At 70.5% G+C, this 113,249-nt stretch carries 107 protein-coding genes, 1 tRNA gene, 1 other RNA gene and 1 pseudogene (1 of these 110 running past the window's edge); 36 read left to right on the top strand and 74 right to left on the bottom strand.

Annotated elements, in window-relative coordinates:
* Positions 1-722 carry the 3' portion of a LysR family transcriptional regulator gene (locus V6U86_RS02930; RefSeq protein WP_334498064.1) on the top strand. 244 nt of this gene lie to the left of the window's left edge, so the window shows 722 of its 966 coding nt (coding positions 245-966); its start codon lies beyond the left edge, outside the window; the stop codon is at positions 720-722.
* Positions 723-819: 97 nt separating this feature from the next.
* Positions 820-1,671 (top strand): aldo/keto reductase, encoded by an 852-nt coding sequence (locus V6U86_RS02925; RefSeq protein WP_334498061.1) that lies wholly within the window; start codon positions 820-822, stop codon positions 1,669-1,671.
* Positions 1,672-1,794: 123 nt separating this feature from the next.
* Here the strand turns inward: V6U86_RS02925 and V6U86_RS02920 are convergent, their stop codons facing one another.
* Positions 1,795-2,310 carry a GNAT family N-acetyltransferase gene (locus V6U86_RS02920; protein ID WP_334498059.1) on the bottom strand — a complete coding sequence of 172 codons (516 nt, stop codon included), beginning with the start codon at positions 2,308-2,310 and terminating at the stop codon, positions 1,795-1,797.
* 149 nt (positions 2,311-2,459) lie between these two features.
* On the opposite strand from V6U86_RS02920, the gene V6U86_RS02915 reads away from it, so the two are divergent.
* On the top strand, positions 2,460-3,473 hold the full coding sequence (locus V6U86_RS02915; RefSeq protein ID WP_334498057.1) for an ATP-binding cassette domain-containing protein: 1,014 nt from the start codon (positions 2,460-2,462) through the stop codon (positions 3,471-3,473).
* Positions 3,470-4,327, top strand: a complete 858-nt coding sequence (locus V6U86_RS02910; RefSeq protein WP_334498055.1) for an ABC transporter permease — start codon at positions 3,470-3,472, stop codon at positions 4,325-4,327. Before V6U86_RS02915 ends, V6U86_RS02910 begins: the two co-directional genes overlap by 4 nt.
* A gap of 143 nt (positions 4,328-4,470) precedes the next feature.
* On the opposite strand, the gene V6U86_RS02905 is transcribed toward V6U86_RS02910, so the two are convergent.
* Positions 4,471-7,746: an ATP-binding protein gene (locus V6U86_RS02905; protein WP_334498053.1), complete on the bottom strand. Its 3,276-nt coding sequence runs from the start codon at positions 7,744-7,746 to the stop codon at positions 4,471-4,473.
* A 169-nt stretch (positions 7,747-7,915) separates the two neighbouring features.
* Between V6U86_RS02905 and V6U86_RS02900 the strand changes: the two genes are divergently transcribed.
* Positions 7,916-8,368 (top strand): helix-turn-helix domain-containing protein, encoded by a 453-nt coding sequence (locus V6U86_RS02900; protein WP_334498051.1) that lies wholly within the window; start codon positions 7,916-7,918, stop codon positions 8,366-8,368.
* Positions 8,361-8,729, top strand: a complete 369-nt coding sequence (locus tag V6U86_RS02895; RefSeq protein WP_334498049.1) for a DUF4180 domain-containing protein — start codon at positions 8,361-8,363, stop codon at positions 8,727-8,729. The genes V6U86_RS02900 and V6U86_RS02895 overlap by 8 nt, the downstream gene beginning before the upstream one ends.
* Before the next feature lie 5 nt (positions 8,730-8,734).
* Here V6U86_RS02895 and V6U86_RS02890 read toward each other — a convergent pair whose 3' ends face one another.
* On the bottom strand, positions 8,735-9,370 hold the full coding sequence (locus V6U86_RS02890) for an 8-oxoguanine DNA glycosylase OGG fold protein (RefSeq protein WP_334498047.1): 636 nt from the start codon (positions 9,368-9,370) through the stop codon (positions 8,735-8,737).
* A gap of 204 nt (positions 9,371-9,574) precedes the next feature.
* On the opposite strand from V6U86_RS02890, the gene V6U86_RS02885 reads away from it, so the two are divergent.
* Positions 9,575-9,796, top strand: a complete 222-nt coding sequence (locus V6U86_RS02885; protein ID WP_030331398.1) for a hypothetical protein — start codon at positions 9,575-9,577, stop codon at positions 9,794-9,796.
* Positions 9,797-9,861: 65 nt separating this feature from the next.
* On the opposite strand, the gene V6U86_RS02880 is transcribed toward V6U86_RS02885, so the two are convergent.
* Positions 9,862-10,767: a hypothetical protein gene (locus V6U86_RS02880; protein WP_334498043.1), complete on the bottom strand. Its 906-nt coding sequence runs from the start codon at positions 10,765-10,767 to the stop codon at positions 9,862-9,864.
* Positions 10,768-10,973: 206 nt separating this feature from the next.
* Here V6U86_RS02880 and V6U86_RS02875 point away from each other — a divergent pair, with 206 nt between their 5' ends.
* Positions 10,974-11,858, top strand: coding sequence for a fibronectin type III domain-containing protein (locus V6U86_RS02875; protein WP_334498041.1), 885 nt, complete (start codon positions 10,974-10,976; stop codon positions 11,856-11,858).
* Positions 11,859-11,985: 127 nt separating this feature from the next.
* On the opposite strand, the gene V6U86_RS02870 is transcribed toward V6U86_RS02875, so the two are convergent.
* Positions 11,986-12,339 (bottom strand): hypothetical protein, encoded by a 354-nt coding sequence (locus tag V6U86_RS02870; RefSeq protein ID WP_334498613.1) that lies wholly within the window; start codon positions 12,337-12,339, stop codon positions 11,986-11,988.
* Complete coding sequence (locus V6U86_RS02865; protein WP_334498039.1) at positions 12,297-13,112, bottom strand: FAD-binding oxidoreductase; 816 nt, start codon at positions 13,110-13,112, stop codon at positions 12,297-12,299. Before V6U86_RS02865 ends, V6U86_RS02870 begins: the two co-directional genes overlap by 43 nt.
* A 219-nt stretch (positions 13,113-13,331) precedes the next feature.
* On the opposite strand from V6U86_RS02865, the gene V6U86_RS02860 reads away from it, so the two are divergent.
* Positions 13,332-13,850 (top strand): flavoprotein, encoded by a 519-nt coding sequence (locus V6U86_RS02860; RefSeq protein ID WP_334498036.1) that lies wholly within the window; start codon positions 13,332-13,334, stop codon positions 13,848-13,850.
* Here V6U86_RS02860 and V6U86_RS02855 read toward each other — a convergent pair.
* The gene (locus V6U86_RS02855) at positions 13,816-14,694 is read right to left on the bottom strand and encodes a hypothetical protein (RefSeq protein WP_334498034.1); all 879 of its coding nucleotides are present in this window, start codon (positions 14,692-14,694) and stop codon (positions 13,816-13,818) included. The genes V6U86_RS02860 and V6U86_RS02855 overlap by 35 nt on opposite strands.
* Positions 14,695-14,759: 65 nt before the next feature.
* On the bottom strand, positions 14,760-15,218 hold the full coding sequence (locus V6U86_RS02850) for a glycine-rich domain-containing protein (protein ID WP_334498032.1): 459 nt from the start codon (positions 15,216-15,218) through the stop codon (positions 14,760-14,762).
* Positions 15,219-15,375: 157 nt separating this feature from the next.
* Between V6U86_RS02850 and V6U86_RS02845 the strand changes: the two genes are divergently transcribed.
* The gene (locus V6U86_RS02845; protein WP_334498030.1) at positions 15,376-16,896 is read left to right on the top strand and encodes a helix-turn-helix domain-containing protein; all 1,521 of its coding nucleotides are present in this window, start codon (positions 15,376-15,378) and stop codon (positions 16,894-16,896) included.
* Positions 16,893-17,429 carry a GNAT family N-acetyltransferase gene (locus tag V6U86_RS02840; protein ID WP_334498028.1) on the top strand — a complete coding sequence of 179 codons (537 nt, stop codon included), beginning with the start codon at positions 16,893-16,895 and terminating at the stop codon, positions 17,427-17,429. The genes V6U86_RS02845 and V6U86_RS02840 overlap by 4 nt, the downstream gene beginning before the upstream one ends.
* A 161-nt stretch (positions 17,430-17,590) precedes the next feature.
* Here V6U86_RS02840 and V6U86_RS02835 read toward each other — a convergent pair whose 3' ends face one another.
* Both V6U86_RS02835 and V6U86_RS02830 read right to left on the bottom strand, forming a co-directional pair.
* Positions 17,591-18,184 carry an SLATT domain-containing protein gene (locus tag V6U86_RS02835; protein WP_334498026.1) on the bottom strand — a complete coding sequence of 198 codons (594 nt, stop codon included), beginning with the start codon at positions 18,182-18,184 and terminating at the stop codon, positions 17,591-17,593.
* Positions 18,185-18,443: 259 nt separating this feature from the next.
* Entirely contained in the window at positions 18,444-18,956 is a 513-nt protein-coding gene (locus V6U86_RS02830) for a cell division protein SepF (RefSeq protein ID WP_334498024.1), read from the bottom strand.
* 526 nt (positions 18,957-19,482) lie between these two features.
* Between V6U86_RS02830 and V6U86_RS02825 the strand changes: the two genes are divergently transcribed.
* Positions 19,483-22,566 carry a DUF3427 domain-containing protein gene (locus V6U86_RS02825; protein ID WP_334498022.1) on the top strand — a complete coding sequence of 1,028 codons (3,084 nt, stop codon included), beginning with the start codon at positions 19,483-19,485 and terminating at the stop codon, positions 22,564-22,566.
* On the opposite strand, the gene V6U86_RS02820 is transcribed toward V6U86_RS02825, so the two are convergent.
* A complete protein-coding gene (locus V6U86_RS02820; protein ID WP_334498020.1) occupies positions 22,563-23,327 on the bottom strand; it encodes an alpha/beta fold hydrolase in 765 nt (254 codons plus the stop codon). The two genes, V6U86_RS02825 and V6U86_RS02820, sit on opposite strands and share 4 nt — an antisense overlap.
* Positions 23,328-23,455: 128 nt before the next feature.
* On the opposite strand from V6U86_RS02820, the gene V6U86_RS02815 reads away from it, so the two are divergent.
* On the top strand, positions 23,456-23,893 hold the full coding sequence (locus V6U86_RS02815; protein WP_334498018.1) for a VOC family protein: 438 nt from the start codon (positions 23,456-23,458) through the stop codon (positions 23,891-23,893).
* Between the two features lie 22 nt (positions 23,894-23,915).
* On the opposite strand, the gene V6U86_RS02810 is transcribed toward V6U86_RS02815, so the two are convergent.
* Complete coding sequence (locus V6U86_RS02810) at positions 23,916-25,142, bottom strand: hypothetical protein (RefSeq protein ID WP_334498016.1); 1,227 nt, start codon at positions 25,140-25,142, stop codon at positions 23,916-23,918.
* 150 nt (positions 25,143-25,292) lie between these two features.
* On the opposite strand from V6U86_RS02810, the gene V6U86_RS02805 reads away from it, so the two are divergent.
* Positions 25,293-25,985 (top strand): hypothetical protein, encoded by a 693-nt coding sequence (locus V6U86_RS02805; RefSeq protein ID WP_334498014.1) that lies wholly within the window; start codon positions 25,293-25,295, stop codon positions 25,983-25,985.
* Positions 25,986-26,063: 78 nt separating this feature from the next.
* Here the strand turns inward: V6U86_RS02805 and V6U86_RS02800 are convergent, their stop codons facing one another.
* The 3 genes from V6U86_RS02800 to V6U86_RS02790 all read right to left on the bottom strand — a co-directional run bounded on the left by V6U86_RS02800 (position 26,064) and on the right by V6U86_RS02790 (position 29,072).
* Positions 26,064-27,200: an epoxide hydrolase family protein gene (locus V6U86_RS02800; RefSeq protein WP_334498012.1), complete on the bottom strand. Its 1,137-nt coding sequence runs from the start codon at positions 27,198-27,200 to the stop codon at positions 26,064-26,066.
* Positions 27,201-27,341: 141 nt separating this feature from the next.
* A complete protein-coding gene (locus V6U86_RS02795; RefSeq protein ID WP_334498010.1) occupies positions 27,342-27,875 on the bottom strand; it encodes a WapI family immunity protein in 534 nt (177 codons plus the stop codon).
* 45 nt (positions 27,876-27,920) lie between these two features.
* Complete coding sequence (locus tag V6U86_RS02790; RefSeq protein WP_334498008.1) at positions 27,921-29,072, bottom strand: hypothetical protein; 1,152 nt, start codon at positions 29,070-29,072, stop codon at positions 27,921-27,923.
* Positions 29,073-29,245: 173 nt separating this feature from the next.
* Between V6U86_RS02790 and V6U86_RS02785 the strand changes: the two genes are divergently transcribed.
* On the top strand, positions 29,246-30,787 hold the full coding sequence (locus tag V6U86_RS02785) for a gluconokinase (RefSeq protein WP_334498007.1): 1,542 nt from the start codon (positions 29,246-29,248) through the stop codon (positions 30,785-30,787).
* Between the two features lie 9 nt (positions 30,788-30,796).
* Here the strand turns inward: V6U86_RS02785 and V6U86_RS02780 are convergent, their stop codons facing one another.
* The gene (locus tag V6U86_RS02780; RefSeq protein ID WP_334498005.1) at positions 30,797-31,081 is read right to left on the bottom strand and encodes a putative quinol monooxygenase; all 285 of its coding nucleotides are present in this window, start codon (positions 31,079-31,081) and stop codon (positions 30,797-30,799) included.
* A gap of 156 nt (positions 31,082-31,237) precedes the next feature.
* Between V6U86_RS02780 and V6U86_RS02775 the strand changes: the two genes are divergently transcribed.
* Positions 31,238-32,554 (top strand): serine hydrolase, encoded by a 1,317-nt coding sequence (locus tag V6U86_RS02775; protein WP_334498003.1) that lies wholly within the window; start codon positions 31,238-31,240, stop codon positions 32,552-32,554.
* A 7-nt stretch (positions 32,555-32,561) separates the two neighbouring features.
* Here the strand turns inward: V6U86_RS02775 and V6U86_RS02770 are convergent, their stop codons facing one another.
* The 8 genes from V6U86_RS02770 to V6U86_RS02735 form a co-directional block, all read right to left on the bottom strand.
* Positions 32,562-33,332 carry a hypothetical protein gene (locus V6U86_RS02770; RefSeq protein WP_334498001.1) on the bottom strand — a complete coding sequence of 257 codons (771 nt, stop codon included), beginning with the start codon at positions 33,330-33,332 and terminating at the stop codon, positions 32,562-32,564.
* 54 nt (positions 33,333-33,386) lie between these two features.
* Positions 33,387-34,145, bottom strand: a complete 759-nt coding sequence (locus tag V6U86_RS02765; protein WP_334497999.1) for a MerR family transcriptional regulator — start codon at positions 34,143-34,145, stop codon at positions 33,387-33,389.
* A 50-nt stretch (positions 34,146-34,195) separates the two neighbouring features.
* The gene (locus V6U86_RS02760) at positions 34,196-36,451 is read right to left on the bottom strand and encodes a putative bifunctional diguanylate cyclase/phosphodiesterase (RefSeq protein WP_334497997.1); all 2,256 of its coding nucleotides are present in this window, start codon (positions 36,449-36,451) and stop codon (positions 34,196-34,198) included.
* A 318-nt stretch (positions 36,452-36,769) separates the two neighbouring features.
* Positions 36,770-36,904: a hypothetical protein gene (locus tag V6U86_RS02755; RefSeq protein ID WP_334497995.1), complete on the bottom strand. Its 135-nt coding sequence runs from the start codon at positions 36,902-36,904 to the stop codon at positions 36,770-36,772.
* Between the two features lie 152 nt (positions 36,905-37,056).
* Positions 37,057-37,926: an SRPBCC family protein gene (locus V6U86_RS02750; RefSeq protein WP_334497993.1), complete on the bottom strand. Its 870-nt coding sequence runs from the start codon at positions 37,924-37,926 to the stop codon at positions 37,057-37,059.
* A complete protein-coding gene (locus tag V6U86_RS02745; protein ID WP_334497992.1) occupies positions 37,919-38,476 on the bottom strand; it encodes a helix-turn-helix domain-containing protein in 558 nt (185 codons plus the stop codon). Before V6U86_RS02745 ends, V6U86_RS02750 begins: the two co-directional genes overlap by 8 nt.
* Before the next feature lie 101 nt (positions 38,477-38,577).
* The gene (locus V6U86_RS02740) at positions 38,578-39,921 is read right to left on the bottom strand and encodes a class I SAM-dependent methyltransferase (protein ID WP_334497990.1); all 1,344 of its coding nucleotides are present in this window, start codon (positions 39,919-39,921) and stop codon (positions 38,578-38,580) included.
* The gene (locus tag V6U86_RS02735; RefSeq protein WP_334497988.1) at positions 39,918-41,315 is read right to left on the bottom strand and encodes an FAD-binding oxidoreductase; all 1,398 of its coding nucleotides are present in this window, start codon (positions 41,313-41,315) and stop codon (positions 39,918-39,920) included. Before V6U86_RS02735 ends, V6U86_RS02740 begins: the two co-directional genes overlap by 4 nt.
* Before the next feature lie 93 nt (positions 41,316-41,408).
* On the opposite strand from V6U86_RS02735, the gene V6U86_RS02730 reads away from it, so the two are divergent.
* The 3 genes and pseudogenes from V6U86_RS02730 to V6U86_RS33330 all read left to right on the top strand — a co-directional run.
* Complete coding sequence (locus tag V6U86_RS02730) at positions 41,409-41,879, top strand: aminoacyl-tRNA deacylase (RefSeq protein ID WP_334497986.1); 471 nt, start codon at positions 41,409-41,411, stop codon at positions 41,877-41,879.
* 64 nt (positions 41,880-41,943) lie between these two features.
* On the top strand, positions 41,944-42,648 hold the full coding sequence (locus tag V6U86_RS02725; protein ID WP_334497984.1) for an RICIN domain-containing protein: 705 nt from the start codon (positions 41,944-41,946) through the stop codon (positions 42,646-42,648).
* Between the two features lie 12 nt (positions 42,649-42,660).
* A pseudogene (locus tag V6U86_RS33330) lies at positions 42,661-42,831 on the top strand (AraC family transcriptional regulator); the annotation flags it as partial.
* Positions 42,832-43,070: 239 nt separating this feature from the next.
* Here V6U86_RS33330 and V6U86_RS02715 read toward each other — a convergent pair.
* The 4 genes from V6U86_RS02715 to V6U86_RS02700 form a co-directional block, all read right to left on the bottom strand.
* Positions 43,071-43,532 carry a hypothetical protein gene (locus tag V6U86_RS02715; RefSeq protein ID WP_334498611.1) on the bottom strand — a complete coding sequence of 154 codons (462 nt, stop codon included), beginning with the start codon at positions 43,530-43,532 and terminating at the stop codon, positions 43,071-43,073.
* A gap of 114 nt (positions 43,533-43,646) precedes the next feature.
* The gene (locus V6U86_RS02710) at positions 43,647-45,599 is read right to left on the bottom strand and encodes a vWA domain-containing protein (protein WP_334497982.1); all 1,953 of its coding nucleotides are present in this window, start codon (positions 45,597-45,599) and stop codon (positions 43,647-43,649) included.
* 2 nt (positions 45,600-45,601) lie between these two features.
* The gene (locus V6U86_RS02705) at positions 45,602-47,062 is read right to left on the bottom strand and encodes a sigma 54-interacting transcriptional regulator (protein WP_334497980.1); all 1,461 of its coding nucleotides are present in this window, start codon (positions 47,060-47,062) and stop codon (positions 45,602-45,604) included.
* A gap of 121 nt (positions 47,063-47,183) precedes the next feature.
* Complete coding sequence (locus V6U86_RS02700; protein ID WP_334497978.1) at positions 47,184-47,681, bottom strand: hemerythrin domain-containing protein; 498 nt, start codon at positions 47,679-47,681, stop codon at positions 47,184-47,186.
* Positions 47,682-47,820: 139 nt separating this feature from the next.
* On the opposite strand from V6U86_RS02700, the gene mgrA reads away from it, so the two are divergent.
* On the top strand, positions 47,821-48,816 hold the full coding sequence (mgrA, locus tag V6U86_RS02695) for an L-glyceraldehyde 3-phosphate reductase (RefSeq protein WP_334497976.1): 996 nt from the start codon (positions 47,821-47,823) through the stop codon (positions 48,814-48,816).
* Positions 48,817-48,843: 27 nt separating this feature from the next.
* Here the strand turns inward: mgrA and V6U86_RS02690 are convergent, their stop codons facing one another.
* The 4 genes from V6U86_RS02690 to V6U86_RS02675 form a co-directional block, all read right to left on the bottom strand.
* Positions 48,844-49,770: a lytic polysaccharide monooxygenase auxiliary activity family 9 protein gene (locus V6U86_RS02690; protein ID WP_334497974.1), complete on the bottom strand. Its 927-nt coding sequence runs from the start codon at positions 49,768-49,770 to the stop codon at positions 48,844-48,846.
* A 172-nt stretch (positions 49,771-49,942) separates the two neighbouring features.
* The gene (locus V6U86_RS02685; protein ID WP_334497972.1) at positions 49,943-50,458 is read right to left on the bottom strand and encodes a quercetin 2,3-dioxygenase; all 516 of its coding nucleotides are present in this window, start codon (positions 50,456-50,458) and stop codon (positions 49,943-49,945) included.
* Positions 50,459-50,534: 76 nt separating this feature from the next.
* Positions 50,535-51,845 carry an FAD-binding oxidoreductase gene (locus V6U86_RS02680; RefSeq protein ID WP_334497971.1) on the bottom strand — a complete coding sequence of 437 codons (1,311 nt, stop codon included), beginning with the start codon at positions 51,843-51,845 and terminating at the stop codon, positions 50,535-50,537.
* Positions 51,842-52,741 (bottom strand): LLM class flavin-dependent oxidoreductase, encoded by a 900-nt coding sequence (locus V6U86_RS02675; protein ID WP_334497969.1) that lies wholly within the window; start codon positions 52,739-52,741, stop codon positions 51,842-51,844. The genes V6U86_RS02680 and V6U86_RS02675 overlap by 4 nt, the downstream gene beginning before the upstream one ends.
* Positions 52,742-52,832: 91 nt before the next feature.
* On the opposite strand from V6U86_RS02675, the gene V6U86_RS02670 reads away from it, so the two are divergent.
* The 3 genes from V6U86_RS02670 (at position 52,833) to V6U86_RS02660 (ending at position 53,859) form a co-directional block, all read left to right on the top strand.
* Entirely contained in the window at positions 52,833-53,192 is a 360-nt protein-coding gene (locus V6U86_RS02670) for a winged helix-turn-helix transcriptional regulator (RefSeq protein ID WP_334497967.1), read from the top strand.
* Positions 53,193-53,321: 129 nt separating this feature from the next.
* The gene (locus V6U86_RS02665) at positions 53,322-53,444 is read left to right on the top strand and encodes a 50S ribosomal protein L36 (RefSeq protein ID WP_030490864.1); all 123 of its coding nucleotides are present in this window, start codon (positions 53,322-53,324) and stop codon (positions 53,442-53,444) included.
* A 154-nt stretch (positions 53,445-53,598) separates the two neighbouring features.
* Entirely contained in the window at positions 53,599-53,859 is a 261-nt protein-coding gene (locus tag V6U86_RS02660; RefSeq protein WP_334497961.1) for a YciI family protein, read from the top strand.
* A 61-nt stretch (positions 53,860-53,920) separates the two neighbouring features.
* Here V6U86_RS02660 and V6U86_RS02655 read toward each other — a convergent pair.
* Together V6U86_RS02655 and V6U86_RS02650 are read right to left on the bottom strand one after the other, a co-directional pair.
* A tRNA-Ala gene (locus V6U86_RS02655) sits at positions 53,921-53,993 on the bottom strand.
* 88 nt (positions 53,994-54,081) lie between these two features.
* Entirely contained in the window at positions 54,082-54,672 is a 591-nt protein-coding gene (locus V6U86_RS02650) for a YqgE/AlgH family protein (protein WP_334498609.1), read from the bottom strand.
* Positions 54,673-54,994: 322 nt separating this feature from the next.
* On the opposite strand from V6U86_RS02650, the gene mdlC reads away from it, so the two are divergent.
* Positions 54,995-56,590, top strand: a complete 1,596-nt coding sequence (mdlC, locus tag V6U86_RS02645) for a benzoylformate decarboxylase (RefSeq protein ID WP_334497959.1) — start codon at positions 54,995-54,997, stop codon at positions 56,588-56,590.
* Positions 56,591-56,601: 11 nt separating this feature from the next.
* Here mdlC and V6U86_RS02640 read toward each other — a convergent pair whose 3' ends face one another.
* The 10 genes from V6U86_RS02640 to pruA form a co-directional block, all read right to left on the bottom strand.
* Positions 56,602-57,555, bottom strand: a complete 954-nt coding sequence (locus V6U86_RS02640; protein ID WP_334497957.1) for a hypothetical protein — start codon at positions 57,553-57,555, stop codon at positions 56,602-56,604.
* A 45-nt stretch (positions 57,556-57,600) separates the two neighbouring features.
* A complete protein-coding gene (locus V6U86_RS02635; protein WP_334497955.1) occupies positions 57,601-58,110 on the bottom strand; it encodes a hypothetical protein in 510 nt (169 codons plus the stop codon).
* Positions 58,111-58,277: 167 nt separating this feature from the next.
* Positions 58,278-58,955, bottom strand: coding sequence for a hypothetical protein (locus V6U86_RS02630; protein WP_334497953.1), 678 nt, complete (start codon positions 58,953-58,955; stop codon positions 58,278-58,280).
* A 70-nt stretch (positions 58,956-59,025) separates the two neighbouring features.
* Positions 59,026-59,401, bottom strand: a transfer-messenger RNA (tmRNA) gene (gene ssrA / locus V6U86_RS02625).
* A 104-nt stretch (positions 59,402-59,505) separates the two neighbouring features.
* Positions 59,506-59,985, bottom strand: a complete 480-nt coding sequence (smpB, locus tag V6U86_RS02620) for an SsrA-binding protein SmpB (protein ID WP_030331487.1) — start codon at positions 59,983-59,985, stop codon at positions 59,506-59,508.
* 147 nt (positions 59,986-60,132) lie between these two features.
* The gene (ftsX, locus tag V6U86_RS02615) at positions 60,133-61,008 is read right to left on the bottom strand and encodes a permease-like cell division protein FtsX (protein ID WP_334497951.1); all 876 of its coding nucleotides are present in this window, start codon (positions 61,006-61,008) and stop codon (positions 60,133-60,135) included.
* A 67-nt stretch (positions 61,009-61,075) separates the two neighbouring features.
* Positions 61,076-61,756 carry a cell division ATP-binding protein FtsE gene (gene ftsE, locus V6U86_RS02610; protein WP_030331491.1) on the bottom strand — a complete coding sequence of 227 codons (681 nt, stop codon included), beginning with the start codon at positions 61,754-61,756 and terminating at the stop codon, positions 61,076-61,078.
* 118 nt (positions 61,757-61,874) lie between these two features.
* Positions 61,875-62,996, bottom strand: coding sequence for a peptide chain release factor 2 (prfB, locus tag V6U86_RS02605; RefSeq protein WP_124775305.1), 1,122 nt, complete (start codon positions 62,994-62,996; stop codon positions 61,875-61,877).
* 175 nt (positions 62,997-63,171) lie between these two features.
* A complete protein-coding gene (locus V6U86_RS02600; protein ID WP_238677722.1) occupies positions 63,172-63,687 on the bottom strand; it encodes a PadR family transcriptional regulator in 516 nt (171 codons plus the stop codon).
* A 175-nt stretch (positions 63,688-63,862) separates the two neighbouring features.
* The gene (gene pruA / locus V6U86_RS02595; RefSeq protein WP_334497946.1) at positions 63,863-65,491 is read right to left on the bottom strand and encodes an L-glutamate gamma-semialdehyde dehydrogenase; all 1,629 of its coding nucleotides are present in this window, start codon (positions 65,489-65,491) and stop codon (positions 63,863-63,865) included.
* A 291-nt stretch (positions 65,492-65,782) separates the two neighbouring features.
* Here pruA and V6U86_RS02590 point away from each other — a divergent pair, with 291 nt between their 5' ends.
* Positions 65,783-66,910 (top strand): hypothetical protein, encoded by a 1,128-nt coding sequence (locus tag V6U86_RS02590; protein ID WP_334497944.1) that lies wholly within the window; start codon positions 65,783-65,785, stop codon positions 66,908-66,910.
* Between the two features lie 82 nt (positions 66,911-66,992).
* On the opposite strand, the gene V6U86_RS02585 is transcribed toward V6U86_RS02590, so the two are convergent.
* Entirely contained in the window at positions 66,993-67,502 is a 510-nt protein-coding gene (locus tag V6U86_RS02585; RefSeq protein WP_334497943.1) for a DUF6912 family protein, read from the bottom strand.
* Between the two features lie 217 nt (positions 67,503-67,719).
* Between V6U86_RS02585 and V6U86_RS02580 the strand changes: the two genes are divergently transcribed.
* Both V6U86_RS02580 and V6U86_RS02575 read left to right on the top strand, forming a co-directional pair.
* The gene (locus V6U86_RS02580) at positions 67,720-67,947 is read left to right on the top strand and encodes a helix-turn-helix domain-containing protein (protein ID WP_112582381.1); all 228 of its coding nucleotides are present in this window, start codon (positions 67,720-67,722) and stop codon (positions 67,945-67,947) included.
* A 189-nt stretch (positions 67,948-68,136) separates the two neighbouring features.
* Positions 68,137-68,730 (top strand): Rv3235 family protein, encoded by a 594-nt coding sequence (locus V6U86_RS02575; protein WP_334497940.1) that lies wholly within the window; start codon positions 68,137-68,139, stop codon positions 68,728-68,730.
* 422 nt (positions 68,731-69,152) lie between these two features.
* Here V6U86_RS02575 and secA read toward each other — a convergent pair whose 3' ends face one another.
* The gene (gene secA, locus V6U86_RS02570) at positions 69,153-72,080 is read right to left on the bottom strand and encodes a preprotein translocase subunit SecA (RefSeq protein WP_334497938.1); all 2,928 of its coding nucleotides are present in this window, start codon (positions 72,078-72,080) and stop codon (positions 69,153-69,155) included.
* A gap of 168 nt (positions 72,081-72,248) precedes the next feature.
* Here secA and V6U86_RS02565 point away from each other — a divergent pair, with 168 nt between their 5' ends.
* The gene (locus V6U86_RS02565; protein WP_334497936.1) at positions 72,249-73,400 is read left to right on the top strand and encodes a GNAT family N-acetyltransferase; all 1,152 of its coding nucleotides are present in this window, start codon (positions 72,249-72,251) and stop codon (positions 73,398-73,400) included.
* Positions 73,397-74,509, top strand: coding sequence for a GNAT family N-acetyltransferase (locus tag V6U86_RS02560; RefSeq protein ID WP_334497934.1), 1,113 nt, complete (start codon positions 73,397-73,399; stop codon positions 74,507-74,509). Before V6U86_RS02565 ends, V6U86_RS02560 begins: the two co-directional genes overlap by 4 nt.
* 64 nt (positions 74,510-74,573) lie before the next feature.
* Here the strand turns inward: V6U86_RS02560 and hpf are convergent, their stop codons facing one another.
* From hpf to efeU, 8 genes are all read right to left on the bottom strand, one after another.
* A complete protein-coding gene (hpf, locus tag V6U86_RS02555; protein ID WP_334497932.1) occupies positions 74,574-75,209 on the bottom strand; it encodes a ribosome hibernation-promoting factor, HPF/YfiA family in 636 nt (211 codons plus the stop codon).
* 244 nt (positions 75,210-75,453) lie between these two features.
* Positions 75,454-76,161, bottom strand: a complete 708-nt coding sequence (locus V6U86_RS02550; RefSeq protein ID WP_334497930.1) for a ComF family protein — start codon at positions 76,159-76,161, stop codon at positions 75,454-75,456.
* Between the two features lie 4 nt (positions 76,162-76,165).
* A complete protein-coding gene (locus V6U86_RS02545) occupies positions 76,166-77,941 on the bottom strand; it encodes an LpqB family beta-propeller domain-containing protein (RefSeq protein WP_334498606.1) in 1,776 nt (591 codons plus the stop codon).
* A 32-nt stretch (positions 77,942-77,973) separates the two neighbouring features.
* The gene (mtrB, locus tag V6U86_RS02540; protein WP_334497928.1) at positions 77,974-79,731 is read right to left on the bottom strand and encodes an MtrAB system histidine kinase MtrB; all 1,758 of its coding nucleotides are present in this window, start codon (positions 79,729-79,731) and stop codon (positions 77,974-77,976) included.
* 12 nt (positions 79,732-79,743) lie between these two features.
* Complete coding sequence (gene mtrA, locus V6U86_RS02535; RefSeq protein WP_030331519.1) at positions 79,744-80,433, bottom strand: MtrAB system response regulator MtrA; 690 nt, start codon at positions 80,431-80,433, stop codon at positions 79,744-79,746.
* A gap of 224 nt (positions 80,434-80,657) precedes the next feature.
* Positions 80,658-81,935 (bottom strand): iron uptake transporter deferrochelatase/peroxidase subunit, encoded by a 1,278-nt coding sequence (efeB, locus tag V6U86_RS02530; protein ID WP_334497923.1) that lies wholly within the window; start codon positions 81,933-81,935, stop codon positions 80,658-80,660.
* 25 nt (positions 81,936-81,960) lie between these two features.
* The gene (efeO, locus tag V6U86_RS02525; protein ID WP_334497921.1) at positions 81,961-83,094 is read right to left on the bottom strand and encodes an iron uptake system protein EfeO; all 1,134 of its coding nucleotides are present in this window, start codon (positions 83,092-83,094) and stop codon (positions 81,961-81,963) included.
* 22 nt (positions 83,095-83,116) lie between these two features.
* Positions 83,117-84,013 (bottom strand): iron uptake transporter permease EfeU, encoded by an 897-nt coding sequence (gene efeU, locus V6U86_RS02520; RefSeq protein WP_334498604.1) that lies wholly within the window; start codon positions 84,011-84,013, stop codon positions 83,117-83,119.
* Between the two features lie 136 nt (positions 84,014-84,149).
* On the opposite strand from efeU, the gene V6U86_RS02515 reads away from it, so the two are divergent.
* Positions 84,150-84,296: a hypothetical protein gene (locus V6U86_RS02515; protein WP_334497919.1), complete on the top strand. Its 147-nt coding sequence runs from the start codon at positions 84,150-84,152 to the stop codon at positions 84,294-84,296.
* 401 nt (positions 84,297-84,697) lie between these two features.
* Here the strand turns inward: V6U86_RS02515 and ahcY are convergent, their stop codons facing one another.
* The 13 genes from ahcY to V6U86_RS02450 all read right to left on the bottom strand — a co-directional run bounded on the left by ahcY (position 84,698) and on the right by V6U86_RS02450 (position 98,990).
* Positions 84,698-86,197, bottom strand: a complete 1,500-nt coding sequence (gene ahcY / locus V6U86_RS02510; RefSeq protein WP_334497917.1) for an adenosylhomocysteinase — start codon at positions 86,195-86,197, stop codon at positions 84,698-84,700.
* Between the two features lie 279 nt (positions 86,198-86,476).
* Entirely contained in the window at positions 86,477-87,640 is a 1,164-nt protein-coding gene (gene manA / locus V6U86_RS02505; RefSeq protein WP_334497915.1) for a mannose-6-phosphate isomerase, class I, read from the bottom strand.
* A 3-nt stretch (positions 87,641-87,643) separates the two neighbouring features.
* Positions 87,644-88,651, bottom strand: coding sequence for a cation diffusion facilitator family transporter (locus V6U86_RS02500; protein ID WP_334497913.1), 1,008 nt, complete (start codon positions 88,649-88,651; stop codon positions 87,644-87,646).
* 67 nt (positions 88,652-88,718) lie between these two features.
* Entirely contained in the window at positions 88,719-89,915 is a 1,197-nt protein-coding gene (locus tag V6U86_RS02495) for an SIS domain-containing protein (RefSeq protein ID WP_334497911.1), read from the bottom strand.
* Entirely contained in the window at positions 89,912-90,097 is a 186-nt protein-coding gene (locus V6U86_RS02490; RefSeq protein WP_030490836.1) for a Trm112 family protein, read from the bottom strand. The genes V6U86_RS02495 and V6U86_RS02490 overlap by 4 nt, the downstream gene beginning before the upstream one ends.
* A 61-nt stretch (positions 90,098-90,158) precedes the next feature.
* On the bottom strand, positions 90,159-91,544 hold the full coding sequence (locus V6U86_RS02485; protein ID WP_334497906.1) for a phosphomannomutase/phosphoglucomutase: 1,386 nt from the start codon (positions 91,542-91,544) through the stop codon (positions 90,159-90,161).
* Positions 91,545-91,614: 70 nt separating this feature from the next.
* A complete protein-coding gene (locus V6U86_RS02480; RefSeq protein WP_334497904.1) occupies positions 91,615-92,679 on the bottom strand; it encodes a hypothetical protein in 1,065 nt (354 codons plus the stop codon).
* 151 nt (positions 92,680-92,830) lie between these two features.
* Positions 92,831-93,544 (bottom strand): deoxyribonuclease V, encoded by a 714-nt coding sequence (gene nfi, locus V6U86_RS02475; RefSeq protein ID WP_442934867.1) that lies wholly within the window; start codon positions 93,542-93,544, stop codon positions 92,831-92,833.
* Positions 93,545-93,660: 116 nt separating this feature from the next.
* A complete protein-coding gene (locus tag V6U86_RS02470; protein ID WP_334497900.1) occupies positions 93,661-93,909 on the bottom strand; it encodes a hypothetical protein in 249 nt (82 codons plus the stop codon).
* A gap of 137 nt (positions 93,910-94,046) precedes the next feature.
* Entirely contained in the window at positions 94,047-94,367 is a 321-nt protein-coding gene (locus V6U86_RS02465; RefSeq protein ID WP_334497898.1) for a hypothetical protein, read from the bottom strand.
* Positions 94,357-98,223 (bottom strand): toxin glutamine deamidase domain-containing protein, encoded by a 3,867-nt coding sequence (locus V6U86_RS02460; RefSeq protein ID WP_334497896.1) that lies wholly within the window; start codon positions 98,221-98,223, stop codon positions 94,357-94,359. Before V6U86_RS02460 ends, V6U86_RS02465 begins: the two co-directional genes overlap by 11 nt.
* Positions 98,224-98,238: 15 nt before the next feature.
* Positions 98,239-98,571 (bottom strand): hypothetical protein, encoded by a 333-nt coding sequence (locus tag V6U86_RS02455; protein ID WP_334497895.1) that lies wholly within the window; start codon positions 98,569-98,571, stop codon positions 98,239-98,241.
* Positions 98,568-98,990, bottom strand: a complete 423-nt coding sequence (locus V6U86_RS02450; protein ID WP_334497893.1) for a YbaB/EbfC family nucleoid-associated protein — start codon at positions 98,988-98,990, stop codon at positions 98,568-98,570. Before V6U86_RS02450 ends, V6U86_RS02455 begins: the two co-directional genes overlap by 4 nt.
* Before the next feature lie 78 nt (positions 98,991-99,068).
* Here V6U86_RS02450 and V6U86_RS02445 point away from each other — a divergent pair, with 78 nt between their 5' ends.
* The 3 genes from V6U86_RS02445 (at position 99,069) to gabT (ending at position 103,183) form a co-directional block, all read left to right on the top strand.
* A complete protein-coding gene (locus V6U86_RS02445) occupies positions 99,069-100,310 on the top strand; it encodes an SUKH-3 domain-containing protein (protein ID WP_334497891.1) in 1,242 nt (413 codons plus the stop codon).
* Between the two features lie 161 nt (positions 100,311-100,471).
* Positions 100,472-101,908: a gamma-aminobutyraldehyde dehydrogenase gene (locus tag V6U86_RS02440; RefSeq protein ID WP_334497889.1), complete on the top strand. Its 1,437-nt coding sequence runs from the start codon at positions 100,472-100,474 to the stop codon at positions 101,906-101,908.
* A 3-nt stretch (positions 101,909-101,911) separates the two neighbouring features.
* A complete protein-coding gene (gabT, locus tag V6U86_RS02435; RefSeq protein ID WP_334497887.1) occupies positions 101,912-103,183 on the top strand; it encodes a 4-aminobutyrate--2-oxoglutarate transaminase in 1,272 nt (423 codons plus the stop codon).
* 40 nt (positions 103,184-103,223) lie between these two features.
* Here the strand turns inward: gabT and V6U86_RS02430 are convergent, their stop codons facing one another.
* The 6 genes from V6U86_RS02430 to V6U86_RS02405 all read right to left on the bottom strand — a co-directional run bounded on the left by V6U86_RS02430 (position 103,224) and on the right by V6U86_RS02405 (position 108,563).
* Positions 103,224-103,898, bottom strand: coding sequence for a hypothetical protein (locus V6U86_RS02430; RefSeq protein ID WP_334497884.1), 675 nt, complete (start codon positions 103,896-103,898; stop codon positions 103,224-103,226).
* A gap of 58 nt (positions 103,899-103,956) precedes the next feature.
* Entirely contained in the window at positions 103,957-104,634 is a 678-nt protein-coding gene (locus tag V6U86_RS02425) for a M15 family metallopeptidase (RefSeq protein WP_334497882.1), read from the bottom strand.
* Complete coding sequence (locus V6U86_RS02420; protein WP_334497880.1) at positions 104,631-105,755, bottom strand: D-alanine--D-alanine ligase family protein; 1,125 nt, start codon at positions 105,753-105,755, stop codon at positions 104,631-104,633. Before V6U86_RS02420 ends, V6U86_RS02425 begins: the two co-directional genes overlap by 4 nt.
* On the bottom strand, positions 105,752-106,762 hold the full coding sequence (locus V6U86_RS02415; protein ID WP_334497879.1) for a threonine ammonia-lyase: 1,011 nt from the start codon (positions 106,760-106,762) through the stop codon (positions 105,752-105,754). Before V6U86_RS02415 ends, V6U86_RS02420 begins: the two co-directional genes overlap by 4 nt.
* Positions 106,763-106,836: 74 nt before the next feature.
* Positions 106,837-107,901, bottom strand: a complete 1,065-nt coding sequence (locus V6U86_RS02410) for a sensor histidine kinase (protein ID WP_334497877.1) — start codon at positions 107,899-107,901, stop codon at positions 106,837-106,839.
* Entirely contained in the window at positions 107,898-108,563 is a 666-nt protein-coding gene (locus V6U86_RS02405) for a response regulator transcription factor (RefSeq protein ID WP_334497875.1), read from the bottom strand. Before V6U86_RS02405 ends, V6U86_RS02410 begins: the two co-directional genes overlap by 4 nt.
* A gap of 238 nt (positions 108,564-108,801) precedes the next feature.
* Between V6U86_RS02405 and V6U86_RS02400 the strand changes: the two genes are divergently transcribed.
* From V6U86_RS02400 to V6U86_RS02390, 3 genes are read left to right on the top strand one after another with little or no spacing between them, the layout of a single operon-like run.
* Complete coding sequence (locus tag V6U86_RS02400) at positions 108,802-110,079, top strand: GAF domain-containing protein (RefSeq protein WP_334497873.1); 1,278 nt, start codon at positions 108,802-108,804, stop codon at positions 110,077-110,079.
* A 48-nt stretch (positions 110,080-110,127) separates the two neighbouring features.
* Positions 110,128-111,633 (top strand): aldehyde dehydrogenase, encoded by a 1,506-nt coding sequence (adh, locus tag V6U86_RS02395; protein ID WP_334497871.1) that lies wholly within the window; start codon positions 110,128-110,130, stop codon positions 111,631-111,633.
* Positions 111,633-111,977, top strand: coding sequence for a DUF779 domain-containing protein (locus V6U86_RS02390; RefSeq protein WP_442934866.1), 345 nt, complete (start codon positions 111,633-111,635; stop codon positions 111,975-111,977). Before adh ends, V6U86_RS02390 begins: the two co-directional genes overlap by 1 nt.
* A 148-nt stretch (positions 111,978-112,125) precedes the next feature.
* Here the strand turns inward: V6U86_RS02390 and V6U86_RS02385 are convergent, their stop codons facing one another.
* Complete coding sequence (locus V6U86_RS02385) at positions 112,126-112,971, bottom strand: DUF559 domain-containing protein (RefSeq protein ID WP_334497869.1); 846 nt, start codon at positions 112,969-112,971, stop codon at positions 112,126-112,128.
* Between the last annotated feature and the right edge of the window lie 278 nt (positions 112,972-113,249).

Genomic DNA, 113,249 nt, shown 5'->3' with positions numbered 1-113,249 from the left:
TGATGGGCCAGATCCGCGCCGGTGAGCTGGGCGTACTCCGGGCCGGGGTGCCACCGGAGACGCCCGCTGTGACGCTGCGCTCGCTGCTGGACGCGCTCACCACCCGGGCGCCCGGCCTGGACGTGGAGCTGCACGAGCTGACCACGGCCGAGCAGGTGCGGATGCTCGCCGAGCGGACCCTGGACGTGGGGCTCGTGCATCACCCGGTGGCGGCGGACGGGCTGCGCTTCGGCGCACCGGTCGACGTACCCCTGGGGGTGTTGCTGCCGCGCACCTCGCCGCTGGCCCGCGACCGTGCGGTGACGCTCGCGTCGCTGGCCGGTCTGGATCTGGTGGCCGCGCCCCGCGCCACCGCCCCCGGCTGGCACGACCACCTGCTGGCGGTGTGCCGGCAGCACGGTTGGCACCCGGCCCGGGTGCGACCGGCCCGCAACCCGGAGTTTCTCTTCGGGCTGGTGTTGACCGGAGGCGCGGTGGCCGTGGAACCGGCGGCGGTGGCCCGGCGGGAACCCCGGATGGCCTGGCGGCCGATCGTCGACGCGCCGCTGGCGAAGCGCACCTCGGCGGCCTGGCCGGACCGGTCGGCGCATCCGGCGGCGGCGATGTTCGGCCAACTCGCCGCGGAGGTGCTGGCCGACGCCGAGCCCGCCGCGCCCGCGCCGCCAGTGACGTCGGCGCCGGCGGCACGGCCGTGGCCGGTGCTGTTCGACACGACCGGGTGAACCGGTCGGCCGTTGCGTTCGTCACGCCCGGTTGGGCGGTGATTCGTCCACCCGCCCGGGTATGGATGACAGGTAACGAAGACGCGAAGGAGCCGCAGTGGCAATCACGATTCCCGACATCAGCCTGAACGACGGCACCACCATTCCGCAGCTCGGCTTCGGGGTGTTCCAGATCGAGCCGAAGGACACCGTCGCGGCGGTGACCACGGCGTTGGAGATCGGCTACCGGCACATCGACACCGCCGAGATGTACGGCAACGAGGCCGAGGTCGGCGAGGCGGTGCGCGTGTCCGGGCTCGACCGGGGCTCGGTCTACGTGACCAGCAAGCTGAACAACGGCTTCCACCGCCCCGACGACGCCCGCAAGGCGTTCGACTCGACGCTGGCGGCGCTGAAGATGGACTACATCGACCTGTTCCTGATCCACTGGCCGCTGCCGACCCTGTACGACGGCGACTACGTCTCGACCTGGAAGGTGCTGGAGGAGTTCCAGCGCGACGGCCGGGCCCGCTCGATCGGCGTGTCGAACTTCCAGGTGTCGCACCTGCAGCGGCTGGCCGACGAGGCGAGCGTCGTGCCGGCGGTCAACCAGATCGAGGCGCACCCGTACTTCACCAACGACGAGGTCCGCGCCTACGGCCGCGAGCACAACATCCTCACCGAGGCGTGGTCGCCGATCGCGCAGGGCAAGGTGCTGGGCGACCCGACGGTGGTCGACATCGCCGAGCAGCTCAACCGGACCCCGGCGCAGGTGGTGCTCCGCTGGCACGTACAGCGCGGCGACATCATCTTCCCGAAGTCGACCACCCCCAAGCGGATCGAGGAGAACACCCGGATCTTCGACTTCGAGCTGGACGACGTGGCGATGGAGCGGATCACCGAGCTGGACAAGGGCGAGGCCGGCCGGCAGGGCCCGCACCCGGACACCTTCGCCTACCTGCCCAACTGACCCGAGCCCGCCGTCGGGAGGGCAGGTCTCCAACGAGCGTGATGCCTCAGAGTCATCGTGATGACCCTGAGGCATCACGCTGTTGCCGGCAGGTCAGGAACAGACGGGCTGCGCGAGCCGACCTCAGCTCCCGGTCGGTGGGGCGGTCAGGTCGAGCTGCCAGTCGTTGGCACGCATCATCTGCCCCGGCGGGTATTCGAAGCCGGTCTCGCCGAGCAGCGTGAACCCCGCCTTGCGGCACACCGCGTTCGAGGCGGGGTTGTCAACCGACGGGTACGCGTGCGCGTAGCGCCGGTCCCGTCGGGCGCGGGCCACGTCGAGGGTCGCGAGCACCGCGTCGGTGGCCAGCCCCTGCCCCCGGTACGCGGGCAGCACCGCCCAGCCCAGCTCGTACACCGGTTGCTCGCGCCACTCGCGGGCCCAGTAGCCGACGCTGCCCGCCCGTGCACCGTCCGGCAGCACCAGCGTGAACATGCAGCCCTGCCCGGTGTCGGCGAAGTGCACGTACCGGTCGTGGCGGGCAAGCACCTGCTCGTCGGTCTCCGGGCCGCCGGTGTGCTGACGGGTGTCCGGTGAGTTGAGCTGCCGCAGCAGGTCGAGGTCGTCCTCGTGCCACGGCTGAATACGTACCTGCGCCATTCCGCTCCCTTGTTCGTCCACCCCAGTCAAGCCGATCCCACCGACACTCCGCCCCGAAACCGCGCCCGCTAGATCGGATCTAGCGGGCCTCTGTCGTTACCTCGCGCCTTCAAGATGGAGGGGTGGCCATCTGATGGAAGGTAAGAATCATGAGTAGACGCACCACCGGGCTGGCCATCGAGGCCGACGGGTTGACCCGCTCGTTCGGGGACACCCGGGCGCTGGCCGGGATCGACCTCCAGGTGCCCGCCGGCACCGTCTACGGCCTGCTCGGGCCGAACGGGGCGGGTAAGACCACCGCGGTCCGGGTGCTCGCCACGCTGCTGCGCCCCGACGGCGGATCGGCCCGGGTCTTCGGCCACGACGTGGTCACCGAGGCCGACAAGGTCCGTTCCCGGGTCAGCCTCACCGGCCAGTACGCCTCGGTCGATGAGGACCTGACCGGTACGGAGAACCTGGTGCTCCTCGCCCGCCTGCTCGGCCTGCGCAAGCCGGCCGCCCGGGAGCGCGCGGCTGCCCTGCTCGCCGCGTTCGGTCTGACCGAGGCGAGCGACCGCCAGGTCAAGAAGTACTCGGGCGGGATGCGGCGACGCATCGACATCGCCGCCAGCATCCTGAACACCCCGGATCTGCTCTTCCTCGACGAGCCGACGACCGGCCTCGACCCGCGCAGCCGCAACCAGGTGTGGGAGATAGTCCGGGCGGTCGTTTCGCACGGCACGACGGTGCTGCTGACCACCCAGTACCTCGACGAGGCCGACCAGCTCGCCGGGCGGATCGCGGTCGTCGACCACGGCCGGGTGATCGCTGAAGGCACCCCGGGTGAGTTGAAGTCGTCGATCGGCTCCGGCACCGTCCACCTGCGACTGCGCGACCCCGGTCAGCGGCCCGAGGCGGAACGGGTGCTCCGGGAGGCGCTCGGTGTGCCGGTGCAGCTCGCCGCCGACCCGGTGGCGTTGACCGCCCGCGTCGGTGAGGCCGGCACCGACCTCGACGCCAGTGCCCAGGCCGCCCGCGCCCTCGGCGACCTGGCCCGCGCCGGCATCGTGGTCGACAACTTCTCCCTCGGCCAGCCCAGCCTGGACGAGGTCTTCCTGGCCCTGACCGATCACCCCGCCGTGCCGGCCGACGAGCGCGATGACGAGCTGGAGGCAGCCCGATGAGCGACACCACGACCACCACCACCGAACGGGCGCCGTCGGTCTACGTCCCGTCCGCCGAGGCGCTGGCGACCGTGCTCGCACCCGGTGCCCGACCGCCCCGGCCGAGCGCGCTGGGTGCGTCGCTCACCTTCGGCTGGCGGGCCATGCTGAAGATCAAGCACGTGCCGGAGCAGCTCTTCGACGTGACCGCGTTCCCGATCATCATGGTGCTGATGTTCACGTACCTGTTCGGTGGTGCCCTCGCCGGCAGCCCGCGTGACTACCTGCAGTTCTTCCTGCCCGGCATCATGGTGACCAGCGTCGTCATGATCACCATGTACACCGGTATCGGCCTCAACACCGACATCGAGAAGGGCATCTTCGACCGGTTCCGCACGCTGCCCGTCTGGCGTCCGGCCGCCCTGGTCGGCATGATCTTCGGCGACGTGCTGCGCTACATCCTCGCCGCCCTGGTGATCCTGGGCCTCGGGCTGGTGCTCGGGTTCCGGCCCGAGGGCGGGGCGCTCGGTGCGGCCGCCGGGATCGGGCTGCTGGTGGTCTTCTCGTTCGCGTTCTCCTGGGTGTGGACGTTCTTCGGGCTGGTCCTGCGCAGCGAGAAGTCGGTGATGGGGGTCAGCATGATGGTGCTGTTCCCGCTGACGTTCCTCAGCAACGTCTTCGTCGAGCCGAGCACCATGCCCGGCTGGCTCCAGGCGTTCGTGAAGGTCAACCCGGTGACGCAGCTGGTGGCCGCGATCCGGGGTGCGATGAGCGGCGAGTCCGACCCGTCGGCCACGATGTGGCTGCTGCTGTGGAGCGCCGGCTTCGTCCTCATCTTCGGCACCCTGACCATGTACAAGTACAACCGCCGCTAACCCCGGCCCCCGGCCCCGGCCCCGGCCCCGGCCCTCGGGATCTTGCACTTGCTGTCGTGATAAAGCTGGCAAATACGCCTGAATCGACGACCGAAAGTGCAAGATCGCGGAGGGCTGGGGTGGGGGTCGCGCCGGCCGTCGGTTCAGAGCCGCCAGCGCAGCGGTGACGGGGGCAGGTAACGGCAGGTGCTGCCGGTCGAGACGGACTCGCGCAGGTGGCCGGCGAGGGCCGGGTGCCGGTCGTCGAGCTTGCGTAGCGTGTCGCGGATTCGCGCGGTCACCGCCTTGCGGGCCCGCTCGGCCTCGTCGCCCAGGCGACGGCTCCGGCCGGCCAGCCCCGCCGCGGCACGTAGCTCGTCGAGCAACGCGCCCCGCTCGGCGTCCAGCGCGGCCACCTTCCGCTCGTCGTCGCGTGCGGCGGCCCGGTCGATCTCCTCGTCCAGGCGGGCCAGGTGCCGCCGGTAGCGGGCCTTCGCCTCGTCGTCGAGGACCGGGTCGGCGCCCATCCGTCGGGCGGCGGCCAGCTCCGGCCCGGCCGCCGGGTCGAGCAGTTCGACCGCCGGTACGTCGCTGCCCGGGCGGCTGAGCAGCAGGTGCAGGTCGTGCAGGCCCTTGGCGTCGGGCAGGTGCACCACGACGGCGTCGTACGCGAGCTGCCAGACCGGTCCGTCGCGCCGGAACTCGTACCCCTCGCGGGCTGGCGCAACCGCCGTGGCCTGACCCGGCGCGACGACCTGGCGGGCGGTGGCGGTCTGCTCGGCTGCGTCGGAGTGGGCCGGTTCGGCGAGCCGGTGCAGCACCTGCGTCATTCCGAGGGCCGCTGCCTGCTCGGCGGTGGTGGCGCGTAGCGCGGCCAGTGTCGCGGCGTCGCTCGGGTGGCTCCGGCCGGCGAGGGCGTTCGCGAGGCCGGTGCGGGCGAGCAGCGACCAGGGTCGGGAGCCCAGCCGATCGGCGGAGTCACGGGCGGCGGTGAAGCCGGCGATGGCGTCGTCCCAGCGTTGCTGGGCGGCGTCGATCAGTGCCAGCCAGTGGTCGACCGGACCGCTGATGTCGCAGCCGAAGAGGCCGACCATCCATTCGCCACGGTGCGGGGCCAGCGCGGCCCGCGCGGCGTCGCAGCGTTGCGGATCGGCCGACGCGGCGGCGGCCTGCGCGCGTAACCGCAGCCAGAGTGGTGACACCGGGCGCGGGTAGCGGATGGCGGCGGCCTCGATCCCGGCGGTCAGCCGGACCGCCGTCGCGGTGTCGCCACGCTCGGCGGCGGTGATCGCCCGCAGCAACTCGTGGTAGGGGTAGTCGACCGGGGCCAGCCCGTCCAGCAGAGTGTCGGCCTCGACGAACCGGCCCTGGAGCAGCAGCCGCGACCAACGCAGGTGATGGCCCATGAACCCGAACTCGGCATGGTTCGGGTCGGAGGAGTCGCCGAGGACGACGAACTGCTCGTCGGCTTCGGCGAAGTCACCCCGGAAGGCGGCGATGATCCCGCTGTCGACGGTCGCCGCCACGTGGTGCCGGGTGGCATCGCTGTGCTGGTCCACCTTGACGAAGGTGGCCAACTCCTCGTTGAAGTGCGGGTCGTCCAACTCGAGCAGCGCCACCCAGCGCAGCGAGGTGGCCCACAGCTCGGTCTCCCGGTCTCCGGTGCGGCGGGCCACGTCCCGGATCTCGGCGGTCAGCGCGGCACGGGTCGCCGCGGTGCCCAACCCCCAGGTGGTGTCGTGGCGGGCCCAGAGGCTGAACGTGAGCGCCTCGTCGTCCTGCCCTCGACGGGCGATGGTCTCGGTGGCGGTGATCAGGTCGGCGACCAGCGTGCCGACTGGCGCGTCCGCGGCCGGTTCGCCGATCAACTTCCGGTACGCGTCACGCAGCAGCTCCGCCGCGTCGACCGAGTGGGTGGTCTCCACCTGACGGGCGCGGTTCACGATGAGGGCGACGCGGGCCAGCAGCACCGGGTCGTCGAGTGTGCGCGCCAGCGCCCCGGCCTCGATGAGCAGTGCCGTGGCCTCTTCCCGGCCGGCGTGGTGATATTGCGCCTCGCCGAACTCGATGAGGATCCGCACCCGTTGCTCCCGGTCTTCGACGACCTCCAACGCCCGGCGGAAGTGCACCGCCGCCTCGTCGGCGGCCAGCCGGGCGAACGCGTCCCGCCCGGCCGCGACCAGCAGCGTTGCCACCCTCGCGCGGTCGAGCGCGGGGCCGGCGAGGTAGGCGTGGCGGGCCAGGTCGGCCGGGATCAGCTGATCGCTGAGCTCTCGCAGGTCGTCGACCGCCCGGACGACCGCGCCGTGTCGCGCCTGCCGCTCGTCGTGGGACAGCCCGTCGTAGAGGGTCTCCCGGACCAGGTCGTGGGCGAAGGCGAACCTGCCGCCGCCCCGGGCGGTCACCAGCCGGGCGGTCACCGCGCGGTCGAGCAGCCGGTCGACCTGCGCCACCGGGGCGGCACCGCAGGCCGCCAGGACCTGAGGGTGGAACTCGCGCCCCAGCACGGCCGCGACGGTGAGCGCCTCGACCACGGCGGGCGGCAACTGGGCCAGGCGGCGGCGCACCGCTTCCCGTACGCCGGGTGCGATCGTGCCGGCGGCGTCGTCGGCGTGCCACAGCCGGGCGGTCTGCTCGATGAAGAACGGGTTGCCCCCGGTGCGCCGGTGCACCTCGTCGACGAGGTCGCCGTCGGGTTCCCGCCCGGCGGTGCGTGCCATCAGCGCGGCCACCTCGTCGCGGGCGAGACCGGTGAGGGTGATCGTGGTGGCCTTCGCGACCAGCGGCATCAGGAGGGGTCGCAGCGGGTGCTCACCCGACTCGACCTCGGCGTCGCGGTAGGTGCCGACCAGCAGCAACCGCTCGAACCAGGTGTGCTGGGCGGCGAAGCCCAGCAACCGCAGTGAGGCCGGGTCGGCCCAGTGCAGGTCGTCGAGGATGACCACGACCGGCCGTCGCTGGGAGACGGCGACCAGCGCGGCGGTCACCGCGTCGTACAGCGCGAACGCCTCCCGGTCGACGCTGTCCCCATCGGGGCCGACGCTGTCCCCACCGGTGCCTACGCCGGCCCAACTGGCGGCACGAACGGCCTGTTCGTTGCTGGTGTCGGCCTCGCCGAGCAGTGCCGTGAGGGCTGGCTCGGCGTCGGCCCGCGCCACCGCCCAGTCGTCGGCGGATCGCCGCAGGCCGCGCAGCACCTGCACCCACGGCCAGTGGCCGGGGGCGCTGTCGGAATCCCAGCAGGCGGCGCCGAGCACCAGCGCGCCACGTTGCCGGGCCTCGCGGGCCGCCGAGGTGACAAGGGTGGTCTTGCCGATGCCCGGTTCGCCGGTGACCAGGACGAGACCGCCGTGGCTGGTCGTGGCGCGATCCACCTCGGCGCGCAGCAGACCCACGGGGTGGTCCCGCCCGATGATGGCGTCGCCGCGCCGCGCGTCCATGGTTTCCAGACGGTACTGGAACCGTCCGACAGCGCGAGCGAGTTAGCCAGCCGACTCCACTGCGACCTTCGGGAGCCAGGTGTGTTCGTGGGGCGCTTTCGAGCTGATGTCGTCAACGAATCACCCTCACCTGTCCCCAACCTTCCCTATCTGCTTAGAATAGGGAACGATGAAGGAAGACATGTACTCAGTTGAGCAGGTCGCCGACCGGCTTGGGCTGCACGTGCGGACGGTGCGCAGCTATATCCGCTCGGGCCGACTGCGCGCGGTGCGGATCGGCAAGCAGTATCGGATCGCCGCCGGTGATCTCGACGTGCTCACCGGCCAGGCCCCGACCACGCCGAGCGTCGCCAGGCAGGCCGAGGTGTCGAGCATCGTCCAGATCGACGGTGTCGACAGAGCCGCCGCCGACCGGCTCGGCACGCTCGTGCTCACCAGCGCCAACACCGGCCACGACCAGGCCAACCCGCTGCGGGTGCAGACCGTGTACGACGAGCGACGCCACCGCATGAAGATCATCATCCTGGGTGACCCGGCCGCCACCGCCGAGTTGCTGCACCTGCTCGACGCCGTACTCAACGCCGACAACGGCCTGCTCGACCGGGAGGTCCACGATGCCTGACGAGATCCAGGAACGCGCCGGAGTGCCGGTGCTGGTCTGCGACCCCGACGGCCCGCCACTCGCCACCGAGCAGGACGCGCTGGACCTGATCGGGGCTGCATTCCTCGGCGCCCAGGTGGTCGCCGTGCCAGCCAACCGACTCGACGACCGCTTCTTCTCGCTGGGCACCCGCTTCGCCGGCGACGTGATGCAGAAGTTCGTCAACTACCGGCTGCGGCTGGCCGTCGTCGGCGACATCTCAGCGCAGCTCGCGGAGAGTTCCGCGTTGCGCGCGCTGGTGCACGAGTCGAACCGGGGTGGGCACATCTGGTTCGTCCCCGACCTCGACGCGCTGGACGCCCGCCTGAGCGCGGCCCGATAGCCACCTCACCGGTCGGGCGCGAGCGCCATCTCCACCGCGTCCGGCTCCACGCCCCTGATCCGAGCCTGCTCGGCCGCCCGCCGCAGGTAGGCCAGCCACTCCTCGGACGACCAGTCGTTGCGCCGGCCGACACCCGCCTCGGCGGGTAGCAGGCCGGCCACGACACGGTCGAGGATCAGGGGCTGCACCCCGCCCACCCCACGCCGGTAGCCGACGAAGTAGAGCACCTTCGTGAACAGCCCCGGCCCCAACCAGGGCAGGCGAGCGTGGTCGGGGTCGCCGAAGCGACGGTACGCCGTACCCAACGCGGCCTCGTCGGGCGCTGGTGTGGACAGCTCTTCCAGCGCGTACGCTAGGCGTTTGCCGTCGGGATCGGCGGCGAGCGACCTGGTGGCGCGCCACGGGCCGTACCCGATGGGCCCGTAGGCCCAGATCAGCACAGCGGTCAGCAGTTGCCGCGCGGTCGCCGACCCGGCCCGGTACGTGTCGGCAGTCGCGAAGACGTCCCTCCGCCAGATCTCGCCGCTCGCCGGAAGGGTGTCGGGCCACGCGTCCGGTGGTAGCCCCGCCCGCCACCTGTCCATGTTGGCCCGGACCGGAGCCCGCTCCCCCGATAACACCACACCTTTGGTCGTCCGCATGGCCGCCTCCCTCAGAACCGCGCTCGCGGAACTCCGTGGTTCGGACGCTATGGTCGGGCGCTTCCACACGCCGCCCGCCGACAGCAAATCGCGGTATCGACTGCCTGGACGCCTGCCTTTGGGCAGCCAGCATCTGACGGGTTCGAGAAACGTCGCACGGTTGACCTAAGGACTAGCCGCACAGTGACCGGGTACGCGCGATCCATGGGTAGCCACAAGCAGAACAAACACGACAGCGGCGGCGAGTCGGCGCGAGGCCGGCGGCATTCGGGCAGCGGCGCTCCGGGCCGCCAGGGCTCGCCCGTGGAGCACTCGCCCGACCAACGGCACCGCCGCACCGCGACCGGCCCGGCCGGCACCGAACGCGACCTGGGCCGGGCCAAGGTCTCGGGCGACGGGCGGATCCAGCGCCAAGGCGGCTCCTGAGCCGAGCACTCAGCCGGTGCAGCGTCTCGCCCGTTCGCAGGGCGGCTGCACCGGCTGAGCGGTTTTTACGGCGTGGCGCAGATGGCGTACGCCGTGTCGGACCAGTTTCCGGCGAACGGGTCCTCCTCGTACGCGCCGGACGCGGCGGACGTCGGGGCGGTCGCGGGGCCGCCGTTGGGGCGGAAGTCGTCCACGATGCCCTCGCCGGTCACCCCGTTCAGCTCGTAGCCGGCGCCGGTCAGCACCTTCCCGACCGGGCAGGTCGCCGTGACGCTGCGGAAGTCGAGGGAGTTGCTGGCCCCCACGGCTGAGGCGCGTACGAGGCCCGCGAGGGGGTTGGCGCAGATCGCGTACGCGGTCGCGGACCAGTTCAGGGCCGTGGCGTCCGACTCGTACGCGCCGACGGTGACCGCGGTCGGTGCCGTGGCGACGCCACCGTTGGGCCGGAAGTCGTCGACGACACCTTCGCCGGTGACGCCGTTCAACTCGTAGCCGGTGCCAGTCAGCACCTTCCCGACCGGGCACGTCGCCGTGACACTGCGGAAGTCGGTCGAGTTGCTGACGCTGGTCGTGGTGACCCGGACCAGGCCGGGCAGCGGGTTGGCGCAGATCGCGTACGCGGTCACCGACCAGTTCCCCGCGAACGCCTCGGTTTCGTAGGCACCGACGGTGACGGCTGTCGGGGCGGTGGCCGGGCCGCCGTTGGGGCGCAGGTCGTCGACGACGCCTTCGCCGGTGACGCCGTTGAGTTCGTAGCCGGTGCCGGTCAGCACCTTCCCGGCCGGGCACGTCGCCGTGACGCTGTGGAAGTCCGCCGAGTTGCTGACGCTGGTCGCGGCGATCCGCACCAGCCCGGGGACCGCGGCGGACGCCGGGCTCGCCGGGGCGAGCACCGCTCCGGCCGCGACAAGACCGAGCACGAGTACGGATGCTCGGGCGCCGAACCGCCGGGTTCTGTTCTGAGTACGCATACATTTCTCCCGTCTGAGGCCGGACGGGGCGGCAGGTGCGACGCCGACGTCAGGGCCGTTCGTGATGACGGGTTCACGCTAGGTAGCCATCTGACCAGGCATTATCTCCAAACCGACTACGTCGCGTAGCGGACTGGATCGGTCGTCGGCGTCACTGGACTGACGGACGATGCGCGGACATCGATGCCTGTGCATACCATTCGGCTATGCCTGCCCGCCGCGTCACCGCCACCATCGCCCTCGCCGCGCTGGCGAGCCTGCTCGCCGTCAACGCCGCCCGGGCCGACGGCCCGGCGATCAGCACCCCCGGCACACCAACGGTGGTGGTCAACGAACCACATCAGCTCACGCTCAGCTGGTCGCCCTCCGCCTGGGTCGAGCCTGGCAACGAGCAGCCGATCAACTACGAGGTGCAGGTGCCGCTCGGGCCGAACACCTACCGCTTCCTCGGCTCCACCACCGACACCACGATCACGCTGACCGACCTCGCGCCCGGCACGACGTACCGGATCGGGATCGCCGCCCGCGCGCTCGGCGGCTACTCCGACACCTCGCCCACCACCACCGTGCGCACCGCGGCGGGCCGCGCGACGGTCAGCTACCTCAACCTGGACTGGTCCCCGACGAACAACCAGATCCAGCACCTTCTGAAGGTGACCAACACCGGCACCGGGCCACTCGACCTGAGCACGGTGCAGGTGCGCTACCACCTGCGTTTCGAGGGCGGCAACACCTCGCTGGTGCCGAACTGCGACTGGGCCGCGCTGGGCTGTGACCGGATCCGGCAGACCGTGCAGTTCTTCGTCCCGCCGGGCGGGCCGCCCGGCGCGATGACGACGCCAGCGCCGCCGGGTTACCCGATCCCGGGAACGCCCGTCCCCGGCTGGGTGGAGCTGACCTTCACCGACGGCACGCTCGCGCCGGGCCAGTCGACCGGGCCGATCCAGCTCCGGCATCACCGGCACAGCTGGAGCGACATCGACGAACGCGACGACCCGAGCTGGCTCGCCGCCACCGGGCAGTGGACCTCAAACGACCGGATCACGCTCGACGTGGATGGGGTACGCGAGTTCGGCGACACCTACTCCTGACCACTCCTGACCACTCCCGGCCACGCGCCGGGCGACCGGCGTGCCTGGGTCCGGGTGGCCTTGTCCTGACGAGCGTGATGCCTGTGAGTCATCGTGATGACTCACAGGCATCAACCTCCTCGGGAAACTACTCCCGACCGCCTGGCGCCCCGGGTGCTGGGGCGTGGGGCAGGTGGATGCGGGTGGCGGGGATGCCGAGGGCGAGCAGCCGTGCCCGCGCGGCGGCCGGCATCGCCTGTGGGCCGCAGAGGTAGACGTCCTGGCCGGGCTGGTGGTGGTCGAGAGCGATGGTCAGGGCGTCGCCCTGCTCGGCCGGCTCGGCACAGGGGTCGTCGGAGAGCGCCGGCACGACGGTCAGCCAGTCGTGGGCGCATTGCAGCTTGTCGAGGGCGATCGAGTCATACAGGTCGGTGAAGGTGCGCGCGCCGACGATCAGCGTCACGTGCCGACCATCCGGTGCGGCGGCGACCTGCTCGACCAGGGCGCGCAGCGGCGCCAGGCCGGTGCCACCGGCGACGAGCAGCAGATCGTTCGTGCTCGCGAGGTCGAGCTCAGCCCGATGTCGACGGGTGGGCCGAGCCAGAGCAGCTCGCCGGGGCGTACCTGATGAACCAGGCGGTGGGAGACGGTGCCGGCGGGTACGGCGCGGACGTGCAGCTCGACGGTGCCGTCCGCGCGTGGGGCGTTGGCCGGGGAGAGCCAGCGCCAGTGACCGGGCAGGCGCGGCGTGCAGACCGGCACGGCCTGACCTGCTTGGAAGGGCAGTCGCCGCCACTGGCGTACCGTCAGGATGGCGATGTCGGGCGACGGCCGGTCGTGGCCGATCACCTCGACGTGCCACCAGGCCGGGCCGTCGTCGGCCTGGGCGACGGCGCGGCGGATGGCGCGCGTGGCGCGGTACAGGGCGCGCTCGGCGGCGATGGTGAGCTGCGGCGTCCACAGCGGGCGCGCGTGGCGGGCAACGGTGGCGATCAGCGCGTCGCCGATGGTGGTGGCGTGCGGGAGCAGGTCGAAATGACGGTACGCGCGGCCGAGCACCCGGAGCAGCGCCGCCCGGTTCGCCGGGTCGTCGCCGCCGACCAGGAGGCGGCCCAGCGCGGTGAAGAACAGTGGCGCGTCGCGGTGAGGGAGCAGGCCGGAACGGCGGTCTTCGACTGTGCACCAGAAGTCGCCGGCAGCTCGGACGTCGACCGACTCCCAGGCGTCGGCCAGGCTCGCACGACTCGCGTGGTCGTCGTCGTTCCCGTTGGGCATGCCGGCTCCAAGACGTTGCTTCGTGGCATGGCACCGGGGCGGGCGGGAGGAGCTGCGCCGTTGAGGGCCGGCGCAACTCCGGGACAAGGCACCCGCCCCGGGCCATGCGACAACTGTCGCGACTGACCAGGTACAACGGCATGTCACGGTGATCATCGACGACATGCGAGATACGTATGCGGTCGACGTCGCGACGATCGAATCGGGCAGACTGCGGGCATGACGGAACGTCCGGTGCTGTATCTGGTCGTCTGCGCCGCGGGTCCGGCGGAACACATCGACGAGCTGGTCGACCTCCTGATCGCTGACGGGTGGCAGGTCTGCATGATCGTCAGCCCGACCGCCGCGCCGTGGCTCGACCGTCAGGCGTTGCAAGACAAGACCGGCTATCTCGTACGCGTGGAGTGGCGCATGCCGGGCGACCCGGAGCCGCACCCACCGGCCGATGTGGTGCTGGCCGCGCCCGTCACGTTCAACACGGTGACGAAATGGGCGCTGGGCATCAACGACACGCTGGCGCTCGGCGTCCTCAACGAATCGATGGGCGCGGGGTTGCCGATCATCGCCTTTCCGCACACCAAGGCGGAGCTGGCGGCCCATCCGACGTACGCGGGTCACCTGGCGGTGCTGCGCGCCGCCGGCGTGGCCGTGGCCGACGGGAAGCCGCTGAACTCGATGAACGGGCCGGGGCGGTGGGGCGTGATCATCGAGGCGCTGCGGGCGGCACGACCGTCCTGATGGTGTTCTCTGTCGGCAACTTCGAGCCGCCACGCCTTCGGTAGGCCGACCAGCGCAGAGCCGCATCGAGGAGTGGGCCGTGGTGGGGTGCAGGGGCGGCGAGCTGTTTGCGTTGCCAGAGCCGTGTCAGAGCGTCGGCGAAGCTGCTCAACGACTGTTCGGGCGCGGCGGCGTAGGCGGGGACCTGCCTCGCCCAAGCCTCGGCTGCGGCCGGTGTGTGACCAGCGCGCACAAGTCGGAGCAGGAGGAACGCTGCGTCGATCCAGGGGGCGCCACGGGCAGGGCTGGACCAGTCAACGACGCGGACTCTCGTTCCTGACCCTGCTCTCTCCTGCTGGGGAACCACGAAGTTCCGCGGCGTCATGTCGGTGTGCAGGAGAGCGTCGCCGTCGACCAATTCAGGGGCGATGAGGTCGTGCCAGCGGTCGGCGAAGGGGCGCACAACCACCGGCGGGCAGGGCGTGAGTTGGTCGTTCAGCTCGATGAGCAGTGCCGCCAGCAAAGGCAGGTCGGGTGATCCGGGTGCCAGGTCGGGATGTCTGCCCGCAACGTGCTCGAAGCCCAGGAGTAGCCAACCGTCGTGGTCGACGGTCCAGAGCAGTCGGGGTGCCGCCTCCGACAGCCACGAGTTGACGCGAGCTTCGTTGCGGTAGAGCCACGCGGCCGGGCTGCTCAGCTCCCCGCCCTTACAGAAGGCTCGACCGGTGGCGGTGTCGAGGGTGACCGCCACATCGCACGAGGCCCCGGTGGGGATCGTCTCGGCGGAACGGATCGGGCCGGTGTGCCGCTCGACTTCTGCTCGTACCGAATCGGGTAGCTCGTGCCAGTGGCGACGGCGTGGCATAGGGCGGCCCTCCGAACGGCGAGCAATCCCGGGCAGTCTATGCCCGGGACCGCTGGCCAGCCGCCCTATCCGGTCGGACTGTCGGTGCACCCAGCATGGCACTGGGTGCAATCGGCCACGCTCGCCTCCGTCCAGAGCGCGGCGTCGATGACGAAATCGGCGGCTCGAATCGCATCGACCGTCCGCGAGATCGGAGCGCCGATCGGCTGCGGAACGTCATCGTCGGGTGAGGGTTCGGGCTCGTGGTGGATGAAGCGGCCGGCAATGCGGTGGCAGAACTCCGCGTAGTCGTGGGTGTGAAGGATGAACGTGTGCCAACCGATGTCGACCAGGGCGCTCGGGCCGATCGACTCGGCGGTAACGGCGCAGGTGGCGAGGAAGGCGAGCGCCTGGTCCAGGATCCTGGGCGGTAGGTCGGGGGCCAGCTCGGGGTGGTCGTACGCGATTCGGGCAGTCAGCCGGGCGAAGAGTTCGTCAGAGACGAGTGCCCTTCCCGTGCTCGGTCGGGACGTGGTCAGCAGCATGGCGCTCCTTCCGGTGGGCTTTCCCTGACCGTGCGGCCCGGCGGCGCGACAGCGGATGACGGCGGAAGCATCATCGATATGCGCGCTGCGTATACCGCGCCTCCACGCAGCGGGTTCAATGGATAGGCTCGATGAAGCTGGATGGACGGAGCCGCCGGTGACTTACGCGAACTGCCCCCGGTGCGGCGGTCGGCTGGCCCGGGACAACGACAGCGGACGGTGTACGCCGTGCCAGGCCGCCGAACGGGACCGGTTGAGCGCGCCGCCCATGGTGCCGGCGAGCTTCTGGCAGCACGAGCCGCTGCGACAGGCCCTCGCCGAGCGGCATCTGGGGCGGGTGATCCGGGCGTACCGCTGCCATCCCTACCACGGGCGCGTCGCCTTGCCACAGACCGTGGTGGCGGGGTGGTTGGGGATCACGCAGGCACAGTTGAGTCGAGTTGAGAACGGCCCACCGCTGGTGCACCTGGACAGACTGACGCACTGGGCGCAGCTTCTTCGGGTGCCGGCCGGGAGCCTCTGGTTTCGGCTTCCTGGCCAGGGTTGCTGGACCGACGCGAGCCCCATGGATGGCGAGGCAATCAGCGCGCACCGCGACGATCAGGTGGTCGAGCGAGGCGAACGGGCACCCGTGACGGTTAACGTGGAGCAGGCAGCAAGCCAAGGGGGTGGCGCTACGGACCGTCGACGCTTCAACGTGCTGGCCGCACTCGCGGGACTCGCCGCCGTGGGTCACACGTACCTGCTCCCTCGGCCGCCCGCCGAGGGCCCGGGAAGCATTGGCATGGAGCAGGTGCGCCTGGCCAGTTCCCTGGTTGACGATCTCCGGCGGGCTGATGCGGCCGTCGGGGCCGACCTACTCTGCGACGTGGCCATCCAAGCGCACACCAGGCTGTCGGCCTGGGCAGCGCGGGCAAGCTACAGCCGACAGGTTGGTGACGCGCTCCAAAGCGCTCTGGCTGACCTATCCATCGAGGCCGCCTGGCTCGCCATCGACGCGGATCGCCGGTCCGAGGCGAGGCCATACCTGCATGAAGCAATCACTCGTGCCCGAATAGCCGACGACCCACAGGCGGAAGTTCGCGCCCTCACGCACCTGTCCCTGTTGATCCGCGAAAGTCAGCCTGGCGAGTCACTGCACTGCGCCGAAGCAGCCCTACGGATCTCCACCGGGTGGGCCACACCTCGACTCACGACGTTGCTGCACCTACGACGGGCACCCGCATACGCGGTTCTTGGGGATGTCGGTGGATTAAGTCGCGAGATGGCAAAGGCCCGACGTGAGTTGGACCGCGGCCCTCACGAGGATGACCAGGGCTTCGTGCACTTCGTGAACGCCCAAGAACTGAACGGGATTGAAGGGCTCTCCTACCTTGCCCTCGGCAGACCCGAGCGCGCTGTTCAGTCGTTGCGCGCGATCACTGCCAACCCCTCGCCGAGCCATCGGCGGAATCAGGTCTACTACACGGTGCGACTCTCGGAGGCGACGTACCAGCAGGGTGATGTCAACGAGGCGGCGCGTATCGCCCTGGACGTCCTGCCCGCCGTGCGCCAGATCAACTCGAAGCGGGTGAGTCAGCATCTCGCGCAGGTGCGCAGGAGTTTAGCGGCCCCACGGCAAGCAACCACGTCAACCCGTCAGTTCGTCGATGCCTATGACCGGGCGGTGAATGTGTGATCGAGAGTTTGCAGTTACGCCATCACGGCGCCGACGAGGCGGCGGAGATCGTCGATCATCTTGTAGATCTCTACCTGGAGGTCTACGCGGACGGCGGCGAGTTCTACAGCGAGGACCGCTACAGGCGTCAGCTCGACCTCCACATGCAGCGGCCAGGGTGGGAGTTGGTCACCGCAACGGTCGACGAGACCTTGGTCGGCTACATCTATGGCTTTCCGCTACCTCCACAGACGCGGTGGTGGGAAGGCATTTATGAGCCTGTGCCGCCAGGGTTCACCGAGGAGGACGGAACCCGCACCTTTGCGCTCAGCGAGTTGCTGGTACACCCTGCCTGGAGACGTAAGGGCATTGCGGCGGCGCTGCATGACGAGTTGGTCGCGGGCCGGGCTGAACCACGAACCACGCTCTTGGTCCGTCCCGACAATGATGCCGCCCATATGGCGTACCGATCTTGGGGCTGGAACAAGGTCGCCAAGCTGCGCCCTAATTGGGCGACCGCACCAACCTTCGACGTCATGGTCCGCACCGCCTAGGTTTGCCCTCGCCCGTTAGCTAGGTGGCAAACTCTGAAGATGCTCTGCACCGAACGCATACTTGAGATCGCGCCGCAGAAGTAGCACGATCGCCCAGCGGGTTTCGCCGAGCCGCAGATTTTACCTAGGTTCGAGCCGAGGAGCATCGGCGATGGACGTAATCACTCGCCCTGATTCCGCGACTCTGGAGGCTGTTCAAGGTTCTGCTGCCGCTTCTTTTGCTCCGATTTGAGGCGATGCACTTCCTCAACAAACTCGGCCAACTGCTCCTCCTCGGACGGAATGCGCTTATACCTGCCGACACCGACTTCGACGGCCTCCCACTCCGCCTCGATAGCATCGGCGGTTTGCTGTAGGTAGAAGCTACGTTCCTTGTATTTGAAGTAACCCATGAAACCGCTCGCCGCACCAACAAGAAACGTGATGCCGAGCACCGTCCAACGATCCCACGTCATCTTTTCGGAGATCCCTGCAATTCCCGTCGCTGCCAGGGATCCAATAATTAGGAAGCCCTGGAAGATATTGTTGACAAGCCTGTATTGCCTACTCTCGCTCCTCAGCTGGTCGATGTCGAAATAGGCGTCTTCCTTATATGCGACTCGACGGACTTTTAGGTCCCCTTCGAGGCTGGCCACCACAAGCTTCCGCTCATCGCGCAAGCGGGCCAACTTCAGCTCGAGGTCGCTTTCCGACGGACGAGAAGCACGAATTGAGGCGCCCTTCGGTACATACCCACCGGGGTACCGCTTGAGCAAGTAAGCCGCAACTCCAAACAAGATTGCAACAATGAATGCCGGCGTAAGGACGACCCTCTTCGCACTGCCACTCAGCCAGGGCAGCCAATACAAGGCCTAGAGCACGACAAGCAGTACTGGACCGAAGGCCATGGACAGGTTCGACCACCGGTGGCGCATTCGCGCATACTCTAGCTCATGTTCCGTCTGCCGAATTGCATGGTTTAGTACCAAAACTTGCTCTTGCTGGCTAGCCGTAGGCAACGATGCTCCTTATACCTCAAGAACCGGGAGTTATAACAATTACGTTCTGGGCTAGGCGGAAAATCCAGCCATTTGCCATGACTGTCAGGCCATGGCAATAGTTCACAAGGCGTGCCGCCTCATACTGCTCCATGTAAGACAAGTCGATGGAAGCAACTCGTCCCGCCTGAAGAATTTCAGCGACCTCAGCAGCACCGACAGCGAAGTCAGTCGGTTTCACGCGAAGAGCCGCTTCCAAACGCACACCGGGAGCCGTATCGCGATCAACCCTATATGAATTTTCCCGTACGGCCGATTCCAAGGAGCGCTCCAGCTCTGACGCATGATCTCGGCGGCACACCCTGCCAAGATCTGCATCTCGCCCCTGAATCGCCATCGGACGCGCACCCAACCGATAAGCAGCAATGACCAGTGCAGCCAGAGCTGAAAATGCGATTGATACGAGGGACCACTCTGTCATAGTGCCGAACTCTCGATCATTGGGATAAAACGAAAGAACTTGGTCCAATACAGAGCCCAGGGACGGCACGCTAACGATCCCAGGTCGTCCCGACGTACGAGTGACGGCTAGCCATCAAATCCCAAGGTTGGAGGCTACGGCCCCGCACGTCGAGCCAGCCCGGGGCCGTGATCCTTACCGAGCACAGGACGAGCCGTAGCGGCTGTCGCAGTTGCCACTTCAGCATGTGGCGCTTCCCCCAACCCAGCCAGCATCGGCCCACCCCTTCAAATATGTGCTCGGGGAGATTACCGGCCAGACTCCGGCAGCGGGAGCCCGTCTGATCACTCCGTTCAGTCAAGCGAGCCGCCCCTTCCGCTGCCCCATTAGCCAGGGAGTCGAGGTCACGATTTAACAAGCTTCGATTGAGGGGTGGTTTTTGCAGGTAGCAGCCGGTGCCGCGCCGACGTCGAAAGCCGCCGCGGCACCCGCTGGCCAGGGCAGCGCTTTCATCAGGCTTGTACACCGATCTACTCCCCTGTCGGCGATCCGACACATGGAATTCGACGTCTAGTCACGGCAGCGCATCAGCGTCACGACCGATTAGATTGCGTGGATGACGGATCTTGAGCGGGGTGTTTACGAGCACCTCATCACTCGCGAGCTGGCCAACCAGCTCCAGCACGTCGATCCCGCCCTGGTCCAGCACCACAAACTCGACCCGGCCGACGCGCACAAGACCCTCGCCCGGCACATCGCCACCCTGGCCGCCCGTGCCCTCCAATCCGTCCCCGGTGGCGACGACAAGCTCCACCACCAGGTCGAGATGGCGAACCGGATCGCCGACGCCATCACCGCCCTGAGCCCGAAGGCAGCAACAGATCAGGACCAGGTGACCGACGCCAAGCACCTACTCCACGCCATCGCCGCCCCACCCACACCACCGGCGCTACCAGCGTTCCCGCAGCGTCCCACCACTCCCCTCTCCACCGGCGCGTTGCTGGTCAACGGCCGTCACCAGCCGCGCATCGGCCATGAGGTCAACCACGAGATGGCGTCGGCCGAGAGCGTCGACCTGCTCTGTGCGTTCATCAAGTGGTACGGCCTGCGCATCGTCGAGAAGCCCATCCGCGAGCTGATCGCCCGGGGTGGCAAGGTCCGCGTCATCACCACCACGTACCTCGGTGCGACCGATCAGCGAGCGCTAGACCGGCTCGCCGAACTGGGTGCCGAGGTCAAGGTGTCGTACGAGACGCGGACCACCCGGCTGCACGCCAAGGCGTGGCTGTTCCGCCGCAGCAACGGCACCACCACCGCGTACGTCGGCTCATCGAACCTGTCGAAGACCGCGCTGGTGGACGGCGTGGAGTGGAACGTACGTATCTCGAACATCGAGCAGCCGCACGTCATCGACACGTTCACGGCGACGTTCGAGGACTACTGGAACGATCCGGCTTTCGAGGCGTACGACGCGGCCAGGGACGCCGAACGCCTGCGGCAGGCACTCACCGGAGAACGCCGCGACGAAGCACCGACCGAGATCTCGAACCTCGACGTGCGCCCGTACCCGTACCAGGCGGAGATTCTGGCCGACCTGGACGCAGAGCGGTTGGTGCATGGGCGGTGGCGCAACCTGGTGGTGATGGCGACCGGCACCGGCAAGACCGTGGTCGCTGCGCTCGACTACCGCCGGCTGCACAAGGCGGGACGAGCAGACTCACTGCTCTTCGTGGCTCATCAGGAGCAGATCCTGCGGCAGAGCCTGTCGACGTTTCGGCAGGTCATGGGCGACGGTAGCTTCGGTGAAACGCTGGTCGCGGGCGAGAAGCCGAACGGCTGGAAGCACGTCTTCGCCTCCATCCAGTCGCTGCACCGCCGGGAGGTCGACCCTGAGGCGTACGACATGGTGATCGTGGACGAGTTCCACCACGCCGAGGCGCCGACGTACACGCGGCTGTTGGAGCGGCTGCGTCCCCGCGTACTCCTGGGTCTGACGGCGACCCCCGACCGCGCGGACGGCGGCGACGTGCGCCGGTGGTTCGACGGGCGCGCGGCCGTTGAGCTGCACCTGTGGGACGCGTTGGAGCGGCAGTTGTTGTCGCCGTTCCAATATTTCGGGCTCCACGACGACGTGGACCTGTCGCACCTCGCCTGGAAACGCGGCCAGGGCTACGACCCGGCGGAGCTGGACACCATTTACACCGGCAACCACGCACGGGCGCGGTCGGTGTTGCGCGCGGTCCGCGACAAGGTGGACGTCGGGCGGATGCGGGCGCTCGGGTTCTGCGTGAGCATCGGGCACGCCGAGTTCATGGCCGATTGGTTCGACGGCCACGGCGTGCCGTCTGCGGCGGTGACCTCGCGGGCCGGCACCGATCGGGCCGGGCTGTTGCGGGACTTCAAGGCCGGCAAGCTGCGGGTGCTCTTCACCGTGGACCTGTTCAACGAGGGCGTTGACCTGCCGATGGTCGACACGATCCTGATGTTGCGGCCCACCGAGAGCGCCACGATCTTCCTGCAACAGCTCGGCCGTGGTCTGCGCCTCGACGACGACAAGCCCTGCCTGACCGTGCTCGACTTCATCGGCGGGCAGAACGCCAACTTCCGCTTCGACCTGCGCTGGCGAGCGTTGACCGGGGTGACCCGGCGGGCCATCAGGGAGGCGGTCTGCGACGACTTCCCGACCCTGCCGAGCGGCTGCCACGTCGAGCTGGATCGGGTGGCCAAGGAGGTGGTGCTCGCCAACCTGAAAAGCGCGCTGCCCACCTCGAAAGCCGGCCTGGTGGCCGAGCTGCGGCAACTCGGCGACGTCAGCCTGTCCACGTTCCTGCGCGAGACCGGCCTGGAGATCGAGGACGTGTACCGGTCGGCCAGCATCGGCGGCTGGACCGGCCTGCGCCGGCTCGCCGGCATCGAGACGTCCGCGCCCGGTCCGGATGACCGCGAGTTGGGCCGGGCCATCGGACGCATGCTGCACACCGACGACACCGACCGGCTGGAGCTACTGACGAAAGTCGCGGCCGGACCGCCCGCGCCAGGTCAGCAGGTGTACGAAAGCAACAGCCGGCTGCTGGACATGTTGCACTTCAGTCTCTGGGGACCGAACGCCCCGCTGGCCTCACGCGACGAACGGCTCGCGCGACTGTGGAAGGAGCCGGCCCGCTGCGTCGAGTTGCGTCAGGTCGCCGAGGTGCTGCGGGATCGCATCCACCGGGTGACGCCGACCGTCGCTCCGGGCGCGGTGCCGCTGCGGGTGCACGCCCGGTACAGCCGCAACGAGGCCTGTGCCGCCTTCGGGATGACCAACCCGGGGTCGCTGCGCGAGGGGGTGAAGTGGCTGCCCGACGCCCAGGCCGACCTGTTCTTCGTCACCCTGGTCAAGTCGGAGGCCCACTACTCCCCCACCACCATGTACGCCGACCGGGCCATCACCGACACGCTCTTCCAGTGGGAGTCGCAGAGCACCACCTCGGCGTCGTCGGCAACGGGTCAGCGCTACACGTCGGGTGGCTCGACGGTGCACCTCTTCGTTCGGGAGACCCGCGTCGCCGACCGCGACCTGGGCGCACCGCCGTACCTGTACGCCGGCACCATGACGTACGAGTCCCACTCCGGTGACCGACCCATGCGCGTCCTGTGGCAGCTTGACCACGCCCTACCCGCCGACGTGTACGCCGCGGCCCGGACGATCGCCGCCTAGGGGAGCTTGGACAGGAAGGCGCTGACCGCAGCGGCGAACTGCGCCTGAGCATCGTGATGCACGACGTGACCTGCTGACAGCTCGACAAGCCGGGCCTGGCCGGAACGACGGGCGATCATCTCGTGAGCGTGATCGGCGGCCAGCTCATCGCTGCGTGTTCCGCGGATCAGAAGGGTAGGGCAGGTCACCGCTACCCAGTCCTTCCAGTGGTCACCGTTGAGCGCTTTCTGGGACGCCACCGTGGCATCGATGTCGAAGGAGAAGCCCCCGCCGTCTTCCGACTCCCGGAAGGAGCACTCCAGATAGGGAGCCGCCCCACCCAGTGCCGAGGCCAGCGCATCGCGGGATGGTGCCTGGCGAGGAAGGCTGGTGGTGAACGACCAGTCGCAGTCCACGACCGCGCCGATGTCCTCGACGATCAGCGCGGTGACCCGGTCGGCGTGCCGGCTGGCGTACTGGTAGGCGTTCACCCCGCCGAGTGAGTGGCCCAGCACCGCAGCGGGGCCGACCTCCAGATGCTGGTGGAACGCGGCGACGTCGGCCACGTAGCCGTCCCGCTCATAGCTCTCGGCACGGTCGGACTCCCCATGCCCGCGCTGATCGAGCGCGATCACCCGCCATCGCGGCGCCAACGCCTCGGCCAGCGGCGCGAAAGCGGACGCCTCGTTGTAGTGCCCGTGCAGAGCCAGGAGCGGATTACCCGGACCACCAAAGTCCAGGTACGAGAGCCTTCGACCGCCAACCGTGAGGTGCTTCCGCATGACCTGACATCCTAGATCAACAACCGTCGGGCGGCAGGCGTTGGATGCGGTCAAGCCGCGTCCGCGTTCGAAGCGAACCTCGAGCACGAAAGCGATCCGGGTGGCCTCGCTGGCGTTAGGTTGAGGGCATGGAGCAGCGGATCAGCCTGATCACTCTCGGAGTCGCGGACGTAGCCCGCGCCAAAGCCTTTTACGAGCAGCTCGGCTGGCGGGGCCAGGAGGTCGAGGAGACGGTCTTCATCCAGGCCGGCGGCCTGGCGGTCGTCCTCTGGGGGCGTGACAAGCTGGCCGCCGATGCGGGCGTCGACGATCCGGGCACAGCCGGTTTCGGCGGGATGACCCTCGCGCAGAACGTCCGCTCCCGGGCCGAGGTCGACGAGGTGATCGCCACGGCGACCAGGGCCGGCGCCACGGTGACCAAGCCAGCCGAGGAGACCTTCTACGGCGGCTACGCCGGCTACTTCGCGGACCTGGACGGCCACCTCTGGGAGATCGCCTGGAATCCGGGCTTCACCCTCGCGGAGGACGGCACTCTCACCGTCCCCGATTTCAGCGCCATGAACTGAACCGAGCAGGCGGTGACGCTGCTCAGGGCGTCGATGAGGGGCAGAGCAGCGGGTCCAGTAACGGCAGCTCCAGGGGGTCCAGGCAGATCGTCAGCAGTCCCGGGTCCGACGAGGGCGTCGCCGTGGGGGTCGCGCTGGGGGTCGGCGAGGCCGACGCGGCGGGCGACGTCGGAGGAGCCGACGTGGGCGGGTCCGTGGTGGGGACCGGGCCAGGCGTCGGCGCTGAGCTGGCCGGTGGGGTCGGGGCGATGGACGGCGGGGCAGCCGACGGCAGGGCCACCGCGATAGCTGGTTTCGCCACTGTGGAGGCGTCTGGTCGGATCGGCGTCGTGCTCGACGGCGTGTACGGCCAGTTAGGCGCGGCACGGTTGACCGATCGGGTCCTGACCTTGGGTGCCATCGGCCCGACGGGGCCGATCGGAACGAGGATTTCCCCAGCTCTCGGCAGGTCCATGACGACGACCTCCGCCAGCGACACCGCCCCCGACGCGCGAGGACCTGACGCGCTCGGGCCCAGCACACCTGGGCCGACCGTCGCGACCACCATGGCGGCGACGGCGGCGACGACGAGCACCCGGCGGTCGGGGCGGACTGCGGTCAGGGGCGCGTCGTCGGGCCCGACCAGCGGCAGCGGCGTGGGTCGGGCGGCGCGGTGCTCGGCGAGCAGCGCGTCGACGTGCGACAGAACGACAGCGCGGTCCGCAGCCGCCGCGAGGGTGAGGTAGAAGCGGAAGTTCACCACGGCACCGGTCGGGACGAGCAGCCCGGACAGTCGACCGCGGTCCGGTAGCAGGGTGACCGGCACGTCGGGGTGGTGCGCCAAACCGATCAGGTCCGCGTACCGCCACTCGCGGCGGTGCTCCCGGCCGCCGAAGGCGACGCGTCGACTGGTCACGACGGCCATTCCGGTGTCGACGATCCGCAGGCCCGGCGGCAGTTCCTCGGAAGAGGTCTCGGCGAGGGAACACATGCCAGGGGTGGGCAGGCCAGGGACGTGCCGCGCCTCGGCCTCGACCAGCGTGGCGACGGGGAGGACGCGGAAGACGAGTTCGTCGTCGTCGAGGTCCACCGGTAGGCCGGTGCGGGGCTGCGTACACCCGAGGAAGCTGGCGGCTTCGATGCGGAGCCGGGCCAGGTGGTCGTCGCGGCGCAGCCAGGCGTCGGTGGCGTCACGGTACGCGTGCTGCCGGCGCTGGTTCTCGCGCTCGGACCAGGCGATCCGCCAGGGGGAAGATGCCAGTGAGGTCACGGTCACACGCGGTACAACCGCTCACGTACGTGACAGGCAACGCGCCCGAGATCGATGCATCCCGTTGCGCCCGAAAGGAGAGAATTGACGGAAGTCGGTGTCGGCGGCAGGAGCTAGCCTGCGCGTGACCCCACGCTGAGGAGTTCTTCGATGCTTGATGACATGCGCGTGCTGCGTGACGCGGTACGCGACTATCGCCTGGCGGCGACGGCTGCCGGGCTCGACTGGCCGGACCACGGCGAGTCGCCCGCCGGGCAGCCACCGGCACAGGTCTCGCGGATCTTCGGCGTGGATCACATCGCGGAGCAGTTGACCTGGTTGCACGCGCAGCGCTGGCCCGACCGGCAGGTGCTGCCCGACGTGGGGTGGCGGATGCCATGGCCGGAGGACGGTGACGCGCTGCACTATCTGGGGTTGTCGATCGGCACGCCGTTCCCCTGGCGGCACCAACTGCCCCTGTTCTTCTTCGATGTCGTTCTCTACACGTTCGTGCTGGCCGGCGACCACGAGGGTGAGATCTGGCGCTACGAGATCTCACCCGACGCCTGGGACTCGGTACGCGCCGCCACCAGCCTGGCCACCCTCTTTGATCAGTGGACCAGGGGAATCGCCGCCGGGGTGGTCGTCTACGACGAGCAGAGCAAGTGGCTCCTGGTCCGCGACCTGGACTCCGCTCCCGACCTCGACCCGCTGGCCTTCCCGGTGGCCCCGCTGGAGGAGACGCTGCTGCGAGCGCGGCAGCGCGAGTGCGGGGTCGACATGGCCATCGTCGAGGACGGCTTCACGTACACCGAGGAGTTGTCCGACGCCATCGACGCCGTCAAGGCGTCGCTCGGCGGGTAGTCCGTGCCGACGGCTGTCCGGGTGCGGACCCGAACAGCCGCCGGCAAGGCCGGCCCCCCTACGAGGCCGGCGCGAGGACTACGGGCGCAGCGAGGTGAAGAACTGCCTCATCTCATCGGCGAGCAGGTCCGGCTCCTCAAGTGGCATGAAGTGCCCGCCCCGGCCCGGCTCGCTCCAGTGCCGGATGTCGAGGCAGGCCCGCTCGGCGATCGAGCGGGGCATGCCGGCCTGCGAGGGTTCGGTGCTCACCGTGAACGCGGCGGGCACGGTGATCATCGGTCGTGGGGTGTTGTGGTCGAAGTCGGCGTACTGCCGGAACGACGAACCGATCGTGCCGGTCACCCAGTAGAGCGTGATGATGGTGAGCAGGGTGTCCCGGTCGATGCTGTTCGCCAGGTCACCGTGGTTGTCGCTCCAGTCGCGGTACTTGTCGACGATCCAGGCGGCCAGCCCGGCGGGCGAGTCGGCGAGCGCGGCCGCCAGTGTGTCCGGGCGGGTGCCCATGATGGCGCTGTAGCCCCCGTCGGTCTCGTCGTACGCGGCTTCGGCGTCCAGGTAGGCCTGTTCGGCCGCCGACAATGGAGGGGCGTCGAAGTTGGCGGGGAACGGTGGATGGATCATGTGGATGCCGGCCACCTGCTCCGGGTACAGGGCACCGAGCCAGCCGGTGACCACTCCCCCGACGTCGCCGCCGAAGGCACCGTAGCGCTGGTAGCCGAGCACGTCGGTCATCAGCTCGTGCAGCGTCCGAGCCAGCAACGCCCGGGTGACCGGCTCGTCCGGGACGTCCGAGAAGCCGAAGCCGGGCAGCGAGGGCACCACCACGTCGAACGCGCCGCCGGGCCGGTCGGGGTCGGTCAGGCGGTCGACCAGCGGCAGCATCTCGACGAAGCTGCTGGGCCAGCCGTGGCTGAGGATCAACGGCAACGGCGCTGGCGTACCCGCCGGGCGCGCGGCCCGGACGTGCAGGAAATGCAGCTTCCGGCCGCCGACGACGGCCAGGTGCTGGGGGTACGCGTTGAGCTCGGCTTGGCGAGCGGGCCAGTCGAAGCCGTCGTGCCAGTAGGACACCAGGTCCCGCAGGTAGTCGGGGTCGACGCCGCCCTGCCACGGCTGGTTGCCGCTGCGGTCGGTGAAACGGGTGCGGGCGAGTCGGGCCCGCAGGTCGTCGAGGACCGCATCGGGTACGTCGATGCGGAAGGAAGAGAAAGACATTGGTCCTCCGATAAGGAGGGCGCTCCCCGACGCGAGAGGTCAGCTGAGGGGGACGGCCGAGAGGAGCGCCCAGGAATGACGATGTGTGGTCACCGGGCTCACCTCCTCTCGTGGCTGACGACGATGATCATACGCTAGGCCTCAGCCGGCTCGCCGCCGGTCGGTCATCGGGTCGCGAACCGGAAACCGCGACTGGGTCCGCGGTGGGTACGCCTCGCAGTGCTCGGCCCAGTGCTCGGCTGCGGTGGCCAGGGCGTCCGCCGAGACGGTGAGGATCAGCGGGTAGATCGCGCTGGACGGGCGGCGCATCCACGGCGGCAGCGACTCGGCGGAGAACTCCACGATCAACTCCAGCCGACGGCGGCGCAGCACCCGGCTACGCAGGGCCAGGTTGGGTTCGGTGAACCGGACCATCGCCGGTGGCGCGCTCAGCCCGAGGGCGGCGGTGGCCTGCCCGTGCAGCCAGCCGCCGAGCGCGCGGGCCTCCTCGACCATGAGGCTGGGGTAGTGGTGTGACCAGGTCTGACCGTCGGCGGTGCGGGCGTCCACCTCGATGAGCAGCCAGTCGTGCCAGCCGGGCGCGCCTCCGTCGGGGTCGTCGGGCGGGTCGATGCCGGGCTGGTAGCCGACGGGGCGTACGCGCACCCGGGCGCCATCGTCAGACCGGATCTCCACTCGATCATTCTGACCGAGCGAAGCGGACTTTAAGGGCTGAATCGGTCACTTGGTGATGGTTCGCCGCACGCCCTTGTGCTCGGCGCAGGCGTTGGAGCGGCCGCCGGCCAGGCTGACCGAGCCGTCGCGGCACTGCACGAGGTAGCCGCGACCCGCCCAGAACTGCGGTACGCAGTCGAACCAGTCGCACACCTCGGCGGCCGGCTTGCGGATCCGGGTGCCGCCACAGAAGTCGTACCCCAGGGGGTTTTCCGGTGCTCCGCAGCGCGCGCCCTTGGTCGTGCCGGGCGACGGGCGTGGTGACTTCGTCGGCTTCGGCGGCGGGTTCTTCAGCGCGAGCGCCGGGTTGGCCGGGCGGATCAGCGCCGGTGCCACGCTGGTGCTGGGCGCCGGGGTTGCGGCGGCGGCGATCTCTGAACCACTGATCGGGTCGGACGGGTCCGACTCGATCAGCGCGGCCGGCACCAGCAGCGCGATGGCCGCCGCCACCGCGATGGTCCTGCGACCACCGGGTACGAACGACGACAATCGGGCCTGCCCGGGGGTGGCCGCCGCCGGCCGGAACGGCTTGAGCTGGGCGTGCTCGGCGATCAGGTCGTCGAGTTGGGCGAGGACCGCGGAGCGCTGTTCGATCGCGTCGGCGAAGGCCAGGGTGAGCTTGAACCGGAAGTCCGGCGCAGCGTCGGTGGGCAGCAACAACCCGGAGGTACGCCGCCGGTCCAGCACCTGGATCAGGGTGACCGGCGCCGTCGGGTCGTGGGCCAGGCCGGTCATTCGCCCGTACGCCCAGTCGCGCCGGCCGCGTCCGCCGAGCAGCACGAGCCGACGACTGGTGATCACGGCCAGGCCGGCGTCGGTGACGCGGACGCCGTCCGGGCGACGCGGACGCAGCGGCCCGGTTCGCGGGGCGACGGTGAGGTCCGGCGCGGGCAGCACGGTGGTGTGTCGCACCTCGACCAGTTGCGCGGCGGGCAGCGCCCAGAGCACCACCTCGTCGGCGGCCAACTCCATCGCCAGGCCCGCGCCGGCGGCCACCGAGCCGTGGAAGTCGGCGGCCAGGGCGCGTAGCCGCCGTAACTCGTCGTCGCGTCGCCGCCACGCCGCCTCAGCGCCACGGAACGTGCTGACGCGCCGCACGTTCTGCCGGTGCGCCCACCGGTACCGCCAAGTGGAACCCGTCGAATCAGTCTTTGCCACGCCGACTCCTTCGCCGCGCAGGCCACCAATCTGGGGTGTCGCCCGGTTCAACAGGTACGGCGTGCCGCCCGGACACGCCGAAACGGGCGGAATAGCCGATCGGCGGAGCAACCAGCACGATAGGGGGATACTGGTGCCGACGTTTCATGTTCGCCGAGGGGGAGGTGACGGTCGTGCCGGCAGTCACGATGTCCGGGGTCGTGATCGGCGTCGACATCGGCACCACCAGCACGAAGGCCGTCGCGTACGGCACCGACGGGCGGCAGCTCGGCAGCCACCTGGTCGGCTACCCGCTAAACGACCCGCAACCGGGCTACGCCGAGCAGGACCCGCAACTCATCCTCGATGCGGTGCTCAGGTCGATCAGCATCGTCGTGGCCGAGCTGGTCCAGCCGGTGGCCGGGCTGTCGTTCAGCTCCGCCATGCACAGCCTGATCGGGCTGGACCGGGACGGCAACCCTCTCACCCCGTCGCTGACCTGGGCCGACTCGCGCTCCACCCAGCAGGCCGAACGGTTGCGGGCGGCACCGTCGGGGCTGGCCCTGCACCGACGTACCGGCACGCCGGTCCATCCGATGTCGCCGCTGCCCAAGCTGCTCTGGTTCGCCGAGCAGGAGCCGAAACTCTTCGAGCGGGTGTCGCACTGGGTGGGCATCAAGGACTGGGTGCTGCTGCGACTCTGCGGCGCGCTCGTCATCGACCACTCGATCGCCTCGGCCACCGGCCTGCTCGACATCCACACGCTGAAGTGGGACCACGAGGCGCTGAGCATCGCCGGCATCACCGAGGCGCAGCTCCCGCAGCTCGTCGCCACCACCGCGGTACTGCCCAGCCTCACCCCGCAGAGCGCGGCCGAGACCGGCCTGCCGGAGCGCACCCCGGTGGTGGTCGGCGCGGGCGACGGGCCGCTGGCGAACCTCGGACTGGGAGCGGTGCACCCCGGCATGGTGGCCTGCTCGATCGGCACCAGCGGCGCGATGCGGGTGATGGTCGAGCGGCCCGGCGTGGACCCGCTCGGCGGGGTGTTCTGCTACGCGCTGACCGAGCAGCGCTGGGCGGTCGGTGGCGCCATCAACAACGGCGGCATCGTGCTCAAGTGGTCCGGCGCGGCGCTCGCCCCGGATTTGGGCGAGCACGCCGAGGAGGACCTGGTCGCCCTGGCGGCTCGCGCGCCCGTCGGCTCGGGCGGGCTGATCATGCTGCCGTATCTGCACAGCGAACGGGCACCACACTGGAGCGCCCTGCCGCGCGGCGCGTACGTGGGGTTGACCCACGCACACCGCCGCGAGCATCTGATCCGGGCCGCGATGGAGGGCGTCTGTCAGCAGCTCGCGCTGGTGCTCAGCTCGGTGCGCGCGGCCGGCAACGAGGTTCGCGAGATCCGGGCCGGCGGCGGCTTCGCCCGCAGCGGCCTGTGGCGGCAGATGCTCGCCGACGTGCTCGGCCTGCCGGTGAGCTTCCCGGCCGCCCACGAGGGGTCGAGCTTCGGCGCGGCGCTGCTCGGCATGGAGGCGCTCGGGCTGATCCCCAGCATCGACCTCGCCGCCGACCTGGTGCAGATCGAGGAGACGATCCGCCCCGATGCGGCCGCCGCCGCCACCTACGCGGCGCTACTGCCGCTCTTCGCCGAGCTGTACGACGCCCTCACGCCCGCCTTCGCGTCGATCCGTCGAATGGCGCCCGGCCTGCCCACCGGGCCCTTGCCACCGGCGTGAGCGGTGGGGTCAGGGCGCCTCGACGCCGGCGATCAGGTAGCGCTGCACGTCGGCGTCGAGAATGGCCGCTTCCTGCGCGTCGCCCGGCCCGGAGCCACGGAACGCGGCCAGCTGCTCTGCGGACTCCCAGCGTTCGTAGACGTGGATCCGGCCGGGCTCCAACGGATCGGCCGCCAGCAGGAAGTCCAGGCAACCGGCGGTGGCGCGCGCCCGCGCGATGACCTGTTGGCAGTCGGACAGGTACGCCTCGCGGGTGCCCGGTTCGACCTGCAGACTGCCGGCGATGATCAGCATGGTGGACCTCCTGGGGTCGGGGTTGCTGATGAGTCTGATGTCTGTGAGTCATCCTGATGTCCGTGAGTCATCAGGCTCATCAGAGCATTGCCGCCCAGACGGGTGACACCGGCCTCGCCGGCCTCACCCGTCCCCGCCGCTTCATATCGTGCAAACGTGAGAAAAAGCGACAAGAGGCGCTCATCTTCCCTGCTGGGGAACTCTGCCCGCGTACCCCTGAAGTTGCTGTCGGCAGCGGTCGCGCTCGCGGTGATCGCGACGACCGGGCCGGCCACCGCGGACGGCCCGGGCCGCGAGCCCGCCGCGGACAGCCACGAGCCCGGGGTGGACCCGACCCCGGAGCGACCGCCGACCAGCGAGGTGTCCTGGCTGTCATTTCCCGGCGGGGCGTTCGCTGTGGACTCGCTCGGGCACACCGTGCGCTACCGTGCCTGCGACGGGGACACCGGTCGGGTCGCCGACCCGAACATGCGGGTCGCCGCCGGGGTGGCCAGCGGTGCGATCGTCGTCGGCGGGACGGCCTACCGCTACCGGGTGCCGCTGATCGGGCGCAGCGAGGGCACGCTGGAGGTGATCCAACGGCAACGGCCGCCGACGACGCTGACCGGCGTGGTGGTCACCAGCCCGCAACCACCCACCGATCCGGTCGCCGGGGCCCGGCTGTTTCCGCTCAGCGGGCAGCTCGCCCGGGTGGTCGCCGACGCCAGCCTCAACCCGGCCGGGGTCACCGTCCGTGACCTGTCCGGCCGCTATGGCGACCAGCAGATCGCCGTCAACGGATCGCTGCGCCCCAAGGCGGCCAGCGTCATCAAGCTGTGGATCCTCGTCGAGCTGCTGCGTCGGGTCGACTGTGGACAGGCCTTCCTCGACGACGGGGTGCTGGTCACCCCGGAGGACGTGGTCGGCGGCACCGGTCAACTGCAGTTCGAGACGTTCCCGCAGGTGGTCACCCTGCACCGGCTCGCCCAGTACCTGATCAAGTACAGCGACAACGTGGCCGCGAACGTGCTGATCACCTATCTGGGTGGGTTCGCCCCGGTCAACGCGCTGATCGACTCGATGAACCAGCGCTCCACCATCCTCGCCCGCCGGATGCTCGACAGCGCCGCCGCGCAACGCGGCGAGGAGAACTACACCAGCCCCGACGATGTGGTGTCGCTGCTCGGCGCGGTCTGGGACGGCGAGATCCTCACCCCCGCCTCCCGCGACCTGATGATCGGGTTCATGCGGGAACAGACCCTGAACACGAAGATCCCGGCGGCGTTGCCACCCGGCGTGCCGGTGGCCCACAAGACCGGTGACCTGCCGGACGCCTCACACGACGTCGGCTACTACCTGATCCCCGGCACCGAGACCGCCGTCGCGTTCCTCACCGCCGGCCCCATGGCCACCGGTGACGAGACGGTCCGGCGGATGGCCCGCACCGTCTACGACTTCCTGGTCGACCCCGTCGACGGGGCGGTCGAGGAGTGAGCCGACGTCAGGCGCCGGGAATGTTGGCCGGCGGGTCCTCGCCAACCAGGTCCGCCGCCGGCGGATCCGCCGACACCGACAGCCCGAAATCCGAGTACGTCAGGTCGAGCTGGGCGGTCTGCGACTGCTCGCTGGCCAACTCGATGCGGTAGCGGACCAGCCGACCCTGCTCGTCGACGGCCGCGGTGAACGGCACCGCCCCGGCCCGGTCACCGAGCACACCGGCGACGCCGCTGCCCAGCACCGCGCTGCTCTGGCGCAGATCCAGGGTGCCCGCGTACTCCCGCTCGGCGGTCTGCCGGACCCCCACCGGCGAGCCCAACGTGCCGGCCAACCGGGTGTTGTCAAGGCCCTGCTTGGCCGCCGGGGCAGCCGGTGCGCCCACGTGCCACCACGTCTTGCCGTCCCAGACCGGGACGCGCCGGTCCGGGGCGGTGACCCGCACGTACACGTCCGGCCCGGTGGTCAGCCGCTCGATCTTCACCACGCCGGTGGGAACTTTCAGCGAGGTGGTCTCCAGACCGCGCTTCGCCTTCGGGTCCCAGAGCAGCACCGTGGCGTCACCGTCCGCACTCCCGGTGCCCACAGTCAGCTTGTACGGCTGCTCGTCGGCCTTCGCGGCGGCTGCCTTCAGCACACCGACCGGGTCGGTCGGGCTCGCCGACGCCACCGGGCGACCCGCGTCCGGCTCGTCGCCGGCGGCCACCAGCGCCCACGCCCCGGCACCGACCGCCACCACGAGCACGGCGACGGCGGCGATCAGCTTCGGTTTCTGCACGGTCATCTCCCCGGGGGCGGTGCGGTCCGGCCAGAGTAGCCGGACCGCACCCCGTCACGCCCGGCTGATCGCGTTGGCGTGGATCGCCTCGTGCAGATATCCGGCCAGCCCCGGGGCGATGTTCTCGTAGTACGCGGTGAACCGCTCGTCGGCCAGGTACATGTCGGCCAACCCGGTCTGCATCTCGTACGAGCACTCGTAGAACCAGCGGCTGATGAGCTGCCGGTGCTCCTCGGCCAACTCCATCGCCTCCGGGCTGTCCGCCGGTGCCCCCGACGCCAGCACGGCGACCATCCGCCGACCCCACTCCTCGTTCTCCGCCTTGATCCGCAGCCAGTCGTCCTTGCCGTAGCGGGAGGCCCGGCGATTCGACTCCCGGTACGCGTCGGTGTCACCCCAGCGCCGCTCCGCCTCGGCCTCGTGCTGCTCCGGGTCGACGTCGCCGAAGACCTCGAACCGCTCCTCCGGCGTGAGTTGGATGTTCATCTTGCTCGCCTCCATCGCGAACTCGATCGCCGTGACCATCTCCTGCAACCGCTTGAGCCGTACCGTCAGCAGTTCGTGCTGCCGGCGCAGGTGCGCGGCCGGATCGGCCGCCGGGTCGTCGATGATCGCGGCGATCTCCTCAAGCGGGAAACCCAGCTCCCGGTAGTACAGGACGAGTTGCAGCCGTTGCAGATCCGCGTCGTCGTAGCGGCGGTAACCGGCCGAGGTGCGCCCGCTGGGCGAGAGCAACCCGATCTCGTCGTAGTGGTGCAGCGTCCGCACCGTCACGCCGGCAAGCTTCGCCACCTGACCCACCGTGTACGCCATGGTCCCCCTCCCTTCCGGGAACCAGGCTGCTGCCTGCCGCTACGTGAGAGTCAACTGCGATTCTGGCCCACCATGGCTGGGCCGTCCGGCCGCCCGTACAGATAGCCCTGACCGCGTGGGCAACCGATCGCGGCGACCGCCTCGTGCTGGCGCTCGGTCTCCACCCCCTCGGCGACCACCGCCAGGTCGAACGCGCCGGCCAGCCGGGTGACCATCTGCACCGTGGCGTACGCCCGGTCGTCCGCGCCCAGCCGGGCCACGAACGACCTGTCGATCTTCAACTCGGTGGCCGGGATGCGGTGCAGGTAGCTCAGCGACGAGTAGCCGGTGCCGAAGTCGTCGATGGCGATCCTGATGCCCAGCTCCCGGAGCTGGTGCAGCCGCTCCAGCACCGCCTCGGTCCCCTCGATCAGCGCCGACTCGGTCAGCTCCAGGGTCAACGCCCGCGGCGCCAGCCCGGCGGCGCTGGTGGCTGCGGTGACCGTGGCGATCAGGTCCGGCCGGCGCAGGTGCGCGGCGGCGATGTTCACCGCGACGGTCGCCTCCGGCGCCCGGCCCCGCCACGTCGCGGCGGCCCGGCACGCCTCGTGGATCACCCAGCGGTCGATCGGCAGGATCAGCCCGGTCTCCTCGGCCAGCGGCAGGAACTTCGCCGGCGCCAACATCCCCAACCGGGGGTGCCGCCAGCGCACCAGCGCCTCGGCGCTGCGTACCGCACCGGTGGCCAGGTCGACGATGGGCTGGAACTCCAGGTGCAGCTGGTCCTCGTCGACCGCGCGGCGCAGGTCGGCGATCAGCTCGGCGCGGGAGACGGCCGACTCGCGCAGCGCCGGCGTGCACGTCCGGTACGCGGACTTCCCGGCCGCCTTGGCCGCGTACATGGCAATGTCGGCGTCGCGCAGCAGGTCGGTGTGCGAGGCGTGCTGCGGGCCGAACTCGGCGATACCGATGCTCGCCGACGGGTGCACCCCGACGTCCTCCTCGTCGTCGGAGGGCCGCAACGCGTCCAGCAGCCGCTCGGCGAGCCGTTCGGGCGACACCGGCCGGTCACCGTCGACCAGCACGGCGAACTCGTCACCGCCGAGCCGGGCGATGGTGCCGTCACCGTTGACGGCAGCGTGCATCCGGCCCGCCAGCCCGGTCAGCAGGGCATCACCTGTGGCGTGCCCGAACCGGTCGTTGACCTGTTTGAACCCGTCCAGGTCGAGCAGCAGCACGGCCACCGGCCGGCCGTCGCGCAGGGCCAGGCGCAGCCGCCGGTTGAACAACAGCCGGTTGGGCAGCCCGGTGAGCTGGTCTCCGTACGCGAGCCGACGCAGCCGGGCCACCAACCGGAGGTTCTCGTTGGCGGCCAACCCCTGCCGGACGGCGAGGGCCGCCAGCAACACCATCATGGTCACGAACACCAGCTGCGGGGTCTGCCCGGTGGGTCGGCGGGCCAGCACCACCGCGATGATCGCCCCACCCACCGGCAGGTACGGCAGCGCCACCCGCCACCAGGGCGGCAGCGGCGACTCGGCGGTGTCGTCGGTGCCGTCGCAGTCCGCTGGTGGTGGGTTCCGGGTGGCCAGGCCGATCAGCAGGTAGCTCAACGGCCAGCACAGGTCGATCGGGTGACCGGCGGTGTAGTCGGCGCGGGCGACCAGCGACACGTAGACGACGTCGGCGACGACCCGCAGGGTGAGGCTCGCCGCGAAGATGCTCATCGGCCGCCACATCGGTCGGGCCGGCCCGGAGACCGCGACCAGGATGGTGAGCTGCATCAGGTCGAACATCGGGTAGAGCAGCCCCAGGGTGCGCGCCGGGTCGGCCAGTTCGGCGGCGGCGACCCCGCGGAAGACCAGCACCCAACCGATCGGCACCAGGGCCAGGGCGACGATCACCCCGTCCAGCAACGTCCGGGCCCGACCGACAGCGGTCCGTGGTGCGGACGGCGAGCTGAGCAGCGCTGCCGTGCCGGTGAGGATCCCGGCGGTGAAGACCACCCCGACCACCGGCGTGTGCGGCAGGTCGTCGCCGACGAGCCGCTGCACCGTCCAGATCGCCCGGCCGATCGCGGCGAGCGCCATGGTGACGGCGAGCAGTGCCCAGAACCGGCGCAGCGGCACCGGGTGCCGACGGGCCACCCCGACACACGCGAGCGTCGCCCAACCGGCGACCAGCATCGCGCCGAGGTCGCTGACCAGCGCGGCACCGGGCAACGCGGCGACCAACCAGCCCGCCTCCAGCAGGATGACCGCAGCCGCGACGAACGCACCGGCGGGGTTGACCGTCCCCGCAGCCTGCTTTCCGTCCGGTCGGGACACGGTCGCTCCGGCCCTTTCGTCGTGCGTGCACCCTCGGCAGGGCCGGTCCACGGCAAACCCCGAAAGCCTAACCAGCGCTCAGAAACGCCGCCAGAGCCGAACGTGCACGCCGTCGCGGACGCCCGGACCTGAGGTCAGCGGCCACCGGAGCGGTTCCAGGGTGAGCGGGGCAGCCTGGTGCCGGCCGACGGGCGGCGTGCGCGGCGGCGTTTGCGCCGACCGGGGGTGCAGGGCGGGCGGGCGACGGTGTGCACTGCCACGTCGACCGGGGGCGTGGGTCGGCCGATCAGCCAGCAGAGGAAGCGTTCCATCGTCGGATCAGCTGACCGGGAGGCGCTCGGCGTCGGACCTGGAGATCTCGTACTCGGCTCCACAGAACGTGCACTGCTGCGCGTACCGGGTGCGGATCGGAATGAGGGGGATGAAGAACATCGCCCGCCAGTACCCACTCAACAGCGAAAAGTCACCATCTCCCGCCACCGGATCAGCACAAACACCGCCCCGGTACGCACGAGATCGTGCTCGATCCAGGATGTAGGGGCCTCCGGGGTGAACGAGGCCACTACATCCCTGATCGAGCACGATCAAGGCGAAATGATCAATCGTCAGCTGGTTGGGGCGGGCTCCAGGCCGGGGATCTCCTCGGAGAGCCAGATCGGCTGCCAGTTCGGCACCTCGTGGAAGCGGCGCAGCTCGTACAGCCCGGCAACCGAGCCACTCCAGGCCCCGTACGGCGGGTTGGCCTCGTCGAAGCCGCTCTGCACGAAGGTCAGCGTGGTCTTGCCACCGGATTCGGCCAGCTCCCAGTTCGTCACACCGGTCGGCCCCCAGTCCACGGACATCCGCCGCCCGGGCTCCAGGTCGACGACCTTGGCCGCGTAACCGGTCTCGAAGCCGCCCATGGCGTACCGGCCGCCGACCCACGGCTCGATGCCGATCGGGTAGCCGAACCAGGCGCTGGCCTGCTCGGAGTTGGTCAGCGACTCCCACACCTTGTCGGCGGGGGCGGCGATGACCAGCTCACCCCGCAGGTCGGCGGAGGTGAAGTCGGTGCGCGGCAGCAGTGGCTGGCCCTCCACGTGGGCGGCCAGGTTGGCGATGGCAAGCGCCCAGAACGTCTGGAGCACGCCCCGGATGCTGGAGCCGCTCATCGCCTCGGCGAAGTCGAAGTGGCTCTGGGTCAGCGTCAGCACGGTGCTGTCGGCGCCCTCTGCGGTCAACTGGAACTCGGTGGTGGTCTCCACCCCGTCGAGCAGCCAGCCGAAGCGCAGCGTGTCGTCGTCGGCGTGCAGCAACCGCTGGTGCGGGGCGTCGCCCTCGGGCGTGAAGCGGCCCCAGAACTCGTACCGCTGGGGCAGCTCGACCTCGGCGTGCTCGGCCAGCCAGAGTCGCAGCTCGGCCGGGTCGGTCAGGGCTTGGCGGACCCGCCCGACGGGCGCGGAGAGGCGGGCCTGAACCTTCATCGGTTCACTCATTGTCGTTCCCTTTCGGATAGCAGGCGACGGCCAGCTTGAAGGCATCTCCTTCGCTGCCGCCGTAGCGGGTGAACAGGTCCTGAAGTGCGGTTTGCAGGTCGTGCAGGAACTGCTGGCGCTGCTCGGCCGGCACCCGGATCTCGCCGGAGACCCCGATCGAGGGCAACTCGGGCCTCGTCCGGTCCAGGCCGGCGATGTCGGCCTGGACCTCCTCCATCAGGTCGAGCAGGTAGCCCAGGCTCAGCTCGTCACGGGCCCGACGCAGGCCGATCCGGCCGACGAGCCGTGGGGAGAGCCAGTAGGACCGGGCGGCGGCCTGGTAGATGCCTTCGGTGATGCCGCGGACCTTGCGTTCGTTGACCAGCTCGACGAGGCCGGCCGCGACGAGCTGCTTGACGTGGTAGTAGACGCGTTGTGGCGTCTGGTCGAGTCGGGCCGCGACCTCGGTGCAGGTGCGCGGCTCGGCCAGTTGCCGCAGCACCTCGACGCGCTGCGGCTTGAGCAGGACTTCGGCCTGCTCGATCTGCTCCAGGTACAGGATCTCTCTCATGGCAAAATCAGTTTGTACGTACAAAACTTCTTTGTCAATCGCTTCGCGAGAAGCCGCGCCGACTTTTTCCGACGCGGCTTCAGGCAACGCTCAGCAGATGGTCAGGGCAACCAGTCCGGCCGCAACGGGTAGCCGCTCACACCATCCGGGCCGTTGTGCGTGGCCAGCACCTGGTGCAGCTGGATGCCGTTGCGCTCGAACGCCATCCGCGACCCGGCCATGTAGAGCCCCCACACCCGGGCGGTGCCCGCGCCCACCTCCGAGACGCAGAAGTCCCAGTGCTCGACCAGGTTGCGGCACCAGGCGGCCAGCGTCAGCGCGTAGTGCTGGCGCAGGTTCTCCTCGTGGTGCACCTCGAACCCGGCGTCGTGGATCTCGCTGACCAACCGGCCCGGACCGGCCAGCTCACCGTCCGGGAAGACGTACCTGTCGATGAACGCGCCCGAGCGGTGCGGCGCCCGGTTGTCCGCGCGGGTGATGCAGTGGTTGAGCAGCCGCCCACCCTGCCGCAGTCGACTGCGCAGCGCCCCGAAGTAGGCCGGATAGTTACGCACCCCGATGTGCTCGGTCAACCCGATCGAGGAGATGGCGTCGAACTGCTCGGCCGGCGCGTCCCGGTAGTCCATGTGCCGCACCTCAGCCAGCTCGGTCAACCCCTCCCGCTCGATCGCCGCCTGCGCCCACTGCGCCTGCGCCTTCGACAGGGTCACCCCGAGGGCCTTGACGCCGTACTCGCGCGCGGCGTGGCGCACCATGCCACCCCAGCCGCACCCGACATCCAGCAGCCGCATCCCCTTCTTCAGCGCCAGCTTGCCGGCGACCAGGTCGTACTTCGCCGCCTGGGCCTGCTCCAGCGTGTCGTCCGGAGACCGGAAAACCGCGCAGGTGTACGTCATCGACGGGCCGAGTACCTTCTCGTAGAAGGCATTGGAGACGTCGTAGTGGTGCGAGATGGCGGTGCTGTCCCGAACCCGCGAATGCCGCAGCCCGTTCACCACCCGCTTCCAGCGAGGCTGCGCCTCCTGCGGCGGCGCCGGCGGCGGCATCAGCCGCTCCCAGCCCAGCCCACGGACCAGCGCCAGCCCCTCGGCCAGCGCCGGTGGGCGCAACCGCAGCTCGTCCTTGAGCACCCGCAACGCCTCGTACGGGTCACCCGGGTGCACCCCCTGCAACGCCAGGTCACCACTGACGTACGCCCGGGCCATGCCCAGGTCGCCGGGTGCGGTGAGCAGGTACGACAGCCCACGCTCGGAACGGATGGCAAGGGTGATGCCGGCGTCGGACGGGCCGACGGCGCTGCCGTCGTACCCGGTGATCCGCACCGGCAACGGCCCTGCGGTGACCGCGCGGACGACATCCGCGACGGTCGGACCCGTGCGCCGGCCCCCCGCCGGCGGGGTGGCGGGGACGCTCGCCGCCCCTTGATCTCTGTCGGTCAGGCTCATGCTCGTGCTACCGCCTTTTCGTACAGTCCCGTCAGCCGGTGGTCCGGGTCGTAGCGGTCTTTCACCGCGCGCCACGTGTCGCCGCCGTAGAGGCGATCGAAGGCATCCCGGTCGTAGTACGCGTCGGAGTAGAGCGACTTGTGCCCGCCCGACTCTGACACCCTGCGTTCGATCGTGCGGTTGACGTCGCCGTCGGCGGCGCCCGGCGCGATCGGCACGCTCCCCCAGAACCCAATGTTGACGTAGTCCTGCCCTGGCCGGAGTGGATACAGCGGCCACGACCGCGCCGAACCGGGACCCGCCGGCTCACGCAGTCGCAACGGGCACAGCCACACCGGGTTCATCCCCACGCTGCCTGCGAACCAGCGCAGGAAGTCAGCCGTGCGGTCCAGCGGGATCTCCACGTCCTGCACGACCCGCTCCCGGGCCGGTTGCCCGCGCAGCCGGTCGATCCGGGCCGCCACCTGGTGGCGGTGCTCCAACCGGACCAGTCGGTGGTAGAAGTCGCTGCGCCGGTAACGCGCCGGCCAGAGCCTGCGCATGACCGGGTGCTGTGCACCGAACGCCGCCGAGCACCAGAACCAGTCGGTGTCCCACCGCCACAGATAGTCGTACGCGGTGAGCACGTCGCGGGTGCGCTGGCGCAGCGACCGGTAGTAGATCGCCTGACCGGTGTAGTCGCTGGGCGGGTCGGCCGCGTCGGTGAACGTGGCGAACACCAGGTACGCCTCGCCGGGGCTGAACATCACCCCGTCCATGGCGTCGACCGGCTCGCCGGCCCAGGAACGGGTCGCGCTCACCTCGGCGATCGCGTCGGTGAGCGCCTCCAGTTGGGTGAACCGGACGTTGCGTAACGCCACGTACCGGCCGACCGGTTGCAGCTCGATGCGCAGCCGGGTGGCGTAGCCGAGGCTGCCCAACGAGTTGGGGAACGCGGTGAACAGGTCGGCGTGCTCGCCGTCGGGTCGGGCGGTGACGATCTCGCCGGAGCCGGTGAGCACGTCCAACTCACGGACCGACTCGTGCGGCAGGCCGTTGCGGAACGAGGTCGACTCGATCCCGAGGCCGGTCACCGCGCCGCCCAGCGTGATGGTGCGCAACTGCGGCACCACCAGCGGCATCAGCCCGTGCGGCAGCGTCGCGTCGACCAGGTCCTCGTAGGTGCACATGCCCTGCACGTCGGCGGTGCGGCCGGTCGGGTCGACCGACAGCACGCCGTTCAGGCCACTCACGTCGAGGCCCGGAGTCCGGGGAGCTGATCGGGGGCGGAACAGGTTGGAAGTGCGTTTGGCCAGCCGGACAGGCTCGCCCGTGGGCACCGCGGCGTACGACCGTCGCAGCGTGTCCACCGCTTGATCATGGTCAATTGGGTGATCCACACGCTCAGCGCGCATGTGATCACCTTACGCTCGCCGTTCGGAAACCGTGGGATGTCGGCCGGTGCAGTTTCCCGTCCGGTGGCAGACCCGACGGCTACCGTGGCGGGCATGCCATCGCCAGCGATCGCCGCCCTGGACGCCGCCCAACTGCCGTATCGCCTGGTCAGTCACGGTGCGGTCGGCAGCCTCGCGGAGGCCGCCGCAGCCCAGGGCGTTGCCGTCCCCGACGTGGTCAAAACGATCGTGGTACGCCGTAGTGAAGCCGATCACCTGTTCGTGCTCACCCCCGGCGACCGGGTCATCTCCTGGCCCAAGCTGCGCGCCCTGCTCGGGGTGCACCGGCTCTCCATGCCGGACGCTGCCGGCGCCCTGGCCGCCACCGGCTACGAACGCGGCACCATCACCCCGTTCGGCGCGAGCACGGCCTGGCCGGTGGTCGCCGACGAGCGACTGCGCGGCCGGGAGATCACGCTGGGTGCCGGCGAGCGCGGTCTCGCGATCGCGATCGCCGCCGACGCCGCGATCGCCGCCCTCGACGCCACCGTGGCCGACGTCACCGACCCGCAGCCCACCCGCTGAGCCTCACCGCCCGCCTCACCGCCCGGCTGGCTCCGGCGCGACATCGTGGGTGAGGATGGCCGGTATGCCAGCGCCCGAGGAACACCCCGATCCCGCCGGCACCGTCTACGGCGGCCGGCGACGGGCCGCCCGTTCCGGCCCGCTCACCGACCCGCTGCTGCGGGTGGCGCTCGGGGTCGGGCTGGTGGGGGTACTTCTCGGGGTGGTCTTCGCGACCGGGCTGCTCGACGGCGACGACGACCCGGTGGTGCCGGCCACGGTCGGCGTGCCGTCCAGCGCGGCGGGGGCCACCACTCCGGCGGCCGAGCCGAGCCTCACCCCGTCGGTCGAGCCGTCGCCGACGCCCTCGGCGGCACCCACCACCGGGCCCCGGGTGCTGCGGGCCGCGTCCGGGCTGTGCCTGGGGCTCGACGGCGACGACAAGGAGGCGGGTGCCGAGTTGGCGGTCTGCACCGGCGGCCCGGAGCAGCAGTGGGTCGTCAACCCGGCCGGCGCGAACGTGCTGACGCTGACCAACGCCGCCCACGGGCAGTGCCTCGACGTCGAGGGCGGTAGCACCGACGACGGCGCGCGGTTGCTCCAGTTCCCCTGCCATGGTGGGGCCAACCAGCAGTGGCGATTCGCTCCGACGGGCACCGGCCCGGTGCTGCTCGTCGCCGCGCACAGCGGCAAGTGCGCCCAGGCCGACGATGACGCCGTCGAGGCCGGCGACGACATCCGGCAGCGGCCCTGCGACGGCCGGACGGCCCAGCAGTGGACCGTGGGCTGACCGGCCGACTCACCGCGTTCAGCCGCGGAAGCTCCACGCCCCTGGGCACGGTCGCGGCGACCAGCACGGCCTTCGGCACCGACCGCACTCCGCGACCTGGCCGAACAGGCGCGAATGAGCGTGCGCACCTTCACCCGGCGCTTCCGGTCGGAGACTGGCCTGAGCCCGGCCCAGTGGCTGCTGGCTGCTGGCTTGCTGGCTTGCTGGCTTGCTGGCTGCTGGCTGCTGGCTGCTGCACAACGCACCGACCACGCCCACGCCACCCGGCCCCACCAGACACGCCGATGAAACACGCCCACCTGGGCCGACCGACTCCGGAGAGCGTGATGTCTGTGAGACATATTGATGTCTCACAGACATCAGGCTCAACAGACCGCGCTGGCCCTGCCCGCGCCCCCGCGCCCCCGCGCCGGTGACGCGTCTCAGGCGCGGAGGAGTCGGAGTTGGGCCTGGTGTTTGGGGAGGTGGACCCGGCTGTGCAGGTCCAGGGTGCGGGACCAGGGCAGCGGCTCGTCGACGTTGAGGTCGAACCCCTCCCGCAGCCGGGTCTCGACCGGGGTTTCCGCCTCCAGGCCGAGCTGATCCACCAGCGCGCAGAGCCGTTCACTGGTGCCGTGCAACAGCGCGGTCAGGCCGCGCAGGCCGCCCTGCTCGGCCACCAGCGCGTCGAGCTGCGGACGGTGCATGTCATCCAGGTCGTAGTAGGCGAACGTCGACCCCGCCAACAACGCCTCGGTGGCCTGGATCATCAGCTCGTCGTTGGCGACCAGATGCGCGACGATCTGCTCGGCACCGAGCTGCCCCTCCGGAGCAGGCCCGAAAGTCGCCGAGTCGATCTCACCAAACACCCCGTCATAGGCCCGCCGCAGCCCGCCACTCTCCACCACAACCCCACCCCACCCGCCCCACCCCGTCGATCATGGCGTTGTGGTGCCCGGTTCACCCGGACGAGCAGCATTTGCCACCCACCACAACTCCATGATCGACAAGGAGGTCGGCTAGCGGCGGGATTGGCGGGAGCGGAGGTAGTCGCTGACCACGTACTCGCCCAGGTCGTCGGTGTCCGGGGTGAACATGCGGCCCCGGCTACGGCGGGCCACCGCGTCGACGAAGCGCTGCAGGCCCGGGTCGTCGCCGAGCATGAACAGGTTGAGCGTGGCGCCGTAGCGGCTCAGCCGGTCCACCTCGCGGACCGTCGCCTCGATCGTCTCCGGCAGCGGCGGCCAGTGGAACAGCGCCTCCCCGTCGTCCGGGTCCAGGTGGGCGGTCGGCTCGCCGTCGGTGACCACCAGCACGACCGGCTCGGCGTCCGGGTGCCGGCGCAGGTGCCGGCCCGCCAACCGCAGCGCGTGCTGGAGGTTGGTGCCCTGTTCCATGTCCGGCTCCACGGCCGCCAACTCCTGCTGGCTGAGCGTCATCGCCTCCCGGCCGAAGCCCACGATCTGCAGGGCGTCCTGCGGGAAACGCGTCTCCATCAGGTGTGCCAGCGCCAGCGCCGTCTGCTTCATCGGCCCCCAACGACCCTGAGAGATCATCGAGTACGACAGGTCGACGCAGAGCACCACCGCGGCCGAGGCCCGTTTTTCGGTCTCCACCACCTCGAAGTCGTCCACCGCGAGCTGCACCGGAACCGTCGGCCCGGCCCGACTGACCGCCCGGGTCAACGTCCGGACCACGTCCAACGGTTGCTCATCGCCGTACTGCCAGGGCCTGGACGCGCCGCTGACCTCGCCCGCCGCACCGGCCGAACGCAGGTCGTGCTGGCCGCGCGGCCCGGCGGTCAGCTCGGCGAAGACCCGCCGCAGCGCTGTCCCACCGAGCCGGCGCAGCGCCTTCGGGCTCAGCGTGAGCCCCTCCGCGTCCCGGCTCACCCAGCCTTGGCGGCGCAGCTCCCGCTCCAGATCGCGCAGCCGGCGAACGTCGTCGGCTGCTTCCCGGCCCAACGTGCGGGCCACCGCGTCGACGTCCACGTCGTCGAGGGTCGCCCCCGGGTGTTCCTGGTCGAGTTGGTCCAGCAGGTCGTCCAGGTCGCCGATCTCACCCAGCGCGCCGGCCGCGTCGGCGTAGTCCAGCGGCTGGTCGCCGCGGACCCGCTCGCCCCGTCCCCAGCGCAGATCGGGTCGCAGTGCCCGCAGGTTGGCGTCGAGCGCGGACAACTCCCCCGCGAGGCGGTCGCCGAGCGACTGTTGCATGAGGCCGGCCAGCTCGGCGCGCTGCCGCTCGGAGAGCGAGTTCATCAGCCGCTCACCGGCCGCCGCCCGGCGGGCCAGCACGTCGATCAACTCGTCGACGTTCTCCGGCTTCTCCGGAAAGAAGTCGCCGTGCCGACGCATGAACTCGGCGAACGCGTCGGTGGTGTCCTCCGCGCGACCGTGCCGGGCGAGCAGGTCGTTCAGGTCACCCATCATCTCGGCGAGCCGCTGCTGGGCGGCCGGGTCGGCGGAGGCGCGCACCGCGTCGCGCAGCCCGGCGAAGCGCTGACCGAGCACGTCGTCGCGGAGTTGGTCGAGGATCTGCTGGTAAGAGCGGCGGGCGTCCTCGCTTGCCCACTGGTAGCCGGACAGCTCCTCCACCGCCCGCGCGGTCGAGCGGGGCAGATTGTCCAGCACCGCCTCGGCGAACCGCGCGGCGTCGTCGTCGCGCCCCCGCAGCTCGTCCCGCTCGGCGGCGACGGCCTGGTCGAGCAGGGCCTGGGCCCGGGTCACCGCGCCGTCCAGGTCGCCGCGGCGCAGCGCCTCGCGGCGCAGCCGCCGAGCCCGGGCGGCCAGGTCGTCCAGGCCACCCCGCCCCTGCGGGCCACGGCGCAGCAGGTCACGCAGCGCCTCCCGCAGACTGCCGCCGGCCAGCACCTCCGCACCGACCGCGTCCACCGCTTCGCGCACGTCGTACGGAGGTGCGAGCGGGTCTGGCCCGCCGTTCCACTGCCCGTAACGGAACCGGTTGCCGGCCACGGTCAGCCCCGGCCGCCGTAGACGGTGCGCCCCGAGTCGGTGACGTCCTTGCCGAGCCGGCGGGTCAGGTGCAGCCCTTCCAGCACGAACTCGACGGCGGCGGCGGCCTCCTCCGAGGTGGGCGCGTCGCCCAGGTCGAGCCGGTCCAGGACCTTCGCCAACCCGGGTACGGTGCCGACCTGGCGCAGCAGCTCGGTGGCGCTGACCAACTCGCCGGTCTCGATCGCGGCGCCGTCGGAGACCAGGGCGGTGAACCCGGACAGGTCCAGCCCGGCGAGGTGGGCCCGGAACGTCTCGGCGGTCGCGGTACGCAGCAGGTGCGCGAGGACCTCGGTCTCCCGGCCCTCCTCACCGCTCTCGAACTCGACCTTGCCGCGCAGCGTGCTGGTCACCGACACCGCGTCACCGACGCGGGCAACGGCGGCCTCGGGACGCCCGTCCGGGGTGCCGGAGGCGGCGAGCAGGCCGGCGCGACGCAGCGCGGCACCGGCGACAGTCTCGGCGGCGGCAATGGCGAATCGGGCGGAGACACCGGAGCGCGGGTCCACCGACGGCGACTCACGGACGGCGCGGGCGAAGCGGGCCAGCACCTCCAGGACGTGCTCCGGCACCTCAGCGACCAGGTCGGCCTCCTGACGGATCAGCGCCAGCTCCAACTCCAGCTCGACCGGGTAGTGGGTACGGATCTCCGCGCCGAACCGGTCCTTGAGGGGAGTGATGATCCGGCCCCGGTTGGTGTAGTCCTCCGGGTTGGCGCTGGCCACCAGGAGTAGATCCAGTGGCAGGCGCAGCTGGTAGCCGCGGACCTGGATGTCCCGCTCCTCCAGCACGTTGAGCAGCGCCACCTGGATGCGCTCGGCCAGGTCGGGCAGCTCGTTGACGGCGAAGATGCCCCGGTTGGTGCGCGGCACCAAACCGAAGTGGATGGTCTCCGGGTCGCCGAGGGTACGACCCTGGGCGATGCGGATCGGGTCGACGTCACCGATCAGGTCGCCGACGCTGGTGTCCGGGGTGGCCAACTTCTCGCCGTACCGCATCGAGCGGTGCAGCCAGCCGATCGGCAGTTCGTCGCCGGCCTCGGCGACCTGGGCGCGGGACGCCGGGGTGAGCGGGTGCATCGGGTGCTCGTTGAGCACAGAGCCGGTCAGAACCGGGGTCCACTCGTCGAGCAGCGCGCCCAGCGAGCGGATCAGCCGGGTCTTGCCCTGGCCGCGCTCGCCGAGCAGCACCATGTCGTGCCCGGCGAGCAGGGCCCGCTCGACCTCGGGCAGCACGGTGTCGTCGTAGCCGACGATGCCGGGGAAACGGGTCTCGCCGGAGCGCATCCGAGCGAGGAGGTTGTCGCGGAGTTCCTGCTTGACGGTGCGGTACTGGTGACCGGCCGCCCGTAGCGCGCCGAGCGTGCCGGGCAGGTCGGCCGGTGGAACCGGGATTACCGGGTTAGGCGCAGTCACCCGACCCACGCTAGCTCACATTCTCCGGGGTAACCCGGGGTCTGTGCGGGGCCGGACGGGGTGACGAACCCGGACTCGTAGGCGGCGATGACCGCCTGGTTTCGGGCGCGGACGCCCAGCTTGGCAGGGCTCAGCGGTGGTCGGCGACGTACTGCTGCGGGTCCTTGTCGCGGAACGGGAGGTTGCGACCGTTCTTGTGCTCGCCGTAGAAGGTCAGCCAGCGTCGGCCCAGCTCGGCGCGGAGTTCGGTGCCGGCGTGCCGGCGGAAGTCGGGCAGCGCCTCGTCCTCCTCCTCGGCGAGGTGCTCGCTGTTCTCCCGGCGGGCCGTGCCGACCGCCGCCCACCACTGATCCGAGCCGACCGGGTGCAGTTTCGCCTCGGCGATCGCGTCGCGGATCTTGTTGTGGTCGCCGATCGCGTCGGCGGTCTCGTCCTCGCCGTCGTCGCCGTGCTTGACCAGGTGCGGGTAGAGGATCGCCTCCTCCGCCTCGGCGTGAATGTCCAGGTGCAGGGCGAGGGCGTCCCAGATGGCGAGCATTTCCTGCTCGTCGCGGGCGTCGTCGAGGCGGGCGAAGCCACGCCGGAAGGCGGCATGGTCGTCCAGGATCAGCGCGGTGATGTCGTCCACGGTGCTCACTTTTCGGTTGGGTTGGCGAACCGGGCACGCAGCATCGCCGGCGTCGCGACGAGTCCGGTACGGGTCGAAAATACTCCGATGTCCAGGTTCGCACGCCCGATCCCCGGCACCGTGAACCGGAGTTAGGCTCATGATCGTGACCTATCTCGCCGCGGATGACCGCTACGACACCATGACCTACCGACGCAGCGGACGCAGTGGCCTGCGACTGCCGGCCGTCTCGCTCGGCCTGTGGCACAACTTCGGCCCGGACCGCCCGTTCGAGCGGCAGCGCGACATCGTGCGTCGCGCCTTCGACCTGGGCGTCACCCACTTCGACCTGGCCAACAACTACGGCCCGCCGCCCGGTTCGGCGGAGGAGAACTTCGGCCGGATGCTCGCCACCGACCTGAAGCCGTACCGGGACGAGCTGGTGATCTCCAGCAAGGCCGGGTACCTGATGGGGCCCGGCCCGTACGGCGAGTGGGGCTCGCGCAAGAACCTGATCTCGTCGCTGGACCAGTCGCTGGGCCGGATGGGGCTGGACTACGTCGACATCTTCTACTCGCACCGGTTCGACCCGGACACCCCGCTCGAGGAGACGATGGGGGCGCTCGACGCGATCGTCCGCTCCGGCAAGGCGCTCTACGTCGGCATCTCGAACTACAACTCGGAGCGGACCGCGCAGGCCGCCGCGATCCTGCGCGAGATGGGTACGCCGCTGCTGATCAACCAGCCGTCGTACTCGATGCTCAACCGCTGGACCGAATCCGACGGCCTGCTCGACACGCTGGAGCAGGTCGGCGCGGGCTGCATCGCGTACAGCCCATTGGCGCAGGGCCTGCTGACCGACCGTTACCTGGGTGGCATCCCGGCCGACTCGCGGGTTCGCACCAGCGTCTTCCTCAACGAGAGCGACCTCGGTGAGGAAAAGATGGCCACGATCCGTGCCCTCGGCGCGGTCGCCGAGCGGCGCGGCCAGTCACTGGCCCAACTCGCGTTGGCCTGGGCGTTGCGTGACCCGCGCATGACCAGCCTGATCATCGGGGCGAGCAGCGTCGAGCAGTTGGAGACGAACATCGCCGCGCTCGACAACCTCGACTTCACGGCCGACGAGTTGGCCGAGATCGAACAGCACCTGGGCTGACCACCGCCGGGCTTCGGGCGGGTCGGGTCACCAGATCCGGCGCCGCCCGGCCCGGTGGTTGCGTACCTCGCACTGCCGTCCCACGGGTGCGGCGGCGCTGCGACGCCGTCGGCTCGCGCCGATCAGCAGCAACAGAACCAGTACGACGGCGGCACCGGCCAGCACCGGCCACCGGCCGCCGAGGGCGGTCACCGACGCCACCGGCACGCCCGGGTCGGCCGCCGCCGCCACCGCCGGGCCGCTGCTCGCCGGCCCACTCGCAGCGGTACGCGCCGCGCTCTTCGTCGCGGTGGCCTTTGACGGGGTGGCCTTCGAAGGGCTGGCGGCGGCCTTGGCCCCCCGGAACACCACATCGGAGCAGGAGTAGTAGGTGTCCGGGGTGTTGGAGTTCTGCCAGATCGTGTAGATCAGGTGTCGGCCGCTGCGGCCCGCCGGCAACCGGCCCGCCAACTGGTACGCCCCGGATCGCACCGGCGGGTCGGTCAGGGTAAGGAACGGGCGCGACTCCAGATCCGCCCAGGTCAGCTTCTTGCCCGGGTCGTAGTCGGGCTTGGTGACGTAGAGCCGGAAGGTGCCCCGGTGCTCGATCGTGGTCCGGTACCGGAAGGTGAACTTCGCGCCGGTGGTCAACTGGGTGCTCGGCCAGTCGGTGCGGGGCAGGTCCAGCCCTCGGTACGCGGACAGCCCGCCGCTGCACAGCTCACCGTCCGGGATCCGTTCCCGGTCCCGGCCGTTGATCGCGGCGACGCGTACGTTGTCCCATTCGCGCACGGCCGCGCCCGCCTCGATCGCCGCCCGGCAGGCGCTGGTCGCCGCGTACCGGCCCTCGGGGCCGCAGGCCGCTGCCCGACTGACCGGGTCGGTCGGCGCGCCGTGGGCGGCGGCGGGCGTGGCAGCCACGGGCACGGTCGCGGCAGCGACCAGCACCGTGACGAGGAACCGGCGTACGGGCATGAGGACAACCTCCGCCCACTGGTACGGCCGGCGGGCGGCAAAGGTTCGATCAGCCCCACAATGGACATCGGGTTGGCAGACGCCCCGACCGAGAGGTCCCGGTCGGGGCGTCGCCATGTGTGAGCACAGAAAATGCACGAATTCTGGCTCGGTAACCAAAGTTCCCGGACGCTCACTCAGGGAGAATGGTGACGTTCTGCTCGAGCAACTCGTCCACGAGCCTGGCGTAGCGTTCCGGGCCCCACTGGGGTGGCTGTTCTCCGGGCTGGGGCTCGTCTCCGTTGTCTACGAAGAACTTCTCGTGTCCGCCCGGGGTGAAGATGACCAGCATTCTGGCGTCGGTGTCGCCCACGTTTGTGAACCTGTGCCGGTTGCCGCGGGGGATGAAGACGAAGTCACCGGCCCCGGCCACCTGGAGTTCATCGCCGTTGAGGAACTCCAGGCGGCCCGACAGCACGTAGAACGCTTCGTCCTCGTTGCCGTGGCTGTGTGCCACCGGTCCGGCCCCGGGTGGCACGGTGGCTTCGATGAACCCGAGAGAGCCGTTGGTGTCGTCTGCGGTGACCTTGATGGTGTAGGTGTCGCCTGCGAGCCACCTGTGGGTGCCCTCGGAGTGCCGGACGAAGATACCGCCGCGAGCGGTCCACCGCGGGTCGTTCTTGTCGGGCACGGGGAACGGGAAACTCATCTGCTACTCCTTGGATTCGTGCGGGGAAGGGCAGCCGGTTGCCGCCCTGTTGCGTGGGCTTTTGTGGAGGTGCTCGTCAGGCCTTTGCAGACCGGTGCAGGAGGCCGTCGGGGTCGTATCGCTTCCACAGCTCGCGGACCCGGGCGCCGGTCGGCCCTGGGTAGGCGCGAGCGAATGTCGTCGTATCGGGATGGCTCTCGAAGTTCACGTACGCGCCATCCACGTGCGGTGCGAAGGCGCCCCAAGCGGTCGAAAGGGCCTTGCGGCCGTACGGTGGGAACGTCGAGGCGATGACCAGCGTCTTGTGGTGACGATGCGGGTAGGCGGTGGCGGCCGGGTCAAGGTCATTGGCGGCGCCGCCGAGTGAGCGCATCTGGATCAGGACCGGGTCGCGGCCAGTCACCGCCTTCACCAGGGCGCGGGCCGCGTCGCGGTTGATGTCCGCGAGCAGGCCGTTGGTCGTGTTGGTGGGCATCTGGCCGCTATTCGGGTGCAGGTGCGCCGGTGGGATCAATTCCGGGTACGGGAGAATGTGGGCCTGTTGGACGGCGATTCCCCTGATATCGAGGAGCGGCTGAAGGGCTTGCTGGATCGTGGCCGGCTTGTCCGAGGCCACGACGGCGGTGATGGAGGCGACCGGCGTGGTGCCTTGGGAGGCCAGCGTCACCGCCGTCGTCAGTTCACGTGGCGCGGCCGCCATGACGGCACCCCAGCGCTGCAGGGTGTCGCCCGCCGCATCCACTCGCATGACGAGCTGGGCGAGCCCGACTTTGCGGAGTTCGATGGCCTCGATCTCGAAGGCCACCGCGATCCCCGCGCCGGCTCCCGCACCGCGCATCACCCACAACAGATCGGGCTCGGTGGCGGCATCGGCGCGGACCTGGGTGCCGTCGGGCAGCACCACCTCCACTGCGCGGACGTGGTCGATGGTGAGTCCGTAGTGCCGGACGAGCCACCCGATGCCGCCGGCCGTTGCCAGGCCTCCGACACCGACGTTGCCGTGGTCGCCGGAGCTGATAGCCAGTCCGTGCGGGGCGAGTGCCTGTGCGACCTGCGCCCAGCGGGCGCCCGCCTCCACCCGCACCAGGCGCGCGCCGCGGTCGAGGACGTCGACGCGGCGCATCGCGCTCAGGTCGATGACGAGTCCGCCGTCGTTCGTGGCGCTTCCGGAAAGGCCGTGCCCGCCACTGCGGACCGCGAGAGGGAGATTCCGCCCGCGGGCGAGCCGCAGCGCCGCAGCGACGTCGTCGGCCGACTCGGCGAGGACGACTGCTGCGGGCCGGCCGCTGGTGGTGTACGTGGAGCGGAGCAGACTGTAACGACGATCGCCCTCGGTGACGATTTTGCTGGTCAGGCCGGCCGGGACGGTGCCGAGACTCGTGGTCATCGTGTGCTCCTGAGGGCGTCGACGCGGTCGCGGACCTCCGGGACAATCTCGGAGGCAAAGATCGAGAGCTGGTTTTCGTGGTCCGCCACGGGCCAGAACACGAAGGTGTCGAACCCGAGGACGAGCACCCACTCGGTGAGCGTGTCCACCCATTGGCGCACGCCACCCACCAGCCCCTGGGCGCCCCGGAAATGCCCGATGGCGCCGATCACGTTGTAAATTCGGCGAACCGATTCCGGGGCGCGTCCCGCAGCCGTAGCTGCCTCATCGATGATCTGCTGGCGGGCAGGCACTTCCTGCGGCGGAACGTAGATGTTCAGCGGCGAGATCCACCCGTCTGCCGACCTGCCTGTGACCGCCAGCATCTTGGGCCCCTGGGCGCCGAGCCAGAGTCCGACGGGCTTGGGCGGCAGGGGGCCGGCGCGATAGCCGGTCACCGAGTGATGGGGGGTTTGCAGTCGCACGGTGTCCGCGGCCAGGGCTCCGCGCAGGAGCATGAGCGACTCCTCCGTGAAGGTGACCATCTGCGCACCGCGCCGGGGCACTCCGCCCATTGAGGCGATCGCCTCGGCAAAAGCGCCACCGCCGACGCCGAGGTGGATGCGGCCGTCGGTGAGCACACTCAGCGAGGCAGCGGCCTTGGCGAGCATCGTCGGTGGGCGCAGTTGCAGGTCCGCCACGTCGGTGAAGAAGGAGATGCGCTCCGTGGCGACAGCGAGGCTGCTGATCAGAGTCCAGCTGTCCAGGTGCCCCGGCTGGTAGGGATGGTCCTGCACGGCGAGCAAGTCCAGGCCGACGGCCTCGGCCAGACGCGCGAGGTGCCGGGTCTGGTCCAGTGACGCGGCCGAGGGATCCAGGCTCAGCCCGAAGGCGAGAGGGCGTCCGTAGTCGGTCATGGGTCCACGATGCGGCGGACGGCACGTCGGAACAAACGACGGGTAAGATGCTTATCTTTAGTAAGTAGATATGGACTTGGGGGTCGCCCAAATGATCAACACCCAGCCGCCGCGCCCGGAACGCAACTCGATCCACGATGACACGTGCCCGAGCTTCCAGGAGGCGCTCGAGCTGATCGGGCGCCGCTGGACAGGCTCGATCCTGGCCGCCGCCGCTCAGGGCGCTCGCCGCTTCGGCGAGTACCGCGCCACCATCGATGGCATCTCCGACCGAATGCTGACGCAGCGCCTGAAGGAGCTCGAGGCAAACGGGCTCATCGAGCGGACCGTGATCCCCAGCACGCCGGTGCAAATCCGATATGAGCTCAGTGCCGACGGCAAGGCCTTGTCGCAGGCCCTGCAGCCGCTGACGAGATGGAGCATCCAACGTTCCGCTCGGCGCGCACGGTAGCCCTACGGCCGGTCGCATGCCCTGGCACCGGCCGACGCGGTCCGCGTTCACGGTCGGCGACAGCGCGGGAATCCCCAGGGTGGGTGCGGCGTTTCGATACACGGAACCGCTTGCACCGAGGAGGCAGAGATGAAGGTACGTAGCTCGTTGCGTGCACTGAAGCAGAAGCCGGGTTCGGTGGTGGTCCGCCGTCGCGGCCGGGTGGTCGTGGTGAACCGCGCCAACCCGCAGTGGAAGAGCCGTCAGGGCTGATCCCGCCCGCACCGGACATACAGTCGACAACCGCCCTGACCGGGTCATCCGGTCAGGGCGGTTTGCATGTCGACCGGACGTCACGGCACGGCGGCGATGGCACAGCACATCGACTAGGGTGCTTCGAGATATCGCCCCGATGAGGAGGAGCCGGATGTTCATCTTGGAGCTGTCCTTCGGCGACGAACCCGACCGGCTCGCCGCCCGACCGGCGCACCGGGAGCGTCTCCAGGCCCTGCACCAGGAGGGCCGGCTGTTCATGGCCGGGCCGTTCGCCGACGACTCCGGCGCGCTACTGATCTTCGACGTCCCGGATGCCGAGGCGTTCGCCGACGTCGTCGCGGCCGACCCCTACTACCGGACCCCCGGGGTGACGATCACCAGCCAGCAAGAGTGGTCACCGATCGTTCGATAGCGCCTACCGGTAAAGTAAAACGCCCTGGCCGGGTTATCCCGACCAGGGCGTTTCTCAAGGGTGGAGCCGAGGGGACTCGAACCCCTGACCCCCACACTGCCAGTGTGGTGCGCTACCAGCTGCGCCACGGCCCCTTGCTGTTGTCCCGGTCGCCCGGGCACTGGGAAACTATACACAGACCGGCTCGCATGGTCATCTCGCGGGGTCCCCCGCCGAGCCGGGTCAGTTGAGCGCCACGTCCGGCGGGAAGTGCGCGACAGCGGCCATCATCCCGCCCTGCCGGCGCAGCACCATCGGCCACAGGTCGTCGGGCCGGTCGACGAAGGCGTCCCCGGGCAGCCCGTCCAGCACGAACCATGACCCGTCGGCGATCTCCTGCTCCAACTGGCCGCTGCCCCAACCCGAGTAGCCGGCGAAGACCCGGATGCCGCCGATGCTCTCCCGCAGCCGCTCCGGGTCGACCGAGAGGTCGATCGTGCCGACCGCCCCGGAAACCTGGTGGAAGCCCTTCATCCGGCGCATCGGGTGGCGCATCCGGGCGAGGCAGATGGCGGAGTCGGGCTGCACCGGACCGCCCTCGAAGAGCACCGCCGGGTGGCGGGCCAGGTCACTCCAGTCACCGAGCACCTCGGCTACCGGGACCTCGGTGGCCCGGTTCAGCACCACGCCGAGCGCGCCGCCCGGTTCGTGGGCGACCAGCAGCACCACCGTACGGTCGAAGTTCGGGTCCTTGAGCGCCGGAGTCGCGACCAGCAGCCGCCCGGTCATCGACTCCATCGCTCGTCCGCCGATCGCCTGGCCCTCTCCCTGCATGTCACACACCCGTCAACCGTGAGCCCGCGCCGGGGGCCGGTCATCGACCGGATCCGCCCGGCGCACCGGGTTCAGCCGCGCTGTCAACGCCATGCCTGGCACCATAGCCTGCGTCCTGGGTGCTGGCTAAGGTCTGACCGGCGGGTGATCGGACAGTTGAGACGAAGGGCGGATCTGCTCGACGGCAGGCCTCCCGGTGATCGACGGATCCGGAGCACCGACCGCTGAGAAAAGCCCGAAAGGTCCGTCACATCCCGATAGATTCGGCTGATCGGGAGGGCGTCTGCGGTTGCCCCTGCCCGCGACACGGAGGCGGGTGGCGATGGCAACTGTCCGGGACACGACGTACGACGTGCTCCGCACCCTCGGTATGACCACTGTCTTCGGCAACCCCGGCTCCACCGAGGAGCCGTTCCTCCAGGACTTCCCCGCCGACTTCCACTACGTCCACGCGCTGCACGAGGCGACGGCCGTCGCGATGGCCGACGGTTACGCCCAGGCCACCGGAGTGCCCGCCCACGTCAACCTGCACACCGCCCCGGGCACCGGCAACGGCATGGGCAACCTGGTCACCGCCTGGCACAACAAGACCCCGCTGATCGTCACCGCCGGCCAACAGACGCGGGAGATGCTGCTCCTCGAACCCCGGCTGGCCAACCGCCGACCCACCGAGCTGCCGCAGCCGTACGTGAAGTGGGCCTACGAACCGGCCCGGGCGCAGGACATTCCCGCGGCGATGCTGCGCGCGTACGCCACGGCGGTGCAGCCACCGGCGGGGCCGGTCTTCCTCTCCCTGCCGATGGACGACTGGGCCCAACCGTCGGACCCGCCGCCCGCGCCGCGGACGGTGGCCACCCGGTTCGCACCCGACCCCGAGCGGTTGGCGGAGTTCGTTCAGGTGTTGGCCGGCAGCCGCAACCCGGCGCTCGTGTACGGGCCGGGGGTGGACCGCTCGGCGAGCTGGTCGACAGCGGTCGCCCTGGCGGAGCGGCTCGCCGCGCCGGTCTGGTCGGCCCCGGCCACCGAGCGGGCCGTGTTCCCCGAGGACCACCCGCACTTCCGCGGCGTGCTGCCGTACGCGATCGGCCCCCTCGCCGAGGCGCTACGCGGACACGACACGGTGCTGGTCGTCGGGGCCCCGGTGTTCCGCTACTACCCGTACGTGCCGGGCGGCCACCTGCCCGACGGCGCCCGGCTGCTGCACGTCACCGACGACCCGGACGAGGCCGCACGGGCCCCCGTCGGTGACAGCCTGCTCAGCGACCCGGGGCTGGCCCTGGCCGCGCTCGTCGAACGGGTGCCGCCGAGTGACCGGCCGCCACCCGAGCGACGGGACGCCCCGCCGCCGCCCGAGGTCGGCACCCCACTGAGCGCCGACGCCCTGTTCGCCGCGCTGGCCACACACTGGCCGACCGACGGCGTGCTGATCCAGGAGTCACCGTCTAATCTGTCCGCGCTGCGTCGTCAGCTGCGGATCACCCGCCCGGCGTCGTACTTCACGATGGCCAGCGGCGGCCTCGGCTACGGTCTGCCGGCGGCGATCGGCGTCGCACTGGCCGAGCGGGACACCGGGCGCACTCGCCCGGTGGTGGCGGTGGTCGGCGACGGCTCATTCCACTACTCCGTGCAGGCGCTGTGGACGGCCGCGCGGCTGGCACTGCCGGTGGTGGTCGTCGTCCCGGTCAACCAGCAGTACGCGATCCTCAAGGCGTTCGCCGAGCTGAAGCACACTCCCGGGGTGCCCGGCCTGGACCTGCCGGGGTTGGACATCATCGCGATCGCGGCCGGCTACGGCTGTGCCACCGAGGTGGTGGAGGCACCAGATCAGCTCGGCGCGGCGCTCGCCACCGGGCTGCGCGCCGACCGTCCCACGGTGTTGGCGGTGCCGATCAGCACCGACGTGCCCAGCATCCTCTGAACCGATCGCCGTCAGCGCGCGGCGATCGACAAGGGGGCACCGGTGAAGACGTCCAGCACCGGCCGGGTGCCCAGCGGCGCCGCCAGGGTGACGGTGACCGGCTCCAGTTTCAGCAGGGCGATGCATTCGCCGGTGGCCCGGGTGACGCTGCCGCCGACCACCACGACGTCCGGCCGTTCCCACACCAACGGCGTGATCCCGGTGTCGCACGCGCCGACGCCGAGCCGCACGGTCAACCGGGTGTCGTCGACGGCGGCCAGATCCTGGGCCGCCACCAGCCCCTCCGCCAGGGGTCGGGCCGGAGCGGTGGGCTCGGGAACGGCGGTGACCGCCGTGGGCGCGACGGCGAGCCGGGCCACCGGGGTGGCCAGCTCCCTGATGGTGAACAGCCAGGCCGGGACCTGCGCCACACCGCGGCTCGTGCGGACCGGCACGGTGTCGAACGTGACACCGGTGACGGTGAGCGGGAGACAGGCGGTCTGCGTGCTGCTGGTGACCCATCCGTCGGGCCCCGGCTCGACTGTGGGGCCGCCGGCGGTGGGCCGGCCGGGCCGCTTCGGTGGCCCCGGGCAGGGCAGCGGGTCACCCTGGTCGAGCTGCCGGTACGCCTCGGCGGCACTGACCAACGGCAGCGTCAGCCGACCGTCCGGGAATCGGATCTCGGCGCCGACCCGGGTGGGCGGTATCGCGACCTCCGCGCGGTACCAGCCGGACCGGAAGGCCGCCTCGGTGTCCGGGGTGAAGCCGGCGTCACCGGTGAGCAGGGTCGGCCCCTCCAACGGCACGTACCCTGTGCGCCAGTCCGGGCCGGGCCGCCACGCCTCGGCAACCTGAGCGGCCCGCTGGTCGAACGCGTCGGCGTCGCGGGTCGGGCTGGGTGGGGCGTCGGCCGGACCGGCGTCGGTCGCGGCGCAGCCCGCCGTGAACAGCAACGGGAGTACGAGCAGCAGGCTCAGTCGACGCATGTGCGGTTCGACGCGCCCGCCGACCGGCCGGTTCCCGACCTGGGCTCAGGTCTCGCCACCCAGATCCGTCTGGTACGCCTCCCAGAGCAGGTCGGTGCCGCGCCGTCGATGCCGGGCCAACCTCCGCAGCAGGTGCCCGACACGATGCCGCAGCTCGTCTGGGTGCGTCTCGGGCCGTTCGGCGATCTGCTGCACCGCCAGGATCGCGGCGACGATCGCGGCGTGCTCCCGGGTCAACAGCCGCACGCCGTGGTCCAGTCGCGGTGAGTGGGTGAGCAGCTCCCGGTAGAGGCCGTTGGGGCCTTCGGTGACCCGGACGTGCTCGACGAAGCCCTGGCGTACCGGACGCAGCCGAAGGAGAACGTCTTCGCGCCAGCGCGGCTCGGTGCTGGTGACCGCGACGGCCCGGCCGAGGGCGTGCACGTCACCGGCGAGGCCGGCGGGCCGCGGTTCACCGGGTAGACCGACGGGATGTGGATCGGCGGCGAGCCCCGCCGGAGGTGCGACGCGCTGTCGGGCGACGAGTGACGGCTGCTGGATCGGACCGGTGACCATGGCACCTCCCGCGCGGCGCTGCTACCCCATACCGCGATGGTGAGCCTGCCCGGCCCGCCCTGTCCAGGGTCCCCGACCGTCTCATCTGCCGCCTTGGCCCCACTGACCCCACCAGCCGCACCGGCACCGCCCCCGGGCCCTGCAGTGCGCCGGCTGACGTGCCCGCCTCAGTCGGTCCAGGGACGCTCTGCCAGGCGGTGCAGGTGCTCGGTCACGGCGCGCGTGTCGTCGTCCCGCCCGTCGCCCGGTCGACCCGACGTGATCGCCTCGGCCAGCGCCCGCAGCTCGGACGGCGGAAGGCTGGGCAGCCCCATGCCGCGCAGTGGGATGGTGACGCCCCGCGTACTCCCCGGTTCTGTCGCGAGGATGGCCCGCACCCGCGGTCCGCCGGCCGGACCAACGCCGTCCGCCTCGCGATGCGACGGCCTCCCTGGCTCGATCCGGGCGGCGGCGAGGTCGACGGTGCGGGTACGCAACGCCCCGCGTACCCGCACCCGGCTGCCGTCCAGCCAGGCCGCCGTACGGAGCACCCGCAGCACGAGGTAGAGGCCGAGCAGGACGAAGGGCAGACCGCACAGGCCGATGAACGGGCTGGGACCGGACTGGTTCGGGTCAGCGGAGTCGCGTAGCCCGGGCGGCAGCAGCCCCGGTGGCAGGTCACGAGCCTCCTCATAGGAGGCGAACGCGTCACCTGGTCCGGTCAGCCGGCGCAGCAGCCCGTCGGCGACGAGGGGCAGCGCCACGAACGCCGCGCCGACGGCCGCGACGAGGACGCCGGCCACCACCGCCACGACGCGCTGGCCGGGTGACGCGCCGACCGACAGGCGCAGCTCTCGGTTGGTCACAGGGGGCAGCGTAGGACCCCTCGACACAACGAAGCGCCCCGGCTGGTGGGCCGGGGCGCTTCGTTCGAGGTGGTGGAGGTGCCGGGAATCGAACCCGGGTCCTTCGCCGGTTTGTCAGGGCTTCTCCGAGCGCAGCTCGCTGTGCCTCTACTCGGCCCCACCGCTCACGCGAGCAAGTTGGTGTGACGGGCCCAGTCGCTGATTAATCTCGCCGCACGGACCCCGCGACCGGGTCCGATTGGCCAGCCTCCTAGCTGATGCCGGCTACTGGGACGAAGGCGTTCCCAGGCCGACAGACTTAGCTACTCGCCTCAGGCGGCGAGAGCGAAGTCAGCGCGATTGTTCTTGGCGCTTATAAGTTTCCGACGACCGATTCTCGAGACGACGTCGGCTTCCTCGGCTCGCTTCCCCTGTCGCTGCGTACGAAGTCGAAACCAGTCACCCCCTCGACAGGCCGCCGATGTGGCGGCACTGACAAGACTAACGCCTACCGCAACAGCTTTCATCCCGAGCCCCGGGCCGACGCGCTGACCCGGACAAACAGGATGAACTAGTCGTCCATGCCCTTGCCGCGCCGACCGGACACCCGGGCGATCTCCCGGTCCGCGTCGCGCTTGGCGAGGTCCTGACGCTTGTCGTACGACTTCTTACCCTTGGCCAGGGCGATCTCGACCTTGGCCCAGCCGTCCGAGAAGTAGACCTGCAACGGGACGATCGTGAAACCGCCCTCCCGGGTCTTGCCGACGAGCTTGTCGATCTCGCCCCGGTTGAGCAGCAGCTTGCGGGTACGCCGGGGCTCATGGTTGGTCCAGGTGCCCTGGGTGTACTCCGGGATGTGCATCGCGTGCAGATACAACTCGCCGTCACGTTCCTGCGCGAACGCGTCGACCAGCGACGCGCGCCCGGCCCGCAGCGACTTGACCTCGGTGCCGGTCAGCGCCATGCCCGCCTCGTACGTGTCGAGGATCGCGTAGTCGTGGCGCGCCTTCTTGTTGGAGGCGACCACCTTGCGCCCCTTTTCCCGTGGCATCGGTGCCACCCCCTCTCCTTCGTCCGCGGCCGGTCCACCCCGGCCGGACAACCGATCATGCTACCCGAATAGCAAGGACCCTCCCGCGCCGTTTATTTCCGGCTGCGGGAGGGTCCTCGAAAGGCGACGGGACGACCCGTACGGTGCCTAGACCCGCAGGTAGAAGCGCAGGGTGATCCAGGCGGTGCCCGCGCTGACCAGACCACCGACGCCGGCCATCAACGGGAAGATGAACAGGATGTCGCCCCAGGTGATCGGCGAGAGCAGACCCTGCAACGCGCTCAACGACCCGTCGAAGAGCAGATACTTCGCCGCGACCAGGGCGACCAGACCGAGCAGTGAACCGATCAGACCGGCCACCACGGCCTCCAGCACGAACGGCGCCTGGATGAACCAGTTGGACGCGCCGACCAGCTTCATGACCGCCACCTCACGCCGCTTGCTGTACGCGGCCACCTGAATGGTGTTCGCGACCAGCAGCAGGGCGGCGATCGCCATCACGATGGCGGCAGCCAGGGCGATGTTCTGGATCGAGGTGAGGATGTTGAAGATCTTGTCGAGCAGTCGGCTCTGGTCGATGATCTCCTCGACGCCCGCCGTGTCCTTGTACTGGTCGTAGACGTCCTTGTACTGCTCCGGGTTGTTCAGCTTGAGTCGGAACGCCTCGGGCAGCTGGTCGGGCTTGACCGCGTTCACCAGGTCCGGCGCGTCCTGGTACATCTCCTTGAAGCGCTTGTACGCCTCGTCCTTGTTGACGTAGAGGACATCCTTGACCAGGGGGTCGCTGTCGAGCTTGGTCTGCAGGTCGGTGCGCTCCTGCTCGGTCACCTCCTGGGTCAAGAAGATCGAGACTTCGATGTTCTTGTAGTAGAGGTCCTTCATGTCGTCGACCTGGCGGTACATGAGACCGCTGGCGCCGAGCATGGTCAGCGAGACCGCCATCGTGATGATCATCGCGATGGACATGGTCACGTTGCGCCACAGTCCGACCAGTACCTCGGACAGGACGTATTTCACGCGCATCGGGATTTCCTCCGGGTCTCCGGCATGAGGTGTTCGTCGTCAGGCTGCGCAGGGGTGGAGCGCCGGCTCACCCGTAGACGCCGCGGGCCTGGTCACGCACGATGCGACCGCTCTCAATCTCAACGACGCGGCGGCGCATCTGGTTCACGATGTTGGAGTCGTGGGTGACCATCACGACGGTCGTGCCGGTGCGATTGATCCGGTCCAGCAGACGCATGATCTCGATCGAGGTGTCCGGGTCCAGGTTTCCGGTGGGCTCGTCCGCCAGCAGGATCAGCGGACGGTTCACGAACGCCCGGGCGACGGCGACCCGCTGCTGCTCACCACCGGAGAGCTCGTGCGGGTAGCGGTGCTCCTTGCCACCGAGCCCGACCAGCTCCAGCACCTCCGGCACGACTCGGCGGGCAACCGCCTTCGTCTTGCCGATCACCTCAAGGGCGAACGCCACGTTCTCGTAGGCGGTGCGGTTCGGCAGCAGCCGGAAGTCCTGGAAGACACAGCCGATAGAACGCCGGAAGTGGGGTCGCTTCCAGGAGCGCATCGACGTGACGTCCTTGCCGTTGACGACGACGCGCCCCTTATTGGGGGCCACCTCGTGCAGCAGCATCTTGATGATCGTGGACTTGCCGGAGCCGGATGGACCGATGAAGAAGACGAACTCGCCCTTCTCGATCGAGACGGACACGTTGTCGAGCGAAGGCCGGGACGCCTTCGGGTACGTCTTCGTCACTTGCTCAAGCTGAATCACGGGTGGTGAGTCTACGCGGTGTAACAACTGAGCCAAGCCCCACGCCCCGCCGAACCGGCACGAGTCGTCGAATCAGGCTCCTACCTGGAGATCGACGACGCGCTCCGCCCGCGCGCCGTCACGCACCGTCGCCAGCGAGCTGCCGCTGCTTGCGCCAACGGATACCCGCCTCGATGAAACCGTCCAATTCGCCGTCGAAAACCGCGCTCGGATTGCCGGTCTCCTGCTCAGTTCGGAGATCCTTCACCATCTGATAGGGGTGCAGGACGTACGAGCGCATCTGGTCGCCCCACGAGCCCGCCGCGTTCTCCTTGAGCCCTTCGAGCTTGGCCTGCTCCTCCTGGCGCTTGCGCTCCAGCAGCCGAGCCTGGAGCACCCGCAGCGCGGAGGCCTTGTTCTGCAGCTGGGACTTCTCGTTCTGGCAGGTCACCACGATGCCGGTCGGGATGTGCGTCAACCGGACCGCCGAGTCGGTGGTGTTGACGCTCTGCCCACCGGGGCCCGAGGAGCGGTAGACGTCGACGCGTACCTCGTTCTCCGGGATGTCGATGTGGTCGGTCTGCTCGGTGACCGGCAGGACCTCGACGCCCGCGAAGCTGGTCTGCCGACGCCCCTGGTTGTCGAACGGGCTGATCCGGACCAGGCGGTGCGTGCCCGACTCGACACTGAGCGTGCCGTACGCGTACGGCACCTTGACCGCGAAGGTGGCCGACTTCAGGCCCGCCTCCTCGGCGTACGAGGTTTCGTAGACCTCGGTCGGGTAGCCGTGCCGCTCCGCCCAGCGCAGGTACATCCGCAGCAGCATCTCGGCGAAGTCCGCGGCGTCCACGCCACCGGCGCCGGCCCGGATGGCGACAAGCGCCTCCCGGGAGTCGTACTCGCCGGAGAGCAGGGTGCGGACCTCCATCTCCTGGATGGCCTTGGTCAGCCCGGTGATCTCCGACTCGACCTCGGTCAACACGCCCGGGTCGGCTTCGGCCTCGGCCAGCTCCAGCAGCACCTGGGCGTCGTCGAGGCCGGAACGCAGGCTGCCCAGCTTGCTGATCTCGCCGTTGACGTACGACAGCTGAGAGGTCACCTGCTGGGCCTTGGCCTGGTCGTCCCACAGGTCGGGAGCGGAGGCCTCCTGCTCAAGGCGGGCCTTGTCCTCGTGGAGCCGGTCGAGGTTGAGGACGGCCTCGATGTTTCGCAGGGTCGCGTCGAGTTCCTTGAGCTGTTCGGCGTAATCGGCAGCGGTCACGACAGACAAGCGTACTGCGCTGGCGAGGAGTGAGCTTGCGAGCCCCGCAGTCCAGCGCAAAAGAGGCACTGCGCTGGCGAGGAGTCAGCTTGCGAGCCCCGCAGACCTGCCCCAGATCGGCAGTGCGCCATCGGGCGCACAGCAGCTCGCTCCCTGTGCACGGACCCGCTGATCGTCACCCGACGGGGGCGGACTTCAGCCACGACAGGGCAGCCCGGTGGTAGGCGACGGCGAACTCCAGCGCGCTGGCGTCGTACGTCTCGCCGTCCCGTTTGGCGTTCTTCACCTGCTCCCGGACCTGGGCGAGGGCCTCGGTGTGGTATTCGTTGGCCGAGGCGTACAGGCCCTTCAGCTGGCTGGCGGAGTGCAGGTTGCCGAAAGCCATCCGGAGCGCGATCGGGTTGCGGATGGTGTCCCGCCCCGGGTTCTCCGCGAGCCAGCGGGAAAACGTCCGTTTTCCGCTGGCGGTGAGTGAATACGGCTGGCTCATCCGCGGACCCGGCTTGCCGAGCCGCACAAACCCCCGCTCAGCCAGCACCGGCAACTCGCGGTACACCTGACTGCGGGTCATCGACCAGTACGGCGCCAGACGGCGCTCAGCGGCGGCCATCAACTGACCGCCTGTCATCGGGCCCTCGTGGAGGAGGCCGAGCAGGGCCGCCGCCGTAGGGTTGACTCCAGAATCCGCCATGCCCACTACGCTGCCACTTTGCGAACCTGGCGTCCAGGATTTGCCGGTTTGCCACCCAACAGGACTTCCTAAGTGCACTGTCGGCGGCAGACTGTCCGTTGAGGACTATCGATGGATAGTGACATTCCGGGCGACCGCCGGCGGCGCCACGCGCGCCGCCGGCGGTCGTCGCGGGTCAGCCCATGTGGGGGTACGTGTGGTCGGTCGGCGGCACGAAGGTCTCCTTGATCGTCCGCGGGGAGACCCAGCGGACCAGGTTGAGCCAGGAGCCGGCCTTGTCGTTGGTGCCGCTGGCGCGGGCGCCACCGAAGGGCTGCTGCCCGACCACCGCGCCGGTCGGCTTGTCGTTGATGTAGAAATTGCCGGCCGCGTACCGCATCCGCTCGCCGACCGCGTCGACGACCCGACGGTCGGTGGCGAACACCGAGCCGGTCAGCGCGTACGGGGCGATCGACTCAGCCTGCGCGACCACGTCGTCGAAACGGGCGTCGTCGAACACGTGCACGCCCAGGATCGGCCCGAAGTACTCGGTGGTGAAGGTCTCGTGGGCGGCGTCGCCGCACTCGAAGAGCGTCGGTCGCACGAAGTAGCCGACCGAGTCGTCGGCGGTGCCACCGGCCAGCACCCGGCAACTGTCGTCGCCGGCGATCAACTCCAGCGCGGCGGTGTGCCGGGCGAACGCCTTGTCGTCGATCACCGCACCGCCGAAGTTGCTGAAGTCGGTCACGTCACCGTAGGTCAGCGAGTCGGCGGTGGCGGCCAGCCGGTCCCGCAGCCCACCCTCCCAGATCGAGCGCGGCACGTAGGCCCGCGAGGCCGCCGAGCACTTCTGGCCCTGGTACTCGTACGCGCCGCGGATCAGCGCGGTGTGCAGAGCGTCCACGTCAGCGCTGGTGTGCGCGACGACGAAGTCCTTGCCGCCGGTCTCGCCGACCAGGCGCGGGTAACCCCGGTAACGGGCGATGTTGTCGCCCACGGTCCGCCACAGCTGCTGGAAGACCTTCGTCGAGCCGGTGAAGTGGATGCCGGCCAGATCCGGGTCGGCGAGCACGACGTCGGAGACCTCCTCGCCCCGGCCGGTGACCATGTTGATCACGCCGGGCGGCAGGCCGGCGGCCTCGAACAGCCGCATGGTGAAGTGCGCGGCGAACTGCTGGGTCGGGCCCGGCTTCCAGACCACCGTGTTGCCCAGCAGGGCCGGCGCCGACGGCAGGTTGCCGGCGATGGCGGTGAAGTTGAACGGAGTGACCGCGTAGACGAAGCCCTCCAGCGGGCGGTGGTCGAAGCGGTTCCAGACGCCGGGCGAGGACGCCGGCTGCTCCTCGAGCAGGCGACGCGCAAAGTGCACGTTGAACCGCAGGAAGTCGATGAACTCGCACGCCGCGTCGATCTCCGCCTGGATCGCGGTCTTCGACTGGCCGAGCATGGTGGCGGCGTTGAGAGTGTCGCGCCACGGGCCGGCGAGCAGCTCGGCCGCGCGCAGGAAGATCGCGGCGCGCTCCTCGAAGGGCAGCGCCCGCCACATCGGCGCGGCATCCTTGGCCGCCTTGACGGCGGCGCGAGCGTCATCGTGGGTCGCGTGCGCGGTCACCCCCAGCACGTGGGCGTGCTTGTGCGGCTGCACCACGTTGATCGAGTCACCGCCGGCCATCCGCTGCTCACCGCCGATGGTCATCGGCAGGTCGATGCGCTCGGCGGCGAGCTCGGTCAGCCGCCGCTGGAGCCGGTCCCGGTCGGGGCTGCCCGGCTCGTAGTTGCGAACCGGCTCGTTGCGCGGCTCGGGAACGGAGAACACGGCATCCATCAGGGCTCCTGGCGATCTCGACAGCAGTGGCGAAACCGGACCCGCAGGCACCGACCGGATGGTCGGACACCGGACGCCACACGGGAGGCCGAGCAGCGGCGGGACCTCCCGTGATTCTCCCACGACGGGCCGCGCGACCCACCTCGGCCACCGCTCTGCGCCAAGGACCGCCCCACCCCTCCTCCCCTTACCGACCAGTCTCGATCCGTCCCGCTGTCCAGGGGCGACAGGCAGCCCAGCGGGCCCGCGTACCCTGAATGGTCGGTGACCTGCCGCCTCGAAGGGGAGACGATGACCAAGCAGCCCGGCCGCCCCCCGGCCGCTGAGTCGGACGAGCCGGCGGTCGACGCGGGCAGCGCCGGCAGTCGGCCGCTACCCGCGCCCGGCGCCACCGTGCTCGCGCTGTTGGCGCTCGGGTGGCTGGCCGCCATGCTCTGGTCCACCCGGGAGGCAATCACCTCGGCGGCGGCCGGGGTCACCGCGATCAGCCTCTCCGCCTTCGCCCTGCCCGGCGTGATCTCAACCGCGCTGGTGGCCGGGGCCGCCGTCGCGCTGGCCGGTGGCAACCTGCTTGCCCGCCGGTACGGCGACTGGGCCACCCTGCGCTTCGCCGGGGCGATCGGCGGCGGAATGCTGGTCGGGCTCGCTGCCGCGGTGGCGATCAACCTCACCTACTTCGACACGTCCACCACCAACGTGATCGCCGGCACCACTGCCGCCGCGGCGATCATCGGGGGCGCGTTGGCCGGTGCCCGGACCGCCCCGGCGATCGGCGCGGTGGTCACCGCCGCGCTGGGCACGCTGATCTTCGTGGTCGCGTTCAGCCGCGCCCGGGACCCGCTGTTCGATCTCTTCGGCGCCGGCGACAGCCAGGAATCGTTGATCAACGCGGCCAAGTGGGTGTCCCGCACCGAATCGCTCGTCGCCGGACTGCTGGCCGGGCTACTCGCCTTCGGCTACCTGACCTGGGCGCGCCGTCGCGCCGTCCGCCGTGATCCCGAGGCCCCGGCGCTGCGCTGGCCGGCGTACCTGCTCGCGGGCGCCGGGCCGGGGCTCCTCCTGCTGCTCGCCGAGGTGATCATCCGGGTCGGCGGACGGTCGCTGCTCGACCTCGCCAGCGCGCTCAGCGAGGCGGACGCGGTGGCGCAGACCTCGCTGGGCACCTCCCGGGTGGACAACGGCATCTGGGTGCTCTTCGTGGGGGCGCTGAGCGCGCTCATCGCGTTCGGCCGCACGCTCAGCCCCGCCCACGGCGACGATGACGAACCAGCCGACAGCCCGAGCGCAGTCGCGGACCAGGTCGACCCGGAGGACGACAAGCCGGGCTACGCCAAGGCGTTCGACGCGGACCCCGCCGAGACATCCGACGGCGCTCAGACGCTCGACGCGGATCCAGCGAAGGCGGACCCGGCTCGCTGATTCCGAACCTGGGGCCGGGCGTCCGGCTCAGGCGGCCCGGCCGGTTGTCCGGCTCAGGCGGCCGGGACGGGGCAGGGTCCGCTCACTCAGCGGCGCGTAGCAGCTGGTCCAGCTCCGTCACGTCGTACCACTCCAGCTCGTGGTCCTCGGCGCCGTCGACGGTGAACTGGGCGTCAGGATCACCAGCCGCCGCCTCGGCCACCACGTCGGCTGCCGCGCCGACCTCCTCGACCGCGTCCGCGCCGTCCACGTGGATGGCCGCGACGGCGCCCACCGGCACGGCGCCGACCAACGCCACAGTGCTGGAGCCCAGCTCACCGTCACCGCGCCCGATCGCTCCCGACGGCAGGTCGACGGAGACGACGACGCGACGGCGGGGGGCGGTCGGGTCGGCCCGCAACAGGTGCAGGGCGTCCTGGGCAGCCCGGGTGAACGCGACGTACTCCAGCTCCTCCTCGTCGCCCTCGGCGTACCACTCGCGAAGCGCCGGGGTCACGGCGTGCGCCTGGTCGGCGGCCAGCCCCTCCTCACGCAGGCGGGCCAGCATCGGTAGGGTCGCCGGCACGTACACCCGGACAAGCTCGTCGGTCACCGGTCGTCTCCCCGCGTCGTCCTCCACCGGCGGCCGCCGGCACGGGCGCAGATCATGCCGCACGCCGTGACCGTCATACACCCCGCCTCCGGTCGGAGGAAGCTCCCCGCCGGTGTGTCCCGCACGATCGGCCCGCCGCCGCCGACCGGGCCAATGCTGGGCGGTCAGCGCTGTCGGTGGCAAACTGAGCCAAACGACATCAACCCCGGGAGTTTCTGTGGAGCCGAGGTTCCTGCTGCTCTCCGACGTGGCTGCGGAGCTCAACGTGTCGGACTCGCAGGTCTACCACATGGTACGCAGCGGCGAACTGCCGGCGATCAAGATCGGCGGGCGCGGCCAGTGGCGGGTTGAGCGCGCTCGCCTGGAGGAATACATAGCCCGCAAATACGACGAAACCGCAGACTGGGTGCAGAGCAACCCGCTGATCGACCGCGACCCCGAGTAGCGCGACCCCGAGTAGTTAGCCCAGCCCGCTCGCGCCGGCCGGGTCGGGTCGGGTCGTATCAGGAAACTCGAGTGGATCATGCCCGCTGCCGGGCGGAGACCCCCCGTAGCCATTGACCGAGGCCGCTCTGTCGCTCACAATCGAGCTAGTCGGAGGCAAACGAAAGCAAACGCAAGATCAAAGGGGGCCATGATGAGCGGAGCGCGACCCGGTCCTTCCCGACCGCCCGTGCGGCTGCGCCCCGTCCCACCCTGCGACCCGCCGTACGTCGACGAGACCGACGGGTCGTACTGGCCGGCACCCACCGACGGTCAACTCGCCCTCGATCTGTTCGCCTCCACCCGACCCAACCCCGTCCGGCCGCCGGAACGGCGAACAACCCTGCGCCCGGTGCCCAACCGGCCCATCACCCATCCGGTCGCGTCGTTGCCGGCGGCAACCGCTCCGGAGACCACCCGAGCCGCGCACCGCTTCGTCGGCACCTGCGTGGAGGTGGTCAACGGCTACCGTTCGCCGAACCAGGTGCGAGCGCTGCTCGACCCGGCCCGAGCGGCCGACCTGCTGATCGAACTCGCCCGCGCCTCCGGCCGGGCTGGGACATCCCGCCGTCGCCCCGGTCGACCAGTGGTTCGGCTGCTACGCCTGCGGGTCTGCGAGCCACAGGAGGCCGCGGTGGAGGCGGCAGCCGTCCTCACCGGCGCGGGCGGTCGAAGTTGGGCGATGGCACTACGCCTGGAGCATCGCCGGGGCCGCTGGCTCTGCACTGCCCTACAGGTGCTCTGACCCCACCTGCCCCAGTCGATCGCCCCCACCAGACCAGACCGGGCCAGGCCGAGCCAGGCCAGGCCAGGCCAGGCCGCGCCGCGCCAAGCCGGGTGATCCACTCCGATTGCAGGAAGCCGGGCTGTCGGTGTGCGGGTTCGCGTAACTCACGGAGACGCCGGCTCACCTCGGCTCTCCGGCCTTCCGGGGCGGCGGAGTCGCCCGGCCGCCGCGCGCTCCGCTTGGCGTCGGCGGAGGGCGATGCGCGAATGACCGTGATGCCTCTGAGTCATATTGATGCCTCAGGGACATCACACTCGCGGTGACAGCGGCGCGGGCCGTCCCACCGGCACCGAGCAGGCGAGGGCAGGAAGACACCGACGGGCCCCGGCCTGGTCGGCCGGGACCCGTCGGTCAGACGCTGTCGGTGCAGACGCTGTCGGTCAGTTGCCGCCGTTGGGCGCGCCGTGGCAGCGCTTGTACTTGCGGCCCGAGCCACACGGGCACGGCGCGTTGCGGGACGGGCCATTGCTCGCCTCCGCCTGGTTCGCTGCCGTCCGACGGGCGGCCGCCGACGGAACAACCGGGCCGCGCAGCCCGGATGCCGGCCGCTGCGGAGCGGACGGCGCGGTCTGCCCCGGTGCCGCAGGAGCTCCCGGAGTCGGTCGGCCCACACCGAGCGCCGGAGCCTGCTGCTCGGCCTGCTCCACGGCGACAGCACCCGGGCTGGCCTCACCGTCGATCGTGGGCGCGGAGTATTGCAAGCCCTGCCGCCGCGGTGCCTGGTTGAGGCCCTTGGCCCGGATCTCGACCGGCTTTTCGAGCAGCGTGACCTCGTCGGTGCCCGCCTCCGGCTCCGGTTCGGTCACCTGGACGTCGATGTTGTAGAGGAAACCGACGGTCTCCTCCTTGATGCCGTCCATCATGGTGGCGAACATGTCGAAGCCCTCGCGCTGGTATTCCACCACCGGGTCGCGCTGGGCGTACGCCCGGAGGTTGATGCCCTCCTGGAGGTAGTCCATCTCGTAGAGGTGCTCGCGCCACTTGCGGTCGATGACCTGGAGCAGCACCATCCGCTCGAGTTGGCGGACACCCTCGGTGCCGAGCTGCTCCTCACGCCGGTCGTACGCGGCGTTGGCGTCCTCCTTGAGGCGGGCGACCAGGAAGTCGGCGTCCATGCCGGCCCGGGAGCCGCCGGCCTCCTCCTCCAACTCCTCGATCGTCACGCCGACCGGGTAGAGCTGCTTGAGGCTGGACCAGAGCTGCTCAAGATCCCAGTCTTCGCCGTAGCCCTCGGAGGTGGCGCCCCGCACGTACGCCTCGACGGTGTCGTCGATCATGTTGCGGACCTGGTCAGAGAGGTCTTCACCGTTGAGCACCCGGAGCCGCTCGGCGTAGACGACCTGGCGCTGCTTGTTGAGCACCTCGTCGTACTTGAGCACGTTCTTGCGGATCTCGGCGTTCTGGCCCTCGATCTGGGCCTGGGCGCTCTTGATCTGCCGGGTGACCATCTTCGACTCGATGGGCACGTCCTCCGGGATGTTGAAGCGCTCCATCACCGCCTCGACCGCCCCGGCCCGGAAGCGCCGCATCAGCTCGTCCTGCAGCGACAGGTAGAAACGGGACTCGCCCGGGTCACCCTGCCGGCCGGCGCGACCGCGCAGCTGGTTGTCGATCCGCCGGGACTCGTGCCGCTCGGTGCCCAGCACGTAGAGGCCACCGGCGGCGGCGACCTCCTCGGCCTCGGCGTCGCAGGCCTGCTTCCAGTTGGGAAGGACCTCCTCCATCGCCTTGGCGTACTCTTCCTCGTTCTCCAGCGGGTCGAGGCCGCGCTGGCGCAGCTCGTTCGCGGCGAGGAACTCGGCGTTGCCGCCGAGCAGGATGTCGGTGCCGCGGCCGGCCATGTTGGTCGCCACGGTGACCGCGCCCTTACGCCCTGCCTGGGCGACGATCTCGGCCTCCCGTGCGTGGAACTTGGCGTTCAGCACGTTGTGCGGGATGCCGCGGCGGCGCAGCAGCTGGGAGAGGATCTCGGAGTTTTCCACCGAGACGGTGCCCACCAGCACCGGCTGGCCCATCTGGTGCCGCTCGGCGATGTCCTCGATGACGGCGTTGAACTTGGCCTTCTCCGTCTTGTAGATGACGTCCGGCCGGTCCTCGCGAACCATCGGGCGGTGGGTCGGAATCGTCACGACGCCGACCTTGTAGACCTTGTTGAACTCGCTCGCCTCGGTCTGCGCCGTACCGGTCATCCCGGACAGCTTCTCGTAGAGGCGGAAGTAGTTCTGGAGGGTGATGGTGGCCAGGGTCTGGTTCTCCTGCTTGATCTCCACCCCCTCCTTGGCCTCGATCGCCTGGTGCATGCCCTCGTTGTAGCGACGGCCGTGCAGAATGCGGCCGGTGAACTCGTCGACGATCAGGACCTCACCATCGCTGACGATGTAGTCCTTGTCGCGCTTGTAGAGCTCCTTGGCCTTGATGGCGTTGTTGAGGTAGCCGACCAGCGGGGTGTTGACCGACTCGTACAGGTTGTCGATGCCGAGCCGGTCCTCGACCTTGGCGACACCCCGCTCGGTCACCGCGATGGTGCGCTTGGAGTGGTCGACCTCGTAGTCGCCCTCGCCGTCGGTGCCGGGCTGGAGCCGGGCCACCACGCCGGCGAACTCGCCGTACCAGCGGGCGGAGTGCTCGGCCGGGCCGGAGATGATCAGCGGGGTGCGGGCCTCGTCGATCAGGATGGAGTCGACCTCGTCGACCACCGCGAAGTTGTGCCCGCGCTGCACCAGCTCGTCCTTCGACCACGCCATGTTGTCGCGCAGGTAGTCGAAGCCGAACTCGTTGTTGGTGCCGTAGGTGATGTCGCACTCGTAGGCGGCCTTGTGCTCGCTGGCCGGCCGGTTGGGCAGCACCACGCCGACGGTCAGCCCGAGGAACTCGTGCACCCGGCCCATCCACGCCGCGTCACGCTGGGCGAGGTAGTCGTTGACCGTGATGACGTGGACGCCCTTGCCGGAGAGCGCGTTGAGGTAGACGGCCATGACCGAGGTCAGCGTCTTACCCTCACCGGTCTTCATCTCGGCGATGTTGCCGAAGTGCAGCGCCGCGCCGCCCATCACCTGGACGTCGTACGGCCGCTGGCCCAGCACACGGGCCGCCGCCTCGCGGGCCACCGCGAACGCCTCCGGCAACAGGTCATCGAGGGTTTCGCCCTCGTCGAGCCGCTCCCGGAACTGTTCGGTCATGCCGGCCAGTTCCTCGTCGGTGAGGTTGACGTAGTCGTCCTCGATCGAGCTGACGGCATTGGCGATCGCCTTGAGGCGACGCACCATGCGGCCCTCGCCCGCGTTAAGGACCTTTTCCAGAATCGACACGGATCAACGCTCCCCTAGACAGTCTCGAACCATCGTAGGCGCTCCATCGGCGCGATGGTCACTGGTGGCGGTGCCCGACCCCGCCGAACCCGACATAATTCACGTCCTGCACACGCCCCAGACGTTATCCGGTTACGCCGTCGGCGAACGCTGCGGCAGGATGCACGAGTGGAGCCCGTGGAGATCATCGAGGACGGCGTGCTGCTGCGGCCCTGGCGAGAGGCGGATGCCGAGGCCGTACACCGGGCCTGCCAGGACCCGGACATTCAGCGCTGGACCACCGTACCGCGCCCATACCGGCCGGAACACGCGCACGGATTTGTCACCGAGATGAGCGGAAAATCCTGGGCCGAGGGCACCGGGGCACCGTTCGCGGTGTGCGACCCGGGCACCGGGGAGCTGCTTGGCGCAAACGGGCTGATCTCGATCGACACGGACGGCACCGGCGAAATCGGCTACTGGACGGCGCCCTGGGCACGTGGTCGGGGCGTGATGGTCCGGGCCACCCGGGCGGTGGCCCGCTGGTCCTTCGACACCCTCGGGCTCCGTCGGCTCATCTGGCAGGCCGAGGTTGGCAACCATGCCTCCCGGCTGGTGGCCCTCCGGGCCGGTTTCCGGATCGACGGCCGGTTGCGGCTGGCCACCCCGACGCCGCACGGCAGCGCGGACGGCTGGATCGGCTCGTTGCTGCCCGGCGAAGTGCCGGCCGTCGGGTCGACCGGTCCGGCCGGACCGGGCACCCTCGCCGCCCGCCGGGCGGCCGTCTTCGGCCGCCCGCAGCCCGTTCTGTTCGCCACGACCGGGGCTGGCGAGCTGCGTCTGCGGCCCATGGAGGAGCAGGACCTGGACGCCGTGGTGCAGACCTGCCAGGACCCGGAGACCATCCGGTGGACCACCGTGCCGGACCCGTACGAGCGCGCCGACGCGCAGGGCTACCAGGCCTACAGCCAGGACGTCTGGGCTCGGGGGGACGCTGCCTGCTTCGTCATCGCCGACGCCGACGACCGGTACGTGGGCTCGCTCGACCTGCGGCTCTCCCCCGCCGACCCGCTGGTGGGCGACGTCGGCTTCATGGCCGCACCGGCGGCCCGGGGACGGGGCTATCTGCCTGCCGCGCTGGTCGCGCTCAGCGCCTGGGGCTTCAGCACACTGGGCCTGGCTCGGATCGAGTGGAAGGCGAATGTGGGTAACACCGCCTCCCGCCGGGCGGCGGAGAAGGCTGGCTTCGTGGTCGAGGGAACCGCCCGGGGCGGTGTGCAACACCGCGGCGAACGGGTGGACGTGTGGGTCGGGGCGCTGCTCGCCAAGGACCTCGGATGACTCTGCGGCCGGTCGTCGAGGCGCACGGGGTACGGCTGCGCCCATTTCGCGCGGAGGACAGCGCCGACGTGGTCGACGGTTGCGCGGACCCGCTGACTCAACGGTTCGTGTCGAACCTGCCGACGCCGTACACCGGGACCGATGCCCGGTGGTGGATCGACGTCGGCGCTCCGGCGGCCTGGACCGGCGGCGGCGCGGCGTACGCCATCGCGGACCCCGCCACCGATCGGCTGCTCGGCGCGGTGGGGCTGAACAACCCGGTGCCCGCCCGGGGTCAGCTGGAGATCGGCTACTGGATGCGGCCGGCGGCGCGTGGGCGCGGGCTGGCCACCGCGGCGACCCGCGCGCTCAGTGAGCACGCGTTCGCCACCGGGACGGCCCGGCTGGAGTTGCTCACCGAACCGGAGAACGGCCCTAGTCAGCGGGTCGCGCTGGCCGCCGGCTTCCGGTACGAGGGTCTGCGCCGGTCGGCCGGCGCTTCCCGCGACGCGGGCCGACACGATCTGCTGGCCTGGGTACGCGTCGCCGGTGATCCGCCGGGCCCGGTCGCCCGGCTGCTGCCCGACCTGCCCGACGGGGTGCTCACCGACCAGGTGGTGGCGCTGCGTCCGCTCGCGCCGGACGACGCGGCGCTGATGTATCGGCTGCACAGCCGACCCGAGGTGGTGGCGAACCAGGCGCCACCGGTGCCGCCGACGCGCGAGGCGATCCAGCGGCGTTGTCGTCTGGCGCAGAGCGGCTGGCTGACCGGCGAGATCGCCCGTCTGCTGATCACGGACGTGGCCAGCGGGGAGCCCGTGGGCAGTTGCGGCTTGTCGTACACCGATGTGGCCGCCGGCGAGGCTTCGCTCGGCTACGCGCTGCTGCCCGACTGGCGCGGCCGGGGGTACGCGACGCGGGCGGTCCGGTTGCTCGCGGGCTGGGCGTTCGGCCCGGCCGGTATCGCCCGGCTGTCGGCCGGCACGGTGCCGGACAACACCGCCTCGCATCGGGTGCTGGAGCGGGTCGGGTTTCGGCGCGAGGGCCTGCAACGTGGTCGGCTGCCGGGGCTGGCCGGCGTCCGGCTGGACGATCTGACCTTTGCGCTGCTCCCCACCGACCTCCGTTGACAGGTCATGGAGTTGTGGTGGGCACTCCCCACCACAACTCCATGATCGACGAGTCGGTTACCGGTCAGGTGGCGAGGGAGATGATGCCGTAGTCGTACGCGTGACGTCGGTAGACGACGCTGGGGCGGCCGGACTCCTTGTCCTGGAAAAGGTAGAAGTCGTGGCCGACCAGTTCCATCTCGAACAGCGCGTCGTCGATGGTCATCGGCTCCGCCGGGTGCACCTTCTCCCGGGCGATGTGCCACGGCTGGTCATCGTGATCCTCTTCGACCCGCTCCGCGACCGCAGTGCCGGCGCGGGTGCCGTCGCTCGGCGCGCTCAGCGCGGGGGACACCAGGTCCGCGACCGGCAGGCCCGCGGTGGCCTCGGCGACGGAGATCGGCGCGTGCCGACCCCGGTGTACGCGGCGGCGGTCGGCCGCGCGGCGCAGCCGGGTGTCGAGCTTCGCGATGGCCGCGTCGAGCGCGCTGTAGAAGTCGTTTGTGCAGGCCTCGGCTCGAATCACAGGGCCCCGGGAAACGCAGGTGATCTCCACCCGCTGGCAGTGGTCGGCTTGGCGCGGATTGCGCTCATGAAACAGCTCGACATCGACACGAATAAGTTTGTGGTCGTAGCGTTCGATCTTCGCGAGTTTCTCGGCTACGTGTACCCGGTAATGGTCCGGCACTTCGACGTTTCGGCCCTTGACCACGATGTCCACGTGACCTCCCTTGTTCGGACGGTCTTCGATCCGGCTACCCGGCCGCGCGCCGTGGGGAGACCCGCTGGCGTCGACCGGTTGTACGGCTACGCCTCCTCTCACCGCCGGGGGCGGTTGGAACGACCTCCTACCCCCGACAGCGAAACGCTAACTCCTGTTCGCCCGGCAGTCACCCCATGTTGCGGAGACCGCCCAGAATTTTTCGCAGCTCATACACCAACGGGTGAAACGGAAACACGATCGGTTACGAGTGGTGTCTTTTCTCGGTCGCCGCGAGCACCGCGGCGACCGTCGGCGCCCATCCCGTCGCCGTCAGCACCCTGCTCGCGGCGGCGAGGGTCACCCCGGTGGTGACGATGTCGTCGAGCAGCACCACGACCGGCGCGGTGCCTGCGGCACCAGCCCGGACCGGTCGAGTCGAGCGCGGCTGGAAGGCCGCCTCGGCCGCCGCCGCCCGCCCGACGCTGTCCAGGGTGACCGAATCGGGCCGGGGCAGCGCCCGCAGCGGATGGCGCACCCGCACCGCCCGACCGCCACGGTTGAGCCGGGCCGCGCAGTGCCGGGCCAGCCGGTCGAGATGGTCGCCGTAACGGGACCGGGCCGCCGCCGCGGTGTCCGGGACCGGAACCAGCACCAGCGGACGAGCCTCGCCGACGGCCGCCGCGACGACCTCGGCGAGCAGGGCGCCGAGCGGGCGGGCCAGGCCGTGGCGGCCGTGTTCCTTGTACGCCAGCAGAACCTCACGCAGCGGACCCGCGTACGGGCCGAGTGCGACGCAGGACGGCAGGCCTGGCGGGGTGGGAGTGGGGCGGACCGCCCGGGGCCGCAATTGGCCCAGCGCCGCGACGCAGACCGGGCACACCCCGTGCCGTAGGCCGGGTCGGCGCTCCCGGCAACCGGCGCAGTCGGCGGGCAGCACCAGGTCGGTGAGGTCCGCCCAGAGCCCGTTCACCGGATCAGTAGAGGAAGAACGGCGCAGACGGGTTACTCGGGCGCACGCCGGCCGGCACCGGGGTGATGTCGCGTACCCGCTTGGGCTCGATCCGTTCGAACGGGCTGCTGCGGTAGGCCACCCCGTTCGCCTCGTACATGTAGGCCCCGCTGGGTGCCCGCACGCTGCGGTTGGTCGGGTACGCGGTCAGATGGTTGACCTTGGCGCCGAGGTCGGTCCGCAGCGGCGTCTCCAGGGCGCCGTCGACACTGATCTCGTAGATCGCCGGCTGGCCGGCCGACCCCGCCACCACCAGCTGGTCCTCTCTGCCCCAGTCGACCGCCGTCGGGTTGGTCAGCGAGGTGACCAACTCTCGGGGCTGGCCGATGGAGACCCCGCCGCCGTCGAGGTTGACCGCGGCGACGTAGAGACGGCCGCCGACGATCAGCGCCACCCGCTGGCCGTCCAACGCGGCGGCCACCGCCGTGACCGCGGCCGACGGCAGGTTGAGCGGCACCGGATACATGTGGGCCGCGTCGTCGAACCGGTAGAGCCGTCCGTCGGCCACCACCAGGCCCCGGCCCGGCCGTGAGTCGACAGTACGCAGCCAGACCGGCCGGCTGATCGAGGAGTAGTCGGTTCTGTTGCGGCTGAGCACGGAAACCTGCTCGGTGCCCGTGCCCACGGCGAGCCGGTACCGGTTCTTACTGCCGGTGACCACCATCGCGGCGAGGATCCGCCGGTCCTTGGCCAGGCCGAGGCCGGCGGAGACGACGTTGCGGTTGACCTCGGGGGCCAACGGCACGGTGCCGCTGAGCTCGCCGTCGAAGTCAAGTGGGTGGATCGCGCCGTCGTACACGCCGAACCGCTGCGGGTTGGCGACATGCGGGTAGAGCGCCGCGGAGGCTCGCCGCTCGCTCAGGTCCACCACGGGTTGCGCGTTGTTGCGGATCTTCAACTCCAGCTGGCCGGGCAGGTCGCCCAACGACCAGGCGAGTTGCGTGATCAACTGGTCGATCCCGTCCTGGTCGTCGCCGGACATGTCCAGGTTGACCTCCCACCGACCGTTCCCGCCGGTGGCGTTGTTGATCAGCTCGGTACGGTCGGGTAGCCCGACGACTCCCGGGCGCAGCCAGTCGGAGGGGCCACCGACCAGCCACTTCACGACCTCGTTGACCCGCCGCTCGGGCGGCACCGCCTGCGGCCGGTAGCGCTGATCGGGCACCAGGCGGGTGCGGTCCGAACTCCAGAAGTAGATCGTCTCCTCCTGGTAATACTGTCGAAGCGCGGTGTCGCTGAGCAGCAGCACGTTGGGCGGGTCGATGACGTACAGGCCGGCCCGCTCATCGTTGATGCCGCCGTTGAAGGACGCGCCGCGCAGGCCGAAGTCGTACTCCGTCTCGGTCGCCACCGGCGGAGCCAGGGTGCCGTTGGCCCGCAGCACCCCGATCTGCTGCACGGTGATCGTCACGGTCGTGGTCAAGTCGCTGTTGAGGGCGTAGACCGCCTCGCGCAGCCGGATCACGTTCAGCGCGACCTCGCTGCCCTTCTTTTCCTGTAGGTGGGTCTTGTCCTCCGGGGCGATGAACGCCTTGACCCGCTCGTACGCCCGATCCGGCTCACCGGCGGCGGCGGACAGGAAGTTGCGGACGAACGCCTCGTTGACGCTGCCGCTGGCCGTCCGCGTCGGTGGCTCGCTGCCCCGGCTGATCACACCTGCCTCGGTCGCGGCGCTACCCTTGCCGTCCACCCGCACGTCGGATGCCGCCGGGATGCCACAGCCGGCGCCCAACAGCACCATCACGCCGAGGGCCCCGAACAGAGTGGGCCGTCTCACGAGTGCACCTCCGTCCGCTGCCCGTCCCCGGCCGGAGCCGGGCCGATCGCCAACGCCCCGCCGGTGCCGGGACCGATGGCCAGTGGGCCACCGTCACGGGGGCCGCCGAACGGCAGCGCGGCGTCGGCCGGCACCAGCCGCAGCGGCGAGGTGGTCAGCCGGTCGCCCGCGCGGGCCGGCAGGGTGAGCCGGAACTGTGCGCCCTGCCCGGGCGCACCCCACGCCTCCAGCCAGCCGCCGTGCAGCCGCGCGTCCTCCAGGCTGATCGACAGGCCCAGCCCGGTGCCCCCGGTCTGTCGCGCCCGGGACGGGTCCGCCCTCCAGAACCGGTTGAAGACCAACTTCTCCTCGCCCACCTTCAGCCCCACACCGTGGTCGCGGACGGTGATCGCCACGGCGGTCTCGTCGATGCCGAGGGTGATCAGCACCGGGCGGGCTTCACCGTGCTCGACGGCGTTGCCGACCAGGTTGCGCAACACCCGCTCGACCCGGCGCGGGTCGACCTCGGCGATCACCGGCGTGCCCGGCAGGTCGAGTTCGATCGGTACGCCCACCCGCTCGGCCAGGCCGGCCAGCCGGTCGACCACCCGGTGCACCACCGGCACCAGGTCGGTCGGCTCGGAATCGAGCATGGCGAAACCCGCGTCGAACCGGCTGATCTCCAGCAGGTCGGTGAGCAGCTCCTCGAATCGATCCAGCTCGGCCTGGAGCAGTTCGGCGCTGCGGGCGACGGCCGGGTCGAACTCGTCCCGCTCAGCGAAGATCAGGTCAGCGGCCATCCGGACGGTGGTCAGCGGGGTACGCAGCTCGTGGGAGACGTCCGAGGTGAAGCGGCGCTGCAACCGGGACATCTCTTCCAGGCGCAGAATCTGCCGTTGCAGGTTGGTGGCCATCTGGTTGAACGAGGCGGCGAGCAGGGCCAGGTCGTCCTCGCCGTTGACCACCATCCGCTGATCGAGCAGGCCCGCGGAGAGCCGCTGGGCGGTCCGTGCGGCGACCCGTACCGGATTGACCACCAGCCGGGTGACCAGCGCCGCGAGCAACCCGAGCAGGATCACCAGCGCGACCCCGGTGGCGACCACGGTGGCTCGGGCATCGGCGGCGGTGACGTCCTGCCGGCCCAACGGCACCAGGTAGTAGAGCTCGATCTGGCCGAAGCGGGTGGGCACCGGCGAGCCGTAGACCAGGTATTTGCTGGTCTCGCCGGTGAGCCGACCGGTGCGGATCTGGCTGGCCACCTTGCCGTCGGCGATCGCGGCCCGCAGCTCGGGGGTGATCAGCGGCTGGACGTTCGCGGACGGGGAGGTGCGCGTCTGGATGTCGGTGGGATAGTCGGCGGCGGTGATCGCCACCACCACCCCGCTGGTCTGCTGAGGGTCGCCGCCGGCCAGGTAGTTGACCGTGACGTCGATGGTCTCCTGGAGCTGCGCCTCCTGCGGCTGCCCGTAGAAGGAGACCTGCTTGGCCGCGTAGCTGGCACCGCTGGTCACCCGCTGCCGGACGTCGCTGCGAGCGCTGTCGACCAGGATCGTGGTGATCTTGTCAGCGATCAGGAACGCGAACCCGCCGACCAGCAGGCTGGACGCGACCAGCGTGATGGTCACGACCCGGACCTGGAGCGATCGGCGCCAGGTCTGGTGCGCCCGACCCACCACCCGGGCGACCCGACCACTCACCGCGCGCCAGAGCTCCCCGCCGGCGCTGGGCCGGCGGGTAGTCGTACTCGGGGAGGGTGGCGGCGGCGAGGTTGACACAGTGCGACCAGGCTATCCGGTCCCTGCCTTGTAGCCCACGCCCCGCACGGTGAGGATGATTTCCGGACGCTCCGGGTCCGGCTCGATCTTGGCCCGCAGCCGCTGGACGTGCACGTTGACCAAACGGGTGTCGGCCGCGTGCCGGTAGCCCCAGACCTGCTCGAGCAGCACCTCACGGGTGAAGACCTGGCGTGGCTTGCGGGCGAGCGCGACCAGCAGGTCGAACTCCAACGGAGTCAGCTTCACCTCCTCGTCGTTGCGGCTCACGGTGTGCGCGGGCACGTCGATGGTGATCTGGTTGTCGGGGGGCCCGATGGTGAGCATCTCGGGGGCCACGTCCTCGCCCCGGCGCAGTCGGGCCCGCATCCGGGCCACCAGTTCCTTGGGCTTGAACGGCTTGACCACGTAGTCGTCGGCGCCGGACTCCAAGCCGAGCACGACGTCCACAGTGTCGCTCTTGGCGGTCAGCATGACGATGGGCACGCCGGACTCCGCGCGAATCGACCGGGCGACGTCGATACCACTCATGCCGGGAAGCATCAGATCAAGCAGCACGATATCGGGACGACTGTCGCGGAAAGCGGCCAACGCCCGCTCGCCGTCCGCCACAAACGAGGGCAGGAAACCCTCACTGCGCAGCACAATACCGAGCATTTCGGCGAGCGCGGGGTCATCGTCGACCACCAGTACGCGGGCTCTCATGGGATTAATATTGCATCCTCATTCAGTTCGGTGGGACCGGCGTCCGCCGGTAATGCATCGCGCCGCCGTCAGACCGGTGGCCGCAGTGCGCGGCGGCGGCGCCACGTGCTGCGGTGCCTGGCGCACGGATGGCCGTGGGTCAGGCTGCCACCATGATCCCCCTTCGGCGCCGCCCGGCGCCACCACAGGCTGGGCCGATCCGGCTGTCGCCATCCGGACGGCGGTCAGCCGAACAGCCCACGCCCCCAGTAGTCCCCGCCGTCGCGCACCCCGGGCGGACACGCGAACACCCCGCTGGAGACGTGTCGCAGATACTCGTTCATCACGTCGTGTCGCGCCAGCTGGGTCTGGATCGGCACGAACTGGCGGCGTGGATCGCGCTGGTAGGCGATGAAGAAGAGGCCCGCGTCGAGCCGGCCGAGGCCGTCCGAGCCGTCGACGAAGTTGTATCCCCGACGGAGCAGCTGGGCGCCGTTGTTCCGGCTCGGGTGGGCCAACGTGACATGGGCGTGCTCGGCGGTCACCGGCTTCCCGTCCGCGCCGCGCGCGGCGAAGTCGGGCTCGTCGAACTCGTCGCTGCGACCGAGTGGCGCGCCGCTGCCCTTGGCCCGGCCGACGATCTCCTCCTGCTCGGCGAGGGAGGTCCGGTCCCAGGTCTCCACCAGCATCCGGATCTTGCGGGTGACCAGGTACGACCCCCCGGCCATCCAGTCCGGCCCGTCGCCCGGCTGCACCCACAACTGATCGCGCAGCAGGTCGGTGTCCTCGGCCTTGAGGTTGGCCGTGCCGTCCTTGAAGCCGAAGAGGTTGCGCGCGGTGGCCTGGTCCCGGGAGGTCGACGAGGTGCGGCCGAAGCCGAGCTGCGACCAGCGGACGCTCACCACGCCCATGCCGAGCCGGGCCAGGTTGCGGATCGCGTGCACCGCCACCTGCGGGTCGTTGGCACAGGCCTGGACGCAGAGGTCGCCGCCGGAGAGCTGCGGCTGCAACGCGTCGCCGGGGAACTTCGGCAGCTCGGCAAGGGCAGCGGGCCGACGGTCGGCGAGGCCGAAGCGGTCCCGCCCGTCAGCGTCGCGGAACAACGTCGGCCCGAAGCCGATGGTGAGGGTGAGCTGCGAGGGAGGCAGGCCGAGCGCTTCACCGGTGTCGTCCGGTGGGGCCTCCGGCATTCCGCCGACCGCACCCAGCACCCCGGCATCCCGCCCCGAGGTCATCCGGGCGGCGGCGGCCGACCACTCCTCAAGCAGTTCGACCAGCCGGGCCCGGTCCTTGGTGATCACGTCGAACGCCACGAAGTGCAGCCGGTCCTGCGCCGGGGTGACGATGCCGGCCTGGTGCTCACCGTGGAACGGCACCGCCCCGGCCGGGTGGTCGCTCGCCGTGGCCGGGCCATGGGAGCCGTTCAGCAGTGCCCCCGCGCCGGCCGCCACTCCAGCGACCCCGGCCACCCCGGCGCCGGCCAGCGTGATCGCCCGGCGCCGGGTCAACCTGCTCCCGCTCATCGAGTCGACTCTTTCTGCGTTGTGGTCACTTCGCGACGGCCGCGGCGACCTTGCTGATCGGCTCGGCGAGCGCGTTGATCCCGTCGGAGAGCTCCTTGAGCTCGGCCTTGCTCAGCGCGGTGTGCAGCTTCCACCCGTCGCCGTCGCGGTGCTTGCCGAGCAGACCCTCGACGTTGGCGAACTCGGTGTCCAGCTGCGTGACCAGCTCCGGCGAGCGCTGCTGCAACGCGGGGCGCAGAGCGGACACGGCGGCCTTGGAACCTTCGAGGTTGGCCGCGAAGTCCCACAGGTCGGTGTGCGAGTAGCGGTCCTCCTCGCCAGTGATCTTGCCGCTGGCGACCTCATCGAGCAGTTCCTTGGCACCGTTGGCGAGCTGCAGCGGGGAGAGCTTCTCGGCGTTCGCCCTGGCCACGATCTCCTTGACGTCGACCAGCAGGCGGTCGGCGATCGGGCCGTCCTTGCTGATGTCACCGGACTGCCAGAGGTCCTTCTCTATCCGGTGGAAGCCGGTGAACTCCATCCCCTCCTCGATGACCTCCTCGCGGCCGTCGATCCTGGGGTCGAGGTCGCCGAAGATCTCGGCAACCGGCTCGATCCGCTCCCAGTAGGTACGGGCGACCGGGTAGAGGGCCTTGGACTTCGCGACATCGCCGGCCTTGACCGCGGCAACGAACTCCTCGGTCTTGTCCAACAGCGCGCTGGTCTGGCTCTTGACGTAGCGCTGGTAGTTCTCGGTGGCGTCACCCAGCGCGGCGTCGGCGGTGAGCGGCTGCGCCGACCCGCTGACCTTGAGCGCGCCCCGAATGCCCTTGCCACTCATTCCCGGCTTACAGGCGGTCTGGTACGTGCCGGCCGGCAACTCCACGTGCAGCTCGCGGCTCAGCCCGGGGGCGATGTTCTCCACCTCGCCCATGACGCGGTCGCCGTCGGCGTACACGTAGAACTCGGTCACCTTCGCGCCCGAGTTGGTGATCTTGAAGGTGGCGGTGCCGGCACCCAGGTCGGTCGAGGCGACCTCACAGGCGGTGTCGCTGGCCTTCACCACGATCGGTCCGCCGGACGCGGCCGCGTCACCCTTGTCAGCGTCGGAGCAGGCGGCCAGACCGGCCGTTGCCAGCACGCCGGCGGCGGCCAGCGCGAAGAACTGGGTGGTACGCATCTGGGCTGTCTCTCCTCGTGGGTCAGGCACGCTGCGGCGTGGACGCCGCCTCGGCCTCGGCGCCGGTGTCGGCCCCGCGCTCGGTGACGGTGGTGGTCGCGGTGGGTGCCGGCTTGGGCCGGGCCGGTCGCAGGAAGAGCAGGAGCACCGGTACGGCGTACCCGACCCAGGCGATCGTCTCCAGCACGGTGGGCGCAGGAGTCACGTTGAACATGCCGGCGAGCAGGGCCGCGTACCAGGTGCTCGGGTCGAGCACGCTGGTGATGTCGAAGGCCAGGTGGCTCAGGCCGGGCAGGACGCCGGCCTCCTGGAAGTCGTGCACGCCGTACTTGAGGATGCCGGCGGCGACCAGGATCAGCAGCGCGCCGGTCCAGGTGAAGAACTTGCTGAGGTTGATTCGCAGGGCGCTGGCGTACAGCAGCACGCCGAGGACCACGGCGGTGACGATGCCGCCGATCAACGCGAGCAGCGGCCCGCTGTCGCCGGCCGCGCCCTGTGCCGCCGAGTAGAAGATCAGCGCGGTCTCCAGGCCCTCGCGGATCACCGCAAGGAAGGCCATTCCGGCGACGGCGAGGGACCCGACGGCCAGCGCCTCGGTGAGCTTGCCCCGCAGCTCGCCGGCGATGGTCCGGGCGGCCCGGCGCATCCAGAAGATCATCCAGGTCACGAAGACCACGGCGGCGACGGAGGTGATCGCTTCGAACAACTCACGATCGTCGGAGCGGGACAGCAGCGAGGTCGACGTGTACTCGATCAACCAGCCGAAGAGCACCGAGAGCGCCACGGCCAGGCCCACGCCCGCCCAGACCTGCGGCAGTCGGTCCCGGCGCTGCGACTTCACCAGGAAGGCGACCAGGATGCTGACCACCAGGGTGGCTTCCAGCCCTTCCCGCAGGCCGATCAGATAGGTGGCGAACATCCAGGCTCCGGGTAGGTTAGGCACGCCTGTGCTTACTTAGGGCAGGCATACCTTCCTCCCTGCTCAAGGCCCGCGTCAAGTCGTTCATGACAAGCTCACCCTGCCCACGGTGAACCCACTGTGCGAAGATCGCGCCGTGAGGGGATTCCTGCCGTGGTTGACGGTGCTGGCCGTGGTGCTGCTACTCAGCGCACTACGCCTACGGGCACTGGCCACCCTCGTCTCGCTCGGCTGGCTGGCCTGGTGCATCTGGACCTGGTTCCGGCCCACCCGCCGAAGCTGACGAAGCCCCGGCCCCGCACCCCGGCCCCGGCCCCGGCCCCAGCCCCGGCCCCGGCCCCGGCCCCAGCCCCAGCCCCAGCCCCAGCCCCAGCCCCGCGATCTTGCACTTTCTGCGGCGACATATCGCACCTAAAGCCGCAAATCTCCAACCGAAACTGCAAGATCGCGGGAGCGCAGGGCAGATCGCGGGAGCGCAGGGCAGATCGCGGGAGCGCAGGGCAGATCGCGGGAGCGCAGGGCAGATCGCGGGAGCGCAGGGCAGATCGCGGGAGCGCAGGGCAGATCGCGGGAGCGCAGGGCAGATCGCGGGAGGGCGGGCACGACCGCGAGCATGTGGGGGCAGGGCGGAGACGACGAACCGGGCCGGCTGCGAACAGCCGACCCGGTCCGGAGAGACGTCGATCAGTAGCGGTAGTGATCCGGCTTGAACGGACCCTCCGTGGAGACGCCGAGGTAAGCGGCCTGCTCCTTGGTCAGCGTGCTCAGCTTTGCGCCGAGCGCGCCGAGGTGCAGCCGGGCCACCTTCTCATCCAGGTGCTTGGGCAGCACGTAGACGCCGATCGGGTACTCCTCGGTCTTGGTGAAGAGCTCGATCTGGGCGATCGTCTGGTTGGCGAACGAGTTCGACATGACGAAGCTCGGGTGCCCGGTCGCGTTGCCCAGGTTCAGCAGGCGGCCCTCGGAGAGCACGATGATGGCGTGCCCGTCGGCGAAGCGCCACAGGTCGACCTGCGGCTTGATGTTGATCCGCTCGACGTCGGAACGCTTGGCCAGCCCGGCCATGTCGATCTCGTTGTCGAAGTGGCCGATGTTGCCGACGATGGCCTGGTGCTTCATCCGGGCCATGTGCTCGTTGGTGATGACGTCGAAGCAGCCGGTGGCGGTGATGAAGATGTCGGCCTGCTCGACCACGTCGTCCAGGGTGGCGACCTGGTAGCCGTCCATCGCGGCCTGCAACGCGCAGATCGGGTCCACCTCGGTCACCACGACCCGGGCGCCCTGGCCGCGCAGCGACTCGGCGCAGCCCTTGCCCACGTCGCCGTAACCCATGACCACCGCCATCTTGCCGCCGATCAGCACGTCGGTGGCCCGGTTGATGCCGTCGATGAGCGAGTGCCGGCAGCCGTACTTGTTGTCGAACTTGCTCTTGGTCACCGAGTCGTTGACGTTGATGGCCGGGAAGAGCAGGGTGCCCGCGCGGTGCATCTCGTAGAGCCGGTGCACGCCGGTGGTGGTCTCCTCGGTCACGCCCTTGATGCCGGCGGAGATCCGGGTCCAGCGCTGGTTGTCCTCGGCGAGCGAGCGGTGCAGCAGTTCGAGGATGACCGCGTACTCCTCGGAGTCGGCGGACTCGACCGGCGGAACCGCCCCGGCCTTCTCGAACTCGGCGCCCTTGTGCACCAACAGGGTGGCGTCGCCGCCGTCGTCGAGGATCATGTTCGGGCCCTGCCCGTCGGGCCAGGCGAGCACCTGCTCGGTGCACCACCAGTATTCCGGCAGGGTCTCGCCCTTCCAGGCGTACACCGGAACCCCGGCCGGCGCCTCGGGGGTGCCGTCCGGGCCGACGACGATCGCCGCGGCGGCGTGGTCCTGGGTGGAGAAGATGTTGCAGGACGCCCAGCGCACCTGCGCGCCGAGCGCGACCAGCGTCTCGATCAGGACGGCGGTCTGGATGGTCATGTGCAGCGAGCCGGTGATCCGCGCGCCGGCGAGCGGCTGCGCCTCGGCGAACTCCCGACGGATCGCCATCAGGCCGGGCATCTCGTGCTCGGCGAGCTGGATCTCTTTACGCCCGAACTCAGCGAGCGACAGATCCGCCACCTTGAAGTCGCCGTCGGCGAGCGTGCTCGGCCGGGCCTCGGACGGCGTGCCGCTGGCGGACGCCGGGAGGGTGCTGGTCATGAAAGCTCCTGTCGAACGATGTCTGCGCCGACTCTCCACCTTACGCGGGTCGACGACGGGCATCAGGCACGGTCCACGGACAGCGCACGGGGCGGTCGGTGGTGGACGGACCTTCCCGCCCACATCCCGCCCGCCCCGCGCATCCCCCCGGTTTGGTTTCCCCCGCACGTTCTCGGACCGTCGTCGCGATAACGCTGCGTACTCATAGAGTCACACTCGGCAAAGGCGACGTCAAGCTATTCCGGGAAAGTCGGACTTGTGTCGTTCTCGGCGTGCGGGTCAGCGCAGCCCGGCCGTCGCCACGTACGCCGTACCCGCGCCGTCGATCCGCAACGGCGCTTCGGACGCCGTGCCGATCGCGGCCTCGCCCGAGACCAACGTCAACGCGCCGGCGCCGTCGTCCACGGTGATCGAACCGCCAGCGCAGAGCACCACCCGGGGACCGGGCAGCGGCAGCGTCACCGAGGGCACCGCCGCGTCGACCCGCACCCGGTGCAACGCGAAATCGTCCACCGGCACCGGCCACCAGTCCACGCCCGGGCCGACCGGCTGCGCGGCCCGTACCGGATCGTCGAGCACCTCGAAGCGCAGAACCCGCAACAACTCCTCGACGTCGACCCGCTTCGGGGTCAGGCCGCCGCGTAACACGTTGTCGCTGGCCGCCATGATCTCCACTCCGCAGCCGCTCAGGTAGGCGTGCAGGTTGCCGGCCGGCATCCAGATCGCCTCCCCCGCCACCAGCCGCAGGTGGTGCAACAACAACGCGACCAGCGCACCCGGATCCCCCGGGTACGCCTTGGCCAGGCGGCGGGTCAGCTCCGCGTCCGGGCCGTCGACCGGCGCTGCCACCACGGCAGCCAGCAGCTCGTGACGCTTGGCGGCCGGCCAGCCGAGCAACGTCCGCACCGCCGTCCGCAGCCCCGCCGGCCCGGCCCGCAACGCGGCGACCACCGGTGCCAACGCCGGTACGCCGAACGCGGCGAGCGCCTCGGCCGACTCCGCCGGATCCCGGAACCCGCACAGCGCCTCGAACGGGGTGAGCGCGACCAGCAACTCCGGCTTGTGGTGCGGGTCGGAGTAGTTGCGCTGCCCCTCGGGACGCCCCGCCTCCGCCGCGTAGCCGGCCTGCGCCTGCTCGGCGTCCGGATGGGCCTGCAGGCTCAGCGGAGCGTCGGCGGCGAGCACCTTGAGCAGGAACGGCAGCCGATTGCCGAACCGCTCGGACACCCGCTGGCCGAGCCACTGCCCTGGCTCGTCGCGCACCAGGTCACAGAGGCTCACCCGCAGACCGGCGCGGTCCACGTGGGCCGGGGCGCCCGGGTGGGCCCCCAACCACAGCTCCGCCTCCGGACCCGCGCTGGGCACCGAGCGCCCCTGCAGGAGGGCGATGGCCGAACGGGAACCCCAGGCGTAGTCCCGGATCGGTCCGTACAGTGGCTCCATTCGTCAGCCCCCGGGCCGCCCGGCCGCCTCGCCCGACGCGTCTTGCGGCTGCGGCACGGCGGTGTCGGCGGCGGCACCGGTGCCGGCCTCGGCGGCGGCGACGCTGTAGACGTCCGGCTCCAGATAGATCACCCGGGCGATCGGCACCGCAGCACGGATCCGCGCCTCCACGGCGTTGATGCCGCGAGCCAGGTCGTGGGCGCTCTCCCACTCCGGAACGGCGATCTTCGCGGCCACCAACAGCTCTTCCGGGCCCAGGTAGAGCGTCTTCATGTGGATGATCCGCTGCACCTCGGGGCCGTCGGTGACGGCCCGCTCGATGGCCGCCACGTCGGACGCCTCAGCGCCCTCACCGAGCAGCAGGCTCTTCGTCTCGATGGCCAGCACGATGGCGATGACCACCAGCAGGATGCCGATCATCGCGGTGCCCGCGGCATCCCACCGGCCATTGCCGGTGATCAGCGTCATCCCCACACCGAACAGCGCGAACACCAGACCGACCAGCGCGCCGAAGTCCTCCAGGAGCACCACCGGAAGCTCCGGCGCCTTGGCCCGGCGGATGAAGCGCACCCAGGACTGGTTGCCCCGGATGTGGTTGGACTCCTTGATGGCGGTCCGGAAGGAGAACGACTCCATGATGATCGCCGCCACCAGCACGGCCACCGGCAGCCAGTGCCAGGACTTGATGCCCTCCGCGTGGTCCCACTTGTGGTACGCCTCGTAGAGCGCGAACAGGCCACCGATGCTGAACAGCACGATGGACACGATGAACGCGTAGATGTAGCGCTCCCGGCCGTACCCGAACGGGTGTTCCGGGGTGGCCGCGCGCTTCGCCCGCTTGCCACCGAGCAGCAGCAGACCCTGGTTGCCGGAGTCGGCGACCGAGTGGACCGCCTCGGCCAGCATCGACGACGAGCCGGAGAGCAGGAACGCAATGAACTTGGTGACGGCGATGCCGACGTTGGCCAGCAGGGCGGCGACGATCGCCTTCGTCCCACCGTTGGCACTCATGCCACCGCTCCGCTTCGCCACTCGAAGCCGGCCGGTCCGCGCATGACGCGCCGCCCCCTACGTTCGTTCACTGGTTCGACAGCTCCTTCATCTCGGTGATGGCCGGAACGGCCATGGGGTCCAGCCCGTGGGCCAGCGCAAGGTAGATCGAGGCGAAATCCGGAACCGCGATCAGCGACGCCAGCCGCTCCAGGGCGGAGCCACCCTCGGCGGTCACGACGTCGCAGCGCACACCACGACGCTCCGCGAGGGTCTGCACAGCGTCCGCGCGGCGCTCCTCGACGGCGAGCGGCTCGTCGGTGTCGTCCTCGGCGTTGAGCCCGCCGTCGCGCAGCAGCACCAGCCGCAGCCGGGTGCCCTCGCCGTCGTCCTCGGTCGGGTCGGCGAAAATGTCCCGCTCCCCCTCGGCCAGGCCGCCGAAGACGCCGTCGAGCAGGCCGACGCGACCCCGCCCGGCCTCACCCAGCGCTCCGGTGACCACCGGGTAGCGGGCGTTGGCCGACAGGGTGTCGCCGAACCGGCGGGCAGCCACCGTGGCCAGCGGGGACGAGCCCCAGACGATCGGAATCGAGCCGGCCAGACCCAGGGCCAGTGATTTCGCCGGGTTGACGAAGGACTCGGCGGCGGACCGGCAGCGGTCGGCGTCCGCGTCGAGCCGGGCCGCGGTCTCCGCCAGGTCCGCCTCGTTGACCTTCACGAGCCCGAGGGACCGGGCGGCGAGCAGGACCGGCACGGTGAGCGCCCAGAGGCTGGCCCGGGCCGGGGCACGCCGGGGCACCGGGATGAACGGCGCCCGGGCCTGCTCGGCGATCGACTGCAAGCGCGAGTCCGGGGCGCCCACGGCGACGAGTCGGGCCCCACGCCGGTGGGCCGCCTCGGCGGCGCCGAGCGCCTCCGGGCTACGTCCGGACGCGCTCACCGCGATCACCACGTCGGCCGCGCCCACCCAGCCGGGTACGCCAGCGGAGCGGTGCCCGATGATCGGGACCGGGCAGCGGGGCCCGGCGACCGTGGCCAGCACGTCCCCGGTACGCCCCGCGGTGCCGATGCCGGCGATCACGACGGCTCGGGGCCGCCCGTCGTCGGCGAGGACGGCCAGGTTCGCCTCGGCCGCCAGCGCGGCGCTCTCCCGAACCTGCGCACCGGCCGACGCCGTGTGTCGGAGCATGCCGCCCGGGTCGGCCTCGGCCAACGCCTGCGGGTTGTCGAGCAGGGCCTCGTCGGCGTCGCGGCGTCCGCTGAGCCCGGCCGTACCGTCGATCATGAGGGCTGCCCGGGGCCGCCGCGCGCCTCGTCGAGCAGCAGAACCGGCACGTCGTCGCGGACCTCGAAGATCCGACCGCACTCCGTGCAGGTCAACGTCTGCGCCTCGGCGTCATAGGTGAGCGGGGCGTGGTGCGTGTCCGGACAGGCAAGGATCTCGAGCAACTGCGGATCCAGGGCCATGGCACGGCTCCTTCCACGTGTGCGGCTTCACCGACGGCGGTGCCGACCGGCGCAGGCGATCTTATCGGCGAACGCGGCCGAGCACGTCGTCCCGGAGCGAGACCATCCGATCCCGGGTGGGCGCCTCGACGTTGAGCCGCAGCAGCGGCTCCGTGTTGGAGGCGCGCAGGTTGAACCAGGCGCCGTCGGGGAAACGCAGGGTGAGCCCGTCCATCTCGTCGGCAACCGCGTCGGGGTACGCGGCGCGCACCTCGGCCACCGCGGTCGCCTGGTCGACCACCGTCGAGTTGATCTCACCGGAGGCGATGTAGCGCTCGTACTCACCGGCCAACACCGACAGCGGCAGCGACTGCTCGCCCAGCGCGGCCAACGTGTGCATCGCCGCGAGCATCCCCGTGTCGGCGAACCAGAAGTCCCGGAAGTAGTAGTGCGCGGAGTGCTCACCGCCGAAGACGGCGTTGGTGCGGGCCATCTCCGCCTTGATGAAGGAGTGCCCGACCCGGGCGACGACCGGCTTTCCGCCGTGCTCGCGGATGATCTCCGCAACCGCGCTGGACGTGATCAGACCGTGGATCACCGTGGAGCCGGGGTGCTTGGCCAGCTCGCGGGCGGCGACGAGTGCGGTGATCGCCGACGGTGAGACCGGCTCGCCGCGCTCGTCGACCACGAAGCACCGGTCGGCATCACCGTCGAAGGCCAACCCGATGTCGGCCCCGTGCTCGACCACCGCGCGCTGGAGGTCGACCAGGTTCGCCGGGTCCAACGGGTTGGCCTCGTGATTGGGGAAGCTGCCGTCCAACTCGAAGTAGAGCGGCACGATCTCCAGCGGCAGCGGCGACAAGGCCGCGTCGCCCAGCACGGTCGGAACGGTGAAGCCGCCCATGCCGTTGCCGGCGTCGACGACCACCTTCAACGGTCGGATGCCCGAGAGGTCGACCAGCTTGCGCAGGTAACCGGCGTAGTCGGGGAGCAGCTCGCGTCGCTCGGCAGGCCGGGTCGGCGCACCGGCGGGACGAGCGTCGCCCGAGTCCAGGAGGGCCTGGGCCCGGTCCCGGATCTCGGCCAGGCCGCTCTCCTGGCCGATCGGGCGGGCACCGGAGCGGCACATCTTGATGCCGTTGTACTGCGCGGGGTTGTGGCTGGCGGTGAACATCGCGCCGGGCAGGTCGAGCGAGCCGGACGCGTAGTAGAGCAGGTCGGTGGAGGCGAGGCCGATCTCGATCACCGAGCGCCCCACGGCGCGTACGCCGGCGGCGAAAGCGGCGGCCAGGCCGGGTGAGGTGGCCCGCATGTCGTACCCGACGACGACCGCGTCGCCCGGCTCGTCGGTGGAGTTGAGCAGCTGAGTGAAGGCGGCTCCCAGTGCCTCGGCGGCCCGCTCGTCCCACTGGTCCGGCACCGTCCCGCGGACGTCGTACGCCTTCACAATCTGGGACAGATCAGACACGTGTTCCACTCCTTGGCCGCAGGTTAGACACCGATCCTGAGCCTAACGGAGCGGCCGGGTCGTACTCCGCTCAGCCGGGGAGCCGGGGAATGAACGCGGTGTGGCCGCCGCCGTCGGTGGGCGGGTCACCGGGCAACGGTCGACCGTCGGGCCGACCCGGCATCGGCTGCGTCGCCTCCGGGGCTGCGGCAGGCGTCTCCGGCCTGGCACCGTAGACCCCGCCGGTGGCGGGACGCGGGGACGGCACCGCACCCCAACCGGCGGCCGAGGGCTGCTGGCCGTACACCTGACCGGGGCGACCGGGCGCGGCCGGCAACCCACCCCCGGCGCGGTAGGTGGTGCCGCCGGGGTTGCCTGGCAGGATGCCCGGCCCGTCGTCCGACGGCGTCCGGTCCTGCCGCGAGCGACGGAACAGCAGGACGATGAGCAGCAGTCCCACCGCTACCAGCACAATGCCGAAGAACATCACCGGCGAGCCTCCTCCGGACGATTGGGCGGCGGTCGCCGTGGTGTTCGGCGCGGCGGACACGCCGCCCAGCGCAGCCGGGTTCACCGCCTCATCGACGGTCGCGACCTCGGACGGGCTCGGGGTGGGTGTCGGCTTCTTCGACCGCGACGGAGTCGGCGACGGGGTGCCCCGCGCTCCGGTCAGCCGCGCCGCGTCGGTGGCGTGACCCAACGTCTGGCCGGCAGCGCTGATGCCCGCACCCGTGACCACGAGACGACCGCCCGGCGCACCCGCCGCGAACGCCACCCGGTAGCGCACCGTGATGCCCTTGCCCTTGCAGAGCGTCGGCTTCGAGGGTGACGTCTGCGCGGTCGACACGTTGCCGGCGCCACCGGTGACGGCCACCGGGAACCAGCGCCCGCCCGTGTTGACCTGGACCGACACCTGGTTCGACTGCAGACCCGCCAAGCTGAAGCCCAGCGCGGTACGCAGCAGGACGCACCCGTCGGTGCGCTTGCGCACCGCGACGTTCACCCCCTGCGCGGACCCACCGGCGGCAAAGCTGCTGGCCGCGCCCACCCGGACCGAGTCCTCGTCGGCCAGCGCCGGCGACGCACCGAGCAGCACCAGGCCGCCTGCCAGGCCGCAGACCGCCGCGAGCCGTGCCGCGCGTCGACGCACTGTCATGATCACCTCGCCGTTCTCTCCGGGTGGGGTCCGCGGGTCAGGCTACTACCGGCCCGGCCACACCGTCGGTCATAGAGCGGCCCGGATGTGTGCAGCGTTACGGTTTACCGCCCGCTCCGTCGACCTGCCGCCGACCGGGCTGACCAGCCGATCAGCCGGGCCGCACTGCCTCGGCGAGGGCGTCCCGGCAGAGCCGGTCGGCGGTGCGGGTGGTCTCCGGCAGGCGATAGCGCGGCGTCAACGCCAGCACCTGAGCGGTCGCGTTCTCCAGGCTCATCCGATGGCCGACGCTGACGAAGACCGGCTTCACCCCGTCCCGGGTCCGCAGCACCCGACCGACCACGTCACCACCGTCACGCAACGACGACCAGGAACCCCGCTCGGCGGACGGCGGATCCCACGCCCCGACCAGTGGCGTCTTCCCCACCCCGATCGCGGGCAACCCGGTGACGACCCCCAGATGGCACGCGAGCCCGAACCGGCGCGGATGGGCCAGCCCGTGCCCGTCGCAGACCAGCAGGTCCGGAATGGTGGTCAGGCGGTCGAGCGCGTCGAGCAACGCGGGCAACTCGCGGAAGGCGAACAACCCCGGCACATAGTCGAACGCGGGTCGCCCCACACCGACCGCGGAGTCCACCACCGCCAGGGTCCGGGCATCCAGGACGGTCACGGCCGCCGCCAGCAGGTCACCACCCTCGGCGTACGCGACGTCCAGGCCGGCCACCGTCGCGGGCGTGCTCGGACCCGGCCCGACCAGGTCCACCAGCGGTCGCAACTCCTCCTGTACGGCCACCGCCTCGGCAACACTGCCCGGCCCCACGGTCCCCACGCGCGTCCTGTCCGCTGCGCCCACTGTCCCCGCCATGCCCGTTGCGTGCGCGGCGTGCGCGGCATGCGCGATCCGCCATGATCCACTCGACATCATGAAAGTCGGGCCATCCCCCGGACCTGGATGCCCCGACTTCAATGAACCCGAGTCGATCACCCTCGGCCTGCGGCGTCGGCGCCATCCCCGGCGACCCTGCCGTCGGAGCCACCCCGGACAGGGCCGCCCTCGGCCCGGCCCCTGATCGCAGCCAGGCCGAGCACCAAGGCAATGCCGAGGGCGACACCGAAGGCGACGCCACCCTTCGCCCCGAACACCGGAATGCCGATCGCCAGGCCGACCAGGATGCCAAGCGGCCACGCCCAGACAGTGGACCTGATGCCCTGCTTGTCAGATCTCGCCATGCGTCGATCTTAGTCGGCGCGGCCAAGGCCCCACCGATCGCCGTTCACGACAGGGCGGCCCCCGCTCAGGCAAGGCCCAACTCGTCGCGCGCCTGCTCGTACCGCACCCGTGCCCGTACCAGCCGTGCATCCAGTCGCTAGCGGCGACGGGCGATCAAAGCGATCTGCACGCCTGCCGATTCAACCTCCGCCCGGAGCGCGGCCAGCAGATCCTGCACGTCCGAGTCGTCCGGGTCCGCCGGCAGTTCGATGTCGAGGCGCCATCCTTGGCTGTCCACGTCGCGCCAGAGCTCAACGCGCGCAGCGACCCCGGCGATCGCCCGGGTGACTTCGCCGAACAACTCGTCCCAGTCGTCGCCGAGACGCCCAACCTCATTGAGGCCGAGCGCTGCCCGCAGACGACCCAGAGCGGCCCGGTCCAGGTGCCCACGTAAATCAATTACCCAGCTAACTGGCATTCGTTTCTCCAACAATCCAGTCCGCATCTCGGAAGTGGGACGACACTCCAGTTGCGGCGCGATCCGGCGGCCCGGAACCAGGAAAAATAGCCGGCACCACGTCGCGGTCCAGCTCACGGGCGTGCCGTTCAGCCCATTGGAACACGCTGGGGAAGCACTCTCGCGCCACCTTCTTCGCCACGAACCCGTACCTCGCATTGACGACACGAAGGCCAGGATATTTCTCGGCCGCGTGTTGCCGAGCCCGCTCCACCATCTCATCGGAGGAAATCTGAAAGTCATAGTCACTTGGCTCTTCCAGGCCCAGCCGGTACATGGCGTCAAACGGCCTACGCAGCGGCAGGGGCGTTCCCTGCGACCATCTCTGTAGACGCGCCAACGCCTCCGGGTCGTCTATCAGCTCGGACTCCGTCGGCATCTGCTTGTGAGGACCCGAGAAGAAGTTGGCCGATGAGCCTTGCAGCCGAATGTCGACAGCCGACGGGTCGAGGCCATCCTCCCGTAATGCATCGAAGAGCTCGGCCGTCATCTGTGCGAACTGTGCACGGGTAGCTCCAAGGGGCGCCGACCTGTCGGCCCAGGCCAGGACGGCATCGGGTGTGATGCCGAGGAACTCGCAATCCTTCGGGTTGAGCTGACGGCCGGTTTCATCCGTGGGCAACAGAGGACCGGCGGCCTGCCAGCCGCGGTCGCCCCGCTCTTCGGCCGCGCTTTCCTGCATGGCTTCGATGCGGTTTTGCCCGCTAGCGGCATCGGGGGCCGAACCCGGGCCGTCCAGGAGCAGGTACATGCGGTTGATGTACGGGTCACCGTGGCCGCCGTTGTCGTGCGTCGGTGGGTGATCCGGCAGGTCGGGCCGTTCGCTGAACCGGCCCCGGGGCAGTCCGCCGAGCGGCATCGGTCGGCCGTCCCCGCTCAGCACCAGCGCGTCGATGCCGACCACGTCGGGGTAGAGCGGCCGGTCCCGGACCACGCCGTTCTGCGGGTCCACGTAGAGCACCGTGCCGTTCTGGTTGAGCGCCACCCAGGCGTGCGAACCACCGTGCGCCCACTCGGTGACCAGGAACGAGTAGCTGCCGTGGCCGCCCAGCAGCAGTTGGTCGTGCAGGTTGCGGTAGCCCTGGTCGGCGGCCTGCCGGGCCTGCCCGGCGTCCGGTCGTTGGCCCGACGCGGGGGCGAGGAGTTGCTGGAAGCGCCCGCCGGTCACGTCCTCGACCCGGCCCGGGCCGCCTGCCTCGCCGCGGATGGGACGCCGGATGTCGCCGTCCAGGTAGCCGTCGAAGGTTCGCGGCGCCGAGACGCGGGGTCGCCCGTGCACCCAGGTCTCGAAGAGCGACAGCGTGCAGTCCAGGCAGTTGATGCCCCGGGTGGCGTCGGCCGCGGGACCACCGTCGTTGAGGAGCCGGAACCAGCCGCCCTGCCGGGGGTCGGCGGTGCGGATGATGGTGCCGTCCGGCTCGCGGGGCATCTGCCGCTCGACGTCGACCTGGTGCAGGGCGAGCGGTGGTCGGAGTCCTCCGGGCTGCCCGTACGGCCGGGAGTCGTCGATCGGCGGCGGATCGTCGTCGCCGGTGAGCCTGGACGGGCCGGCGGTCTCCACCGCGCCGAGCGCGAGCGCGCCCACGTCCCGGTTGGCGTGCTCGAAGGTGGCGCTGATGTCCACGACCGGCGGGGCGGTGCTGCCAGCCAGCACCGCGTCTGCCAGGTCACGCCATTGCGAGTACGCGCGAGCCTCCTCGTTCGCGGCGCGCTGCCAGCCGTCGGCCCACTGCCGGTTGCCGGCTTGGTGCAGCTGCCGGGCGTAGGTGCCGTATTCGACGGCTCGGCGGTCGTGCTCCACGGCACGGGTGTGCAGGCGGTCGGCCTCGGAGTGCCTGCGGTTGGCCTCGAACCCGATGCGCACTGATTCGTAGTGGTCCTGGTAGCGCCGCCGCTCGGCGGCTTCCGCTGCGGCGGCCCACTGCGCCGCGTACGAGTCGTTGGTTTCGGGCTCGCGCATGGACGGGGCACCGAACGCGGCCACGTCGACCGGGATCGACGCCCTTCCCCGGGCTGGGTGGTCGGGCGCTCGCACCGGTGCGGGCGTCTCCCGCGTCGGGGCACGCGACGGCACGGCGAATCGACCCACCACCGGTGGCGTGGCGGCGACCGGCGGCGAACCGTTGGTGGCGGTCGGGACGCCGTAGGTGACCGGCGTCGCCAGGCCGGGGCTGACCGTCGGTGTGGAGGGGCCGGCAACCGGAGACCAGGCGGTCGGTCCGGGGGTGGTGGCGTGTGGCGGGTTGCCGGGGTGGGCCGGCGGCGCACCGGTGGCTGCCGGCCCACTGCTCGATTCGAGAGGGCCGGCCACCGGCGCGGCCGCCGCCGAGAGCGTGGGGTCGGCCGTGACCGGTTGCGGTACGCCCGTTCTCTCCTCGAACGGCGCGACCGTCGACGGGGTCGCCTCGGCCGGGCGTACCGGATGGTCCGCCACGTCCACGTCGGACACCGCGCCGTCCGGCATCGGTGACGACGCCTGCCAGTCGGCGGCGACAGGAGACGCCAGCCCGACGGCCGGCGACTGCTCGATGCCCGGGGACGTCGGCGCAGCCAACTGGTTCGCCGACGTCGCGGCGACGGCCTCCGTCGCCTGCACCTGAACGCCCCCAGCCGTAACCGGACCGCCTGAGACCACGTCACTGGGAGCCCCCGCAGCCGCAGCCCCGACCGCAGGGGAGACCCCCACCGCTGGCGAGACCCCCACCGCTGAAGCGGCCGCCACTGCGGACGGGACCACCGCATCCCCCGCAACTGGCACCGGCGGCGGAAGGGAGGGACCCGTGAGGGACGCTCCGGCGAGGGCGGTCGCCTGCGCGTCGAGCCGGACGCGTAGCGCGTGGTCGGTCTGGCCGGTAGCCGAACCGGTGGCCCCGGACGCGGCGGCGCGCGCCACGTCCTCCATCGAGGTCAGACCCTGACCGGTGGCCAGACTCGCCGCGCTCTCGGCGAGCACCTCGCCGGTCATCTCCCGCCCCAGGTGCTCCCCGACTCGCGCCGCTCGCCCGGTCGCGTGCCGGCCCAGGCCGGCCAGCGGAGCCACCGCCCCACCGGCGAGCCCACCGACCGCCGAGGCACCGAGATCGGTCAGGTCCAGGCCGTGTGCCCGCCCGGTGGAGTTCTGGTACGCCTGGGTGGCCAGGGTGACCCCGGCTTCCTCGGTGGCCTCCTCCAGCCCTTCGCGGGCGGCCCGCTTGGCGAACCCGCGTGCACCCCCGCGGGCGACCTCCTTGGCGGCCCGCTCGCCGGCCTCCTTGAGCCCGTGTTTGAGGGACTTGCTGGCCAGTTGGCCCATCAGCCGCTTGAAGATCTGTTGAACCAGCAGCCGGGTCGCGGTGATCGCCACGCCAGCGGCCGGGGTTGCGGCACCGGCGGTCAACACCGCCGCCACCGCCACGGAGAGCAACTCGACGACGAGGATGCCCAGCTCGATCCAGACTTCCAGCTTGGCGCCCTCGATGTCGCAACCGCACTCCTCGACCAGTCGACCCAGGTCGGCCGTGACCGCGAGCAGTACGGGCAGCGGGGCGTCGGCACCCTCGGCGATCCCGCGCCAGGCCGCCTCGAACGCCGCGTCGACCGCCCCGACACCGCCGTACCCGCTGTGCACCTCGACGACGGCCGCGGCGGCGTCGGCGTGCGGCCCGGCGAGCACGGAGGCGACCGCGTACCACTGGTCGGCGACGTCCCAGACGGCCCGCTCGTTGCCCTCCGGCCACTGCACGCCGACCACCCAGTCGAGGGCCTCGTAGATCCAGCCGGGCACGTCCCACGGAGCGTGGTCCAGTGGGTGCGGGATGGGACTCGGCAGCACGCTCATCGGGATCGTCGGTTGTCAGCGCCGGTCGGCGGCCCGACCGAGCCGGGTGGCGTTGGCAGCGTCGGTCTGCACGCTCGCGTCGACCGACTGGACCACATCGCCGCCCAGCTCGGTGAGCCGGTGCCCGACGCCCGCCCAGGCTCGCAGCACGGTCTGTTCGAACCCGCGGTAGTTGCGCTCGAAGGCCGCGCCGATGTCGTCGCGCCCCCACGGCCGGGCGCCACTGGCGGCCTCGATCGCGCCCCCCTCCGCCGCCCGACGCGCAGTCACGGCCTCGCCGGCGAGCGCCAGGTCGGCACCACCCCGGCGGGCCCGGGACGGATCAAGCCAGAGCCGCCCGTCGGTCATGGCTTCGCCTCGCCCTTGCCGATGACGGCGTCGGCCCGACCGAGCAGCGTGGCGTAGTCGCCGGTCTTGAGGAAATCCACCGTCCCGGAGCCGGCCGGCATGCTCTCGGCGACGAGGTCGCGAGTGGCGTCGGCGGCGGCGGTCGCGGCAGCCCGGATCGTTTCGGTGACTTTCCGGCCGAGCGCCCCGGCGTCCCGGTCCCGATAGATGGCCGACGTCAGCTCGACCTCGATCAGCTGGCCCTGCGCGCCCACTGTCGCCGTCACCTGCCCGTCGGCCGACCGCCGGGTCACCCGCAGGGCGGCAAGCCGCGCCTGGAGGGTGTCCAAACCGGACCGGAGCTGCTGGTATTGCCCATACACGTCGTCGAATCGGGCCCGTAGCTCGCGATTGACATCCCGGTCCGCCTGTTCGTCCACCGCCGCCCTCCCGTCACCGTCGGTAGAGCGAAACGATACCGGCTGCCATCGATCCGTGTAGTCCGGTAGTTTCAACGCGTGATCGACCGTCAACAGGCCGAGCAACTCGCCGCCACCTGGGCCCGCCGTGACTCGCAGCGCCTCGGCCACGAGTGCAGCGCGATGGTCGACGAGTTCGACCTGGGTTACGTCATCACGTCCGTCGTGCCCAGCGAGGTGCGCACGGTGCCGGGCGACCTGCCGACGACGGTCATCGACAAGCAGACCGGCAAGGTCACCACCTGGCCCCGGGTGCCGAGCACGGTGGTGGCGGAGATGTACCGGCGTAGCCAGCCCGCAGGGCCGACCGCCCCTCGCACCGTCGACCCGTCGAGTCTGCTGCTCCGGGAGATAAACCGGGGCGCCACACCGAACACCGCCGCGCACCTGACCATCGACGGGCGGATCTGGACGGCCCAGGGCACGAAGGCCGACGTGCCACTCAACCATCACCCGCTGGTGCGCGACTATCTGGACCAGCTGCCTCCCGGCGAGCTGGTCCGCGGCGGGGAGGCTCATGCCGAGCTGATCGTGGTCTCCGACGTCCTGCACGAGTACGACCACCGCCGCGCCGCCGAGGGCATCGCTCCGATGGGGCGAGCCGAGGCAGCCGCGCTGTTGGAAAATGCCCGCTTCGAGATCTTCCGGATCCGTGAGCCGGGTGATCCCGCAGGTGGGCCCGCCGAGCGGCCCTGCGACTCGTGCCTCTCCTTCCTGGTGCGGGCGAACGTCCTACCGGAGACGGCTCGCGCCTACAACGAAACGTGGAACGCGCCGGAGGCGACCGACCCCGATCCTGGGCGCTTCCCCCCGGAGGTCGCCAACGCGCTGGTCGCGGCCGGATGGCGGCCACACATCGGCGATCAGATCATGGCCGCTGCCGCAGTACGGGACGTCACATCGGTGCCGGGGCGCAACCATCGGCACGAGGTCTTTCCCGCGGCCGTGGAGGCACTCACCGCGTTCCCCAGTCTGGTCGGCGCGCGACGCGGCCGGGGCGAGCAGGTGTGGATCTCCCGTTTCGACATCCGCCCGCACACGGTCGCGCACACCGCCGACACCCTCGCGGACTTCGGCGCGGTGCTCGACGTACGCCTCTTTCCGATCGGCACCGAGCAGCAGGACAGCATCCTGGCGGTGGACGAGGGTGGCCGGGTCTTCGCGCTCGATCAGGCCGGCGAGTGGTTCCTCGGCGACACCGTCGACGCCGCGCTGACCACTCTGCTGCTCGGCCGTGCCCCCGCCCGGGTTCGCGACGACGGCACCTGGCAGGCCGACTAGCGCGGCAGCGCTGCGGGCCCACGGTCGGCACCATGACCCGGGGCATTCGACGAGCCGACGGAAACAGTCGCGATAACCCTTGTCTGCCGCGAATTCGGTAGCGAAGATGGCAGAGAGATTGCGATAACCGCCGCCCTCGGCCCCCTCGGAGTGATCCCGCCATGAGTGACCAGCAGCAGCTGCGCAACTTCGTCAACGGCTCCTACGTCGACCCGGCCGACGGCGGCTACGCCGACCTGGTCGACCCCTGCACGGGTGAGGTGTTCGCCCAGGCCCCGGTCTCCGGCGCGGCCGACGTGGACGCGGCGATGAACGCCGCCGCCACCGCGTTCGAGAGTTGGCGGGAGGTCACCCCCGCCGAGCGGCAGCGGGCGCTGCTCAAGCTCGCCGACGCCGTGGAGGCGCGAGCCGCCGAACTGGTCGACGCGGAGGTGCGCAACACCGGCAAGCCCCGGCAGCTCACCGCCGAGGAGGAGCTTCCCCCGGCGGTGGACCAGTTCCGGTTCTTCGCCGGTGCCGCCCGAATGTTGGAGGGGCGTTCCGCCGGGGAGTACCTGGCCGGGCACACCTCCTATGTGCGGCGGGAGCCGATCGGCGTCTGCGCGCAGGTCACGCCCTGGAACTATCCGCTGATGATGGCGGTCTGGAAGATCGCCCCGGCGCTCGCCGCCGGCAACACGGTGGTGCTCAAACCGTCGGACACCACCCCGGTGTCGACACTGCTGCTCGCCGAGATCGCCGCCGAGTTCTTCCCGCCAGGGGTGTTCAACGTGGTCTGCGGCGACCGGGACACCGGTCGTACCCTGGTGTCGCACCCGACCCCGCAGCTGGTGTCGATCACCGGCTCGACCCGGGCGGGCATGGAGGTCGCGGCCGCGGCGGCCCCCGACCTGAAGCGGACCCACCTGGAGTTGGGCGGCAAGGCCCCGGTGGTGATCTTCGATGACGCGGACGTGGCGGCGGCGGCCGAGGCCATCGCGCTGGGTGGCTACTTCAACGCCGGGCAGGACTGCACGGCGGCGACCAGGGTGCTGGCCGGCCTGGGCGTCCACGATGACTTCGTGGCGGCGCTCGCCGAGCAGGCCCGCGCCACGAAGACCGGCGCACCGGACGACGCCGACGTGCTCTACGGCCCGCTGAACAACGCCAACCAGCTCGCCCGGGTCAGCGGCTTCGTGGACCGGCTGCCGGATCACGCCGCGATCCAGACCGGCGGGTCGCGGCAGGGTGAGCGCGGCTATTTCTACGCGCCGACTGTGGTCTCCGGGCTGCGGCAGGCCGACGAGATCATCCAGGACGAGGTGTTTGGGCCGGTCATCACCGTGCAGCGCTTCTCCGACGAGGACGAGGCGGTGCGCTGGGCCAACGGCGTCGACTACGGCCTCTCCGCGTCGGTGTGGACGCGGGACCACGGCCGGGCCATGCGGATGACCCGTCGACTGGACTTCGGCTGCGTCTGGGTGAACACGCACATCCCGTTCGTCTCGGAGATGCCGCACGGCGGCTTCAAGCACTCCGGCCACGGCAAGGACCTCTCGGTCTACAGCCTGGAGGACTACACCCGGATCAAGCACGTCATGCACAACATCGAGGGCTGACGCGTGACCACGTCTGACGAGTTGCACAAGCGGCGCGGCGGTGCCGTCGCCCGGGGTGTCGGCAGTGTCATCGCGTCCTACGTGGACCACGCCTCCGGGGCGACGATCACCGACGTCGACGGCCGGGAATGGATCGACTTCGCCGCCGGCATCGCGGTGACCAGCGTGGGCAATTCCGCCCCGAGGGTGGTCGAGGCGGTCCGCGCGCAGGTGGAGCGGTTCACCCACACCTGCTTCATGGTCGCGCCGTACGAGTCGTACGTGGCGGTGTGCGAGCAACTCAACGCGTTGACGCCCGGCGGGTTCGAGAAACGCTCGGCGTTGTTCAACTCCGGCGCGGAGGCGGTGGAGAACGCGGTCAAGATCGCCCGGCATGCCACCGGGCGGCCGGCGGTCGTGGTCTTCGACCACGCGTACCACGGCCGGACGAACCTGACCATGGCGTTGACCGCGAAGAACATGCCGTACAAGCACCGGTTCGGGCCGTTCGCCGGGGAGATCTACCGGGTGCCGATGTCGTACCCGCTGCGCGATGGTGGGCTCTCCGGAGCGCAGGCGGCGGCCCGAGCCGTCGAGATGATCGAGAAGCAGGTCGGCGCGGAGAACGTCGCCGCGCTGCTCATCGAGCCGATTCAGGGTGAGGGTGGCTTCGTCGTACCCGCGCCGGGGTTCCTGCCCGCGTTGCGCGCCTGGGCGACGGCGGCCGGGGTGGTGTTCGTCGCCGACGAGATCCAGACCGGCTTCTGCCGTACCGGTGACTGGTTCGCCTGCCAGCACGAGGGCGTCGAACCCGACCTGGTGACAGTGGCCAAGGGCATCGCCGGTGGCCTGCCGCTGGCCGCGGTGACCGGTCGGGCCGAGCTGATGGACGCGGTGCACCTGGGCGGGCTCGGCGGCACGTACGGCGGCAACCCGATCGCCTGCGCCGCCGCGCTGGCCACCATCGAGACCATGCACGAGCTGGACCTGGCCGGTGCGGCCCGACGGATCGAGTCGGTGCTGCTCCCCCGGCTACGGGCGATCGCCGAGCGGGATCCCCGGGTCGCCGAGGTACGCGGCCGGGGCGCGATGCTCGCCGTGGAGCTGGTGCTCCCGGGCACGCTCACCCCCGACCCGGTCGCCACCGCGGCGATCTCGGCGGCCTGTCACGCCGCCGGCCTGCTCACCCTGACCTGCGGCACGTACGGAAACGTGCTGCGCTTCCTGCCCCCGCTGGTGATCTCCGACGGGCAGCTCAGCCGGGGCGCGGACCTGCTCGACGCCGCCTTCGGCTGAACGGGGGAAGGGCCCGCGCCCCGGGCCCCCTCCCCCGACGTCAGCGCAGCACCTCAACCGTGTTGCGGCGCACCACGTTCTTGCCCGGCTCGCGGATCTGCTCCATGGCGGCGGAGTTGAGCAGCACACAACTGCCCGACGGGCCGGTCACCGTGACCGTGGTGGCCCGGTTGTTGTCCAGGTTGGTCACCCGCAGCCGGGTGCCGACCGGGAACTGCCCGCTGGTCGCCGCCGGCCCGGCCGCCTCCTCGAAGAAGGTGACCGACCCCGTGCAGGCCGACCGGGGTGCCGGGCCGGGCGCACCGGGCGACGCGACGCCGGGGCGGACCGTGCCGGGGGCCGGAGCACCGGCGGGCGGTGCCGCGCCGTCGACGCGTTCCACCACGTTGCGGCGGATCACGTTCTTCCCCGGCTCCCGGACCAGCTCCATGGCCGCAGCGTTGAGCAGCACACAACTGCCCGACGGGCCGGTCACCGTCACCGTTGCCGCCCGGTTGTTGTCCAGGTTCGTCACCCGCAGCCGGGTACCCACCGGGAACCGGTCGCTGGTCGCCGCCGGCGCCCCGCCCTCCGCCGAGAAGGTGACCGAGCCGGAGCAGACCGACGACCGTGCCGGGGCCGTGTCGGCGAACCCGAAGCTGGTCCCCACCGCCACACCCACTGCGGCGAGCACCGCCACGCTCGCCGCCAGCACGTGCCTGCGCTGCACCCTCATCGCCGTCACTCCCGTCCTCGGTGGTGTCCTTCACTCACCTGGTACGGGCCGCAGCGCCCTACCGTTCAGCCGGCACGGGTATCGATCGTGCGGTGGCCAGGTCCACCGGCCCGTAGCGGGTGTGCGGCGCACCGGTGATCAGCGCCCAGTAACGGTCGCCGTACGACCAGTGCCACCACTCCGTCGGGTAGTTCACCATCCCCGCGCCACCGAGCGCGTCCACCATGATCTGCCGGTGCCGACGGGCGGTGCCGACGATCGTCGGCGCGTCGGTGAAGCAGGCGTCGGCGCTTTCCTCCGGGGTGGCGTCGATGGCAGTGCCCAGATCCAACTCCACACCCTCGTCGGTGCAGAGCGTCAGGTCCACCGCGCCGCCCGTGCTGTGCGGGGCCACCTCGACCGGTGAGACGAACTTCGTGGTCTCCCGGTGCAGCCGCTCCGGCGACCAGTCGGGGTGTAGTCGGCGCAGCTCGTCCCGGTAGCCGGTGAAGATGGCCAGCTGCGCCCGGTACGGCCGGTAGCCCTCGACCACCAGCAGGCGCATCCCACCGGGCAGGGCACGCTGCGCGGCGAGCAGGCGCTCCACGACACCTGCGCGCAGCCGGGCGTACGCCCCGGCCGGGTCGGCTGCCCGGTCGTCGAGCCGCAGCTCCGGCAGCTCGCGCAGGTCCACGAACTCCTCGCCGTCGTCGGCGCTGGGCACCGCCGCCACCCGGGGATCGGAGAGCAGGATCATCGGGGGCTCCCCACCAAGCTCGCGGACCGTTCCGCGTGGCGAACGCGGGCCAACTCGACCAGTCGGTCCACCACCTCCCGATAGCTGACCCCGACAGCGGCCCACACCTTCGGGTACATCGAGTGCGCGGTGAAGCCGGGCATCGTGTTCAGCTCGTTGACGTACAGCTCACCGGCGTCGTAGAAGAAGTCGACCCGGGCCAGCCCCCAACCGCCGATCGCGGCGAACGCGCGCAGCGACAGCTCACGGACCCGCGCGGTCACCTCGTCCGGCAGCACGGCGGGGACGATCATCGGGTCGGCGTCGCCGAAGTACTTCTGCTGGTAGTCGAACCAGCCGCCACTGACCCGCACCTCGCCCACCGCCGACGCCTCGGGACGCCAGCCGCCGAGCACCGCGCACTCCAACTCCCGGCCGGCGACGCCCTGCTCGACGATGACCAACTGGTCGTGGCGGAGCGCCTCCTCCACAGCGGCGGTCAGGTCGTCACCCTCGTCGACCCGCGAGATGCCGATCGACGAACCCATGCTGGCCGGCTTGACGAAAAGTGGCCGGCTCAGCCCGGTCACCAGCTCCTCCGGGTCGTCGACCGCCCGGTAGGTGTGCGCGTCGAACGCCACGTACGGGGTGACGGGGATGCCCTCGGCGCGCAGCGCCCGCTTCATCGCCACCTTGTTCATGCCCACCGCCGAGGCCAGGATGCCGCACCCGACGTACGGCACGTTCAGTGACTCCAGCAGCCCCTGCACCACGCCGTCCTCTCCGTACGGGCCGTGCAGCACCGGAAAGACCACGTCCAGCTCGGCGTGCACCGCGCCGGGGGCGTTGCCGGCGGCCACCTGCACGACGCCGGGACGCGGGCCGGCCCGCAACTCGACGGCCGGCCCGCTCACCACCAGTTGGTCGTCGATGGCCCGCTCGCCGGCCGGCCGGTCGCGCAACTCGGCCAGCAGCGCGTCGGGCATCAGCCGAAAACCGCCGCTGCGGGTGACGCCGATGGCGACCGTGCGGTATCCGCCGCCGGCAAGCGCCCGCGCCACCCCGAGCGCGGAGGCACAGGACACCTCGTGCTCCGCCGACGGCCCACCGAACAGGATGCCGATCCGAATTGGCGCGTTCATGCCGCCGCCCCTTCCCGGGTCAGGTCGGCGGATCGTGGTGCCATCAACCGGGCCACCAACGCCGCCTCCACGTTTCCGCCGGTCAGCACCACGCCGACCGTCCGCTGCCGGTCTCCTTCCGGCGGGAGCCGGAGGGCGCCGGCCAGGCCGGCCGCGCCGGACGGTTCGGCGAGCACCTTGAGCTCCGTCAGGATCAGCCGGAACGCCGCCGCGATCTCGTCGTCGTCGACCCGGACGACATCGCGCAGCGTGTCCCGCACGATGGCGAACGGCAGCTCACCCACGCAGGACGGCCGCAGCCCGTCCGCGATGGTGGGCGCCGGTGCGACCGGCACCCGAACACCCGCCGCCAGGCTGCGGGCGAGCGAGTCGCAGCCCACCGGCTCCACGCCGTACACCTCGATGCCGGAGCCGGCGGCGGCCAGGCACGCACCGGCCACCCCGCCACCACCACCGACCGGTACGACCAGCGCGTCCAACGGCATCCCGGCGCGTTCGGCGTCCTCGATCAGCTCCAGGCTCGCGGTGCCCTGCCCGGCGATCACGTCCGGGTGGTCGTACGCGTCGATGACGGGGTGACCGCTCTCGTCGCTGAGCCCGTTGGCCAGCGCCACCCGCTCCTCGACGTCGGTGCCGGCGAACACCACCCGCGCCCCCGCCGCGCGTGCCCGGTCGACCTTCGTCGGTGCCGCGTCGACCGGCAGCACCACGGTCGCGGCGAGGCCGTGCTGCCGGGCCGCCAACGCCACCGCCACCGCGTGGTTGCCGGTGCTCTGCGCGATCACCCCGGGGTGTCCGGCAGCGGCGAGGCGGCCGACCGCGCGCAGCGCGCCCCGCATCTTGTACGAGCCGCCGTGCTGGAGATTCTCCGCCTTGAGCAGGACCCGCGCGCCGGCAAGCTCGTCGATCACCGGGGACCGCAGCACGGGTGTGCGGACCACACGGCCGGCAAGCCAGCGGCTGGCCTCCTCGACATCGGCCCGGACCTGGCCAACGGTGCGTGACATCGTCTCTCCTTCTTCGGGCACACCACGGGCGGGATCCAGCGGTACGTGGACCCCGGGAAAGGTGGATGGAAGTGTCAGGTCAGGGCGGGTAGCTGAACGTCGACCCGCAGGCCGCCGTACTCGGCGGGCCGGGCCGCGATGATGCCGTCATGCGCCTGCGTGATCGAGCGGGCGATGGCGAGACCCAGACCGGCCCCGCTGCCCTGCGAGGTCCGGTCCCGCGCGAGCCGGCGGAACGGCTCGAACAGGCCGGCCACCGCCTCGGCCGGCACGGGTTGGCCGGTGTTGACCACTGACAACGCGGGCACGCCACCCACCACGACGGTCAGTGAGCCGCCCTGCCGGTTGTACTTGATGGCGTTCTCCACCAGGTTGCTGACCAGTCGCTCCAGCAGCACCCGCTCGCCGACGACGACCCGGGGCGCGAGGTGGGTCTCGACGGTGACCCCGGCCTCCCGGGCGCGGTCCGCGTACCCGGACAGCACCGCCTCGACGATCCTGTCCAACCGCTGCGGTATCCGCGAACGCAGGCCCTGGTCACTCTCGCTGAGCGCGAGCAGGCCCTCGATCAGGCGTTCGTTGCGCTCGTTGGTCTCCAGCAGCTGACTGGTCAACAACTCCAACTGCTCGCCGCTGAGCGTCCTGGCCATCCCGACCTCGATCAGCGTCCGCTGCACCGCGAGGGGCGTACGCAGCTCGTGCGAGGCGTTCGCGGCGAACCGCCGCTGTCCCTCGTAACCGGCGGAGACGCGTTCCATCATCTCGTCGATCGCGCGGGACAGCCGGGCCAGCTCGTCGCGACCCCTGGGCCGGATCCGATGGCCGAGGTTCTGCGGGCCGAGGTGCCTGATCGGCCCGGCCAGGTCAACGACCGGGCGCAGGCACCACACCGCAGCGAACCAGAGCCCCACCAGGGCGGCCAGGGTCACGAGCAGCACTGCCGCCTGGGGCAGCGCGAACGCCGTTGGGCGGAAGCTGGTGCACACCTTCGTCAACCCCGGCGCGGGCAGGCCACAGAACTGCTTGACCCAGAGCAAGGTCACACCCGTCAGCCACTCGCCCATCCGCGGCAGTACCGGCCCAGCCAGCAGCGCCAGCAGGCCCACCAGCACCACCCGACGTCGGGGCGTCCAGCTCACGCCGTACCGCCGATGCGGTAGCCGACCTTCGGAACGGTGTGGATGATCGCGGGATCGCCGAGCTTCTTCCGCAAGGTCATCACGGTGACCCGTACCGCGTTGGTGAACGGGTCGGCGAACTCGTCCCAGGCCTGCTCCAGCAACTCCTCCGCGCTGACCACCTGACCGTCCGCGCGCAGCAGCACGTGCAGCACCGCGAACTCCTTCGGGCTCAACGCGAGCGGACGGCCGTCCCGGGTGGCCAGGTGTCGGCCCACGTCCAGCGCCAGGCCGTCCTGGGCGAGCACCGGTGGCAGCGCCGGCGTGGACCGCCGCCCCAGGGCCTGCACCCGCGCCACCAACTCGGCGAAGGCGAACGGCTTGGTCAGGTAGTCGTCCGCGCCGAGGCCGAGACCTTCCACCCGGTCCCGAATGCCGGCCGCCGCGGTGAGCAGCAGCACCCGGGTGCCGACCTGTGAGTCGGCGATGCTGCGGCACACCTCGTCGCCGGTGTGCCCCGGCATGTCCCGGTCCAGCACCGCGACGTCGTACCGGTTCACCCCGACCCGTTCCAGCGCACCGTCACCGTCGTAGCAGACGTCGACAGCCATCGAGAGGCGGCGCAGCCCTTCGGCCACCGTGTCCGCCAACAATCGCTCGTCGTCCGCCACCAGTACCCGCACGTTTTCCGCTCCCCGATTTCGGCCTGCCCGGCATACCGTCGCAGGCCCGGGTTAAGGGTTCTGTAAGCACCCGCCGCAGCCATCCTCCACGCGAGCGTCCAGCGGGCAAACCATCGCAAGCCTGGAGCTGTCGGCTTCGTGCCCGGAGCACACCATCTGCGCCATCCGTCTGCCGCGACCACGACGGTTGGCGCTCACGGGTGAGCTGCGTCACGATGGGGGTCGAGGAGGTCGCCAGATGGCTGACCCGTGGCTCGCCCTGGAGTTCGGCGTCGATCCGGCGGAGCGGATCGCGCAGGTCGGCGCCGCCCACGAGGCGTTCGTGACCGCCGGCTCGGCTCCGCACCGGGTACGGGACGTGGTCCGTCGTTCCTGGGAACGCTCGGCCCGGCTCAACCCCGAGGCCACCCCGCCGATCGACCTGGCCGACGACGTTCTGGCCGCGTACCGGGCGGCCCACCCGCTGGCCCGGGTACTGCCGCTGTTCCGGGACCTGCTCGGCGGCATCGCCCAGGACGGCGCGCACCTGATGGCAGTCTGCGACGCGCACGGGCGGCTGCTCTGGGTCGAGGGGCACCCGGGTGTGCTGCGGCACGCCGAGCGGATGAACTTCGTGCCCGGTGCCCGTTGGGACGAGACGCACGCCGGCACCAACGCGCCGGGCACCGCGCTGGCCGTCGACCACAGCGTGCAGATCTTCGCCACCGAGCACTTCAGTCGGCAGGTCCAGCGGTGGACCTGCGCCGCCGCACCGATCCACGACCCGACCACCGGGCGGCTGCTCGGCGCGATCGACATCACCGGCGGGGACCACCTGGCCAATCCGCACAGCCTGGCGCTCGTTCGGGCCACCGCCCGGGCCGCCGAGGCGCAGCTCGCCGCCGACCGACCGCCCGAACCCGGCGTCGCCACCGTGACCGCGCTCGGCCGCGACGAGGCGGAGCTGCGGCTCGACGGTCGGCGCATCCGGCTCGGTCGACGGCACAGCGAACTGCTGGTGCTGCTGCTTCAGCACCCCGAGGGGCGCACAGGTGTTCAACTCGGCCTCGACCTGTACGGCGACGACCGGCTGCACCCGGTCACACTTCGCGCCGAGCTGTCCCGGTTGCGGCGGGTGCTCGGCCCCGAATTGCTCGACTCCCGCCCGTACCGGCTACGCGGGACCGTCCGCGCCGACTTCAACACCGTCGCCGACCGGCTGGACCAGGGCGATCCGGTGGGCGCGCTCGACGCGTACCCCGGGCCGTTGCTGCCCGGGTCGGACGCACCGGGAGTGGCGCGCCTGCGCCGGCTGATCGACGGTCACCTCCGCGCGGCCGTGCTGGCCACCGCGGACCCGGCGCTGCTCGCCGCCTGGACCGCGACGCCGGTGGGGGCCGACGACCTGGCCGCCTGGCAGGCCCTGGCGCGGGCACTGCCGGTGGGCGCGCCGCGTCGGCCCCTCGCCCTCGCGCGCATCGACCAGCTCGCCGGGGAGTACGACCTCCAGCGCGCAACGTGGCTGCAACGTTCCTGAAACTAGCGTCGCCGTCGGCACACCCGCACAACGACGGCGGAGGTAACCATGACGCGCTACGACGCGCCCACCCACTGGCAGTCCCGTTACGACCACTACATCGGCGGCGAGTACGTCAAGCCGCACGGCGGTGCCTACTTCGAGAACCCGACCCCGGTCACCGGGCAGACCTTCACCGAGGTCGCCCGCGGCACCGCACCCGACGTGGAGAAGGCCCTCGACGCCGCACACGGCGCCGCCGACGCCTGGGGCCGCACCCCGGTGGCCGAACGGGCGCTGATCCTCAACCGGATAGCCGACCGGATGCAGGACAACCTGGAATCCCTGGCGGTGGCCGAGAGCTGGGAGAACGGCAAGCCGGTCCGGGAGACGATGGCCGCCGACATCCCCCTCGCCATCGACCACTTCCGCTACTTCGCCGGGGCGATCCGAGCCCAGGAAGGCTCACTCGGCGAACTGGACGACGACACCGTGGCGTACCACTTCCACGAACCGCTCGGCGTGGTCGGACAGATCATCCCGTGGAACTTCCCGATCCTCATGGCGACCTGGAAGCTCGCGCCCGCGCTGGCCGCCGGCAACGCCGTGGTGCTCAAACCAGCCGAGCAGACACCAGCGTCCATCCACTACTGGCTGTCCCTGGTGGCGGACCTGCTGCCACCGGGAGTGCTGAACATCGTCAACGGCTTCGGCGTGGAGGCCGGCAAACCGCTCGCGTCCTCTGCCCGGGTCGCGAAGGTGGCCTTCACCGGCGAGACCACCACGGGGCGGCTGATCATGCAGTACGCCAGTGAGAACATCAAACCGGTCACGCTGGAGCTGGGCGGCAAGAGCCCCAACATCTTCTTCGACGACGTCAGCGCTCACTCCGACGACTTCCTCGACAAGGCGCTGGAAGGCTTCACCATGTTCGCCCTCAACCAGGGCGAGGTCTGCACCTGCCCGTCGCGGGCGCTGATCCAGCAGGGCCACTACAGCGACTTCCTCGCCGCGGCGGTTTCACGCACCGAGCAGATCGTGCAGGGTCACCCCCTGGACACCGACACGATGATCGGTGCGCAGGCATCCAACGACCAGCTCGAAAAGATTCTGTCCTACCTGGACATCGGCCGGCAGGAAGGCGCCCGTGTACTGACTGGAGGATCGCGTGCCGACCTGGGCGGCGACTTGTCGGGCGGATACTACGTTGAGCCAACCATCTTCGAGGGCGACAACTCGATGCGGATCTTCCAGGAGGAGATCTTCGGGCCGGTGGTCTCGGTGACCTCCTTCGCCGACCTCGACGACGCCGTGAAGATCGCCAACGACACCCTGTACGGGCTGGGCGCGGGCGTGTGGAGCCGGGACATGAACACCGCCTACCGGGCCGGGCGGGCCATCCAGGCCGGGCGGGTGTGGACCAACTGCTACCACGCGTACCCGGCGCACGCCGCGTTCGGCGGGTACAAACAGTCCGGGATCGGCCGGGAGAACCACAAGATGATGCTGGAGCACTACCAGCAGACGAAGAACCTGCTGGTCAGCTACTCCACCAAGAAGCTCGGCTTCTTCTGATGCCGGTCGTCTCCGTCACCCCCGCCGCGGCCGAGTTGATCCGGTCGCTGCGGGGGCGGCACGGCCCGCTGATGTTCCACCAGTCCGGCGGCTGTTGCGACGGCAGCGCCCCGATGTGCTTCCCGGCGGGCGAGTTCCGCACCGGCGCGTCCGACGTGCTGCTCGCCTCACTCTCGGTCGACGGGGTGGCTGAGCCGGTCGAGTTCTGGATGTCGGCGTCCCAGTGGGAGTTGTGGAAACACACCACGCTGACCGTCGACGTGGTGCCGGGCAGAGGCAGCGGCTTCTCCCTAGAGGCCCCCGAAGGCGTCCGCTTCCTCATCCGCTCCCACCTGGCCCCCTGAGCCGAGCCGCGCCCTCCCCTCCCCCCGTCCCCTCCCCTCCCCCCGCCCCCCTCGTCGATCTTGCACTTTGTGTTGTCGGAATGCGCCTGTTGAGAGGTTTATCGGGACAGAAAGTGCAAGATCGACGAGGGTGGTGGGGTGGGGTGGGTTAGAGGAGGGCAGCCCGGATGGTGTCCTTGATGTGTTGGGGGCGGCGGTAGAGGTCACGGTCGGTGAAATAGCGCATCCGCCATCCGGCAGCACTCAGCCAGTTGACCCGCTCCCGGTCGCGCCTGAGTCGGTCACGATCCAGGTGCGACAGTCCGTCGTACTCGATGCCGACCCGACGTTCTCGGTAGCCCAGATCGAGCCGATACAGAGGGATGCCAAAACGGTCGGCCACCCACAGTTGTGGCTCCGGCGGGGGCAGCCCTCCGTCGATGAGGATCAGCCGCAACTGGCTCTCCTGTCGGCACTCCGCCCTGCCGTCTGCCAGCGGTATGAGTTGCCGGGCTTGGCGGACACCACGCAGTGCGCTGTGGGCCGCCACCTCGGCCAGCAGTTCGTCCTGGGTTACCAGGCCCGACCGCAGCGCAGCATCGAGTACCGGGAGTGCGTCGAGCCGCCGAACGGCGCGAGCCAGGTCAACTACACATCGAGCCGCCGGCACGCAGGGCAGACCTTCGACGAAGACCGGCTGAGCGGGTAAGACTGTCCGGTGAACAACCACTCCGGGCAGACGGGGCTTCGGCACCCCCGCGGGCAGTTGAATATGGATCAGATCGTCGCGCAACACACCGAATCCGTGTCGACGGGCGGCACTCTGCCTAGCCAACATCGCCCCGTCGGGTAACCGGAGCATCAGTGCACGCAGTTCGTCATCGTCGCCACAGGGTTTGTTGGCGTATATCCCTCTGCGCACACGGTGCAATTCTTCGCGGTCGAGCCGAGTACGGATCCGCGCGACGGTCAGCTTTCGCATCAGCGCGTCAGTACGCCACAACTGAATAGCCATGAGAGCAGGCTGACCACATCAGGATCTCAGCGATGTCCCACAACGACCGCCTGTGGATAACCGTCCCACCTGTGGACAGTTCCCCACCCCACCTCCCGCGATGCTAGGGCCCGCCCCTCCACCCCGCGATCTTGCACTTTCTGTTGCCGAAATGCCCGGTAAGGAATGAAAAGCGAGCGCACAAAGTGCAAGATCGCGGAGGGCGGGGGGCGGGGGGCGGGGCGGGGGGCGGGGCGGGGCGGGGGGCGGGGGGCGGGGGGGATTAGTCGCAGGCGGTG

This window comes from Micromonospora sp. CPCC 205558 (genome assembly GCF_036902955.1).
Lineage (GTDB): Bacteria > Actinomycetota > Actinomycetes > Mycobacteriales > Micromonosporaceae > Micromonospora.
This window is presented reverse-complemented; position numbering and strand designations above follow the sequence as displayed.

Bases quoted from the DNA above. Each gene is read 5' to 3' on its own strand.
- V6U86_RS02675 (WP_334497969.1), bottom strand. From the start codon at position 52,741: ATGACCGACTACGGACGCCCTCTCGCCTTCGGGCTGAGCCTGGATCCC.
- ftsX (WP_334497951.1), bottom strand. From the start codon at position 61,008: ATGCGCGTGAAATACGTCCTGTCCGAGGTACTGGTCGGACTGTGGCGC.
- V6U86_RS02750 (WP_334497993.1), bottom strand. From the start codon at position 37,926: ATGAGTGAACCGATGAAGGTTCAGGCCCGCCTCTCCGCGCCCGTCGGG.
- V6U86_RS02575 (WP_334497940.1), top strand. From the start codon at position 68,137: ATGATGAGCGGAGCGCGACCCGGTCCTTCCCGACCGCCCGTGCGGCTG.
- V6U86_RS02670 (WP_334497967.1), top strand. From the start codon at position 52,833: ATGATCAACACCCAGCCGCCGCGCCCGGAACGCAACTCGATCCACGAT.
- V6U86_RS02480 (WP_334497904.1), bottom strand. From the start codon at position 92,679: ATGACAGTGCGTCGACGCGCGGCACGGCTCGCGGCGGTCTGCGGCCTG.
- V6U86_RS02685 (WP_334497972.1), bottom strand. From the start codon at position 50,458: ATGAGTTTCCCGTTCCCCGTGCCCGACAAGAACGACCCGCGGTGGACC.
- V6U86_RS02920 (WP_334498059.1), bottom strand. From the start codon at position 2,310: ATGGCGCAGGTACGTATTCAGCCGTGGCACGAGGACGACCTCGACCTG.
- V6U86_RS02740 (WP_334497990.1), bottom strand. From the start codon at position 39,921: ATGAGCCTGACCGACAGAGATCAAGGGGCGGCGAGCGTCCCCGCCACC.
- pruA (WP_334497946.1), bottom strand. From the start codon at position 65,491: ATGGATGCCGTGTTCTCCGTTCCCGAGCCGCGCAACGAGCCGGTTCGC.
- V6U86_RS02660 (WP_334497961.1), top strand. From the start codon at position 53,599: ATGTTCATCTTGGAGCTGTCCTTCGGCGACGAACCCGACCGGCTCGCC.
- smpB (WP_030331487.1), bottom strand. From the start codon at position 59,985: ATGCCACGGGAAAAGGGGCGCAAGGTGGTCGCCTCCAACAAGAAGGCG.
- V6U86_RS02855 (WP_334498034.1), bottom strand. From the start codon at position 14,694: ATGCCACGCCGTCGCCACTGGCACGAGCTACCCGATTCGGTACGAGCA.
- V6U86_RS02900 (WP_334498051.1), top strand. From the start codon at position 7,916: ATGAAGGAAGACATGTACTCAGTTGAGCAGGTCGCCGACCGGCTTGGG.
- V6U86_RS02780 (WP_334498005.1), bottom strand. From the start codon at position 31,081: ATGCTGATCATCGCCGGCAGTCTGCAGGTCGAACCGGGCACCCGCGAG.
- V6U86_RS02665 (WP_030490864.1), top strand. From the start codon at position 53,322: ATGAAGGTACGTAGCTCGTTGCGTGCACTGAAGCAGAAGCCGGGTTCG.
- V6U86_RS02865 (WP_334498039.1), bottom strand. From the start codon at position 13,112: ATGCCCAACGGGAACGACGACGACCACGCGAGTCGTGCGAGCCTGGCC.
- V6U86_RS02460 (WP_334497896.1), bottom strand. From the start codon at position 98,223: ATGAGCGTGCTGCCGAGTCCCATCCCGCACCCACTGGACCACGCTCCG.
- V6U86_RS02915 (WP_334498057.1), top strand. From the start codon at position 2,460: ATGAGTAGACGCACCACCGGGCTGGCCATCGAGGCCGACGGGTTGACC.
- V6U86_RS02500 (WP_334497913.1), bottom strand. From the start codon at position 88,651: ATGAGTGCCAACGGTGGGACGAAGGCGATCGTCGCCGCCCTGCTGGCC.
- V6U86_RS02905 (WP_334498053.1), bottom strand. From the start codon at position 7,746: ATGGACGCGCGGCGCGGCGACGCCATCATCGGGCGGGACCACCCCGTG.
- V6U86_RS02490 (WP_030490836.1), bottom strand. From the start codon at position 90,097: ATGGCCCTGGATCCGCAGTTGCTCGAGATCCTTGCCTGTCCGGACACG.
- V6U86_RS02725 (WP_334497984.1), top strand. From the start codon at position 41,944: ATGCCAGCGCCCGAGGAACACCCCGATCCCGCCGGCACCGTCTACGGC.
- V6U86_RS02815 (WP_334498018.1), top strand. From the start codon at position 23,456: ATGGAGCAGCGGATCAGCCTGATCACTCTCGGAGTCGCGGACGTAGCC.
- V6U86_RS02430 (WP_334497884.1), bottom strand. From the start codon at position 103,898: ATGAGGGTGCAGCGCAGGCACGTGCTGGCGGCGAGCGTGGCGGTGCTC.
- V6U86_RS02600 (WP_238677722.1), bottom strand. From the start codon at position 63,687: ATGGCGGATTCTGGAGTCAACCCTACGGCGGCGGCCCTGCTCGGCCTC.
- efeU (WP_334498604.1), bottom strand. From the start codon at position 84,013: ATGTTCGCCACCTATCTGATCGGCCTGCGGGAAGGGCTGGAAGCCACC.
- adh (WP_334497871.1), top strand. From the start codon at position 110,128: ATGACGCGCTACGACGCGCCCACCCACTGGCAGTCCCGTTACGACCAC.
- V6U86_RS02425 (WP_334497882.1), bottom strand. From the start codon at position 104,634: ATGATCCTGCTCTCCGATCCCCGGGTGGCGGCGGTGCCCAGCGCCGAC.
- nfi (WP_442934867.1), bottom strand. From the start codon at position 93,544: ATGGCGGGGACAGTGGGCGCAGCGGACAGGACGCGCGTGGGGACCGTG.
- V6U86_RS02910 (WP_334498055.1), top strand. From the start codon at position 3,470: ATGAGCGACACCACGACCACCACCACCGAACGGGCGCCGTCGGTCTAC.
- V6U86_RS02635 (WP_334497955.1), bottom strand. From the start codon at position 58,110: ATGGTCACCGGTCCGATCCAGCAGCCGTCACTCGTCGCCCGACAGCGC.
- V6U86_RS02890 (WP_334498047.1), bottom strand. From the start codon at position 9,370: ATGCGGACGACCAAAGGTGTGGTGTTATCGGGGGAGCGGGCTCCGGTC.
- V6U86_RS02800 (WP_334498012.1), bottom strand. From the start codon at position 27,200: ATGTCTTTCTCTTCCTTCCGCATCGACGTACCCGATGCGGTCCTCGAC.
- V6U86_RS02560 (WP_334497934.1), top strand. From the start codon at position 73,397: ATGACTCTGCGGCCGGTCGTCGAGGCGCACGGGGTACGGCTGCGCCCA.
- mgrA (WP_334497976.1), top strand. From the start codon at position 47,821: ATGATCGTGACCTATCTCGCCGCGGATGACCGCTACGACACCATGACC.
- V6U86_RS02860 (WP_334498036.1), top strand. From the start codon at position 13,332: ATGACGGAACGTCCGGTGCTGTATCTGGTCGTCTGCGCCGCGGGTCCG.
- V6U86_RS02415 (WP_334497879.1), bottom strand. From the start codon at position 106,762: ATGTCACGCACCGTTGGCCAGGTCCGGGCCGATGTCGAGGAGGCCAGC.
- mdlC (WP_334497959.1), top strand. From the start codon at position 54,995: ATGGCAACTGTCCGGGACACGACGTACGACGTGCTCCGCACCCTCGGT.
- V6U86_RS02545 (WP_334498606.1), bottom strand. From the start codon at position 77,941: ATGGTGCTGTTGGGCGCCGGCTGTGGCATCCCGGCGGCATCCGACGTG.
- V6U86_RS02805 (WP_334498014.1), top strand. From the start codon at position 25,293: ATGCTTGATGACATGCGCGTGCTGCGTGACGCGGTACGCGACTATCGC.
- V6U86_RS02885 (WP_030331398.1), top strand. From the start codon at position 9,575: ATGGGTAGCCACAAGCAGAACAAACACGACAGCGGCGGCGAGTCGGCG.
- V6U86_RS02680 (WP_334497971.1), bottom strand. From the start codon at position 51,845: ATGACCACGAGTCTCGGCACCGTCCCGGCCGGCCTGACCAGCAAAATC.
- V6U86_RS02440 (WP_334497889.1), top strand. From the start codon at position 100,472: ATGAGTGACCAGCAGCAGCTGCGCAACTTCGTCAACGGCTCCTACGTC.
- ahcY (WP_334497917.1), bottom strand. From the start codon at position 86,197: ATGACCAGCACCCTCCCGGCGTCCGCCAGCGGCACGCCGTCCGAGGCC.
- efeB (WP_334497923.1), bottom strand. From the start codon at position 81,935: ATGAGCGGGAGCAGGTTGACCCGGCGCCGGGCGATCACGCTGGCCGGC.
- V6U86_RS02850 (WP_334498032.1), bottom strand. From the start codon at position 15,218: ATGCTGCTGACCACGTCCCGACCGAGCACGGGAAGGGCACTCGTCTCT.
- V6U86_RS02745 (WP_334497992.1), bottom strand. From the start codon at position 38,476: ATGAGAGAGATCCTGTACCTGGAGCAGATCGAGCAGGCCGAAGTCCTG.
- V6U86_RS02650 (WP_334498609.1), bottom strand. From the start codon at position 54,672: ATGCAGGGAGAGGGCCAGGCGATCGGCGGACGAGCGATGGAGTCGATG.
- V6U86_RS02420 (WP_334497880.1), bottom strand. From the start codon at position 105,755: ATGAACGCGCCAATTCGGATCGGCATCCTGTTCGGTGGGCCGTCGGCG.
- V6U86_RS02895 (WP_334498049.1), top strand. From the start codon at position 8,361: ATGCCTGACGAGATCCAGGAACGCGCCGGAGTGCCGGTGCTGGTCTGC.
- manA (WP_334497915.1), bottom strand. From the start codon at position 87,640: ATGGAGCCACTGTACGGACCGATCCGGGACTACGCCTGGGGTTCCCGT.
- V6U86_RS02880 (WP_334498043.1), bottom strand. From the start codon at position 10,767: ATGCGTACTCAGAACAGAACCCGGCGGTTCGGCGCCCGAGCATCCGTA.
- V6U86_RS02820 (WP_334498020.1), bottom strand. From the start codon at position 23,327: ATGCGGAAGCACCTCACGGTTGGCGGTCGAAGGCTCTCGTACCTGGAC.
- V6U86_RS02465 (WP_334497898.1), bottom strand. From the start codon at position 94,367: ATGCCAGTTAGCTGGGTAATTGATTTACGTGGGCACCTGGACCGGGCC.
- V6U86_RS02825 (WP_334498022.1), top strand. From the start codon at position 19,483: ATGACGGATCTTGAGCGGGGTGTTTACGAGCACCTCATCACTCGCGAG.
- V6U86_RS02590 (WP_334497944.1), top strand. From the start codon at position 65,783: ATGACCAAGCAGCCCGGCCGCCCCCCGGCCGCTGAGTCGGACGAGCCG.
- V6U86_RS02730 (WP_334497986.1), top strand. From the start codon at position 41,409: ATGCCATCGCCAGCGATCGCCGCCCTGGACGCCGCCCAACTGCCGTAT.
- V6U86_RS02690 (WP_334497974.1), bottom strand. From the start codon at position 49,770: ATGCCCGTACGCCGGTTCCTCGTCACGGTGCTGGTCGCTGCCGCGACC.
- V6U86_RS02455 (WP_334497895.1), bottom strand. From the start codon at position 98,571: ATGACCGACGGGCGGCTCTGGCTTGATCCGTCCCGGGCCCGCCGGGGT.
- V6U86_RS02400 (WP_334497873.1), top strand. From the start codon at position 108,802: ATGGCTGACCCGTGGCTCGCCCTGGAGTTCGGCGTCGATCCGGCGGAG.
- V6U86_RS02390 (WP_442934866.1), top strand. From the start codon at position 111,633: ATGCCGGTCGTCTCCGTCACCCCCGCCGCGGCCGAGTTGATCCGGTCG.
- mtrA (WP_030331519.1), bottom strand. From the start codon at position 80,433: ATGAGAGCCCGCGTACTGGTGGTCGACGATGACCCCGCGCTCGCCGAA.
- V6U86_RS02495 (WP_334497911.1), bottom strand. From the start codon at position 89,915: ATGATCGACGGTACGGCCGGGCTCAGCGGACGCCGCGACGCCGACGAG.
- V6U86_RS02385 (WP_334497869.1), bottom strand. From the start codon at position 112,971: ATGGCTATTCAGTTGTGGCGTACTGACGCGCTGATGCGAAAGCTGACC.
- efeO (WP_334497921.1), bottom strand. From the start codon at position 83,094: ATGCGTACCACCCAGTTCTTCGCGCTGGCCGCCGCCGGCGTGCTGGCA.
- V6U86_RS02735 (WP_334497988.1), bottom strand. From the start codon at position 41,315: ATGCGCGCTGAGCGTGTGGATCACCCAATTGACCATGATCAAGCGGTG.
- V6U86_RS02875 (WP_334498041.1), top strand. From the start codon at position 10,974: ATGCCTGCCCGCCGCGTCACCGCCACCATCGCCCTCGCCGCGCTGGCG.
- V6U86_RS02470 (WP_334497900.1), bottom strand. From the start codon at position 93,909: ATGGCGAGATCTGACAAGCAGGGCATCAGGTCCACTGTCTGGGCGTGG.
- V6U86_RS02765 (WP_334497999.1), bottom strand. From the start codon at position 34,145: ATGGCGTACACGGTGGGTCAGGTGGCGAAGCTTGCCGGCGTGACGGTG.
- V6U86_RS02640 (WP_334497957.1), bottom strand. From the start codon at position 57,555: ATGCGTCGACTGAGCCTGCTGCTCGTACTCCCGTTGCTGTTCACGGCG.